This is a genomic window from Kitasatospora griseola (genome assembly GCF_044999035.1).
Classification (GTDB): domain Bacteria; phylum Actinomycetota; class Actinomycetes; order Streptomycetales; family Streptomycetaceae; genus Kitasatospora; species Kitasatospora griseola.
On record NZ_CP173360.1, the window covers coordinates 1,507,109 to 1,622,451 of the forward strand.

General features: G+C 72.5%; 72 protein-coding genes and 1 pseudogene (1 of these 73 cut by a window edge). 30 read left to right on the forward strand and 43 right to left on the reverse strand.

All coding sequences use genetic code 11. The features are described from left to right. Positions 1-98, reverse strand: partial view of a DUF5997 family protein gene (locus ACI1MP_RS07215; RefSeq protein ID WP_404868068.1) — the beginning only. It extends 292 nt beyond the left edge of the window; only the first 98 of its 390 coding nucleotides appear in the window; it begins with the start codon at positions 96-98; the stop codon falls past the left edge of the window. A 58-nt stretch (positions 99-156) separates the two neighbouring features. Between ACI1MP_RS07215 and ACI1MP_RS07220 the strand changes: the two genes are divergently transcribed. The 4 genes from ACI1MP_RS07220 to pgm all read left to right on the forward strand — a co-directional run bounded on the left by ACI1MP_RS07220 (position 157) and on the right by pgm (position 5,298). Next, a complete protein-coding gene (locus tag ACI1MP_RS07220; RefSeq protein ID WP_043910832.1) occupies positions 157-933 on the forward strand; it encodes a LysR family substrate-binding domain-containing protein in 777 nt (258 codons plus the stop codon). Between the two features lie 213 nt (positions 934-1,146). After that, positions 1,147-2,313: a serine hydrolase domain-containing protein gene (locus ACI1MP_RS07225; RefSeq protein WP_404868069.1), complete on the forward strand. Its 1,167-nt coding sequence runs from the start codon at positions 1,147-1,149 to the stop codon at positions 2,311-2,313. A gap of 69 nt (positions 2,314-2,382) precedes the next feature. Further along, on the forward strand, positions 2,383-3,537 hold the full coding sequence (locus tag ACI1MP_RS07230; RefSeq protein WP_404868070.1) for a serine hydrolase domain-containing protein: 1,155 nt from the start codon (positions 2,383-2,385) through the stop codon (positions 3,535-3,537). 117 nt (positions 3,538-3,654) lie between these two features. Beyond that, on the forward strand, positions 3,655-5,298 hold the full coding sequence (gene pgm / locus ACI1MP_RS07235) for a phosphoglucomutase (alpha-D-glucose-1,6-bisphosphate-dependent) (protein ID WP_380333095.1): 1,644 nt from the start codon (positions 3,655-3,657) through the stop codon (positions 5,296-5,298). A 57-nt stretch (positions 5,299-5,355) separates the two neighbouring features. Here pgm and ACI1MP_RS07240 read toward each other — a convergent pair whose 3' ends face one another. The 6 genes from ACI1MP_RS07240 to ACI1MP_RS07265 form a co-directional block, all read right to left on the reverse strand. After that, positions 5,356-8,307, reverse strand: coding sequence for a hypothetical protein (locus tag ACI1MP_RS07240; RefSeq protein ID WP_404868071.1), 2,952 nt, complete (start codon positions 8,305-8,307; stop codon positions 5,356-5,358). Further along, positions 8,307-10,163 (reverse strand): HSP90 family protein, encoded by a 1,857-nt coding sequence (locus ACI1MP_RS07245; protein ID WP_404868072.1) that lies wholly within the window; start codon positions 10,161-10,163, stop codon positions 8,307-8,309. Before ACI1MP_RS07245 ends, ACI1MP_RS07240 begins: the two co-directional genes overlap by 1 nt. A gap of 34 nt (positions 10,164-10,197) precedes the next feature. Next, positions 10,198-11,154, reverse strand: coding sequence for a hypothetical protein (locus ACI1MP_RS07250; protein WP_404868073.1), 957 nt, complete (start codon positions 11,152-11,154; stop codon positions 10,198-10,200). Between the two features lie 135 nt (positions 11,155-11,289). Further along, complete coding sequence (locus tag ACI1MP_RS07255; protein ID WP_380333099.1) at positions 11,290-12,669, reverse strand: NAD(P)/FAD-dependent oxidoreductase; 1,380 nt, start codon at positions 12,667-12,669, stop codon at positions 11,290-11,292. A 230-nt stretch (positions 12,670-12,899) separates the two neighbouring features. After that, entirely contained in the window at positions 12,900-14,540 is a 1,641-nt protein-coding gene (locus tag ACI1MP_RS07260; protein WP_404868074.1) for an amidohydrolase, read from the reverse strand. Between the two features lie 26 nt (positions 14,541-14,566). Next, positions 14,567-15,988: an APC family permease gene (locus ACI1MP_RS07265; protein WP_380333211.1), complete on the reverse strand. Its 1,422-nt coding sequence runs from the start codon at positions 15,986-15,988 to the stop codon at positions 14,567-14,569. A 271-nt stretch (positions 15,989-16,259) separates the two neighbouring features. Between ACI1MP_RS07265 and ACI1MP_RS07270 the strand changes: the two genes are divergently transcribed. The 4 genes from ACI1MP_RS07270 (at position 16,260) to ACI1MP_RS07285 (ending at position 19,280) form a co-directional block, all read left to right on the forward strand. Continuing rightward, positions 16,260-17,012, forward strand: coding sequence for a TetR/AcrR family transcriptional regulator (locus ACI1MP_RS07270; RefSeq protein ID WP_380333101.1), 753 nt, complete (start codon positions 16,260-16,262; stop codon positions 17,010-17,012). Positions 17,013-17,020: 8 nt separating this feature from the next. Continuing rightward, the gene (locus tag ACI1MP_RS07275; protein WP_380333102.1) at positions 17,021-17,458 is read left to right on the forward strand and encodes a hypothetical protein; all 438 of its coding nucleotides are present in this window, start codon (positions 17,021-17,023) and stop codon (positions 17,456-17,458) included. An 80-nt stretch (positions 17,459-17,538) separates the two neighbouring features. Continuing rightward, positions 17,539-17,931: a VOC family protein gene (locus ACI1MP_RS07280; RefSeq protein WP_043910817.1), complete on the forward strand. Its 393-nt coding sequence runs from the start codon at positions 17,539-17,541 to the stop codon at positions 17,929-17,931. Positions 17,932-18,068: 137 nt separating this feature from the next. Beyond that, positions 18,069-19,280: a helix-turn-helix domain-containing protein gene (locus ACI1MP_RS07285; protein ID WP_404868075.1), complete on the forward strand. Its 1,212-nt coding sequence runs from the start codon at positions 18,069-18,071 to the stop codon at positions 19,278-19,280. A gap of 74 nt (positions 19,281-19,354) precedes the next feature. Here ACI1MP_RS07285 and ACI1MP_RS07290 read toward each other — a convergent pair whose 3' ends face one another. Continuing rightward, positions 19,355-20,329 (reverse strand): hypothetical protein, encoded by a 975-nt coding sequence (locus ACI1MP_RS07290; protein ID WP_404868076.1) that lies wholly within the window; start codon positions 20,327-20,329, stop codon positions 19,355-19,357. 144 nt (positions 20,330-20,473) lie between these two features. Then, positions 20,474-20,893: a hypothetical protein gene (locus ACI1MP_RS07295; protein ID WP_363470794.1), complete on the reverse strand. Its 420-nt coding sequence runs from the start codon at positions 20,891-20,893 to the stop codon at positions 20,474-20,476. A 300-nt stretch (positions 20,894-21,193) separates the two neighbouring features. Here ACI1MP_RS07295 and ACI1MP_RS07300 point away from each other — a divergent pair, with 300 nt between their 5' ends. Beyond that, entirely contained in the window at positions 21,194-21,952 is a 759-nt protein-coding gene (locus tag ACI1MP_RS07300) for a BTAD domain-containing putative transcriptional regulator (protein WP_404868077.1), read from the forward strand. A gap of 98 nt (positions 21,953-22,050) precedes the next feature. On the opposite strand, the gene ACI1MP_RS07305 is transcribed toward ACI1MP_RS07300, so the two are convergent. Next, complete coding sequence (locus ACI1MP_RS07305) at positions 22,051-22,908, reverse strand: alpha/beta fold hydrolase (protein ID WP_404868078.1); 858 nt, start codon at positions 22,906-22,908, stop codon at positions 22,051-22,053. A 55-nt stretch (positions 22,909-22,963) separates the two neighbouring features. On the opposite strand from ACI1MP_RS07305, the gene ACI1MP_RS07310 reads away from it, so the two are divergent. Then, positions 22,964-23,572, forward strand: a complete 609-nt coding sequence (locus tag ACI1MP_RS07310) for a TetR/AcrR family transcriptional regulator (protein WP_404868079.1) — start codon at positions 22,964-22,966, stop codon at positions 23,570-23,572. A gap of 257 nt (positions 23,573-23,829) precedes the next feature. On the opposite strand, the gene ACI1MP_RS07315 is transcribed toward ACI1MP_RS07310, so the two are convergent. Beyond that, positions 23,830-24,243 carry a hypothetical protein gene (locus ACI1MP_RS07315; protein ID WP_404868080.1) on the reverse strand — a complete coding sequence of 138 codons (414 nt, stop codon included), beginning with the start codon at positions 24,241-24,243 and terminating at the stop codon, positions 23,830-23,832. A gap of 106 nt (positions 24,244-24,349) precedes the next feature. Here ACI1MP_RS07315 and ACI1MP_RS07320 point away from each other — a divergent pair, with 106 nt between their 5' ends. The 3 genes from ACI1MP_RS07320 (at position 24,350) to ACI1MP_RS07330 (ending at position 26,049) form a co-directional block, all read left to right on the forward strand. Next, positions 24,350-24,886 carry a GNAT family N-acetyltransferase gene (locus ACI1MP_RS07320; protein ID WP_404868081.1) on the forward strand — a complete coding sequence of 179 codons (537 nt, stop codon included), beginning with the start codon at positions 24,350-24,352 and terminating at the stop codon, positions 24,884-24,886. 75 nt (positions 24,887-24,961) lie between these two features. Continuing rightward, entirely contained in the window at positions 24,962-25,498 is a 537-nt protein-coding gene (locus tag ACI1MP_RS07325) for a GNAT family N-acetyltransferase (protein WP_380333112.1), read from the forward strand. A 41-nt stretch (positions 25,499-25,539) separates the two neighbouring features. Next, entirely contained in the window at positions 25,540-26,049 is a 510-nt protein-coding gene (locus tag ACI1MP_RS07330; RefSeq protein ID WP_380333113.1) for an NUDIX hydrolase, read from the forward strand. A 245-nt stretch (positions 26,050-26,294) separates the two neighbouring features. Here the strand turns inward: ACI1MP_RS07330 and ACI1MP_RS07335 are convergent, their stop codons facing one another. Next, positions 26,295-26,603, reverse strand: a complete 309-nt coding sequence (locus ACI1MP_RS07335) for a hypothetical protein (RefSeq protein WP_404868082.1) — start codon at positions 26,601-26,603, stop codon at positions 26,295-26,297. Positions 26,604-27,314: 711 nt separating this feature from the next. Between ACI1MP_RS07335 and ACI1MP_RS07340 the strand changes: the two genes are divergently transcribed. The 10 genes from ACI1MP_RS07340 (at position 27,315) to ACI1MP_RS07385 (ending at position 39,589) form a co-directional block, all read left to right on the forward strand. Further along, complete coding sequence (locus tag ACI1MP_RS07340; RefSeq protein ID WP_404868083.1) at positions 27,315-28,844, forward strand: AMP-binding protein; 1,530 nt, start codon at positions 27,315-27,317, stop codon at positions 28,842-28,844. Positions 28,845-29,046: 202 nt separating this feature from the next. Continuing rightward, on the forward strand, positions 29,047-29,358 hold the full coding sequence (locus ACI1MP_RS07345) for a phosphopantetheine-binding protein (RefSeq protein ID WP_380333117.1): 312 nt from the start codon (positions 29,047-29,049) through the stop codon (positions 29,356-29,358). Continuing rightward, the gene (locus ACI1MP_RS07350; protein WP_404868084.1) at positions 29,355-30,731 is read left to right on the forward strand and encodes a flavin monoamine oxidase family protein; all 1,377 of its coding nucleotides are present in this window, start codon (positions 29,355-29,357) and stop codon (positions 30,729-30,731) included. Before ACI1MP_RS07345 ends, ACI1MP_RS07350 begins: the two co-directional genes overlap by 4 nt. 126 nt (positions 30,732-30,857) lie before the next feature. Continuing rightward, the gene (locus tag ACI1MP_RS07355; RefSeq protein ID WP_404868085.1) at positions 30,858-32,567 is read left to right on the forward strand and encodes a class I adenylate-forming enzyme family protein; all 1,710 of its coding nucleotides are present in this window, start codon (positions 30,858-30,860) and stop codon (positions 32,565-32,567) included. Continuing rightward, positions 32,567-33,997 carry a KamA family radical SAM protein gene (locus ACI1MP_RS07360; RefSeq protein WP_404868086.1) on the forward strand — a complete coding sequence of 477 codons (1,431 nt, stop codon included), beginning with the start codon at positions 32,567-32,569 and terminating at the stop codon, positions 33,995-33,997. The genes ACI1MP_RS07355 and ACI1MP_RS07360 overlap by 1 nt, the downstream gene beginning before the upstream one ends. Next, on the forward strand, positions 33,994-34,992 hold the full coding sequence (locus tag ACI1MP_RS07365) for a RimK family alpha-L-glutamate ligase (RefSeq protein WP_404868087.1): 999 nt from the start codon (positions 33,994-33,996) through the stop codon (positions 34,990-34,992). Before ACI1MP_RS07360 ends, ACI1MP_RS07365 begins: the two co-directional genes overlap by 4 nt. After that, positions 34,989-36,200 (forward strand): phenylacetate--CoA ligase family protein, encoded by a 1,212-nt coding sequence (locus ACI1MP_RS07370; protein WP_404868088.1) that lies wholly within the window; start codon positions 34,989-34,991, stop codon positions 36,198-36,200. Before ACI1MP_RS07365 ends, ACI1MP_RS07370 begins: the two co-directional genes overlap by 4 nt. Continuing rightward, a complete protein-coding gene (locus ACI1MP_RS07375; protein WP_387990541.1) occupies positions 36,197-37,480 on the forward strand; it encodes an MFS transporter in 1,284 nt (427 codons plus the stop codon). Before ACI1MP_RS07370 ends, ACI1MP_RS07375 begins: the two co-directional genes overlap by 4 nt. After that, complete coding sequence (locus tag ACI1MP_RS07380) at positions 37,477-38,316, forward strand: SDR family NAD(P)-dependent oxidoreductase (RefSeq protein WP_387990544.1); 840 nt, start codon at positions 37,477-37,479, stop codon at positions 38,314-38,316. The genes ACI1MP_RS07375 and ACI1MP_RS07380 overlap by 4 nt, the downstream gene beginning before the upstream one ends. Positions 38,317-38,332: 16 nt before the next feature. Further along, on the forward strand, positions 38,333-39,589 hold the full coding sequence (locus tag ACI1MP_RS07385; RefSeq protein ID WP_404868089.1) for a phenylacetate--CoA ligase family protein: 1,257 nt from the start codon (positions 38,333-38,335) through the stop codon (positions 39,587-39,589). Between the two features lie 81 nt (positions 39,590-39,670). Here ACI1MP_RS07385 and ACI1MP_RS07390 read toward each other — a convergent pair whose 3' ends face one another. After that, on the reverse strand, positions 39,671-43,999 hold the full coding sequence (locus ACI1MP_RS07390; RefSeq protein ID WP_404868090.1) for a hypothetical protein: 4,329 nt from the start codon (positions 43,997-43,999) through the stop codon (positions 39,671-39,673). A 463-nt stretch (positions 44,000-44,462) separates the two neighbouring features. On the opposite strand from ACI1MP_RS07390, the gene ACI1MP_RS07395 reads away from it, so the two are divergent. Together ACI1MP_RS07395 and ACI1MP_RS07400 are read left to right on the forward strand one after the other, a co-directional pair. After that, positions 44,463-51,764: a polymorphic toxin-type HINT domain-containing protein gene (locus tag ACI1MP_RS07395; RefSeq protein ID WP_404868091.1), complete on the forward strand. Its 7,302-nt coding sequence runs from the start codon at positions 44,463-44,465 to the stop codon at positions 51,762-51,764. Continuing rightward, complete coding sequence (locus tag ACI1MP_RS07400; RefSeq protein ID WP_404868092.1) at positions 51,764-52,039, forward strand: hypothetical protein; 276 nt, start codon at positions 51,764-51,766, stop codon at positions 52,037-52,039. Before ACI1MP_RS07395 ends, ACI1MP_RS07400 begins: the two co-directional genes overlap by 1 nt. A 145-nt stretch (positions 52,040-52,184) precedes the next feature. On the opposite strand, the pseudogene ACI1MP_RS07405 reads toward ACI1MP_RS07400, so the two are convergent. Beyond that, a pseudogene (locus ACI1MP_RS07405) lies at positions 52,185-52,424 on the reverse strand (hypothetical protein); the annotation flags it as partial. 146 nt (positions 52,425-52,570) lie between these two features. On the opposite strand from ACI1MP_RS07405, the gene ACI1MP_RS07410 reads away from it, so the two are divergent. Continuing rightward, positions 52,571-53,722: an ISAs1 family transposase gene (locus tag ACI1MP_RS07410; protein WP_404868093.1), complete on the forward strand. Its 1,152-nt coding sequence runs from the start codon at positions 52,571-52,573 to the stop codon at positions 53,720-53,722. A 391-nt stretch (positions 53,723-54,113) separates the two neighbouring features. Here ACI1MP_RS07410 and ACI1MP_RS07415 read toward each other — a convergent pair whose 3' ends face one another. The 3 genes from ACI1MP_RS07415 to ACI1MP_RS07425 all read right to left on the reverse strand — a co-directional run bounded on the left by ACI1MP_RS07415 (position 54,114) and on the right by ACI1MP_RS07425 (position 56,848). Then, a complete protein-coding gene (locus tag ACI1MP_RS07415) occupies positions 54,114-54,857 on the reverse strand; it encodes a ferritin-like domain-containing protein (protein WP_404868094.1) in 744 nt (247 codons plus the stop codon). Positions 54,858-54,989: 132 nt separating this feature from the next. Then, on the reverse strand, positions 54,990-55,652 hold the full coding sequence (locus ACI1MP_RS07420; RefSeq protein ID WP_404868095.1) for a response regulator: 663 nt from the start codon (positions 55,650-55,652) through the stop codon (positions 54,990-54,992). Then, the gene (locus tag ACI1MP_RS07425; protein WP_380333128.1) at positions 55,649-56,848 is read right to left on the reverse strand and encodes a sensor histidine kinase; all 1,200 of its coding nucleotides are present in this window, start codon (positions 56,846-56,848) and stop codon (positions 55,649-55,651) included. Before ACI1MP_RS07425 ends, ACI1MP_RS07420 begins: the two co-directional genes overlap by 4 nt. Before the next feature lie 133 nt (positions 56,849-56,981). Between ACI1MP_RS07425 and ACI1MP_RS07430 the strand changes: the two genes are divergently transcribed. Both ACI1MP_RS07430 and ACI1MP_RS07435 read left to right on the forward strand, forming a co-directional pair. After that, on the forward strand, positions 56,982-57,893 hold the full coding sequence (locus ACI1MP_RS07430; protein ID WP_404868096.1) for an ATP-binding cassette domain-containing protein: 912 nt from the start codon (positions 56,982-56,984) through the stop codon (positions 57,891-57,893). Then, the gene (locus ACI1MP_RS07435; protein WP_380333130.1) at positions 57,890-58,750 is read left to right on the forward strand and encodes an ABC transporter permease; all 861 of its coding nucleotides are present in this window, start codon (positions 57,890-57,892) and stop codon (positions 58,748-58,750) included. Before ACI1MP_RS07430 ends, ACI1MP_RS07435 begins: the two co-directional genes overlap by 4 nt. 18 nt (positions 58,751-58,768) lie before the next feature. Here the strand turns inward: ACI1MP_RS07435 and ACI1MP_RS07440 are convergent, their stop codons facing one another. The 18 genes from ACI1MP_RS07440 to ACI1MP_RS07525 form a co-directional block, all read right to left on the reverse strand. After that, complete coding sequence (locus tag ACI1MP_RS07440; RefSeq protein WP_404868097.1) at positions 58,769-59,533, reverse strand: hypothetical protein; 765 nt, start codon at positions 59,531-59,533, stop codon at positions 58,769-58,771. A 67-nt stretch (positions 59,534-59,600) separates the two neighbouring features. Next, positions 59,601-60,011, reverse strand: coding sequence for a hydroxyphenylacetyl-CoA thioesterase PaaI (gene paaI / locus ACI1MP_RS07445; RefSeq protein ID WP_100587657.1), 411 nt, complete (start codon positions 60,009-60,011; stop codon positions 59,601-59,603). A gap of 135 nt (positions 60,012-60,146) precedes the next feature. After that, positions 60,147-74,552, reverse strand: a complete 14,406-nt coding sequence (locus ACI1MP_RS07450) for a hypothetical protein (RefSeq protein WP_404870885.1) — start codon at positions 74,550-74,552, stop codon at positions 60,147-60,149. 3 nt (positions 74,553-74,555) lie between these two features. Continuing rightward, positions 74,556-75,566 (reverse strand): hypothetical protein, encoded by a 1,011-nt coding sequence (locus tag ACI1MP_RS07455; RefSeq protein ID WP_404868098.1) that lies wholly within the window; start codon positions 75,564-75,566, stop codon positions 74,556-74,558. A gap of 38 nt (positions 75,567-75,604) precedes the next feature. Next, the gene (locus tag ACI1MP_RS07460) at positions 75,605-77,872 is read right to left on the reverse strand and encodes a hypothetical protein (RefSeq protein ID WP_404868099.1); all 2,268 of its coding nucleotides are present in this window, start codon (positions 77,870-77,872) and stop codon (positions 75,605-75,607) included. Positions 77,873-77,991: 119 nt separating this feature from the next. After that, positions 77,992-78,591, reverse strand: a complete 600-nt coding sequence (locus ACI1MP_RS07465; RefSeq protein ID WP_380333134.1) for a hypothetical protein — start codon at positions 78,589-78,591, stop codon at positions 77,992-77,994. A 438-nt stretch (positions 78,592-79,029) separates the two neighbouring features. After that, positions 79,030-79,320, reverse strand: coding sequence for a hypothetical protein (locus tag ACI1MP_RS07470; protein WP_380333135.1), 291 nt, complete (start codon positions 79,318-79,320; stop codon positions 79,030-79,032). Further along, on the reverse strand, positions 79,317-80,294 hold the full coding sequence (locus tag ACI1MP_RS07475) for an SUKH-3 domain-containing protein (RefSeq protein ID WP_404868100.1): 978 nt from the start codon (positions 80,292-80,294) through the stop codon (positions 79,317-79,319). Before ACI1MP_RS07475 ends, ACI1MP_RS07470 begins: the two co-directional genes overlap by 4 nt. Beyond that, a complete protein-coding gene (locus tag ACI1MP_RS07480; RefSeq protein WP_404868101.1) occupies positions 80,291-81,097 on the reverse strand; it encodes a YwqJ-related putative deaminase in 807 nt (268 codons plus the stop codon). Before ACI1MP_RS07480 ends, ACI1MP_RS07475 begins: the two co-directional genes overlap by 4 nt. A 138-nt stretch (positions 81,098-81,235) precedes the next feature. After that, on the reverse strand, positions 81,236-92,230 hold the full coding sequence (locus ACI1MP_RS07485; RefSeq protein ID WP_404868102.1) for a toxin glutamine deamidase domain-containing protein: 10,995 nt from the start codon (positions 92,228-92,230) through the stop codon (positions 81,236-81,238). 3 nt (positions 92,231-92,233) lie between these two features. After that, positions 92,234-93,820: a WXG100 family type VII secretion target gene (locus ACI1MP_RS07490; RefSeq protein WP_404868103.1), complete on the reverse strand. Its 1,587-nt coding sequence runs from the start codon at positions 93,818-93,820 to the stop codon at positions 92,234-92,236. A 47-nt stretch (positions 93,821-93,867) separates the two neighbouring features. Next, positions 93,868-95,808 (reverse strand): hypothetical protein, encoded by a 1,941-nt coding sequence (locus ACI1MP_RS07495; protein WP_404868104.1) that lies wholly within the window; start codon positions 95,806-95,808, stop codon positions 93,868-93,870. 78 nt (positions 95,809-95,886) lie between these two features. Continuing rightward, a complete protein-coding gene (locus ACI1MP_RS07500; RefSeq protein ID WP_404868105.1) occupies positions 95,887-96,441 on the reverse strand; it encodes a hypothetical protein in 555 nt (184 codons plus the stop codon). A 230-nt stretch (positions 96,442-96,671) separates the two neighbouring features. Next, positions 96,672-99,467: a BTAD domain-containing putative transcriptional regulator gene (locus tag ACI1MP_RS07505; protein WP_404868106.1), complete on the reverse strand. Its 2,796-nt coding sequence runs from the start codon at positions 99,465-99,467 to the stop codon at positions 96,672-96,674. Between the two features lie 111 nt (positions 99,468-99,578). After that, positions 99,579-101,732 carry a PQQ-binding-like beta-propeller repeat protein gene (locus tag ACI1MP_RS07510; protein WP_380333146.1) on the reverse strand — a complete coding sequence of 718 codons (2,154 nt, stop codon included), beginning with the start codon at positions 101,730-101,732 and terminating at the stop codon, positions 99,579-99,581. 45 nt (positions 101,733-101,777) lie between these two features. Further along, positions 101,778-102,401 carry a GNAT family N-acetyltransferase gene (locus ACI1MP_RS07515; RefSeq protein ID WP_404868107.1) on the reverse strand — a complete coding sequence of 208 codons (624 nt, stop codon included), beginning with the start codon at positions 102,399-102,401 and terminating at the stop codon, positions 101,778-101,780. A 242-nt stretch (positions 102,402-102,643) separates the two neighbouring features. After that, on the reverse strand, positions 102,644-103,534 hold the full coding sequence (locus ACI1MP_RS07520) for a LysR family transcriptional regulator (protein WP_404868108.1): 891 nt from the start codon (positions 103,532-103,534) through the stop codon (positions 102,644-102,646). A 21-nt stretch (positions 103,535-103,555) separates the two neighbouring features. After that, positions 103,556-104,257 carry a hypothetical protein gene (locus ACI1MP_RS07525; protein WP_404868109.1) on the reverse strand — a complete coding sequence of 234 codons (702 nt, stop codon included), beginning with the start codon at positions 104,255-104,257 and terminating at the stop codon, positions 103,556-103,558. 194 nt (positions 104,258-104,451) lie between these two features. Between ACI1MP_RS07525 and ACI1MP_RS07530 the strand changes: the two genes are divergently transcribed. Continuing rightward, a complete protein-coding gene (locus tag ACI1MP_RS07530; protein WP_404868110.1) occupies positions 104,452-105,459 on the forward strand; it encodes an NADP-dependent oxidoreductase in 1,008 nt (335 codons plus the stop codon). Positions 105,460-105,462: 3 nt separating this feature from the next. On the opposite strand, the gene ACI1MP_RS07535 is transcribed toward ACI1MP_RS07530, so the two are convergent. Both ACI1MP_RS07535 and ACI1MP_RS07540 read right to left on the reverse strand, forming a co-directional pair. Next, entirely contained in the window at positions 105,463-107,628 is a 2,166-nt protein-coding gene (locus tag ACI1MP_RS07535) for a DEAD/DEAH box helicase (protein ID WP_404868111.1), read from the reverse strand. A gap of 77 nt (positions 107,629-107,705) precedes the next feature. Then, positions 107,706-107,969 carry a hypothetical protein gene (locus ACI1MP_RS07540; RefSeq protein WP_404868112.1) on the reverse strand — a complete coding sequence of 88 codons (264 nt, stop codon included), beginning with the start codon at positions 107,967-107,969 and terminating at the stop codon, positions 107,706-107,708. Positions 107,970-108,245: 276 nt separating this feature from the next. On the opposite strand from ACI1MP_RS07540, the gene ACI1MP_RS07545 reads away from it, so the two are divergent. Beyond that, positions 108,246-108,857 carry a GNAT family N-acetyltransferase gene (locus ACI1MP_RS07545; RefSeq protein ID WP_404868113.1) on the forward strand — a complete coding sequence of 204 codons (612 nt, stop codon included), beginning with the start codon at positions 108,246-108,248 and terminating at the stop codon, positions 108,855-108,857. Here ACI1MP_RS07545 and alaS read toward each other — a convergent pair. The 6 genes from alaS to ACI1MP_RS07575 all read right to left on the reverse strand — a co-directional run bounded on the left by alaS (position 108,847) and on the right by ACI1MP_RS07575 (position 115,281). Beyond that, on the reverse strand, positions 108,847-111,501 hold the full coding sequence (gene alaS / locus ACI1MP_RS07550; RefSeq protein ID WP_404868114.1) for an alanine--tRNA ligase: 2,655 nt from the start codon (positions 111,499-111,501) through the stop codon (positions 108,847-108,849). The two genes, ACI1MP_RS07545 and alaS, sit on opposite strands and share 11 nt — an antisense overlap. Positions 111,502-111,726: 225 nt before the next feature. Continuing rightward, complete coding sequence (locus ACI1MP_RS07555; protein ID WP_404868115.1) at positions 111,727-112,395, reverse strand: HAD family hydrolase; 669 nt, start codon at positions 112,393-112,395, stop codon at positions 111,727-111,729. Next, positions 112,392-112,943: an orotate phosphoribosyltransferase gene (locus ACI1MP_RS07560; RefSeq protein ID WP_380333154.1), complete on the reverse strand. Its 552-nt coding sequence runs from the start codon at positions 112,941-112,943 to the stop codon at positions 112,392-112,394. The genes ACI1MP_RS07555 and ACI1MP_RS07560 overlap by 4 nt, the downstream gene beginning before the upstream one ends. Continuing rightward, entirely contained in the window at positions 112,940-113,539 is a 600-nt protein-coding gene (locus ACI1MP_RS07565; RefSeq protein ID WP_404868116.1) for an LOG family protein, read from the reverse strand. Before ACI1MP_RS07565 ends, ACI1MP_RS07560 begins: the two co-directional genes overlap by 4 nt. After that, a complete protein-coding gene (locus ACI1MP_RS07570) occupies positions 113,536-114,408 on the reverse strand; it encodes a hypothetical protein (protein ID WP_404868117.1) in 873 nt (290 codons plus the stop codon). The genes ACI1MP_RS07565 and ACI1MP_RS07570 overlap by 4 nt, the downstream gene beginning before the upstream one ends. A 39-nt stretch (positions 114,409-114,447) precedes the next feature. Continuing rightward, positions 114,448-115,281 (reverse strand): aspartyl/asparaginyl beta-hydroxylase domain-containing protein, encoded by an 834-nt coding sequence (locus ACI1MP_RS07575; RefSeq protein WP_404868118.1) that lies wholly within the window; start codon positions 115,279-115,281, stop codon positions 114,448-114,450. Positions 115,282-115,343: the final 62 nt, after the last annotated feature.

Sequence of the window (115,343 nt, forward strand, 5' to 3'; positions counted from 1 at the left end):
TGGAACTCGGCGGGGGTCGCCGCCAGGTAGATCCCCAGCTTCTTTGCCGCGGTCGCGGGCTTCATGGTCTGGGAGCTCTTGGGCTTGGGCGTAGTCATGCGACAAGGGTATAGGGAGTGCGCACCTGCCCAGGTCACGGTGGGTAGCCTGGGGGGTGTGACCGAGATCGAGCAGCCCTCCGCCCCCTTCCGCCTGGTGTACGTGCCCGGGGTGACCCCGACCAAGTGGCTGCGGGTGTGGGGTGAGCGGCTGCCCGACGTCCCGCTGGAACTGGTGCAGTCCACTCCCGTGGACGGGCACGCCCTGCTGCTGTCGGGCGGCGCGGACGCCGGCCTGGTGCGACTGCCGGTGGACCGGACGGTGCTGAGCGCGATCCCGCTGTACACCGAGACCACCGTGGTGGTGTTCCCGAAGGACCACTGGCTGGCCGCCGCCGAGGAGGTCGGTGTCGCGGACCTCGCCGAGGAGATCGTCTTCCACCCGCAGGACGACGTGCTGGAGTGGCCGGACGGCCTCCCGGGCCGCCCCGCGTTCGAGCGGCCCGCCACCACCGGCGACGCGATCGAGCTGGTCGCCGCCAACGTCGGCGTACTGGCCGTCCCGCAGTCGCTGGCCCGGCTGCACCACCGGCGCGACCTGACCTACCGCACCCTCTCCGACGTCCCGCAGTCGCAGATCGCGCTGGCCTGGCCGGAGGAGGCGACCACCGACCTGGTCGAGGAGTTCATCGGCATCGTCCGCGGCCGCACCGCGAACAGCTCCCGCGGCCGGGCCGCCACCGAGCCGGCGAAGAAGCAGCCCGCCGCGAAGAAGGCCTCCGCCAAGGCTGCCAGGTCCCAGTCCCAGCCGGGCGCCCGCCAGCAGAAGCCGCGCCCGGGCCAGCGCGCCGCCGCCACCCGCCAGGGCCAGGCCAAGAAGGGTCGCAAGCGCTAACCCGGCCGCAAGCGCCGGCCCGGCCGCAAGCGCGCGCAGCGGGCGCGGACGGGCGGCCGTCACGCCCCGGGAGCACGGTCCCGGGCCCGGCCGCGACCCGGAGCACGTTCCCGGGTGCGGTTCGTCCTGCGCGCGGACGGATTGACGGTCCGTCAAATGGTCCTCTTGGAGGGCGCCGAGAAGAGTTCCGGCGCCTACCCAGGGGGCTTTCCCGTGAACGAACACGCACCGCAGCACCACCGTCCGAACCGCCTCCGCGGTCGCCGCCGCGGGGTGGCGGCGACCGTGACCGCCGTGGCCGCCGCCGTGGTGGCCGGCGTCCTGGTACCGGTCGCGGCCACCGCCGCACCGCGCCCGGACGCCGTGCAGCAGCGCCTCGACGCCCTGGTCCAGAAGGACGGCGCGCCCGCCGCCCTCGCCACCGTCAAGGGCCGCGACGGCCGTGCCCGCACCTACACCGCCGGGGTCGGCGACGCGGCCACCCGGGCCAAGGTCCCGGTCGACGGGCAGGTCCGGATCGGCAGCGACACCAAGACGTTCACCGCCGTCGTGGTCCTGCAACTGGTCGCCGAGGGCAAGGTCGGCCTGGACGCGAGCGTGGACACCTACCTGCCCGGCCTGGTGCGCGGCGACGGCATCGACGGCCGGAACGTCACGGTCCGCCGGCTGCTCCAGCACACCAGCGGCCTGCCCGACTACATGAACCCCGCGGGCGTGCTCGCCGACCCCGCGCGGTACGCCGAGCCGCGTGAGCTCCTCGACGCCGCACTGACCAAGAAGGCCCACTTCGCGCCCGGCGCCCAGTGGGAGTACAGCAACACCAACTACCTGCTGGCGGGCATGATCGTCCAGAAGGTCACCGGACGCCCGATCGGCGAGGAGATCACCAAGCGCGTCGTCGACCGGATCGGCCTGCGCCACACCTACTTCCCCGTCCCCGGGGACATGACGATCCGCGAGGCCCACCCCAAGGGCTACCAGCGCGCCGCGGACGGCTCGCTGCGCGACTACACCGAACTGGACCCGTCCTGGGGCTGGGCGGCCGGCGCGATGATCTCCACCAACACCGATGTCACCCGGTTCTACGACGCGCTGCTCGGCGGCCGCCTGCTGCCCGCGGCCCAGCTCGCCCAGATGCGCACCACCGTCCCCGCCGAGGAGCTCGGCGCCGGGGTCCGCTACGGCCTCGGCCTGGCGAGCCGCCCGCTCTCCTGCGGCGGGCTCTCCTGGGGTCACGGCGGGGCGATCCCGGGCTACGAGAACGCCGGCGGCACCACCGACGACGGCCGTTCCGTGAACATCACCGTGACCGTGTTCCCGGGCAACGACGACACCGTCGCGCACCTGGACCAGGCAGTGGACGAGGCGCTCTGCCGCTGACGTCCCCGGGTGGCCCGTGCCGGTTCCCCGGCGCCGGCCACCCTTCTTCCTCCCAGCAATGGAGTCCCGATGAACGAGCACACCCCGCGGCGCTCGGCGCGCCGCAGCCGCACCGTGCGGTACGCCACGGCCGCCGCCGGGCTCGCGCTGACCGCCCTCGCCCCGACCGCCGCCTCCGCCGCACCTCGCCCGGACGTCGTGCAGCAGCGCCTCGACGCGCTGGTGGAGGAGGACGGGATGCCCGCCGCCCTCGCCGCCGTCAAGGGCCGGGACGGCCGCAGCCGCACCTACACCGCCGGTGTCGGCGACCTGGCCACCGGGGCCAAGGTCCCGGTCGACGGGCAGATCCGGGCCGGCAGCAACACCAAGCCGTTCACCGCCGTCGTCGTCCTGCAGCTGGTCGCCGAGGGCAAGGTCGGCCTGGACGCGAGCGTGGACACCTACCTGCCCGGTCTCCTGCGCGGCGACGGCATCGACGGCCGGAACATCACGGTCCGCCAGCTGCTCCAGCACACCAGCGGCCTGCCCGACTACCTGGACGCCCCCGCGCTGGCCGACTTCGTCCCCATCCAGTACCGCTACTTCGAGCCGCGCGAACTCCTCGACGGGGCACTGGCCCAGAAGGCGCTGTTCGCCCCCGGGACCGACTGGATGTACAGCAACACCAACTACCTGGTGGCCGGCCTGCTGATCCAGAAGGTCACCGGCCGCCCCTACGGCGAGGAGGTCACCAAGCGCGTCATCGACCGGATCGGCCTGCGCCACACCTACGTCCCCGCCACCGGGGAGACCGCCCTCCGCGAGCCCCATCCGCACGCCTACCTGGCCGCCGCCCCGGGCGCGCCGCGGATCGACTACACCGAGATGGACACCTCGATGGCCTGGTCCGCGGGGGCGGTCGTGTCCACCGACACCGACCTCAACGCCTTCTACGGCGCGCTCCTGACGGGCCGTCTGCTGCCCGCCGCCCAGCTCGCCCAGATGCGCACCACCGTCCCCACCGAGCTGCTGGGCCCCGGCGTCCGCTACGGCCTGGGGATCCAGAGCCGGCCGCTGTCCTGCGGCGGCCTGGTCTGGGGCCACGGCGGCACCGGCGCGGCCCATCGGAACCGGGGCGGCGTCACGGAGGACGGCCGGGCCGTCAGCATCACCGTCACCACCGTCCCGGACGCGGCCACCACCCGGCGCATGACCGACGCGGTCGACACGGCCCTCTGCCGCTGACCTCCGCCCGACGCACCGTCGGCCCGGTTTCCGTTCGTGTTCCCGCAGGTGGCGCGGTATGGCCCCCATGATGGTCGGCGGGCATCCTTGCCGTACCGACCGAGGAGAGAAGCCACCATGGTGCACGCACGGGCCGGGCAGCCGGCGCAGCCGCAGGACCTGATCGACGTCGCCCGCCTGGTGACGGCCTACTACACGCTGCATCCGGACCCGGCGGTGGTCGGTGAGCGGGTGGCGTTCGGGACGTCCGGCCACCGGGGCTCCTCGGTGCGGACGGCGTTCAACGAGGACCACATCGCGGCGACGGCGCAGGCGATCTGCGACTACCGGGCCGAGCAGGGCACCACGGGGCCGCTGTTCCTCGGCATCGACACCCACGCGCTGTCCGAGCCGGCCCGGGCGACCACGCTGGAGGTGCTGGCGGCGAACGGCGTCACGGTGCTGCTCGACACCGCGGACGGCTACACCCCGACGCCCGCCGTCTCGCACGCCGTCCTCGCCCACAACCGCACCCTTCCGACGGCGCTCGCGGACGGCATCGTGGTGACGCCCTCGCACAACCCGCCCGCCGACGGCGGGTTCAAGTACAACCCGCCGCACGGCGGCCCTGCGGACTCGGCGGCCACCGGCTGGATCGAGCGCCGCGCCAACGAGTTGCTGGCCGGCGGGTCGAAGGAGGTCCGCCGGATCCCGTACGCGCGGGCGCTGGCGGCCGACACCACCGGCCGGTACGACTTCCTGGGCGCGTACGTGGACGACCTGCCGGCCGTCGTCGATCTCGCCGCGGTGCGCCAGGCGGGGGTGCGGATCGGCGCGGACCCGCTGGGCGGGGCGTCCGTCGCGTACTGGGGTCGGATCGCCGAGACGCACCGGCTGGACCTGACGGTGGTCAACCCGCTGACCGATCCGACCTGGCGGTTCATGACGCTGGACTGGGACGGGAAGATCCGGATGGACTGCTCCTCCCCGTACGCGATGGCCTCGCTGATCGACCGGCGGAACGACTTCACGCTGGCCACCGGGAACGACGCGGACGCCGACCGGCACGGCATCGTGACGCCCGACGGCGGGCTGATGAACCCCAACCACTTCCTGTCGGTGGCCATCGACCACCTGTTCCGGCACCGCGAGGGCTGGCCGGCGGCGGCCGCGGTCGGCAAGACCCTGGTGTCCTCCTCGATGATCGACCGGGTGGCGGGCGCGCTCGGCCGGGAGCTGCTCGAAGTCCCGGTCGGCTTCAAGTGGTTCGTGGACGGGCTGCTGAACGGGACGGTGGCGTTCGGCGGCGAGGAGTCCGCCGGGGCGTCGTTCCTGCGCCGCGACGGCTCGCCGTGGAGCACCGACAAGGACGGCATCCTGCTGGCCCTGCTGGCCTCCGAGATCACCGCCGTCACCGGCCGCACCCCCTCCGAGCACTACCGCGACCTGACGGCCCGGCACGGCGACCCGGTCTACGCCCGGGTGGATGCCCCCGCCGACCGCGACCAGAAGGCCGCGCTGGCCGCGCTCGACGCCTCCCGGGTCACCGCCGACACGCTGGCCGGCGAGCCGATCACCGCTGTCCTGACCCACGCCCCGGGCAACGGCGCGGCGATCGGCGGTCTGAAGGTCTGCACCGAGAACGCCTGGTTCGCGGCCCGCCCGTCCGGCACCGAGGACGTGTACAAGATCTACGCGGAGAGCTTCCACGGCGCCGAGCACCTGGCGCAGGTCCAGGCCGAGGCCCGCGCCCTGGTGGGCGAGGTGCTGGCGAAGGCCTGACGCACGGACGGCCCGCCGGGAGCGTCCCCGGCGGGCCGTCGGTGGGCCGGTGCGGCATCAGTGCTGGCGGCGCAGGTGGGTGTGCAGGTCGTCGAGGACCTCGGCGGCCTGCGGTTCGCCGATCTCGCGGCACCAGGCGATGGCGGCCTCCAGCCGGGTCAGCGCGTCCTGGGTGCGGTCGAGGCGGTTGCCCTCGACCAGGGCGGCGTAGCGGATGGACTCGGCGCGGGCCAGGTTGCCCTCGGGGCCGAGGGCGCCGAACGCGGCGATCGCCAACTCCATCTCGGCGAGCGCCTCCTCGGGGCGCCCGAGGCCGACCAGGGTGCGGCCGCGGGTGTCGTGCAGGGTGCCGTCGGGGCTGCCGCTGCCGAGTTCCAGGCCCTCGCGCCGGGCGTGCTCCACCACCTCGGCGGCCTCGTCGAGCCGGGCGAGGGCCTCGTCCCGGGCGTCGGGGCCGCGCGTGTCGGCGGTGACCCGGGCGAGGCGCAGCAGCATGTCGAAGGCGGCGTCGGCGTGCGGCGCGGCGCGGTGGCTGTCCAGGGCGCGCTGCCGGGCCAGGTCGGCGGCGGGCCACTGGCCGGCGCGGGCCAGCGCCACGGCGGCCTCGCAGGCGACCGCGGTGTGCACCTGGCCGTCCTCCCAGCCCGCGGCGAGGTCGGCGACGTGCAGGAACTCCTCGGCGGCGGCCCGGTGTTCGTCGAGCTCGCGCAGGGTGCGGGCGAGGTCGAGCCGGATCTGCGCCTGCTCGCGGACGTCGAGCGCGGCGAAGCCCGGCTCCAGCCGGACGGCCTCCAGGACGGCGGCGGCGTCGGCGAACCGGCCGGTCTCGGCCAGCGTCTGGCCGAGGCGGCCGCGGGCGGAGGCGGCCTCGTCGGCCTCCCCGGCGTGGTCGAAGCGGGCGGCGGCCTCGGTGAACGCGCGGGCGGCGGACTCGTGTTCGCCGCGGGCGAGGTGGACCCGGGCCAGCAGCATCTGCACCCGGGCGGGGACGGCGCTGCGGTCGCCGTACTGGGCGGCGACCTTCAGCCCGCGCTGGGCGAGCTCCTCGGCGCGGCCGAACTCCTCCTGGTGCAGGGCGAATTCGCCCTGCCAGCCGTGGACGGCGACCAGCTTCCAGGGGATCTCGGCGGACTCGATCCGGCGTTCGGCCCGCTCGATCAGTTCGACGGCGGCCTCCTTGCGGCCGGTCAGGAAGTAGGCGCGGGCGAGGAGTTGGTGCGCGTTGACCTCGGTCGGCGCGTCGTCCTGCCGGACGGCCTCCTCGCACAGGCGGGCGATGGCGGCCTCGGTGCGGGTGAGGTCGCGCCCGTCGAGGTCGTCGCCGAGGTGCCGGTGGCTCTCCGGCACGTCCTGGCGGATGGCGAACACGGCCTTGGCGTGCAGCACGGCGAGCAGGGCGTCGCCGGCCCGGGGGGCCTCGGCCTCGACCAGCTCACGGACCTGCTGCTCGTACGCGTCGAGTTCCGCCGCCGGACCGGTGACGGCGTCGGTCTCGCCACCGGCGTCGGCGTCGGTGCCGGTGTCGGTGTCCGCGTCGGCGTCCTGTTCGGGCAGGACCAGGGCCAGCGCGCGGCAGCCGATCGCCTGGGCGGCCCGGCCGACCTGCTGGTAGAGCTCGGCGGCCTCGGTCAGGTGGGCGGCCAGTTCGCGGTCGGGCAGGCCGTCGCGGCGGGCGCGCTGTTCGGCGAGTTCGGCGCGCAGCAGGTCGAGCGGCCCGAGCTCGGGGTCGTCGGGGTGCCGGTAGCCGTCGGCGGTGGCGAGGGCCTCGATGCGCCGCCACAGGGCGACCGCCTCGGGATGCCGCAGGTCGTGCAACTCGCGGGCACGGACCACCAGTTCGGCGACGCTCTCGGATCCGGCCGGAGCGGCGGGCTGCGCTGCCGCCGCCGGGGCGGGCGCGGGGGTGGCGGCGCGCAGGCCGAGGGCGAGCGGTTCGGCGAACAGCGGGGTACGGGCCAGGCGCTCGCGGCGGGCGTCGCCGACGGCGGTGGTGCCGCCCCGCTCGTCGAAGCGGGCGGCGAGCGCGTCGCCCTCGGTGCGCAGTTCGGCGAGCAGGGCGTCGACGGTCCAGCTGGTACCGGGCGGGCCGGCCACCGGGAGGTCGCCGTGGCCGGTGGCGGCGAGGCGGGCGAGCAGCTGCTGGGTGCCGGTGAGGAAGTGCAGGCGGGCGAGCGGGTCGCCGTGCTGCCCGAACAGGTCGCGGTTGTCGGCGAGGATTTCCAGGCCGCGCGGTTCGTTGCCGGTGAGCGCGCAGAACTCGAGGTGCAGGCCGATCTCCTCGGCGGCCCGGGAGCGTCCGCGGGCCCACCGGTAGCCGGTGAGGTGGAACGAGCGGGCGTCGTCGACCCGGCCGGACCGCAGCAGCGGCAGCAGCGCGTGGGCACGGCTGACGTGCGGCTCCTCGGCGCACGAGTGCCTGCCGTCGAACACCGACTGCCAGACGCCGAGCGCCCGCCGGTCGTCGCCGAGGCGGACGAAGTGCCGGGCCTGGGCGCGCAGTTCGCACGCCTGGCAGTCGCTGAACGAGGAGCGGCGCCGGCCGGCCCACAGGTCGAAGGCCTGCTCGACGTCCTGGCCGGTGAGCGCGGCGAGGTGGTACTGCTCGCCGTAGTAGGGCTGGAGGTCGTGGCCGGCCGTGCGGTAGTGCTCGCGCAGTTCGCCGTGCCAGCGGCGGACCGCCTCCAGCGGGACGTCGGGGACGCTGCGCAGGGCGTGCGCGACCCACTTGTAGCGCCAGTCGGTGGCGCGCTGCGCCCAGCCGTCGAAGGCGTCGGGGTGCTTCTTGCGCAGGGTGACGATCCGGGCGAACACCACCGGGAGCTTGCGCCGTTCGGCGTCGTTCTCGTACGCCTCCATCAGGTCGAGGAGGGCGTAGGCGAGCAGCTCGGGCTCGTCGAACTGCTCGGCGGCGTCGACGAGTTCCTCGGCGGTGACGGTGCGCTGCCGGCCGTGCGGCTGTTCGTCGTTGGCGCGCAGGGCGGCGCGGACGGCGTCGATGGTGTCGAGCATCACGGCTCCCGGTGCGGCGTGGTGGGCTCGTGGCCGAGCATGGCGTGGTCGAGCAGGGCGAGGAACGAGCGGTTGAGCAGCGCGGATTCGCTGGCCTTGAGCGGGCGCCGGGTGAGCAGCAGGGCCTGGCCGTACAGCGCTTCCACGGTGGTGGTGGCGAGTTCGGGGTGCCGGATCGCGGCCGCTCGCCGGACGAGCGGGTTGAGGTGGTTCAGGACGAGCTGGGCGCGCGGCGCGGAGCTGCCCAGCGAGCCGAGGATGTCGGCCCACAACCCGTCGGCCTGGTCGGCGAGTTGGGTGCGGGTGCGCTCGTGCCGGGCTTCCCGGTCGTCGAGCAGCAGGGCGGGGGCGCTGCTGGGGTGGAAGGTGCGCAGCGCGACGTCGCAGTCGAACCGGCCGAGGACTTCGCGGGCGGCGGCGAGGAACGCGGCGGCGGCGAGTTCGGTGGCCGGGTCGACGTTGTCGAGGTGCGCGGTGACGGTGGCCGGGTCGAGGTCGGCGACGGTGGTGCCGGTGCGGATCTCGGGCAGCCGGTGCACCAGGTCGCGGTCGTAGGTGTAGCCGCCGTTGACCACGCCGAGGCCGGCCGCGCCGGCGATCGGGGCGACCTGCCGGAACTCCTCGACGGTGCGGGTGACCAGGATGACGGGGTGGGCGCGGGCGAACTCGTCGAGGGTGACGTTGCCGTCGGTGGTCTCGAACGGCAGCCAGGGCAGCAGCATCCTCAGCAACTGGTCGTCGTGCCGGGCCAGCGACTTGACGGCCAGGTGGTGGACGGCGAGGAAGCGGTGCAGCAGCCCCGGGTCGCTGGCGGACAGGCCGGTCAGCCAGTCGCGGATCCGCAGCCCGAGCGCCTCGCGGACGGCGGCGAGGGTCTCGTCGGCGTACAGCGCCTCGCGGGAGGCGGTGGGGCGCAGCCGTTCCGCGTCGACCACGCAGCGCACGAAGAACGCCCATTCGGGGAGCAGTTCGTCGGCCTGGTCGGAGAGCAGCATGCCCTTGAGGTGGACCCGGTGCCCGGCGCGGCGGGACGGCGGGACGGCTTCGGGCAGCACGTAGGCGACGCCGCTGAGGCCGACCAGCGGCAGGTCGAGGTCGATGGTGTCGAGCGGGGTGAAGTCGAAGGTGTCGCGGCAGTGCGTGGTGAGCGCCTCGCGGCGGGCGGCCGGGTTGTCGTACCGGCGGGCCCAGGGCGCGGGCGTCTGGTTGATCTGCGTGCTGCGGCCGGCCGCGTCGACCACCGTCACCCGGTGGCGCAGCAGGCTGCCGTAGTGCCGGGCGAGTTCGGTGACCCGCCCGGTGGAGGTCCACTCCTCGGCGTCGGCGCGCGGGGTGAGGGTGACGGTGGTGCCGGGCTCGCGGCGGGCGGAGGCGGGCAGCGTGGTGATGGTGTACCGGCCGTCGGAGCGGCCGCGCCACTCGATCACCGGGGCGTCGGGGGTGCGGGCGGAGCGGGTGCGGACGGTGATCTCGTCGGCGACCACGAAGCAGGCCAGCAGGCCGATGCCGAACTGGCCGATGAACTCGGCGCGGGCGTCGGCCAGTTGGCCGGCGTCCAGGGCGCCGTCCGGGGTGCGCTTGGAGCTGCGGCCGATGGTGGCGAGGAAGGTGTGCACGTCGGCCTCGGTGAGGCCGACGCCGGTGTCGGAGACCGAGAACTCGTCGCCGGCGGTGACGGTGATCGCGGCCGGTGCGGCCGGATCCAGCTGCTGCCGGGCGGTGATCGCGTCGACCGCGTTCTGCAGCAGTTCGCGCAGGTAGACCCGCGGGCTGGAGTACAGGTGGTGGGAGAGCAGGTCGACCAGTCCGCGCAGGTCCACCTGGAAGGTGTGCGCGCTGGAGTCGTTCGGGGTCACCGGGCGGGTCCTTCGCTTCGGGGTTCGGTGCGGGTCACTTGGCGGCGGCGGCGCTGCGGGTGAAGGCGGCGACCGGGTCGCCGAGGTACGCCCACGGGGACTTGGTGACGCGGCCGTCGAGCTCGGTGAACACCCGGCTCGCGGCCCGGTTCTCGCCGCACAGCGCGAACGCCATGGCGAAGGCGTTGTGCGCGCCGATCCAGGTCCGGTCGCGGACGAAGTCCGGGTGCCAGATGGAGCGTTCGGCGGCCTCGTGCAACGAGTGGGCGACGCCGGCGCTGCGCATGTAGCGGCCGTCCTCGCCGTTGTCGAGGTCCAGCCAGTGTTCGAGGTGGGCATACGCGACGAGTTCGCCGAGCCGACTGCCCTCGGGGGCGGCGAGCATCGAGGTGCGGGCGAAGGAGTGCATCTGCTCGTGCGAGCCGCCCCATTTGGCGCACTTCTGCTGCAGCCGCTGCCGGTAGGACGACGGGTGGTGCGGGAGGCGGCGGACGGCGGCCTCGAAGCGGCGGGTCGCGGTCTCCTCGGGGACGGACACGCCGCGCCCGGTGATCTGCAGGAAGTACCAGGGGCCGAGCCAGTCCGGTTCCCGCTCGGCAACCTCGAACAGCTGCTCCTCGGCGCGTTCCAGCCGTGCTCCGAACACCTGCCACTGGTCGGCGCCGACGTACTTGGCGCGGGCTCCGCTGCGCGCCTCCCAGCCCCAGACCAGCTGCCGGGCGCCGGAGACCAGCAGCGCGAGGGTGTCCTCGGGGTCCTGCTCGACGGCGCGGCCGGTCCACCCCTCGCTGCCGGACAGGTCGGTGATCACGTCGATCATGGTGACCAGGTCGGCCTGGTCGCGGGCCTGCGCCAGGACGGCCCGGACACCCGGCCAGTCGCCGGCCGCGCCGCGCTCCCGCAGCCGCGTCAGCTCCGGGTCGCCGTAGGCCGGGTCGAGCACCGGCCCGACCTTGGCCCGCCGCCGTGTCAGCCTGTCGAACAGCCCCATCCCCATGGTCCCCTTGTGCCGAGCCGATCTGCGGGGGCCGCCGCACGGCCGCCCCGGACGGAGATTCCTATCACGTCCGTGCGACAGGTGTGCGAATCATTTCGCGGGCCGGTCACCGGGGCGGCCGGGGGCGGTTCAGCCCCGGCCGCTGATCCGGTCGGCGAGGCCGGCCAGCGGGGAGGTGGCGGCGTGCTCGTGCCGGTCGGCATGCCGGTAGGCGGCGTACAGCCCGTGCACGCCGAGCCAGCGCAGCGGTTCGGGCTCCCAGCGGCGGACCCGGTGGCCGACCCAGGGCAGCTCGGTGAGTTCGGTCCGCTCCCCCTTGCCGAGGTGGCGCAGCGTCAGGTCGCGCAGGGTGCGGCCGGCCAGGTTGGAGGTGGCGACGCCGCTGCCGACGTAGCCGCCCGCGAAGCCGAGCCCGGTAGCGGGGTCGAGGTCGACGGCGGCGCACCAGTCGCGGGGCACGCCGAGCACGCCGGACCAGGCGTGGTCGATCCGGGCGTCGGCCGCGGCGGGGAACATCTTCCGCAGGATCTCCCGGAGTTGGGCCACCGTGCCGTCGGGGGTGGCGCCGTCCTGGTCGATCCGTGAGCCGTACCGGTACGGGTAGCCGCGACCGCCGAGCGCGATCCGGTCGTCGGCGGTGCGCTGCGCGTACATGTAGGCGTGCGCCTCGTCGCCGAGCACCTCGCGGCCCTCCCAGCCGATCGCGTCCCACACCTCGGCGGGCAGCGGCTCGGTGGCGATCATCGAGGAGTTCATCGGCAGCCAACTGCGCTTCTGACCGGCCAGGTTGGCGGTGAAGCCCTCGGTGCAGCGGAGCACCGCCCGGGCCTTGACGCTGCCGTGTGCGGTACCGACCCGTCCGGGCGCGATCGTGGTGACGGGCGTCGACTCGTGGATCCGCACCCCCGACCGCTCGGCTGCCGCGGCGAGTCCGACCACCAGCTTGGCGGGGTGCACCCGCGCCCCGTTCGGCGTCCAGGTCGCCCCCAACACGCCCGGCACGTACAGCCGTTCGGCAGCCTGCTCGGCGCTCAGCAGGTGCACCTCGTCCGCGCCGAACGCCTGCTCGTGCGCGAACCTGTCCTTCAGCCGCGACAGTTGGGCGGGCGTCCGGGCGAGCTCCAGCACTCCGCCGCGGTGCGCGTCGCAGTCGATGCCCTCGGCCTCGGCCGCCCGCAGGGCCTCCGACACCGTGTCGTTCATGGCGAGTTGGAGCCGCCGCGCGGCGTCCTCCCCGTGCAGCCGGGCGTAGCGTCCCCGCCCGGCGATGCCGTTGTACAGCCACCCGCCGTTGCGCCCCGAGGCCCCGTACCCGCAGAACTCGCTCTCCAGCACCACGACTTCGAGCTCGGGTGCGGCCTGCTTCAGGTAGTAGGCGGTCCACAGTCCGGTGTATCCGCCGCCCACCACGCAGACGTCGGCCTCGATGTCGCCCGCTAGCGCCGGCCGCCGCTCGGGCAGCCCGGTTGCCGCGTACCAGAAGGAGATGCCGCCGTTGACGGTGGTCATGTGCTGTCCTGCTTCCGCCGGTGTGGAGAGCTCGATGCGTGCTGGGACGGTAGTCGGGCCACCGCGGGCCCGGCAACGGACACCGTGTCAGGCCGCCTGCCCGCGGGCTGACACGGTGTCCGGGTCACCGAGGGCCTGTCCTCAAACCCCGCCTGCCCCAAGCCCCCTGGCACGCACACTCGCCGCGGGGCTGCGGCACGGGCTTGAAGACAGGCCCCACCTGGGCCGCCTCACTCGGCGGCGAAGACCTCCTGCCCGCCGACGTAGGTGCGCAGCACCCGGGTGTCGGCGATCTCCTCGGCCGGGGCGGCGAACGGGTCGCGGTCGAGCACGACCAGGTCGGCGAGGTGGCCGGGGCGCAGGATGCCGGTGTCGTCGAGGCGGTTGAGGTGGGCGGTGCCGGCGGTGTAGGCGGCGAGCGCGGTGGCCAGGTCGAGGCGCTGCTCGGGGAGGAAGACCGGGGTGGCCGGGTCGGCGCCGGGTTCGCGGCGGTTGACGGCGACGTGCAGGCCCTCGATCGGGACGGGGCTGGAGACCGGCCAGTCGCTGCCCGCGGCGAGGGTGGCGCCGGCCCGCAGCAGGTCGCCGAACGGGTACTGCCAGGCGGCGCGTTCGGGGCCGAGGAACGGGATGGTGAGCTCGTCCATCTGCGGTTCGTGGGCGGCCCACAGCGGCTGGATGTTGGCGATCGCGCCGAGCGCGGCGAACCGCGGCACGTCCTCGGGGTGGACGAGTTGCAGGTGGGCGAGGTGGTGGCGGTTGCCGCGGCGGCCGTTGGCGGCGAGCGCGGCCTCGACGGCGTCCAGCGCCTCGCGGACGGCGCGGTCGCCGAGGGCGTGGAAGTGCACCTGGAAGTCGAGCGCGTCCAGGGCGGTGACGTGCTCGCGCAGTGCGAGCGGGTCGACGAAGCTGAGGCCGCTGTTGCCGGTGGCGCAGCCGCAGCCGTCCAGGTAGGGACTGGTGAGGGCGGCGGTGAAGTTCTCCGCGATGCCGTCCTGCATGATCTTGACCGCGCCCGCCCGGAACCGTCCGTGGCTCAATTTCTCGCGGCGGGCGACGAGTTCGGGGATCTGCTCGGCGCCGCGCTCACGGTCCCACCAGAGCGCGCCGACCACCCGGGCGGTCAGCGTGCCGTCCTGCGCGGCGGTCAGGTAGGCGTCGGACGGGTCGGGGTTGCCGCCGAACTCGCCGAGCAGGGCGTCCTGCCAGGCGGTGATGCCCAGCGAGTGCAGCATCCGCTGGGCGTCGAGCAGGCCGGCCAGCCGGTCGGCGAGGGTGGCGGCGGGGGCGTGCTTGCCGACCAGGCCGACGGCGCCCTCCTGGAGCATGCCGCTGGGGGTGCCGTCGGGCTCGCGCTCGATCCGGCCGTCGGCGGGGTCGGGGGTGTCGCGGGTGAGCCCGGCGGCCTCCAGGGCGCGGGTGTTGGCCCAGGCGCCGTGGTGGTCGCGGTTGGCGAGCAGCACCGGCCGGTCGGGCACTACCCGGTCGAGCAGCTGCCGGGTGGGCAGGCCGCCGTCGAAGCTCTCCAGCGACCAGCCGCCGCCGGTGATCCACTCCTTCTCGGGGTGGGCAGCGGCGTACTCGCCGACCAGCCGCAGGTAGTCGTCCACGCCGACGGTGCCGGTGAGGTCGCAGGAGGCCATCTCCATGCCGCCGTAGACGGCGTGCACGTGCGCGTCCTGGAAGCCGGCGATCAGCAACCTGCCGTGCAGGTCGACGACTTCGGTGCCGGGACCGACCAGCTCCCGGACCTCGTCGTGGCCGACGGCGGTGATCCGCCCGCCGGTGACGGCCAGCGCGGTGGCCCGGGTTCGGGCGGCGTCCCCGGTGTGGATCGGGCCTCCGGTGAAGACCAGGTCGGCACGGGTCATGGTGGAACCTCGAACTTTCTTTGCGATCAGACGGATTGGGCGCCGTCGAAGTACGGCGAGCGGCGGCCCCAGCGCGACCAGGCGCCGGCCAGCAGTCCGGAGCCGATCATCAGGACCGGCACCGAGAGTTCGAACCAGCCGTTGTCGGCGGCGAGTTCGAAGTGGTCGGTGGAGGAGTAGAAGGTCCAGGCGAGGTAGCCGCCGACCAGCAGCAGCACCACGCCGCCGAGCAGCGGCGCGACCACCGCCGTCAGCCCCTCCCTGAGGTTCTCGCGCAGCAGGTGCCGGAAGCGCACGGCGGAGGCGATCGCCACCAGCGCGTAGTACAGCGCCACCACGATTCCGATGGCGTTGACGGTCGCCGAGATCAGCTCGGTGACGGTCGGGATGACCAGCGAGACCGCGGCCAGCGCCAGCGCGATGCCGGTGATCAGCCAGGTGCCGGTGGCCGGGGTGCGGTGGCGCGGGTGCAGCCGGGTCCACACCGGACCGAGGGTGCCGTCGCGGCCCATCGCGTAGGTGCCGCGCGCGGTCGGGATCACCGCGGCCTGCAGCGAGGCCGCCGCGGAGAACATCAGCGCCACCAACGGCAGTGCGGCCAGCGGCTGGTGGGCGAGCCGCTCGGCGAAGTACGCCAGCCCGGTCGCCCCGTTGTCGGCCAACTCGTCGATCGGCAGCACCCGTTGGAACGCGGTGCCGGCGAACAGGAACAGGCCGAGCATCAGCAGCAGCGACAGGAACCCGCCGCGGGAGGCGTCCTTCGGGTCGTGCACCTCCTCACCGACGCTGAACACCGACTCGAAGCCCCAGTAGCAGAACACCGCCAGCACCATGCCCTGGGCGAGCGCGCTGAGCGACGGGATCTCGAACGGGTTGTACCAGGACAGGCTGAACGGCTGGTCGCCGGCGAACAGGCCGTACCCGCAGAACGCGATCAGCACCGCGTACTCGAAGATCAGCAGCCACTTCTGCAGCGCCGCCGCCAGGTCCAGTCCGCGCACCGCGACCACGGTGGCGGTCAGCAGCACCAGCATGCCGATCAGTGTGCACTGGACGCTGGAGTCGGGGTCCAGCGCCACGCCCGGCAGCTCGTGCAGCCCGGCCTTCCCGACCAGCTGGATGATCGCCGAGCCGGTGACGGTGGTGGTGTAGGCCATGAAGACGATCGTGGTGACGATGTTGACCCAGCCGGTCAGGAAGCCCAGCCACGGGCTGAGCGTCCGGCCCACCCAGCGGTACGAGCTGCCGGCGTCCGGCTCGACCCGGTTGAGCCGGCCGTAGCCGCAGGCGATGCCCAGCACCGGCAGGAACGCCAGCAGCATGATCGCCGGCAGGTGCAGTCCGACCACGCCCGCCATCAGGCCCAGGCCGATGCCGATCGAGGTGGTGGCCGCGGTGCTGGACGCGGCGATCACCACCACCGCGCCGACGCCGAGCGACTTGCGCATCGTACCGGGAGCAGCACCGTCGGGGACGGGGCCGCTGTCCTTGATCGTCGTCGCCAAGGGATCACCGCCGATTCTCTCGTGGGGGAACGCCCTTACGGTGGGCGCGAGTTGGGGGGTGCGCCGGCAGCGACAGCAGCGGGCGCGGGCAGTGCGAGGACGGGCCGCGGACGGGCGGCGCGCCGGGGTGGGGGCACCGACGGAAGGGCCGGTGGCACGCCATGAAACCCGTGAGCCGGTTCACACGTCAATGCTGTTGTCATAAGCTCGGGCCATGACCGAACGAGCCACGGACCGAGCCACGGACCGAGCCGCCGACCTCGCCTCCGACCGGGTCGTCCCCGAGGTCGCGCGCCGCCGTCGGCGCCCCACCAAGCAGGGCACCGTGCTCTCCCAGCAGGTCATCGTCGACACGGCGCTGCGCCTGGTCGGCCAGCACGGCGCGCAGGCGTTCAGCGTCCGCCGTCTCGGCGCGGCGCTCGGCGCGGACCCGAGCGCGATCTACCGCTACTTCCACAGCACGGACGACCTGCTGCTCGCCGTCGCCGACGAACTCATCGGCCTCGGCCTGCGCGGCTGGCAGCCCACCGGCGACTGGCGCGCCGACCTGCGCGAGGTCGGCCTGCGCATCCACACCCACTCGCTGGCCCACCCGCAGGCCGCCGTCCTCGCCGTGTACCGCACCACCGGCCGCGCCAACGAGATCCGCGCCATCGAGACCATGCTCGGCATCCTGCGGGACGCGGGCTTCCCCGACCCGGACGCCGTCAGCCTGTACCACGCCTTCATCGACCAGGCCCTCGGCTTCGCCGTCCTCGACTCCGCCGCCCTCGCCCTCCCCGCCCCCGCCCAGCACGCCGACCTCGCCGTCTGGGACACCGCCTACCGCACCCTCTCCCCCGACACCCACCCGCACATCGCCGCCACCACCCACCTGCTCGCCGCCGACATGCGCCGCAGCGCCTACCCCCTCGCCCTCGACCTCCTCCTCACCGCCGTCGCCGCCCGTCTCCCCGCCCCGGAGTGATCACCGCCGTGTCCAGAATCCCCTCCCCCGACCCCGACTTCGCGGTCACCGCGATATACGTCCTCCCCGACGACGCCTGGCACCTGGAGCTCGACCACCTCCCCAGCGGCGGCATCACCGTGCTGGCCGGAATCGTTCCCGACGAGGACCCGGAGCGGGAACCGTCGGTGTGGGTCGGAGGCATCGACCCGTGCATCCACATCCCGGTGCCGGTGCTGCGCTGGTTCCTGGAGCTCGTCGACGAGCAGATCGCCGACTCCCGGGCCTGGATGCAGCTGCGCCCCGAACTCGTCGCCATGATCAAGGAGTTGATCGACGAGTACCGCGGCGCCATCGACGAGGACGAGTACGCGGTCCTGCTGGCGCGCCTGCAGTCCGAGCTGCCCCCGGCCGATGTCGCCGAGGTGGTCCGGGGCGCGTTCCGCCGGGAGTACGACCTCGGCTGACCGCCCGGCGCGCCGCCGCCGGCCCGGGCGGTGACGGGCCGTAAGGTCGGGGCGGTTTCCGGGACTCGAAGGGCGGCGCGATGCGGATCTGGATCACCTCGGTGTTCGTCGAGGACCAGGAGAAGGCGCTGCGCTTCTACACCGAGGTGCTCGGCTTCGTGAAGAAGCACGACGTCCCGCTCGGCGGCGGGGCCCGGTGGCTGACGGTGGTGTCGGCGGAGCAGCCGACGGGCACCGAGCTGCTGCTCGAACCGTCCGGGCACCCGGCCGTCCCGCCGTACCAGGCGGCGCTGGTCGCGGACGGCATCCCGGCGGTGTCGTTCTCGGTGGACGACGTGCAGGCCGAGTACGAGCGGCTGCACGCGCTCGGGGTGGAGTTCACCCAGGAACCGACCCGGATGGGGCCGGTGACGATGGCGGTGTTCGACGACACTTGCGGCAATCTGGTGCAGATCGTCCGTCCCGCGCTCTGATCGGCGTCGGACGCACTGCGCCCCACTCCTTCGATGACGAACATTTGGTTGTCGACCGCTCTCCGGTCATGGAGAATGGCGGACTGCAGTTGGTCTATACCTCTCGCCCGTTTGCCCCCTTTCACAGGAGAGCCAAGTTGGCCCGTAGACCGCGCCCGCTCGACCCCGCCGACGGGCCGCTGCAGGCCTTCGCCCACGGCCTGCGCGAACTCCGGGAGTCCGCCGGCAACCCCACCTACCGGTCCCTGGCCCGCATCGCCGGCTTCAGCGCCACCACCCTGAGCGATGCCGCCGCCGGCCTGCGCCGCCCCAGCCTGGAAGTCACGCTCGCTTTCGTCGGCGCCTGCCGGGGCGACGAGGACGACTGGAGTCGCCGCTGGCACCGGCTGGAGGCCGAGCTCACGGACGCCCGACACAGCACCGACGACGGCGAACTCGCCACCGCCGCACGGGAGTCCACCGAGCCACCGGCCGAGCCACCGGCCGCCCCGGTCGACTCCTTACCGTCCGAGACGCTCACCGCGGTCGTTCTCGACCTCGCGCAGCCGGCCCCGCCACGGCCGTGGCGGGGCCGGTTCGCACTGGCCGCCGGAGTGGTGACGGCGCTGGTGGGAAGCCTGCTCGCGCTCCACCTCTCCACCGAGGACCTGAACCAGCTGGCCCAGATCCCGCCGGGATGTCCGAAGCTCCCCGACACCAAGGGCGGCTTCACCGGCCGGACGTACACCGACACCACCCGGGTCCGGGACGCGCCCTCGCTGGGCGGGCAGGTGCTCCAGGAGCTGCCGGCCGGCTGCCGGTTGCGGTTCTCCGGCTACTGCCTGGGCGACGTCGTGATCGACGCCACCGGCAACTCGCCGGACGTGCGCTGGTTCGAGCTGGGCAACGGCTACATCTCCTCCGCGGTCGTCCACGGCAACCCGCCGCCCGGACTGCCGCCCGCCGACTGCCCCGGCGGACACCCCGGCCCGTCCGACCTGGCGCTCACCGCCCGCCCCTCCGCGACCGACCCCTCCGGTGTCGAACTCTCCACCACCGGACGTCAGTTGGGTGTCGTCGGTTTCGCCGCCTACTACCAGGAGCGCGGCGCCGACCGGCCGCGCTGGCACCAGCTCGCGATGACCACCGCCAAGCAGGAGTTCCGCACCACCTGGCAACCCGGAGCCGCCGACGGCGGACCGGCGGAGATCCCGGTACTGGCCGCTGCCTGCCTCGGCGGACAGGCCCCGACCGACACCTCGGACGCCCTGCTGCTCGCCCCCGGGAAGACCGGCCGACCGGACGCCCTCACCGGCGACGCCCTTCGGATCGCCCGCGCCGAGGCCTGCCGCTACCCGGTCAACGGCTGACCCTGACGCCGGGGACCGCCGCCCGCGGGCCCCGGCGTCCACGGTGTTCACGGCGTCCACGGCCCGAACATCCGTCAGCCGCGCAGCACTTCGGCGGCGCTGCGGACCTGGGTCTCCAGGCCGGCCTTGACCTGAGCCATCCCGGCCGGATCGGCGTCCAGCACTTCCTGCTGGTAGGCGAAGTCGACGCTGTACCAGATCCCGACCACGTTGGTCCGGTGCCGGCAGTCGGCGTCCGCACCCGCGACCTTCAGCTCGCGCTCGCCGGGCTCCGGGGTGCGGTTCCACTCGGGGTCGGACATCGCGGCGATCGGGTCGGCGTACCCGGTGACGCCGCGTTCCTTCATGCACGCCGCCCACTGCGCGAACGCGGCCTGGGTGCGCGGGTGCTCCCGCGCGGCGTCCAGGGTGCGGAACTTCGCGTCGCCCATGCTCTGCGGGTCGCCGATCAGCCCGTCCGGGGTGCCGGTCAGCCGGCGGTTGGCCTGGCCGACGCAGCCGTGCTCGGGCACCTTGTGCCCGTTGATGATCTGTCCGCCCGGCCCGAAATGGACCTTCAGCTGGTCGGACCCGGTCGCGGCCACCCTGACCTCGGCGGACTGCTCCGGCATCTTCGCGTTGGCGCGGTCGGCGGGCACGCCGCCCTCCGGGTGGTAGCCCCAGCGGGCCGACAGCTGCGCGTCCTGCCGCCCGTACCGGCCGTCGATCCGGGTGGTCGGGGCGTCCGGGTCGCGCAGGTCCCTGGGCGCCGGGGGGTAGCGGAAGTCCAGGCCGAGCCCGGCCATGCAGCTGTCGATCAGCTTCGCCTGCGCCTGCTGCACCGAGGCGAGCTGCGCCGGATTGAGCAGGTAGCCGTCCAGCGGCAGCGGCAGCGCGTTGGCCGAGTCGGTCACGGGGGCGACGCCCACCGTGGGCATCGGCAGCGGTGACTGGCTCGCCTTCTCGACAGGCTCGGGGGCGGCGGTCGCGCCCGCGCAACCGGCGGCCAACAGCAGCGGCAGGACGAGCAGGCCGGAGGTACGGCGGGGACGGCTCGGGCGGCGGGGCACGGGCGGGTACTCCTCGAAGTCGGGGCGGCACGGCGGCCGCGGGCCGGGCCGACCGGCCGACGCGGAGCCGCGGCTCCCGGACCGCGCGAACGGTCGGAAGCCGCAGCTCTACTGATGGGAACTCAGCCGACGGTGAGCGTCGACCTAGTTGAAGGAACCCGAGGCGTTGTTGTTCTTCAGCGAGCCGTTCAGGTCCGTCACGGGGGCGTAGCCCGAGATGGTCTGGCAGGCGTAGGAGCAGTTGTAGCCGCTGTTGTAGTACACGACGAAGTTGCCGCCGTACCAGCTGTCGATGGCCGCGGCGCCGTTCTTCACCGCGGAACCCGCGCCGGCGCTGCCGTTCAGGCCGGACGAGAAGGTGTAGCCCGAGTAGTCGGAGATGTTGCCGGTCTGCTTGAAGTAGGCGCCGTAGCCGTACGAAGAGGAGTTGTAGTACAGGCAGATGGCGTGCGAGTTGCCCTGGCAGTCGGCGCTGAAGGCCGAGGCGTCGCCGGCGGACGCCAGGCCGAAGCCGGCGACCGTGGTGGCGATGCCCGCGGCGGCGATGAGCTTGCGAAGACGCATCTCGTGGTCCTTCCTCAACAGCGGTGCCGGAACGTCCGGCACCGAGTGGTGGTGGGCCCCCCGAGTGCTCGGCGGTCCCACGAACCACATCCTTCGTCAGGCCCGTGGCACGTCCGTTGCTCCCGCGTGGCGTCCGGAAACCGGCTCCCACCTGCGGGTCCTGCTGTCCGGTTGACCGGAATTGATTGACCGGCAGCATCGGTGTGCCTCGCTCCGCCGGACCATGGGTAGGCAGGGGCGATCGACAACTCCCCGTCCCGGGCCGCCGCTCCCGGGTCCACCCACGCACGAGGAGAACAGATGCACTTCGGGATACTCGGCCCGCTGGTGATATCCGATCACTCGGGGTCGCGTCCGCTCCCGGCCGCCCGCCAACGGGTCCTGCTGGCCGCCCTGTTGCTGCGGCCGGGCTTCGTCCCGAGCGACTCACTGACCGAACTCGTCTGGGACGGCCGACCGCCGGCCGGCGCCACCACCACCCTGCGCAGCTACGTGATGCGCCTGCGCCGCGCCCTCGGGCCGCTCGGCCCGCGCCTGGAGACCGGCCCCGGCGGCTACCGGCTGCTGATCACCGACGCCGAGCTCGACGCCCACCGCTTCGTCCGCCTCTACGAGCACGGCGCGGGCGAGGTCCGCGAAGGCAGTCCGACGACCGGCCTGGCTGCCCTCGACCAGGCGCTGGCCCTGTGGCGGGGCCCGGCCCTCGCCGACATCGCCTGCGCCGTCCTGCACCACGAGGAGGCCATTCGGCTCTGCGAACTCCGGCTCGACGTCCGCGAATTGCGCGTCGAGGCGCTGCTCCGCCTGGGGCGCACCGGCACTGCGGTCGCCGAGCTCCGCAAGCTGACGGCCCGCCACCCCGAGCGGGAGCGCTTCTGGGCGCTGCTGATGACCGCCCTCTCCCGTTCCGGCCGCCCCTCCGAGGCCCTCGCCGTCTACCACCGCGTCTGGCGCCACCTGGCCGAGGCCATCGGCGTCGAGCCCGGCCCCGAACTGCGCGAGCTGCACCGCCGGATCCTGCACGGCGACACGGCGGCGCTCAGCTGGATCGCATGCTGACGCCCGCCCGGCCGGGCCGCCACCCGGAGGTGCTCCTTCGTCGTCCGCCGGAACCGAAAGGCTCAACTTGGCGACGGCATCGGATAAATGATGATCCGTCAGCTGGGGAGCCGGGCCAGGATCCGCTCGGTTACCAGATCGGGGGCGTCCATCGGCAGTGAGTGCCCGGCACCGGGGACGACCTCCACCCGGGCGGTGGGCAGGAGGCCGGAGATCCGGGCGGCGACCGCGGCGGAGTCGTGCAGGGCGCTGCGGGCGCCCAGCAGGAACCGGGCGGGCAGGTCGATCCGGCGCAGCTCCTCGTCGGTGAGCACCGGCGGGACGGGCAGGGCCCGCCGGAAGCCCATCGCGGCGCGGGTGAGTCTCATCAACTCGTCCTCCAGCACGGCGCTGTTGCCGACCGCCCGGGCCAGCCGGGGGCGCAGCGCGCGGGGTGCGGACGCGGCGAGGCCGCCGGCGATCAGCCAGGCGTAGAAGCGGAAGCCGAAGCCGTTGAACCCGGCCGGGTCGAGCAGCGTCATGACGCCGACCCGGCCGGGGTGGTGCAGCCGGTGCTGGAGTGCGACCCAGCCGCCGTAGGAGCAGCCGACCAGGTGCACGTCGGCGAGGTCGAGCGCGGCGAGCACGTCCTCCAGCCAGGCGGCGGCGTCCGCGCCGTCGCCGATCGGCGCGGTCTGCACGCTGGCACCGGGCTCACCGATCGGGTCGAGGGCGAACACCTCGTGGTGCTGGGCGAGTTGGTCCAGCTGGTGGTGCCACATCAGGGCGTTGCCGCCGGACGCGGGGAGCAGCACGATCGGCCGACCCTGCGGGGTGCCGGTGCGCTGGACGCGGGTGGTGCCGAAGGCGGTGGGGACGTCCTGCGCGGTGCGCGGGCCGGGCCACAGGGTGGCCAGGGCGTGGTCGTAGGCGGCACGGAAACGGTCGGCGGCCTGGGCGTTCCTGAACTCGCTCATTCGCATGATACATGTGTATCACGGCATGATACGGGTGTACCAGGGAGGCCGGATCATGAACACGAAGGTCGAGCACGAGGAGCGCCGACGGCAGATCGCCGAGGCGCTGCTGCGGATCGCCGACACCCAGGGGCTGCAGTCCGCGAGCATGCGGGCGGTCGCCGCCGAAGCCGGCGTCTCACTGCGCCTGGTCCAGTACTACTTCGAGACCAAGGAGGGCCTGCTGCTGGACGCACTGGCCCGCCTCGGCGCCCAGCTCCAGGACCGGATGGCCCGCTGGATCACCGCCGCCGGCAGCCCGCCCACCCCACGCGCCCTGGTCACCGCCGTGCTGGCCTGCATCCTGCCCACCGACGCGGAGAGCCGGCGCATCGCCCGCACCTACACCGCGTACTACGCCCTGGTGCTGAACGACCCCGCGGCCCTGGAGAAGCACGGCACCGGCCAGGCCGACGTCCTGGAGTCCTTCCTCGCCAAGCAGCTGCGCGCCGCCCAGCAGGACGGCGCCCTCTCCCCCGCCCGCGACCCGGAGATCACCGCCGCCGGCCTCGCCGCCATGGTCAACGGCCTCGGCCAGAGCGTCCTCGGGGGCCAACGCGACGGCGAGACGGCCCTGGCGATCCTCACCCACCACCTCGACGAGCTTTTCACGTCCGGCGGTTGACGCTCCGCCACTCGATCGTCGGCCGACCAGCCACGTGACCGCTCCGTCGGCCGCACCCTGCGAGGACCAGCTGCGGCGCGCCAACTGCCGCCCCTCCTGCACAAGCGCGGGCGGCGGCGGTCCCGGACGCGAGCGTAGGCGGCGACGGACCGGGCCACGAGTGCAGCCAGCGCCCCGACCCGGCGGGTCCTACGCACCGCGAGGGCTGAATCACCACCTCAACGAGCAGCTCACACATCGATTGACGACCTATCGCCTCATCCTCCGTCGTCCAACCACATCACCGCTCCGTCGTCCGCGACCCGCCAGGACCGGTTGTGCCTCCCCGATCGCCACCCCTCCGGCGCCGTGCGGGCGGCGGCGATCCAGGCCGCCAGTGCGGGCAGTGCCTCGGTGCGCAGGGCCTGTCGGGCGGCGGCCCGCCGGGCCGACGGGAGGGGCGCGACCCGGATCCGGTAGGTCTCCCACCAGGTCGGATGGATGCCGCCTCCGTAGTTGCCGCGGATCTGCGGCACCCACTCGACCGTCAGCAGCACCCCGTCCTCGCGGGCGATTCGCCCGAATTCGAGGGGGACGGTCGTCCTGTCCTCCTCCACCAGCGCGGAGCGGATGTCGGTCGGGGTGAGCGGCCAGGAGAGGCCGCGCGGCAGCAGGCGATCGCGGGCGGGCATCCGGCGATCCTGACACGACGGCGGTCGGCCCCGCCCGGGGTTTTCGCCACCCCTGGTCCGGGCCGTTCCGGTCCGCGTGTCGAAGGGCTCGGGTAGGTTGCCCGGCATGAGTGATCATGGATCCATCGCCTGGCCGCCCGCTCCGATCACGACCGCGCGGCTGGTGCTGCGCCCGTCCGAGGCCCGCGACCGGGACGCGTTCGTCGACCTGTTCGCCTCGCCGGAGGTCGGCGCCCACATCGGGGGCGCCCGGCCGCGGGACGACCTGGAGCGCGCGGTGCCGGAGGTCCCCGGGCAGCGGCCCGGCGTGTTCGTGGCCGAGCTCGACGGGGCGATGATCGGCCTGGTCACTCTCGATCCGCGTGCCGCCGACCGCCCCGGCCACGTCCGCCCGGAGGGCGGCGAACGCGAACTCGGCTACCTGTTCCTCCCCCACGCCTGGGGCCGGGGGTACGCCGCCGAGGCCTGCACGGCCGCCCTCGACTGGTTCGACACCGCACTCCCCGGCGAGCCCGTGGTCCTGTGCACCCAACTCGCCAACGGCGCCGCCCTGCGCCTCGCCGCCAAGCTGGGCTTCACCGAGGTCGAGCGCTTCGAGGAGTTCGGGGCCGCGCAGTGGTTCGGCGCCCGCCTCCCGGTCTGAACCCGCCCGGTCGGCCGGGCCTGCGCTCCCCTGACGGGCCGTGAGGCCCGCCCGCCGTGCGGTAGGTTCCAGGGCATGACCGATCTCGGAACCGTCGCCTGGCCGCCCGCCCCGATCCGCACCGAGCGGCTCGTCCTCCGCGAGCCCGAGGCGCGCGATCGGGCGGCGGTCATCGAGCTGTTCACCTCGCCGGAGGTCTGCGCCTACCTCGGTGGGCCGCGCTCGCGCGAGGAGTTCGAGCAGGTGGTGCCCGAGACGCCGAGTCGGCGGCCGGGCTTCTTCGTGGTCGACCTGGACGGCGCGATGATCGGCAGCGTCACCCTCGACCGCCGCGACCCGAACCGTCCCGGCCACGTCCGCCCGAAGGGCCTGGAGCCCGAGCTCAGCTACCTGCTGCTGCCGCACGCCTGGGGCCGGGGGTACGCCACCGAGGCCTGCACGGCCGCCCTCGACTGGTCCGCCGCCGCGCTGCCGGGCGAGCCGGTGGTGCTCTGCACCCAGTCCGCCAACACCGCTTCGCACCGCCTCGCGACGCGACTGGGCTTCACCGAGGTCGAGCGCTTCGAGGAGTTCGGGGCCGAGCAGTGGTTCGGCGTCCGCCTCGCGGTCTGAACCCGCCACTCCCGCACGGCCGTTCCGTACCCTTGCCCGCCATGACCCTGCACCGACGACACACCTCCCGCGTACTCCTGCTCGACGACCTCGACCGCCTGCTGCTGCTCTGCGGCCGCGACCCGCGCCGCGACGGCGCGCGCTGGTGGTTCACCGTCGGCGGCGGCATCGAGGACGGCGAGGACGCACTGGCCGCCGCCGTACGGGAGTTGCGCGAGGAGACCACGCTGACGTTGACCGCCGACCGGCTCGGTCCGCTCGCCTGGACCCGGCGGACCCGGTTCGGCGTCGACGGCCGGCGCTTCGACCAGTCCGAGGAGTACCGCCTCTGCCGGCTCACGGCCGCCGAGGCCGCCGCCGTCCGGATCGACACCGAAGAGGCCCGCTACGGCCACCACTGGTGGAGCATCGAGGAGTTGGCCACCACCGGGCAGACCGTCCGACCTCGCCGGCTGGCCCAGCACCTGGCCGCACTGCTCCGCTCCGGCCCGGGCCGAGTCCCGCTCCACCTGGGCGACTTCGACGAGGACGCCGACCTGGCCGCCGGCTGACCGGGCGGGGCCCACAGCGCCGGGCGGACCTTGGTGAGCATCAGGTCGAGGAACCGGTCGGGGTGCCGGAAGCTCGCGAAGTGGCTTGCGCCGGGGATGAGTTCGAAGGACTTCACCGGTGCGGTCGCGTCGTCGAAGAAGCGCCCGGCGGCGCCCGGCGAGGTGAGCACGTCGCTGTCGCCCTGGAACACGAAGAGCTGGATCCGGAACCCGGCGACCGCTCCGCCGCGCCGCCCGAGGGCCCGTCAGGCCGCCGACGTCCGGCGCGAGGTCGCCGTCCACCGGTCGACGAAGGCGCACACCAGCGCCGCGACCGCCAGGAAGGCGACCATCGCGCGGAGCAGGCCGCTCTCCGGGTAGGTGTCGGCGACCGCGTACAGGGCGAGGTACGCGGCGCCCAGACCGGCCGTCGCACCGAGCGCCAGCGGCAGCAGCGCCCGCCGGACCTGCTCCTGCCACAGGGCGGCGCCGACGATGAACAGCCCGCCCGCAACGGCGACCTGCAGATGAAGAAACGGCCGCTTCCCGATTCCGGAAGCAGACCCGGCTTTCATGCCCTCCCACCACGAAACGCACGAGGTGTTCCTACTTCGTCCGGCCCGGCAAACGGACGACCGGGCACTCTCCACCGCCAATCCGGACAACGTCGCATGCGACGCCCTGCCGCCCATGGCGCGGCGTCGCCCGCATCGCCGAACCGGGCGGCTCGATCCGCCCCGCCGCCGTCCTGCACCCGCGCCGCCCTCTCCCACGGAGAGCCGAGCCGTCGAACCTCCGTGCGGTCACGCTCCGTTGTCGTTCGGCGGTCAACCCCGGCACGGCAACCGTCGCACGCACGGGACGAAATGGCCGCGGCCGAAGCGGCGACAGGTAATCGCTTTTCATTCCCGGACAGATCCGGCCGCCCCTCCGAGAGCCGGTGTTCGTTCGGAGGCAAAGCGGGCTTGTTCGGTAACGAGAACCACTGATGTGGACGCATTCCTGGACAGCTCGCTGCACCGCCGGCGGACCCTCGACACTCCCCCGAACCGTGGACTGGACCAGCACTCGGGGGTGCCCGACAGGGGACCGCAGGGCGGTCGACCCCAGTTGGGGAGCGTGATCACGGAACGTGATCAAGGTTCGGGCGCGGGGAGTTCACAGTTCACTCACATGCCGCTTGGGAAATCGCCTCAACAACCATTGTGGGGTCGGATGCCGAGAGGTAGAGTCCCGGTTCGCCGAAGCACGGACGGGCACCTCTGGGCATTTATCTTGGAGCGGGCATGTCAAAGAACGGTGGCATCGACAGATCGGGTTCCGATCTGTTGGATGCGTTCGCGGATACCGTTCTCCGGTGGCCCGAGCGCGCCGCAATCGAGTCTCCCGAGCACACTCTCAGCTACCAGCAACTCGCGTTCTCTGCACAGCGGTTGGCCGCCCGACTGGGCGACCGGCCGGGTCCGGTCGCAGTGGCGGCCGGGCACCACCCGGACACCGTGGTGGCGCTGTTGGGCATCCTCGCGGCGGGCGGCGTGTACGTCCCGATCGACCCGGCCTTCCCGGTGGAGCGGCAGCGCCAGATGGCCGAGACGGCCGGCTGCCGGCTGCTGGTCGGTCCCGGGGCAACCGAACATGCCGGCCAACTCGGCTTATCCCCCTTGGAGTTGCACGACTCGACCGAGCAGGCACCCGCCTGGAGGACGACCGCCGTCGCACCCGGCGACCCCGCCTATCTGCTGTTCACCTCGGGGTCCACGGGCCGACCGAAGCCGGTGTCGACGCCACGCGCGGCGATCACGGCCACGGTCGGGTCGCTGCGGGAACTGTTCGAAGTCGGGCCGGACGACCGGGTGTTGCAGTTCGCCTCGCTGAACTGGGACACCTGCTTCGAGGAGATCCTGCCCACGCTGACGGCCGGCGGCCGGCTGGTGTTCGATCCGGAGGCGCATTCGGCGTCGTTCCCCCGGCTGTTGCGGATGGTCGAGCGGCGCGGCATCACCGTGCTCGACCTGCCCACGGCGTTCTGGCACGAGCTGGTCCTGCACCTCACCGAGGACGGCGGACCGGCCGAACTTCCGGAGTGCGTCAGGCTGGTGGTGATCGGCGGCGAGGCCGCCAATCCGGCCCGGCTGGCCGACTGGAGCCGGCTGACGGGCAGTTCGCGGATCCGGCTGCTGAACACCTACGGCTGCACCGAGACCACCCTGATCACGCACGCCGTGGACCTGCTCGGCCCGCGCACCCCGGAGCCGGGCCGCCACTGGGAGCCCACCGAACGCGCACCGATCGGACGCGCTCTCCCCCACGTCGCCGAACTCCTGGCCTCCGACGGCGAGTTGCTGATCGGCGGACCTGCCGTCGCGACCGGCTACCCGGGGCTTCCGGAGGCCACCGCCGAACGCTTCGTGCTCCGCGACGGGCACCGCTGGTTCCGGACGGGCGACCGGGCGGCCCGGGACGGGGACGGGGTGCTGACCCCGCTGGGCCGGCTGGACCACGAGGTGAAGATCCGCGGCATCCGGGTCGATCCGGCGGAGGTGGAGGCCGGAATCGGCGCCCACCCGGGCGTGGGCGCGACGGCTGTCACCGCCACCACGCTGGCCGGTCGGGCCGCCCTGGTCGCCTACGTCGTCCCGCGCACCGGCGGGCCCGACCCCGCGCTCGCCGCCGAACTCCTGCTCTACCTGCGGGAACGCCTGCCCGGCCACCTCGTCCCGAGCCGGATCACCGTGGTGCCGGACCTGGTCCGCACCGCCAGCGGCAAGGTCGACCGCGCCGCCTCGCACCGCCTGCACAGCACCGCCCCGCGCTGAGTCCCGCCCGCCACCGCCGCGGCACCCGTCCGGGCATCGAACCGTCCCCATATTTGACACACCGTCAGTTCACGTACCGCCGAGGGCGCAGAACCCCGCGCGCCCGGACGCCGCACCGCACCACAAAGCACCGCGCACCGAGCACTGCCGACCTGGCATCCGCCAGACCACGCGCACCCCGCACCGGCCGAAGGAGACCCCGATGAGCCTCGACATGCCCGTCACCGCACCCGCCGCAGCCGGCCCCGGTCGCACGCCCGACCCGGTGGAGGCGCTCGCGGCGGTGTTCCGCCGGATCCTGGAGCTGGACCACGTCCCGGCCGACGGCAACTTCTTCCTGCTGGGCGGCGATTCGCTGATCGCCACCCGGGTGCTCAGCGCCGTCGCCCGCGACCACGGCGTGGAGCTGACCTTCGAGGACTTCCTCGCCGACCCCACCCCGGCCGGCCTGGCCACCCGCATCGCCACCGAGGGCGTCACGGCGGACGCGCACAGAATCGCGGCCGGCCGATGACCGCCGCGACTCCCCCCGGCACCGCCTCGGCGCCGCGGTCGGTGATCGTGGTCGGCGCGGGCCTGGCCGGGTTGACCGCGGCCGTCGAACTCGCCGACCGCGGCGTGTGCGTGACGGTACTTGAGGCCAGGAACCGGGTCGGCGGGCGCACGCTCGGCATCGAGGTGGCGCCGGGACGGTGGATCGATGCGGGCGCGGCCTACCTCGGCGACCTGCACACCGAACTCCACGCCCTGCTCGCCGCCTGCGACTTGAAGACCGCGCCCACCACCATGGCGGGCGCCAGCCGGTTCGCCCTCACCGAGGACCGCTCGGACGGCGCGGCGACCCGCGACGGCCGGTTCCCGCCGCTGAGCGCCGTCGCGCTGGGCGACCTGTTCGAGCAGCTGGAGGAGTTGACGGCCGCGGTCCGCCCGGACGCGCCGTGGCTCTCACCGGATGCGGCGCGGCTGGACGCCCTGCCGGTGGCCGACTGGGCGGAGCAGCAACTCACCCACCCGGACGCCAAGTTGTTCTTCCCGCTGTTCCTGGGCGAGATGATGGCGGCCGATCCGGCCAGGATCTCGGTCCTGCACATGGCGTTCTACCTGCGGTCCGGCGGCGGCCTGCGCTATCTCAACGCCTTCGAGGGCGGCGCCCAGCAGGACCGGGTGGCGGGCGGCTCGCACCGGCTGTGCGAGCGGCTGACCCGACGGCTGTTGGATCGGGGCGGAGTGCTGCACACGGACGAGCCGGTGCTGTCGGTGGAGCAGACCGAACGGGAGGCCGTCGTCCGTACGCCCGAGGGGAGTTACCGGGCGGACGCGGTGGTCGTGGCGGTGCCGCCGCTGCTCGCGGACGCGATCGAGTTCCGTCCGCCGCTGCCCACCCCGCGGGCGGCGTCGCGGACCGAGCGCGGCTGCGCAGTGAAGCTGAACCTGGTGTTCCCGGAGCCGGCGTGGCGGGCGCACGGCCTGTCGGGATGGTCGGTGAACGCGACCGGCCCGTTGCTGTCCACGGTGGACGACACTCCGCCGGAGGGCTCCCCGGGTGTGCTGACCGGGTTCGTCACCGGCGCGGAGGCCCATCGCTTCGCCGCGCTGCCGCCCGAGGAACAGCGCGCGGCGGCGGTCGCGCAGGCAGCCCGGCTGTTCCCGATGCTGCCCGATCCGATCGCCTTCCATGTCACCGACTGGGTCAACGAGCCCTGGAGCAAGGGCTGTTACGCGGCACTCTTCGGGCCCGGCGACTGGTCGGCGCTCGGCCCGACGCTGACCGAGCCGCACGGCCGGGTGCACTTCGCGGGCACCGAGACCAGCACCGAGTTCTTCGGCCTGCTGGAGGGCGCGATCCGTTCGGGTCGCCGCGTCACCGCCGACCTCCTAGGCGAGTAACAGCACCCGGCATCACGTCAGTTGCCAGTTCGAACCCTTTCCCCCCGACCCGGTAGCACGCTTCGCACGCGGGCGCGCCCGGGCATCGAGTCCTGCTTCGGAAGACCGGAGAGACCGGAGACCGCCATGAGCGATCAGACATCCATCGCGCCGCTTGCCGTCAGAGAGCGGTTCATGTCCGACCCGACCCTGGGTGCGGGCAACTTCCTCGACCGGGCGGTCGAGGCGAATCCGCACCGTGCGGTGCCGTTCGCGTTCAGCCACCGGCTGGACCACCGCGGGCAGGTGGTGCTGCGCGGGCACAGCCTGCTGGACCTGGTGGCGCTGCGCGACCGGTACGCGGCCTGGTACCACGCGAACGGTGTGCGGCCGGGCGAGCCGGTGGGCGTGGTGATCGCCGAGGGCCTGGAGCCGCTGCTGCACTTCTTCGCGCTGACCGCGCTGGGTGCGGTTCCGGCGCTGGTGAACGACGCGATGCGGCACGACGTGATGGTGCGCTACCTGAGCCACGTCGGCGTGGTGGGGGTGGTCGCGGACGACACCACCCGGCTGGCGTCGGCCTACCGGAAGGACCCGCAACTTCGGCCCCGCTTCCTGTCGTTGACGGCCGAGGTGCAGGCCTTCGACGCGGCGTCGGCGGCGCTGCCGGAGGGGTACCCGTACCAGCACGCGGCCGAGGACGTGGTGGCGCTGATCCACTCCTCGGGGACGACCGGCACGCCGAAGTCGACGATGTTGGCGCACCGGCAGTTCTGGGAGGGCAAGCAGCCGCGGATGGTGCGCTTCCCGGCGGAGTCGTACGACCGGCTGATGTCGCTGATGCCGCACACCCACGCGGGCGGCCTGAGCTACTTCATGACGGCGACGCTGCTGGGCCTGCCGACGGTGGTGATGTCGGACTGGCGGCGGACCGTGGTGGAGCCGGCGATGGAGGCGTTCCGGCCGACCATGGTGGCGTCGTTCCCGCGCACCTTCGTGGAGTTGGCGACCGGTGACCTCCCGACCGCGGGCGCGGCCAAGGTGCACTCGTGGTTCAACACGGGCGACAGCGCGCACTACGGGCACATCCGCCGGCTGGTCCAACTGGGCGAGCGCCCGGCGGGGTTGATCCGTCCGTGGCTGCTGCCGCAGGAGCGGGCCGAGCAGGCCGCGCTGCCGGGTTCGCAGTTCGTCGACGGGCTGGGGTCGTCCGAGATGGGCATGGCGCTGTTCGGGCAGGTGACCTCGCCGGAGACGGAGCGGGACGACCGCTGCGTGGGCACGCCCTCGGAGGTGGTGGAGCGGGCGGCGGTGCTGGACGAGGACGGTGTCGAGGTCCCGGACGGCACGGTCGGTCTGCTGGCGGTGGCCGCGCCGTCGATCACGCCCGGGTACTGGAACAACGAGCGGCTGACGCAGTCGTTCCGGCAGGACGGGTACTGGCTGACCGGCGATGTGGCGTACCGGGACGGCGAGGGGCGGTTCTACCACCTGGACCGCACGGTCGACGTGATCGACACCTTGGACGGACCGGTCTACAGCCTGCCGCTGGAGGAGGTGCTGCTCGCCGACTGCGCCGCGCAGGTGCAGGACTGCTCGGTGGTGGGCGTGCCGCACCCGGACGGCGGGCAGCGGCCGATCGCGGTGGTCCGGCTGCAGGACGGGGCCAGCGCGGACGGGCTGCTGGAGGCGGCCAACGCCGAGCTGGCGAAGGCCGGTCTCGCGGAGCTGGCGGCGCTCCGAGTCGCGGACCGCGCCGAGGAGTTCCCGCTGGGCCCGACCGGCAAGGTGCTGAAGCGGGAGCTGCGCACCCGGCACGCCGGCCTGCTCTCCGCCGCCGGCCCGGCGCGTCCCTGATGACTCGTCGGGTGCCTCAGCCGTACTCCTACGCGCGGCGGGAGTTGACGGAGCCGGACTGGCGGCGGCTGCCGGGCTGGCGGGAGGTGTCGGCCGCGCAGTGGCGGGACGCGCAGTGGCAGCGGGCGCACTGCGTGCAGAACGAGCGGCAGTTGCGAGAGCTGTTCGGCCCGCTGCTGACGGACCACTTCTATCGTGAACTGGCAGCCGATCAGGCCGAGTTCGCGACGATGTCGATCCTGATTCCGCCGCACATGCTGAACACCATGGCGGCGGACGCCCCGCTGGAGCCGACGGCGTTCACCGCGGCGTTCCTGGCGGATCCGGTGCGGCGGTACATGCTGCCGGTGCGTTCCGACCGGCATCCGCAGTGGCCCAGCCATCCGCTGGCGACGCGGGACTCGCTGCACGAGAGCGAGATGTGGGCGGTGGAGGGGCTGACGCACCGCTACCCGACCAAGGTGCTGGCCGAGTTGCTGTCCACCTGCCCCCAGTACTGCGGGCACTGCACCCGGATGGACCTGGTCGGCCGCTCCACGCCGCAGGTGACCAAGGCCCGGCTGGTGCTGCGCCCGGCCGACCGCGAGGAGCAGATGCTCGACTACCTGAAGCGCACCCCGTCGGTGCGGGACGTGGTGGTGTCGGGCGGCGACCTGGCGAACGTGCCGTGGCCGCGTCTGGAGTCCTTCCTGATGCGGCTGTTGGAGCTCGGCTCGGTGCGCGACATCCGGCTGGCCAGCAAGTCGGTGGTCGGCCTGCCGCAGCACTGGCTGCAGCCGAAGGTGCTGGCCGGCGTCGAGCGGGTGGCCCGGCTGGCCGCCCGCCGCTCGGTCAACCTGGCGGTGCACACCCACGCCAACCACGCCGCCTCGGTGACGCCCCTGGTCGCCGAGGCGGCCCGGGGCCTGCTGGACGCGGGCGTGCGGGACGTGCGCAACCAGGGCGTGCTGATGCGCGGGGTGAACGCCACCCCGGCGGCGCTGCTCGACCTGTGCTTCGCCCTCCAGGGCGAGGCGAACATCCTGCCGTACTACTTCTACCTGTGCGACGTGATCCCGAACGCCGAGCACTGGCGGCTGCCGCTCTCCGAGGCGCAGCGCCTGCAGGAGGCGATCCTCGGCTACCTGCCGGGCTACGCGACGCCGCGGCTGGTCGCGGACGTGCCGCACGTCGGCAAGCGCTGGGTGCACCAGGCGGTCGCCTACGACCGGGAACGCGGCATCTCGTACTGGACCAAGAACTACCGCACCACCGTTGAGCTCCCGTCGGCCGAAGAGCCGTGCGAGGACGCGCCGTTGAACCGCCGGTACTCGTACGTGGATCCGGTGGACACGCTGCCGGAAGCGGGCCGCGCCTGGTGGGCGGAGCAGCTGGAACGCGGTGGTGTCGCAGAACTTCCCGAACTATTGGGCCTGTTGGAGGGCAAGTGAGCGAGGCTTCGGCGCCGCTGCGCCGAATGTGCTGGATCTTCCCGGACCGGGAGTCGACCCGGTCGGGGGCGATGTGGAAGCACTACTTCTGGGACATGTTCGCCGAGGTGGCCGCCGGGATGGGGATGGAGTGGTCCCGGCACGCCCCGGAGGCGGTGACGGTGGACGGCACCGATCCGGCCCGGCCGCGGGTGTACGTGGACGACGAACCGGTCACGCCCGAGGACACCCTGTTCATCACGGCGCTGTACTCGCTGCCGTACCAGTCGATGGACGTGTTCAACCAGCTGGCGCTGTGCACGGTGCTGGAGCAGGCCGGGTTCTACCTGCCGTTCCCGGCGCAGGTGTCGCTGCTGGGCAACGACAAGCTGGCGACCATGCTGTTCCTGGCGGACTCGCCGGTGCCGCCGATCCCGTCGGTGCGGATCGGCTCGGGCCGGGACGTCTCCAAGCACCAGTACGAGGTGGCGCTGGGCGAGTTGACGTTCCCGGCGATCGTGAAGCCGGCCGGCTGGTGCGGCGGCGGCGGGATCTGCCTGGCCCGCTCCCCCGAGGACGTGCGCGGGCTGGCCAGCCTCGCCCAGGGCGGTGACACCACGCTGGTGGCGCAGCCGTACCTGGGCGACGGCACGGCCGACTACCGGGTGTACGTGATCGACGGGAAGCCGTACGCGGTGCTGCGGCGCACCCCGGAGGCGGGGTCGCCGGTGGCGAACGCGAGCCGCGGCGGGTCGATGGAGTTCTGCGAGATCCCGGCCGAACTCGCCGACGCCACTGCCTATTTCGCGAAGAAGCTGCCGATCCCGTTCTTCTGCGTGGACTTCCTGCACGACGGGGAGCGGTTCTGGTTCTCCGAGTTGGAGCCGGACGGGGTGATCGCTCCGGACTTCGACGACCCGGACCGCTCGGTCCAACGGGACGTCACCCGGGCCCGGTTCGCGGCCTACCGCGACGCGCACGCGGCCTTCCTCACGAACGGGGGCGCTGCCCGATGAGCTTCTCACTGACCGAGGCGCAGGCTGCCGACGGCCTGGCGGTGGCCCGGCACACCCTGGAACTGTTGCGCACCGTACCGGAGTTCGGCGACCGGTACGCGGGCGTCGCCGCGCCCGGCACGCTCGCGGAGCTGGCGGCGCTGCCGCCGCTGGCCAAGGACGACCTGAACACGGCCCTCGCCCACCTGGAGCCGTCCGCCGCGCAGGGCGCCACCTGGCTGTTCCAGAGCGGCGGTTCGACGGGCGCGCCGAAGGTCGGGTACGCGCCGACCGGGTTCTACATGGCGAAGGTGTTCGAGCACTGGCAGCCGCTGGACCGCGACGACGTCTTCGTCAACGCCTGGGGTGCGGGCCGGATGTGGGGCGCGCACTTCCTCGCGGCGGGCCTGGCCGACCTGTGCGGCTGCCGGGTGATCGCGCTGGGTTCGGTGACCCGCGAGGAGTACCCGGAGTGGCTGGCGTTCCTCGCCGACCGGAAGGTCACCGCGATCGGCGGCACCCCGAGCGTGCTGCGGCTGTGGTTCGCGCACGCCCGCGCAGCCGGGATCGAACTCCCGTCGCTGCGCAAGGTGTTGTGGCTCGGCGAGGCCTGGCAGCCGCAGCTGGAGGAGGACCTGGCAATCGTCGCGCCGAAGGCCCGCCGGCACGGCATGTTCGGCTCCACCGAGACCTGGGTGGTCGGCTCCAACACCCCCGACTGCCCGGCCGACACCTTCCACCCGTTCCCGCACCAGCTGGTGCACGTCGGCGACGACGGCCTGCTCGACTTCACCTCCCTCGACCCGGCGATGCTCAACCCGGTGCTGCGCTACCGCACCGGCGACGCGGGCGAGTTGACATCCTGCCCGTGCGGAAGGACCGGACCGGCGATGCGGGTGCTGGGCCGCCGCGACAACGTGGTGCAGGTCCGCGGCCTCGGCCTGCACGTGGACGAGCTGCTCGCCCGGGTGGAACGCGAACCCGGTGTCACCCGCGCCCAGGTGGTGATCACCGAACAGGGCGGCCGGGCCCAGCAGGTGGACGTCCTGGTGCTCGGCACCCTCCCCGACCCGGCGGCGCTGCGCCGTGAACTGCTATCCGCCACCTTCACGTTGAGCACCGCCTTCGTGCACGACCCGGAGCACGTCCGGGTCCGGGTGGTGGACGCCCTGATCGGCAACGACCGCACCGGGAAGACCGCCGGCTTCGTCGTCCGGGAGGCGTCGTGAGACTCCGCGCACCCGAACGGCTCGGCCGGGCCTTCAACCTGTTCTGGTTCGGCAAGTCGATCTCGAACGTCGGCGACCGGGTGACGGTGTTCGTCGTCCCCACCCTGATGATCTTCGTGCTGCACGCCTCCGCGTTCCAGGTCGGCATCGTCGCCATGGCCCAGTACCTGGGCATTCCGCTGCTCGGGCCGATCGCAGGCGTGCTGGTGGACCGCTGGGACAAGCGGCTCACCCTGCTGGTCTGCGACCTGGTCCGGCTGCTGGCCGTCGGCATCATCCCGCTCGCGTACTGGCTGGACTTCCTGTCCACGCCGCTGCTGTTCTGCTGCGTCGCGGCGGTCTCCGGCGCGACGATCTTCTTCAACGTCGGCTACCTGGTGGCGGTGCCCGCCGTCGTCGAGCAGCAGCACCTGGTGCGCGCCTACTCGCGACTGGAGGGCAGCGGCTCGGTCGCCGAAGTGGCGGGACCGTCCATCGCCGCAGGCCTGTACAGCGCGCTCGGCGCCGCCTCGCTGCTGGTCGACGCCGCCAGCTACCTGGTCTCCGCGGCCTGCTTCCGCTGGATGCGCCCCTGGGGCGAACGCACCGTCGCCCAGGGCTCGGTGTGGCAGCGCCTCACCCTCGGCTTCCGCCTGAACTGGCAGGACCCGGTGCTGCGCCGGGTGGTGCTGGCCGCCGTCACCCTCAACTCGGGCGGCCCGGTGTTCGTCACCGTGCTGCCGGTGTTCGCCTACCGCGGCCTCCACGTCACCGTCGGCGTGTTCGGCGCCGCGATGTCCGCGGGCGCGGTCGGCGCGCTGCTCGGCGCACTGGTCGCCCCGAAGATCAGCGGCCGCCTGGGCATCGGCCGGACCATGGCCTGGTCGCTGCTGCTGCACTGCCTGGTCGGCCTGGGCGTGCTGGCCGCGCCCGCGCTGCCCGCCGGGCCGGTCATCGCCGTCACCATGGGCTGCTACGGCTTCTTCATGTCCTGCATCAACGTGTGCTCCGCGCCCGCCCGGCAGTCCCGGATGTCCGCCCAGCACCAGGGCGTCATGCACGCCGCGTTCCGCACCGCCACCTGGGGCGTCATCCCGCTCGCCGCCCTGGCCGGCGGCCTCTCCGTCTCCCTGCTCACCGGCCCGCTCGGCGTCCTGGACGCGGCCCGCTGGACGATGGTCGGCGGCACCCTGCTGGCCGCCTGCTCCTTCCTGCCCGCCCTCGCCGTCCAGTCCCGGATGGACGCCGGCCTGCCGAAGGCCGCCGACAGCGTCACCGAACTCGCGGAGACCGCCTCATGACGGATCGCCAGGTCGTCCTCGTCACCGGCTGCTCGTCCGGCATCGGCCTGGCCACCGCCGCCGCCGCGAGCCGGGCCGGCTGGACGGTGATCGCCACCGTCAGATCGCCCGACCGCGCCGACGCACTGCGGGCCGCCGCGCCCGACGCCGTCGTCCGTCGACTGGACGTCACCGACGAGGAGTCCATCACCGCCTGCTTCGCCGACCTCCCCCGGCTCGACGCGGTGGTCAACAACGCCGGGATCTCCAACTTCGACCCGACGCTGGAGATGTCCACCTCGACGGCACTGCGCGCCAACCTGGAGGTCAACTTCTTCGGCACGGTGGCCGTTTCGCGCGCCGCGATGCCGCTGCTGCGCGCCTCCGGGGGCCGGCTGCTGACCATCGGCAGCGTGCACGGCGTGATCGGCCAGCCCTTCAACGAGGCCTACTGCGCGGCCAAGTTCGCCGTCGAGGGCTTCATGGAGGCACTCGCCCCGGTGGCCGCCGCGCACGGCGTCCAGGTCTCGATGGTGGTGCCCGGCTACGTTCCCGACACTCGCTTCGGCCACTTCCCGGACGTCAACCGCCGTACTGTGCAGGCCGCTTCGGGCCCGTACGCGGACACCTTCGCCGCGTACGTCGACCGGCTCGGACAGAGCTGGGCGAACGCCGGGCAACCGGCCGCGGAGGTCGCCGACGCGGTGGTGCGGGCACTGGCCGAGGACCGGCCGCCGTTCCGCATCCCCACCAACGCGTGGGCCGCGGCCTACCTCGACGCCAAACTCGCCGACCGCGACGGCCGCACCGTCCAGCGCCTCGCCCACGACTGGATCGGCCTCACCCCCACTCCGTGACCTTGGAGCAACCGCCATGCCCGCCAAGCCACTTCAGTCCCTCGTCGACCACGCTCGGCGCAACTCCCCGTTCTACGCCGATCTCTACCGCGACGTGCCCGCCACCGTCACCTCGCTCACCGACCTGCCCGTCATCGACCAGATCGCGTTCTGGGCCGCCAACTCCTGGCCCGACAACCGGCTTCTGACCGGCCCGCTCACCGACGCCTGCGTCTACAAGTCCGGCGGCACCACCGGCAAGCCCAAGTTCTCCCCCTGGACCCGCGAGGAACACGTCGACTCCGTCACCGCGTTCGGCGCCGGCCTGGTCGACGCCGGCCTCAGGCCCGGCCAGAAGGTCGCCAACCTGTTCCGCGCCGGCGAGTTCTACAGCGGCTTCCTCTTCATCGAGTACGCCCTGCAGCACGCCCCGATCGACAACGTCCGCCTGCCGATCGCCACCGCACCCGACGAGTACGTCGCCGACGTCATCCACGGCTTCGGCGCGGACGTCCTGGCCGGCGAGCCCATGAAGCTCTCCGCCGTCGCCGAGACCCTGCTCAAGCAGGACCGGCCCGCCCCGCAGGTCGAACTGATCCTCTTCGGCGGCGACATCCTCTTCAACGACCTTCGCCCGCTGCTCCGTTCGGCCTTCCCGAACGCCGCCCTCTCCTCCATCGGCTACGCCTCCGTCGACGCCGGCCTCGTTGCCGGCCCCGTCCCCGCCGGCGACGACCTCCGGGTCCACCAGGCCTTCCCGAACCGCACCGTCGTCGAGATCGTCGACGACGCCACCGGCGAACCCATCACCGAGCCCGGCGTCCCCGGCCGCGTCGTCGTCACCAACCTCTTCCGCACCCTGGTCCCGATCCTCCGCTACCCCGCCGGCGACCGCGCCGAGTGGGTCGACCCCGAATGCCGCCGCTTCCGCCTCCTCGGCCGGTCCACCGAAGGCGCCCGGGTCGGGATCGTCTCCATGCCCACCGAACAGGTCCGCGACGTCCTCCTCGCCCACGACCCCGACCACCACATCACCGGCATGCAACTCGTCCAACGCCGCTGGGCGGGCCGCGACGGCCTCGTCATCCGCCTCGGCCACACCGCCCCACCCCCGCCCGCCCTCACCGAAACCCTCCTCCGCGCCGTCCTCGACGCCCGCCCCACCTACGAGGACGAAGCCGCCATCGGCGCCATCCACCCCCTGCAGATCGAGTGGGTCCCCCGCTCCGAACTCACCACCAACCCCCGCACCGGCAAACTCCAACAGGTCATCGACGAACGCCCCGCACACTGACCCGCGGCGGATGCCGACGAGGCCGGGCCCCACCCCCGTCGTTCGAGGGTGGGGCCCGGCCTTGTCGGTGCCTGCGTACCGTCAGGCGAAGGTGTTGGACGCCCAGAGGGCTCCGCCGACCCCTTCGCCACCGTCAGCCTTGTAGACGACGAGGTTTCCGTCGTCCTGGAGCTTGAGGTAGGCGTAGGAGTTGCCATTGGTGTTCGACGCCCAGGCGGCGCTGCCGTCGGTGCGGTACACCACCACGTTGCCGTCGTCCTGGACCTTGAGCGTGGCACCCGAGTTGCCGTCGGTGCCGCTGGCCCAGATGGCCACGTTGTCGCTGTTGCGGTGCAGTACGAGGTTGCCGTCGTACTGCATGATCAGGTACGTCGTCTTGGCCCGGATCATACGGCCCGAGGGGAGCCCCGCTCCGTTGCGCAGCGTGGCGGTGGTCCACACCGTGCTCGCCGTGTCCTCACTGCCGCTGTTCTTGTAGACCAGCAGTCGGCCGTCGTCTTCCCTGAGCTTCATGTACGCACCGGCGAACTGCCAGGTGCCGGTGTGCCAGATCGGGTTGCCGCCGGCGTTCTTCAGCACGGTGTTGCCGTCGGGCTGCACGGTCAGGGACGCACCCCGGTTGTTCCAGGTCGCGGTGTTCCATGTCGGAACGCCGTCACTGCGGCGGTAGAGGACGAAGTTCCCGTCCTCCTGCATCTCCAGGACGTGGGTCTGGACCTGGGTCCAGCGACCGGAGGTGAGCTGGGTCCCGGAGCCCAGCTTCGGGTCGACCTTCATGGTGCCGGTGGACCACAGTGCCCCGCCGACGTCCTCTCCGCCGTCGGCCTTGTAGAGGACGATGTTCCCGTCGTCCTGGACCTTCAGGTAGGCGTTGGCGTTGCCGGTGCCCCAGGTTCCGGTCGACCAGATGGCTCCGGTCGCGGCGCTCGGGTTGCCGTCACTGCGGTAGACCACGAAGTTGCCGTCGGGCTGGACGTAGGCCCAGGCGCCCGCGTTGCCACCGGTGCCGGTGGACCACAGGATCCCACTGTCGACCTGACGGTGCGTCACCACCAGGTTGCCGTCACTGCGCATGGTCAGTCGGAGGTCGGTTCCGGTGATGCTCTGCCCGGCGGTGAGCTTCGTGCCGGAGGCAGCGATGGTGCCGGACGTCGGGCTGACACTCGTGTTGGGGCCGGTGACGGTGAAGCCCGGGTCACCGGTGGTGCCGGTGCGAGTGCCGGTCCAGGTCTGCAGCACCCCCTGCGGGGTGATGCCCCAGAGCGAGGGCACGCCGTTGCCGGCGAGGTCGCCGTCGGAGCCGATCCGCGGCCAGGCGGCGGCGGTGACTCCGGTGGCTGCCGTCTTGCCGGCGGAGATGCCGGTGGCGACGGGGTAGGTGATGGTGATGCCGTCGCTGTCGGTGCTGCTGATGGTGGTGACGGTGAACGTGTGGGCGGTGACCACACCGGTGGTGCGGTTGCGCGCCCACAGGCCCGGACGGCTCTGGCCGGCCCAGTCGCCGGGGCTGATCAGGTCGCGGTCCTTCCACCCGGTCGAGGCGAGCCGCACCGGGTTGCCGAAGCTGTTGTCGATCACCGAGGGGTAGTACCAGAGCGCGGCGTTGCCGGACGGGTCCGTCTCCGTGGTGACCAGGCCCGTGCGGTTCTTGTTCGCGTTCGCCGGGCTCCGGTCGGTGGACTTCGGGTCGCCGACGGCGGCGATCTGCAGAGCGCCGGACCAAGTGGTGGCGTACCCCGTGCAGTCGGGGTTGCTGGTGGTCACCACGCAGGCGGGCTTGGCCAGTTCGACCTTCGTGTCGAACACGCCGGCGACACCGGTGTTCCCGGGGTTCTTGTAGACCCAGAGCTTCGGATCGCCGTCCTTGTGGACGATCAGGTCGTCGACGTCCGGACCGTTGCGGAGGCTGCCGCGGTGCGTGGTGCGGTAGTTGGCCCAGGAATCGCCGCCCGGAGACTGCGCCGCGGTGGCGGCGACGCCGTACTGCGGTCCGGCAGCCGGAGCGGTGTAGACCCGCAGGTCGCCCGAGGGACCGGCCGTGACCACGTCGGGCGTGCGGTTGACGTCGGCATTGACGTCGCCGAACACCGGGGCCGGGCCGGCGGAGTTCCACGGCACGTAGAAGGTGTACTGGCCGACCGGCGAGACGTTCCCGGCGTTGTCCTGAGCCTGGACGTAGAGCACGTTGGTGCCCCAGCGCCCGGGCGTGACGGCGATCTTGCCCGCGGGCATCGCGCTGCCGCACTTCCACTCGTCACCGGCGCCGAACTGCGGGTCGAAGCTCCAGCGCAGGCAGGTGACACCGGAGGTGTTCAGGCCACTGGGGTTGGGGTCGGTCGCGGTGAACGGAACGTACCCGCTCTGGCCGGCCCGCAGCGTGGTGACCTGGCCGTTGCCGGACGGCGGGAACTGGGTGGTCGGGTCCGCGACCGTGGTCGGGAAGGAGAGGGTGGGCGGGGTCAGGTCGACCTTGAAGTTGCAGGTGGGCGTGGGACCGCCCCACGAGACGCCGTCGAGACCGTCGTTGGAGAAGGCGCTCCAGCCGTAGGCGTGGCCGTCCTTCAGCAGACCTCCGGGAAGCCACCACGAAGCGAGTCCGCCGTTGCCGACGAAGTCGGAAGAACCGTTGGCGACATCGGGAGAGCCGGACTGGCTGTAGTCCCAGATGTGGTTCCAGGTCTTGACCTGCGCCTGAGTGGGACTCGAGACGTTGGCGGTCAGCGCGACGGCCTGGGCCTGGGCGCTACCGGCACCCAGCCAGGCCCAGGTGGCCGAGTCGGAGCTGCCACAGGCCTGGTTGGTCTGCGCCGGGCTCACCGTCCGGGGCGCCGGGTAGGTGCCGGGGTTCGCCGGCGGGTTGGGTACCCGGTCGTACGTGATGCTCAGCACCGGCTGGGCGGTGACGCGCTTGAACCCGTACGCGTCGCTCTCGTTGCCGTAGAGGCCGAACGTGAGGTTGTCGAGGGTGGGCCCGTACTGCTTGACCACGCCGCTGACGTTGTAGCTGAAGCCGACGTTGTTGTAGCAGCCGGTGTGGCCGGAGCCGCCGACCCAGCGGCTGCCGTCGAGGCTGCCGCCGACCTTGCTGGGCTGGTTGTTCCAGTTGGTCCCGCTGGAGAAGCCGCCGGTCAGGTACAGGTCCAGCGGGTACGTCTTGGCGCAGTCGAAGTTGGCGGAGACGTATTCCTGCAGGTCGATCTGCGCGCTGTTGATGACCGCCCCGCGCAGCGGGATGGTGTCGAACTGGAAGAAGGACCGGTAGGTGTCCGCGGGAATGCAGCTGTTGCCCTGCGGGTACGTGCCGCACAGGCCCACACCGGGATAGGCAGTGTCACCGCTGCCGGAACGCATGTAGTTGCCGGACTCGGTGGGATGGGCGGACTGCACCCACGTCCACGCCGAGGCACTGGTGTTCCACGGAATCCAGGCCGGGTCGATGTAGTACGGCGCGGTGCCGTGCGCAAGCAGGTCCTGACTCGGCGTCAGGGTCAGTCCGCTCGCATCGGCGACGACCGGCATGGTGGCGACGGCCGCACTCGCGCCCGGGCCGTCCGCACTGCTCGCCGCCGTTCCCTTGCCGGCGCCCGCGGCAGCACCCTTCGCCTGGACCTTCGACGCGGCGGCACCCCCCGCGGCGCTGTCCCACATCCGCGGCGCGGGCGCCGTCCACCGGGGCTTCCCGTCGGCCGCCTTGGCACTCAGCGTGCCGTCCTTGCCGGCCGTCACCGTGACGCCGTCGGCCTCGGTGGAGAACTTCAGGCTCTTCAAGGCCTGCCCGGCGGCGGCCTGTTGGGTCTTGACGACCAGCACGGTCGACATCCCGCCGTACTTGCTGGCGGTGACCTTCAGGTCGACATCGGGAATGACATTCGGGTACAACAACCCGGTCCCGCTGTCGTCCGGTTGAGGCGTCGGCAGGTCGAACGGCGCACTCAGCGCGAGCTTCTTCCCGTCCGCGCTGGTCATCGTCGTCAGCGGTCCCTTGCCACCGGGCGACAGCACAACGCCCCCGGCAGCGGACTTCGGCGCCCAACTGCCGTCGGCGGCCCGCACCAGCGTCCCGTCGAGCGCCGCCCAGCCGTCGGTCCGCTTCACCCGCTGCTGGTCCGGATGCGCGGTGAACGCGAAATGCCCGTCGGGCGTCGCCGACGTCTCACTGAACTCGGTGGTCAGCGAATCGATCACCACCCGCTGCCCGGTGGCCTTCGCCTTCGCCAACGCCCGATCGGCATCCGTCTGCGGGCGCTGCTGCTCCCGCTCCTTCGCAATGGCCGCGATCTCCTCGGACGACGGCAGCCCGACCCCCTCCGCCGCGAACGCGGCAGGAACGACCGGCCCGACCGTCAGGGCTACCGCCCCGACGAGGGCCACAAGGCGCGGCGGGGCGGCGCCCCGGCGGCGTCTGGACACAGTGCTCTCCTCAAGCTGAAAGAGCCTCACAACGCTTGCGCGTAGAGGTCGGCAGCACGGTCTTGCATCCGAAGGCCCGCGCGCAAGCAACTTGAGTTGCTGCGGTCCGTTTTGATCCGGAGACAGACAGTATGCGAAGTGTGTGATATGCGTCACGCCGAAGTAACCAGAGCGAACGTATTGACTGCACACAGTGAGGAGTTGGTAAATTTTCGCACCATTTTGGTGATCATTTGGCAGGCCCTTGGGTCCGCCCACACACTGGGGGGTGCACGTGTCATCGACACGTCGTCTCACACGCCGACGAACAGACAATCCGTCACTGCTACGGAGACTGGCCGCCATCACCGCGGTCAGCGTCGTCGGATCTCTTCTCGCACCGGTCTCACTGGCGGTCGCCGCCGGACCGGACTACTCGCGCAAGTGGTCTCCACCGGACACCCCGCTGCCCGCCACCAAGTCCGTGGACGGCCACGACGTCCCCGCAGTCGCGGTGACGAAGCCCGCCCACCCCGTCCCGCCGACCTGGCAGCCCCCGAAGACCAAGCACCCGCTGCCGAAGGGCCGCGCGGAGGTCCGCCTCGGCACCTCGCCCGCCGCCAAGCAGCAGGCCCACCCCGCGAACCAGCGACCGGCGGCCGGCTCCGACACTGCGGCCGCCGGCCTCCCGGTCAGCCTCGCGCCCATCGAGGGCTCGGCACTCGGCGGCCAGAAGATCCAGGTCGAGGTGATCGACCCGGCGACCAGCAGCGCAGCCGGCATTCCCGGCCCTGTTCTGACGCTCCGTCACGGAGCCTCCGAGGCATCCGGCGCGCTACGGGTGAACCTCGACGCCGCTGCTCTGACCGAGAGCTACGGCGCTGACTGGGTCTCCCGCATGCGGCTCGTGACGATGCCCGCCTGCTCCTTGACGACGCCGCAGGTCGCCGGCTGTCTGGCCCAGACCCCGGTCGAGTCGCAGGTCGACCTCACCACGAAGAAGGTCAGCGGTGACGTCGTCCTGCCGGGCGGCGACACTACCGCTGCCAAGAGCCAGTCGCAGAGCGTTACTGCGGCGGCCGCCCCGCAGGGGGTGGTGCTCGCGGCGGTCACCGGATCGGACAGCGGCGCAGGCAAGTACTCCGCGACCCCGCTGAACATCTCCCAGGCATGGGAGGCCGGTTCTTCCTCCGGCTCGTTCACCTACTCCTATCCCATCCAGGCACCGGCCGCCCTGGGAGGCGCCGCCCCACAGGTCGCGCTCTCGTACGACTCCGCGTCGGTGGACGGTAAGACATCGTCCACCAACTCGCAGGCGTCGTGGATCGGTGACGGCTGGGACTACAGCCCTGGCTTCGTCGAGCGGACGTACCAGCAGTGCTCGAAGGACGGGATCACCGGATCCGGTGACCAGTGCTGGACAGGCACCAACCTCGCCATATCCATGGCAGGACACTCCGGCGAGCTGGTACCCAACGACACCTCCTGTCAGGCCGGCGCACCCGCCACGATGGAGCAGTCCGCCTGCACCTGGCACCTCAAGGGTGACGACGGCAGCAAGGTCGAGTTCCTGACCGGCGCGAGCAACGGCACCTGGAACGGCTCGTACATCAAGGTCACCGACACCAGTGGCACTGCCTACTACTTCGGACTGGCCCACCTGCCCGACGCCTCGGGCAACCCGTCCACCAAGGGCCCGGACTCCGGCTCGGCCTGGACCGTCCCGGTGTACTCCCCGAATGCCGGCGACCCCTGCTACGACTCTGCCAAGGGCAAGGCGTCCTGGTGCCAGATGGCCTGGCGGTGGAACCTCGACTACATCGTCGACCCGCACGGCAACCTGATCAACTACACGTACGCCCCCGAGACCAACTACTACAGCCGGGGCGGCGGTCAGAACAACGGGACCGGCACCAGCACCGCGTACACCCGGAACGGTGTCCTGCAGTCCATCGCCTACGGTCAGCTGCTGAGCGACCAGATCACTGCCAACGGCGCGTACAAGTCGGCCGCGAAGATCCTCTTCGCCTCCGGTGAGCGCTGTGTCACCTCGACCTCTGCCTGTGACACGGCCAACCGTACGTCGGCGAACGCCGCCAACTGGCCGGACGCCCCGCTGGACCAGCAGTGCGCGCAGACCGGCACCTGCACCAACTACGCGCCGACGTTCTGGTCTTCCAAGTGGCTCAACTCCATCACCACCCAGGTCCGTTACAACGGCGCCTACCAGGACGTCGACCTGTACACCCTCGACCACCGCTTCGTGGACGTGGTGAACAGCACCGAGAACACCAAGGTCCCGTGGCTGGGATCCATCAAGCGCACCGGCAAGGACACTCAGGCCTCCACCACCGAGGTTCCTCTGAACCCGGTGTCCTTCACCGAGATGCTCCTGCAGAACCGGGTCGACGGAACCAACCTGGTCCCGTCCCGCCCGGCCTACAACCGGCCCCGCATCCAGCTGATCACCACCGAGACCGGCAGCACCATCGGCGTCGACTACTACCCCGCCGACTGCTCCCGCATCAACAACCTCATGCCGGGCTCGGCCGACACCGACACCCGTTCCTGCTACAACGTCAAGTGGCACACGCCGAACGAGAAGGCGGACGCCGACCCGGTCGACGACTGGTTTCAGCGCTACCCGGTCAAGACCGTGACGGTCAACCCGGGCACGCCGGGTTCCGCCACCATGACCACCGCCTACAGCTACGGCGCGGCGGCCTGGCACCGCAACGACTCGCCCTTCACCGACAACAAGGACCGCACCTGGGACCAGTTCCGCGGCTACGCCACGGTCACCACCCTGGCAGGTAGCGGTACCGACGGCCCGAAATCGCAGCAGAGCATCACCTATCACCAGGGCATGGACGGTGACATCACCGCCGCCGGAACGCCTCGCAGTGTCACCGTGACCGGGCCGAAGGGCACTTCGGCCACGGACTCGGACTGGTTGTCGGGACAGGCCCTCGAACGGGACACCTACAGCCAGGCTGGCGGGACGATCACCTCCTACTCGGCCGACACCAGCAGCGGTCCAGTGGCGACCGCCACCCACAACCAGACCGGAGTTCCGGCGCTAACGGCTCGATACAGTGCCACGACGATGGTGTCGACAGTCAAGAGTCTGAAGAGCGACGGTACTTGGGTCACGTCCACTCGTACTACGACAACCGACTCCGCGCACGGCAACCGACCCAAAACCGTCCTCGACAGCGCGGACGGCACACCGGACGCCTGCACTCGAACGTCATATGCCACCGGCCCCGACGCTCAGGTGACTTCGCTGGTCTCCGAGGTCGTCATCGCCTCGGGCGCCGACGCCTGCTCGGCCACACCGACTTCCCAGAACACCATGACGTGGTCCAGGACTCGGTACGACGGCAAACCGCTGGGCCAGGCCGATGCAAAGGCTGAGGTCACGGCCACGGAGAGGCTGGACCGCTACGACGGGTCCACACCCGCTTTCGTCACCGAGGCGAACCTTACGTATGACACCTACGGACGGGCCGTCAGCGCCACCGACCCCCGGGTCACGGACAGCGCTCACCCTGCCGGAGCCACGGTGACCACCGCGTACTCCTCTCAGCAGGCCGGCGAGCTGCCTACCGGCACCACGGTGACCAGCCCGGCACCGGCCGGTGCCGCCGACCAAAGCACCGGCCGGACGACCGTCACCACCCTGGACTCCGCCCGGGGCCTGCCCCGAACCTCCACCGATGCCAACGGCCTGGTCACGACCCTCGGCTACGACGCGCTCGGCCGCACCACAGGTGTGTGGCGCCCCGGACGCGGCACACCCCTGGCCCCTAACACGGCCTACTCGTACACCGTTCCCGGCGTTGTCGCCGGCAAGGTCGTGCCGCCGACCACCACCACGACCACTCTGGTGGGAACCAGCGCCGACGGGATCTACAGCACCGCAACGTCCGTGCGGATCATGGACGGCCTCGGTCGAATGATCCAGACCCAGTCGACTCCCGCCCTGTCCGCTTACACCGGCCGCATTCTCGCCGAGACCGTGTACGACTCACAGGGTCGTACGATCCGAACAAACGGCCCCTGGTACAACAGCACCGCCGGACCGGGCACCGCACTCTACGAGGCGCAGACCACCAAGGAGATACCCTCCCAGATCCACACCGTCTACGACGGCCTGTCCCGCCCGGTCAGCAGAGAATTCATCGCCTACGGAACCCTGCAGACCACCTCAGCGACGGCCTACCCCGGTGCAGACCGAGTCGATGTCACTCCTCCGACCGGAACCACCCCTGTCTCGACCGTGACGGACGCCCGGGGCCGGACGGTGCAGCTTTGGCAGTACCGCACCGCCACCGCCACCGGCAACGCGGCAGACGCCGACCTGGCGACGTACACCTACACGCCGGCCGGGGCACCCGCCACCAGCAAGGACGCGGCGGGGAACACCTGGTCCTACACCTACGACGTCCGCGGCCGTCAGATCTCCTCGACGGACCCCGACACCGGCACCAGCACGATCACCTACGACGACGCCGACCGGATCGCATCCACCACGGATGCACGCGGACGCACCGTCACCACCACGTACGACTTGCTCGGCCGACCGACAGGCACCTTCGACGGCACATCGGCGAACCCGGCAAAGCAACTGACGGCCCGCACCTACGACACCGTGTTCAAGGGTCAGCCCAGCACCTCAACCCGCTACACGAGCGGTGCCTCCGGTCCGGCCTACACCCAGGCGATAGCCGAATATGACACCGCCTACCGGCCGACCAGCACCACCACCACGATCCCGGGCTCCGAGATCGGCACCACAACCCCGTTCACCTACACCTACAAGCCCACCTACGACCAGGTCACCGGCCTGCTGCAGAAGGACATCCGGCCGGCCGTCGGCGACCTCGCCGCCGAACGGCTCGACTACAGCTACGAGAAGTACGGCATCCTCATCGGCTACGGCGCCTACGGTGGGGCCAGTTACGACCTGTCGAACGACTACGACGCCTACGGTCGGCCGATCCGAACCACGGTCAACCCGTACGGCACCCAGATCGTCCTCACCAACACCTACGACGAGCCGACCGGCCGTCAGCTGACCCAGCTGGTCGACAAGCAGACCGCCGCCACCGGCGCGGTCCAGCAGACCACCTACGCCTACGACCCCGCCGGACGGATCTCCGCGATCCGCACCATCCCCGACAACACGCCGTCGGCGACCGACCTGCAGTGCTTCAGCTACGACTACCTCAACCGGCTGACCACCGCCTGGACCGACACCGGCGCGCTCAACCTCCTGCCCAACCCGACGGTCGGCGGACGCGGCGCCTGCGCCAACTCCACGCCCACCAGCGGAGCCGTCGCCCCGGCGAAGAACACCGTCGGCGGCAGCGTCCCGTACTGGCAGGACTACACCTACGACCTGACCGGCAACCGCAAGAGTCTCACCCAGCACGACCCGAGCGGAGACAGTGCCAAGGACACCGTCACCACCCAGACCTTCACGCCTGACGGCACCGTCAACTCCGGCAACGGCAAGGGCGGTCCGCACGCACTGATCTCCTCCACCGCCGTCACCGGCAGCACCAGCGTGCTGAACACCAGCACCTACGACGCGGCGGGCAACACCGCGACCCAGTACGTCTACAGCGCGGGCATCACCAACTACACCTGGAACACCGAGGGCAAGCTCGACACCGACAAGCCCGCGGTCCAGATCCAGGGCATCGGCGGCAAGTGCCTCTTCATGCGCGGCAGCAGCAGCGCCACCAACACCCCGGCGGAGCTCAGCACCTGCAACTCCAGCGGCGCGCAGAGGTTCGCCACCACCGGCAACCTGCTCAAGATCATGGGCAAGTGCCTGACCGCCATGGGCACCACCTCGGGCTCCGAGGTCCAGCTCCAGTCCTGCACCGGCAACGCCACGCAGACCTGGACTCCGCAGCCGAACGGCACCGTCCTCAACGCCGGCACCAACCTGTGCCTCGCCGTCCCAGGTGATGTCAGCACCACCGGCACTGCCACCGTCATGGCAACCTGCGGCACCACCACCGTGCCGGCCGGTCAGAAGTGGACAGTCCCCGACAACTCCACCACCTACGTTTACGACGCCGACGGTAATCAGCTCGTCCGGCACAACCCCGGCAAGACCACCGTCTTCCTCGGGGACGACGAACTCACCTACGACACTTCTGCCAAGACCACCACGACCACCCGCACCTACCAGATGCCCGGCGGCCTGACCCTGGTCCGCCAAGGCACCACCGCCATCTGGCAGATCAGCGACCACCACGGCACCGGCAACCTCGCCCTCGACGGCACCACCCTGATCGAAACCCGCCGCGCCACCGACCCGTTCGGCAACCCCCGCGGTGCCCAGCCCACCACCTGGGCCGGCAACCACGGCTTCGTCAACGGCACCAAGGACGACACCACCGGCCTCACCAACCTCGGAGCCCGCCAGTACCAACCCACCACCGGCCGCTTCATCAACCCCGACCCCCTGCTCGACAACGCCGCACCGCAACAGTGGAACGGCTACGCCTACAGCACCAACAACCCCGTCAACCTCAGCGACCCCACCGGCCTCTGCCCGCGCGACTTGTGCCAGGGGTATGGCCAAAACCCGGGCAATCTCACGGGGACCCACGGGACGGCATCTGATGTGGACCGCCCATCCCGGGGAGAAAGAGCAGCAGAATGCTCCAAGAAGATTTGGGGCTGCCCTGGGTACCGAGAGGGCCACTGGGAATCCAAGAAGTGCGGCCCCCACGCCTGCAGCAAGGAAAAGAAGTGGGTGAGCGGAGAGGAGCTCGATGCTCGGGAAAACTTTGCCGCAGGATACTTCAATGCATTCCTGTTTGACCTGATAGATGCACCCGACAAGAACAGCAAAGATTACCACAACGGGCAGAACCTCGCATTCGTTGGCCAAATAGTCACACAGGTCCTCCTGATTCGAGCCGGCGGTGGCGTCGGATCCAAAGACGAAGGAAGCCCCTTCGGAAAATGTAGCTTCACCCCGGAAACCCTCGTTCTCATGGGTGACGGTACGACAAAGCCGATCGGCTCAATCGTCTCCGGTGACAGCGTAGAAGCCGCATCTCCCGAAACGGCCACGGAGGGCGGTTCACACCTTGTCACTGCTACCTGGGTCAACCACGACGACGATCTGATCGATCTAACAGTTCGGACTGGCGATAGCCGCAGCGATGTAATTCACACCACTTCAAATCACCCGTTCTGGGACAGCACGGCCAAGGCTTGGGTGCCTGCCAGGAGTCTGACTGCCGGTACCGAACTCGCCACCACCGCTGCGGAACACGCCTTCGTGGTAGACGTGACCGTCAAGCCTGGCGCGGCAGACATGTACAACCTAACGGTCGCAGAGCTTCACACGTACTATGTCCTCGCGGGTACCACGCCTGTATTGGTTCACAATACGGGTCCCGTTGGGCCGAACTGTGATATCAACCTTTACAAGGCGCCAAGTAAGGGCATGACTGACAAGCTGCTCAAGGATGGTTTCACGGAAAGAGATTTTCCGGGATCTGGAAATGGATATCCGGATGGTCGGGCATACTTTGGCCTTGAGGATGACGGGAAGATGATCGCGCTCGATTACGCTAGTCGCGGAGGCTATGAAGGGGGCGTCGTGCAAGTAAGGATTCCGAAGGCCGACTTTGACCAGCACTTCGCTCAGTACATAGGCTCGCACAACGGGGTCCCTGGGGTAGAGGTTGCGATCCCAAATACGGCGTTCGAAATTCTTAACCGGTATCCACGAACCTTGGTTGGACAGTGATGAATCAGCAGCTCAGCGAGCACGAGCAGAGCCTCATAGGAGAGATCGTCGATGGTGCGATTGAAGCCGTGTTTCGCTGGGGGGTCATCGTAGATCTGAAGCTCTCTCGGGTTGGGCTAATTGATGCTCTCTATATTGACGATGGAGATTGCTACCAGGTCGGGGATCGAGTCAGCTGCTATCTGGACTGCTTCGATGAACGGAAGGACAAGTTCATCCTCCGGCCGCCAGGGCAGACGTCTCTCGCCGAACGGCTCGGGCGAGTAGGGGAGTGAAAGGTAGGTCGGCCGAATTTAGGCCGACTGTTCGGAATCTCGCCGCGAATCCAACCGCCGCGCTGTAGAGAAAGTCAGAAGCTCCGCCAGAAACGAATTCTGGCGGGGCTTCTGGGCGTTCTGACGGCAGTAGTTGACGGCCACGTCAGCGGACGAGTGCTGCAGGTGAATCGTCGCTGTCGTCGGGCTTGGCGGCGGCTTCGGAGGGCTTGCCGGGGGTATGGCCGAGGAGGTCGATGGCGTCGTGCTGGAGGCGCAGTCGGACGTGTGCGTTGACGGTGGCGTTGACGCCGGTGTGAGCATGGCCGAGGAGTTCCTTGATCACGACAAGTTCGACGCCCTGTTCCAGGAGGAGGGTCGCGGTCGAGTGCCTGAGGTCGCGGAAGCCAGGGGCGTTTCAAAGTCCCGGTGATCAAGTGACTGTGCAGGCCAGGATGGTCTGGAGGGTCCGGGTTGGCCCGTCACGTACGCATCGAAGCTCCAGCTGAACGAGGTGACCTTGCCAAGTCGCCTTGAGCCGCTGGAGCTTCGATGTGCCGCCAGTCTGCCACCGTCTGCCTCGTCAAGTCGCCCGCTCTGGAGGATGTAGCAGGGCTCCCGCTGGCGGAGCGGCTGCGGGTGCTGCCCGATCCGCGCCAGCGACGCGGCGTGCGTCACCCGTTCGTGGCGGTGCTGCCGGTTGCTGCTGCGGCGGTGGTCGCCGGCGCGCGCTCGTACGCGGCGATCGGCCAGTGGTCCGCGAATGCTCCGCAGCACGCCCTGGCCCGCCTCGGCGCCCGTGTGGCGGGCGCGCTGGGGGTGCGCGTCGCGCCGAGTGCCGCCACGGTCCGACGGATCGTCAACCTGGCCGGCCCCGGCGGCCTGGCCGATCTGACCGGGGCTGATCCCGGCGGTGCGGACTCGGTGGCCGTGGACGGCAAGACCGCCCGCGGCTCCCGGCGGGGTCGGACACCCGCCGCCCACCTGCCGGCCGCGATGACCGGCGACGGCCGCACCGTCACCCAACTGCGGGTCCCCGACAAGACCAACGAGATCACCTGCTTCGCCGCACCGCTGAAGCCCTACGACCTGACCGACATCACCGTCACCGCCGACGCCCCGCACACCCAGCGCGACCACGCGCGCTTCCTGATCGAGGAGAAGAACGCCCACTACCTGCTGGTGGTCAAGGCCAACCAGCCCGAACTGCACCGCCGGCTGCGGTCACTGCCGTGGAAGGACGTCACCGCCCGCCGCTACGACCGCGAGATCGGCCTCGGACGCAGGGAGACCCGCGCGACCAGGGCCCTCACCATCACCGGCCTCGACCTGGGCTTCCCCCACGCCGTCCAGGCTGTCCGCATCCTGCGACACCGCACCGCCCTCAAGACAGGCACCGTCAGCCGCCGGACCGTCTACGCGATCACCGACCTGACCTCGCAACAGGCATCACCCCAGCGCCTGGGCCAACTCGCCAGATCGCAGTGGACCATCGAGAACCGGCTCCACTTCGTCCGCGACACCACCTTCGCCGAGGACACCTCCAAGATCCGCACCGGCCACGGACCCGAGAACATGGCGACCCTGCGCAACCTGGCGATCAACACGCTCCGCGCCGCCGGACACCGCAACATCGCCGCCGGCCTTCGCCACGTCTCCTACGACCCCTTCACCAGGCCGCTGGACCTCCTGGGCATTGCCTGACCAGCCGGTCTACATGACCACCAGGACTTTGAAACACCCCTGCCACACCACCAGCCACAGACGGCGAGTTGGCGAGAGGTGATGGTTACCAGGCCAGCCTCGCCACCGCCGTCACCGACGCCGCCAGCGCGCTGAACAGCAGCACCTACGACGCGGCGGGCAACACCGCGACCCAGTACGTCTACAGCGATGCCGCAGCGCGTCGCGAGAGTCTGGCTGCCGCGCTGCGGGCGTCCGCCTGGGACCGGGCGGCTTCCGCGCTCTCCTGTTCGCAACGTGAGCGAAGACTTCGCGATCTGAACAGCCCGGCGGGCCTCGGGAGGCGGTCACCAGGCCGGCCCCGTAGGCGAGGATGACCAGGTGAACGCAGTCGCGAGCGGCCACGCTGCCGCTACTCGGTGAGCGGGCTCCGTCGCGCCGCTCGGGTTTCGGCGGCGGCTGCCAGCTGCGCACCGACGGTCCAGGCGTGGCGGGCCACCGTGAGGAGGAAGCGGGTGCGGGTGGTGCGGACGGCGTGCAGGGCGGGGCCGTGGTCGATGGCGACGAACAGGGCGCCGGCGGTGGTGAGGAGCAGCCAGATCAGGGTCATGAACGGGCGGGTGGTGGAGGGGAGTTCGGCGAAGGATCGCTGAAGGCGCAGGACGTGGAACGGGATGTGGCGTCGTTCGTCGCGCAGGATCCGGGCGGTGACCTCGCGGGTCAGCGGGTCGGCGAGGCCGTCGCGGACGCTGCGGTAGTACTCGACGGCGACCAGCTCGGCGACCATGAGGACCATCAACTCGGTGCGGAGGCCCAGCAGTCGGCGCACCCGGACGAAGATCTTGTCGCTCCAGTGGCCGTTCAGGAGCGGGTGACCGGCGGCGTCCAGCAGCTCGGCCAGCAGCCGCGCGTGGTTGCGTTCCTCGTCGATGAACAGTCGGACCGCCGCCGAGTAGGCGGCGTCCCCGGCCCGGTCGGCCTTGGCCCGCAGGTTCGCGCCGTCGCCGTTCTCGCCAACCTGGAACTTCTGCAGGCTTCGCGCGATCTCCGCGGACAGCCCGGCGCCCCGGCTCCAGTCGGGGTCCGCCGTCCGCGCCCGCCGCGTCTTCTCGGCTTCGAACTCCGCGACCCAGCTGGTGAATTCGCTTTCGGACATGGCTCCGCCCCACGCTGGTACTGGTGCTGCGCCCGTCTGCGGGCACGCCGGAATGAACGCCGCAGTTCGGCAGCGCACGATCAGTACGCTACCGCAGTCCTGAACGTGTTCAAATATGCTGGCGTCGGGCGGTCAGCGGGAGGTGGTCACCAGGCCCGCCTCGTAGGCGAGGATCACCAGGTGGACGCGGTCGCGGGCGTCGAGTTTGGAGAGGAGGCGGGTGACGTAGGTCTTGACGGTGGTGATGCTGAGGTGGAGGTGGTCGGCGATCTCGGTGTTGGAGAGGCCGCTGGCGATCAGGGTGAGGACTTCCTGTTCGCGTTCGGTGATGGCGGCCAGGGTGCGGGGCGGGGCTGAACTGCCGGGCGTGGGGCGGGAGGTGAGGTCGGCGATCAGGCGGCGGGTGACGCGGGGGGCGAGCAGGGCGTCGCCGGCGGCGACCACGCGGATGGCGGCGAGGATCTCTTCGAGGCCCATGTCCTTGACCAGGAAGCCGGACGCGCCGGCGCGCAGCGCGCCGTAGACGTACTCGTCGTCGTCGAAGGTGGTGAGGACGAGGACGTGGGCCGAACAAGGGCCCGAGGTGATGCGGCGGGTGGCCTCGATGCCGTCCATGCCGGGCATGCGGATGTCCATGACGACGACGGAAGGCGTCAACTCCGCAGCCAGGGCGACGGCTTCGTCGCCGGTGCCGGCCTCGCCGACGATCTCCAGGTCGGGGGCGTCCTTGACCACCATGGAGAGGGCGGCTCGGACGAGGGGCTGGTCGTCGACGAGGAGGATGCGGACGGTCATCGGGCACCTGCCGGGACGGGGAGGGTCGCGGCGACGCGGAAGCCGCCGGTCGGACGGGGGCCGGCGGTGAAGGATCCGTGCAGGAGGGCGACGCGTTCTTTCATGCCGAGGAGGCCGAAGCCCGCGCCGCCGGGTTGGGTGGCGCGCAGGCCGCCGCCGTCCAGGACTTCGACGGACACGGAGTCCTCCTCGCAGGAGATGGTCACTTGGCAGGAGCGGGCGCCGGCGTGGCGGACCACGTTGGCCACGGCTTCCTGGACGACACGGTAGGCGGCGAGGTCCACCTCGGGTGGCAGGGGGCGGCGCGAACCGCGGTGGCGCAGGTCGACGGCGACGCCCGCGGCGGTGGTGGAGGCGGCGAGGCGGTCGAGGTCGGCGAGGCCGGGGGTGGGGGTGAGCGGCGGCTGCCCGGAGGGGTCGTCCTCGGCGGCGCGCAGGGCGACCAGCATGCGGCGCAGGCCGGAGAGGGTCTCCCGGCTGGCGGTCTCGACCTGGCCGAGGGCGTCGCGGGCGGCCTCCGGCTGGGTGGTGAGGACCAGCCGGGCCGCGCCGGCCTGGAGGGCGACGATGCCGATGCTGTGGGCGACCATGTCGTGCAACTCGCGGGCGATCCGCAGGCGTTCACCGGCGACTGCGCGGGCCGCGGCATTGGAACTCAGCTCGGCCGCGTGCCGGCGGGACTCCCCCGCGGAGTTGCCGAGCAGCACGGCGACGGCGGCGGTCAGCAGGACGGCGAGCGCGGTGGAGGTGCCGATGATGAAGCCCACCAGCACCCGTCCGATCGGGTAGCCGAGCAGGACCAGGGCGGCCAGGCCGGAGGCGAGCACCACCTTGCGGCGGGGCAGGGTCGCCGCGATGTACCAGAGCGCCACGTCCGGCCCAAGGACCAGCGGGACGTCGATCGCGGTGGAGTGCATGGCCCACGCGCCGAACACGGTGCCCGCCAGCAGCAGTCCGAGCGCGGTCAGCGGCGTGCGGCGCAGCAGCACGCAGCCGACGAGGGTGGCCGCCGCGCCGAGGGCGAGCCAGATCTGGTTGCCGTCGGCCAGCAGCAGGCCGCGGTAGAAGTTGTCCGGGGACTCGCCCGGCAGCCGGACCAGCACCACGAAGGAGTACACGAGGCCCGCCGCCCAGGCGATCGCCGCCCAGCCGCCGGGCGTCACACGTCTGAGCAGGGAGGGCGAGTTCACGGGCATGGGGTGATCGTAGTCAGCAGCGCCCGAACGAGGCGTCGGACCAGGGACGTACAACCCGGGAAGACACCGGCCGCGGGCAGTGTCGGCGGCAGGCCGACGCGGGACGACAGGCCGTCACGGAACGCTGGTGGTCGTGATCGAAGTCAACGAACTCAGCAAGCGCTACGGCCGCACCGTCGCCGTCGACGGCCTGACCTTCACCGTCCAACCCGGCTGCGTCACCGGGTTCCTCGGCCCGAACGGGGCCGGCAAGAGCACCACGCTCCGCATGATCATCGGGCTGAACGAGCCGACCAGTGGCAGCGTCACCGTCCAGGGCCACCGCTTCCGTGACCATCCGCGCGGTCTGCGGCACGTCGGCGCGCTGCTGGACGCCTCCGACGTGCACGGCGGCCGCAGTGCCGTCGCCCATCTCGGAGTGCTGGCCAGGACCAATGCGATTCCGCTGCGGCGGGTGGACGAGGTGCTGGAGGAGGTCGGGCTGGCGGGGGCGGCCCGGCGGCGGATCGGCGGTTACTCGCTGGGCATGAAGCAGCGGCTGGGGATCGCCGCCGCGCTGCTCGGCGACCCGCCGGTGCTGCTGTTCGACGAGCCGTTGAACGGGCTCGACCCGGAGGGGGTGCGCTGGGTGCGCGGCCTGTTCCGGCGGTTGGCGGCCGAGGGGCGGACGGTGTTCGTCTCCAGCCACCTGATGAGCGAAATGGAGCACACCGCCGACCACTTGGTGGTGGTCGGCCGCGGCCGGCTGATCGCCGACGAGCCGCTGGCCTCGTTCGCCGCCCGCGGCCGGGGCAGCAGCGTCACCGTCCGCACGCCGGACGCGGACGCGCTGGCCGCCGTGCTGACCGCCGCCGGGGCGCAGGTGCGGCCGGACGGCGAGGAGCGGCTGGTGGTGACCGGTCTGGACGCCGACACGATCGGCGAGCTGGCGCACCGGCACGGTCATCGGCTGCGCGAACTGGCCACCAGCGCCGCCTCGTTGGAGACGGCGTTCATGGAACTCACCGCCGACAGCGTCGAATACCTCGCAGGAGAATCCCGATGACCGCGCTCACCTCCCTCGCCCCGCCCGCGCCGCTCACGGTCGACGAGCCGCGCGCCCGGTTCCGCGACCTGCTGCTGGGCGAGTGGTTCAAGCTCGTCTCGCTGCGGTCGATCCGCTGGGGGCTGATCCTGGGCATGCTCGGGCTGGTCTTCCTCAACGCCAACGCGGCGATCGCCGACGTGAACGACTGGGACCACTTCCTGCCCGCACAGCGGGAGTTCTTCGTGCCCGCCGGATCGCTGGCGGCCTCGTTCACCAACAACGCCTGTATCGCCACCCTGTTGATCACGGGCAGCCTGGGGGCGGTGTCGCTGGTCAGCGAGTACTCGACGGGTCAGATCCGGACCACCTTCGCAGCGGTGCCGGCCCGGCGGGCGCTGCTCTCCGCGAAGATCATCGTGCTCACGGCGGTGATGACCGTCTTCGGTCTGGTGGCGACCGGGACGTCCTTCTTCGTCTCGCAGGCGATCCTCTCCGGCAAGCACGCCGGCATCTCGATCACCGAACCGGGCATCTGGCGCGCCCTGCTGGCCTCGGCCCTGCTGCCGCCGGTCTGCGCGCTGACCGGCCTCGGCCTCGCGGCGCTGATCCGGCACAGTGCGGCGACCATCGTCGGCACCACCACCGTGCTGCTGCTGATCCCCAACTTCCTGAGCGAGAACCACCATTGGTCGGCCTGCCTGTTCCACGCGACGCCGTTCCGCGCCTGGCAGGTCCTGCACGACCTGGTCGGCGCCCCGGTCAACCCGCACATCCCGTTCCCGGCCGAACCGGCCGGCGAGTGGGTGGTCTACCTCGCCTGGGCGCTGGGCGGCATCGTGGTCACCCTGTTCTTCGGCACCCGCCGCGACGTCTGAGCCGCGCGGCCCGAGCCCTCAGTCGAGCGCCGCGGCGTGTTCCCGAACGAGGGCGTCCAGGGTGCGCAGGTGCGGCACGTCGCGGGTGGCGACGGGCCGCGCCGGGCCGTCGGTGAGCTCCAGCAGGACCCGACGGGCGGTGATGCGCAGCGCGCGGACCTGTGGCCACGGGTGAGGGGCGCCGTCGAGCGCCAGGCCCTCGGGGGTGACGGCGAACGGGCCGAACTCCAGCCGCTCCCCCGCCGCGAGGAGGGCGCGGGCCGCCGGTGCCCGGCGGGCGGCGAGCAGCGCGGCGAAGCGTGCCGCCTGTGCTCGGCCGCTCAGCGTCAGTGCGGGCGCACCGCCCGGTCCGCGCAGTTCCAGGACGGGGATCTGCGTCATGGTCGAACTGCTGCCGCGCGAGCGGCCGTTGCGGACGGTGACGGTGTGTTCGTACGGGGTGATGCCGTCCAGGCCGTGAGCGGTGGGCGGCTCGTCGGTGCGGGCGATCACCAGGCCGTCCGCGTACCAGAACACCACCGGCATGCGGTGGGCCGTGCGCCGGTCCCGGCGCACGGCGAGCGCGGCGAGGACGACGCAGCCGAGCGCCACGGCGGCGCCGGCCGACCGGGCTGCCGGCCCGAAACGCTCCGTGCAGGCCAGGACGGTGCTCAGGATCGCGACCGGCAGGAGGAACAGGCCGATCGGCGAGAGCACCGACCGCAGCGGCATCCGGTGCACCGCGAGCAGCTCGCCGTAGCCCCCGCGCTCGGCCAACTCCGTTACCGCTTCTGTGGGTTCCATTCCCGGAGAGGTACCCGTCGACGGCCCACCGGTACACGTCCTGCCGGGCGCCACCGGGCCGGGCCGGTCAGGCGCTGTGCGGCACTCCGGCCACCAGGACGCTCTGGCCGCGGAACTCGGCGACCACCGTGCCGGCCGTGGTGCGGACGGTGACGTCGTAGACGCCCTGCCGCCCGGACCGGATGCGCTCGGTCGCCTCGGCGACCAGTTCGTCGCCGATCTGCGCGGGGGCGAGGAAGGTGACCTGTGCGCCCTGGGCGAGGGCGACGGGGCCGTAGCTGTTGCAGGCGTAGGAGAACGCGGCGTCGGCGAGCAGGAACACGTACCCGCCGTGGCCGATGCCGTGGGCGTTGGCCATCTCCTCGGTGACCTTCATCCGGGCCACCGCCCGTCCGCCGGTCACCTCGTCGAGGGTGATGCCCGCGCCCTGACAGGCCCGGTCCCGTTCGAACAGTGCGTCGATCCTTGCAGTCCCCATCACGGCTCCCCCCAGTGAGCTGCCCGTTCTCGGGCGTCAGCATTAGACCGACCGAACTGATCGGCTGTCAATGCCCCTTGCCGCGACCGCCGGGGCCCGGGTACGGGCCCCGGCGGTCGCGCTGTGCCCGGTGGATCAGGCCTCCCAGCCCTCCTGCGCCCCGGCCGTCAGGTCGTCTCGGGTGACCGGCCCCTCGGCCGACTTCCGCTCGACGTAGCCGATCACCTTGCGCACCTCGGCCGCGGCCGGCGGCGCACCGTCCGGTGTGCCGAGCAGCTCGCCCAGCAGGGCAAAGGTGCCCTCCGAGGTGCCGCCGCCCAGTTCGACCAGGCGGTGGGTGGCCCGGACGTGGGCGGCGCCCGCGTCGGTGCTCGCGGTGAACTCCCGGTCGTAGACGGCCCGTCCGAGCCGCACGGTGCCGAGCAGCTGCTCGTGCTCGGCGGGGGTGCGGACGGCGGACGGGTCGGCGTCCGGCGTCAGCAGCCGCTGGACCTCGTCCAGCCGCCACGCGCCGTCGGTGACCCGGAGCTCACCGGCCCGCTGCTGCTCGGTGAAGGCGAGGTACTGGTCGCCCGACACCTCCCGGCCGGTGGTCTCGGACAGCGGGATGTCGACGGCGAACGGCACGACTCCCCGTTCCCTGACCGGGTTTCGGCTCCCGTCGAAGAGCGTCACCTCCACCTCGGCATGGCCGGCGTAACGCGCCATCGGGGCCGCGAACTTGCCGTTGGAGATCACCTGGCCAGAGTCGCTGTGGCCGCCGCCGTCGCGCCACAGGTGCTGCGCGCCGCCGACGATCGCCGGGCTGTTGGTGACGTCACCGGTGATCTTGGCGCCGAGCTGGGCCTGGACGCCCGCGTTCTTCGCCGACAGGTCGTTGCGGGTGGTGCCGGAGGTGACGCCGTTGGCCGGGCTGAGCTCGACCTTGTCGTCGACCGCCCGGTGTTCGAGCGAGACGACCTTCACGCCGACCTCCACGCCCTTGCCGCCGCCGAGCGTCACCCGGTTGGACGGGAGGGTCGCCGCGACGCCCATGCCCTGGGTGGCGGTGCCGAACAGCGCCGACAGGTGGCTGTGCGAGGTGACGGTCCCGACCACGGGTTCCATCTCCTTCCAGGCCGACTTGCCGAAGTACTCCGGGCCGCGCACCCGCACCAGGTCCTGGACACCTCCGACGTCGCCGAGCCAGCGCAGCACGTCGGTGTCGCGCAGGCCGGTCTCCCAGACCCGCTCCGGCGGGACCTGGACGGTGACGGGCTCGGGCGGCCGGACCGTGCCGGTCGCCCCGGCGGCCCCGGTCGCGGGAACCGGCACGGTCTCACCGGTCTCGACCAGGGCCTCGAACCCGATCGCCGCGGTGCGCCGCTGGAACACCTGCCGGCCGAGGTGGGGCCGCCGGTCGATGGTGAACACCAGCTCCGCCTCACCGGCGTAGGCGCTGCCGGGCAGCTTGGCCTTGGTGGCGGACCCGGCCGAGGTGGCCCGGGTCTGCACGTCCGCCCGGTCGTGGCCCCGGCCGGCGGTGCCGGTCAGACCGGCCGTCACCGAGACGGCGGGCGCACCGGGCACGGGGACGGCGGTCGTCACGCCGAGCGTGCCCTGGTGGCCGGTGCCGGTGGCGTCGGTGCGCGCGAAGCTGCGCTGCACGTCGGTGCCGGCGTTGAACTCGGTGGTGCCCGCATCGCCGAGGTGCACCATCCGGTCGCGGAGCTGGGCGCCGACCCGGACGGTGGTCCGGCCGTGCCGCACCACGATCTCGTCGCCGGCCGTCATGGCCTTCAGCCGGGACTGCAGCCGGTCGGGGGTGAGTTCCGCGTCCAGCTTGCCGCGGATGCCCGCCCAGTCACGGCTGAACGGATTGCGCGTCAACTCCGGCTGCCCGGCCTGCTTCCGCTGCAGGGCGCGCAGCCCGCCGGGCTTCCAGCCCGACTCCACCTGGGCCAGCACCGACTCGCCGAGCGTCCGCCGGGGAGCCCCGCCGGTCGCCCCGGGCAGCGCGTGGATGTCGGTGACGATCGCCGAGGAGTCCAGGCGCCGTCCCTCCGCGAAGCCCTTCGGCAGCTTCTCCGTGGTCCGCTCGACCGGCCCGGACACCGGGACGGCGTCACGCGTCGGGACGGCCACCCGGGCCACCGTCTCCACATCCGCGCTGTGCACGCCGTCGGGCACGCCCAGCCGCTTGAACGCGACCTCCACGTGGTAGGGCGCCGCGACGTCGAAGAACACGGCCGGCTCGACGTGCTTGCCCCGGTTGGAGGCCGAGCCGACGGTCTCCGTCGCCCGGCCGTAGCCGCGGTCCACCCGGTACGCGTAGCCGCCGCTGACGTCCACGACCTCGGTCTTCACCTTGACCTGGCCGCCGCCGTTCAACCGGTCCCGGCTGTCCCGCAGGTTGCCGTTACCGCTGGACGTGCGGGTGCCGGACTCGAACTCGTACTTGTCCGCGGCGGAGTGGTACGTGGACTCCCCCAGCCTCGCCGTGACGGTCACCTCGGCCGACCAGGTCTTGCCGGAGACGGTCTCGGTGATCTTCCCGCCGCGGGTGAGCTGCGAGAGCTGGGCCTTGAGCGCGACCCGGTCGAAGCCGGCGCCGATCCGCTGCTTCACCTCCTCCGACGGCTCGCCGTGCTTGGTCCGCACCGCGTTCTCCACCTCCGCGCGCACCTTGTCGGCGCCGCTCAGCGTGTGCACCACGTAGGAGGCGTTCAGCTCGTGACGGTCCGCCATCCGGCTCGGCGCCCGGTGCGGGGCCGGCTCGGTGCGGGCACTGGTCGGAGCGGCGGGCGCGGCGCCCTCGGGCCGCTTGAACCCGATCACGCCGTCCTCGGTGCGCGGCGCCTGCACCTTGACAGTCTCCCGGGCGTCCAGGCCCACCTCGACGCGGACCGGCACCGAGACGTCCGGACGTCCGCCGCCCGCCTCACCGGGCCGGCCGACGTGCACGTCCACCATCAGCTCGGCCCCGTAAATCACCTGCGGGGCACTGTACTTGCCGCTGGCGTACACCCGGTCGGCCTGCCGGCCCTGCCCGCCGGCCCGCTGACGCTGCTGGCCGGAGCCGGTGACGCCGATCTCGGCGCCGGGCGTGCCCTTGGTGGCCTTGGCGACGGTGCCGCCGAGCTGGCCCTGCTCGATGACGGTCCGCGCGTCCAGGCGGCGGTTCACCCTGAACGCGCCGGTATCGTTGACGGCGTTGAGTTCGGCCTTGCCGTCCTCCCGGCGGTAGGTCATCGCCTCGACCCGGGCGACGGCCGTGACGACCTGGCCCTCCTTGCCGGGGATCCTCACCTCCAGCGGCTCGCCGCGGGTCATCCCGGTCAGCCGGGCGGCCAGGTTCGGCTGGCTGAAGCCCCGCATCACCTGGTCGCGGACGGCGTTCCAGTCGTCGCCGAACCGCTCCCGGCCCTTGACGTCCAGCGCCGCCCGCAGGTCCGAGGTGCTCTCCAGGTCGCGGACGACCACGGTCTCGCCCAGTCCGCCGCGGTCGTCGCCACCGCGCCAGACGCTGTCCGGCGGGCTGACCACCTCGTGCAGCTGCGGCTCACCGTCCGGGTGGGACACCGGAGTTGATGCCTCTGCGGCGTTCCGATCCGGGGCGGTGTCCGCGCGGTCGACCAGCAGCCGGACGTCCGCCGTGGTCGCGTCGTGCGCCGGGCCGGTGCCGTCCGTCGTGGCCGAGTCGTGGGCGACGGGCTTGCCGTTGAACGACAGCTCGAAGTGGACGGTGCCGTCGTACAGCACGCCGGGCACCTTGGACTTGCTGGTCAGCTGGGAGGTCCGGGCGTCGCCGCTGATCTCCACGTGGTCCCGACCGAGTCGCCCGGCACCGCCGCCGCCGATCAGGCCGGTGCCCGGCTTCACCCCGGCCGAGAACCCGAGCTGGCCCGCGTGGCCGCCGCTCGACGACGTGCTGCGCACCTGCTGCACGGTGGTGCCGATGTTGAACTCGGTCTCCTTGGTGGTGCCGACCTGCCTCAACTCCCCTACCCGCGCGGTGATGTCGACCGTGCCGACGGGCTTGCCGCGCCGGTCGGTGAGCGTGACGGAGACCGGCTCGCCGGCCGTCATGCTCTTCAGGTCCCGCTGGAGCCGGGCGAAGTCGACCTCGGCGAGCACCTTCTCGCGCAGCGCGGGCCAGTGACCGCCGAACTCCCGCCTGGCCGCCGCCTCCGCGTGGTCGAGCAGCCCCTCCACCGGCGGACGGTTCCGGTCCGTGCCGCGCGGCGCGAGGTCGAGCACGATCTCCTGGCCGCCGACCCGCCCGTCCCGCAGCCGCTGCGGAGGCACCCGCAGCTCGCCGCCCGATGTGACGTCGGGCCGCTCCGGAACGGCGACGGTCAGGTCGAGATCCACCCGGTCGGTGCGGTCGGCCGAACCGGTGTGCACCGGTTCGCCGTTGTGGCGCAGGTCGCCGAAGTCGAGCGTCAGCTCCATTGTCGACTTGTACACTTCGGCAGGCCCACTGGTCTTCGACCGGGCCACCATGCCACCCAGATCCAGGTTGACCTCGGCCTGGCCGCGATCGTGGTAGTACGCGACGAGCTCCGCCGGATCCCCGATGCCACGCGCCTGCCGGGCCTGGACACCTACGTTGAACTGCCACTGCGCATCACGGTTGGTCCCGGTCGCCACCGTCCGGTCGGCGCCGTTCTCGAACTCGATCTTCTCGGTGCGCAGGTGCGTCGACCCGGTGACCTGGCCGCGCAGCTTGACGCTCCCGCTCCAGCCGCTGCCCTCGAACGGCGCCGTCCACACCTCGCCCCGCGACAGCGCACCGAGCATCGGGCGCAGCGTCGCCGGACCGAAGTGCGCGTCCGCGAACGCCTGCGCCGCCGCCCGGTCCCCGGGCACGGCCCGCTCGATGACGTCGATGACCTTCTCCCGCACCGCCTTCTCGTTCCCGGTCAGCCCGACCACCAGGTCGGTGCCGGCGATCGGCTTCGGCGCGACGGTCTCCTGCGGCGTCGGCGCAGGCTCGGACGTCGGCGCAGGAGTCGGCGTGGGCGTCTCGTCCACGGGCGGCGTGACCGGGGTGCGGTCGGCAGCCGGGACGTGCTCGGCCACTGACGTGCTGTCGGCCTCGTGCGGCATCGGCGCGGACTCGGACATCGGCGCAGACTCGGACGTCGGTGCCGGGGCCGGCGTGGACGTCTCGTCCACGGGCGGCGTGACCGGCGTGCGGTCGGCAGCCGGGACCTGCTCGGCCACTGACGTGCTGTCAGTCTCCGCCACGTGCTCGCTCACGGGCACGCGGTCGGTCTCCGGCGCATGCTCGCTCACGGGCACGCGGTCGGTCTCCGGCGCATGCTCGGTCGGCGGAACGTGCTCCGTCGCCGGGACATGCTCGGTCGGCGGAACGTGCTCTGTCGCTGGGACGTGCTCCGTCACCGGGGTCCGCGACAGTGGCGGTGCGCTGCCGTCGTAGTGGTCGCCGGCGCGGTACACCGTCACCGGGCGTCCGTCCGCGGGGCCGAAGACGGCGTGGGTGTTGCCGTCGTGGTCGACCACCCGGAGCCGGAGGCCGAGCGCGTGGGCGGTGGCCGGCGGGAGCATCTCGCCGCCGGTCGACCGCCACTGGGTGTCCCAGCTCTGGACGGTGCGGAGCAGGGCAGCCTGCTCCTGCTGCGACGGCGGCGGTGCGTTGTCGGTGAGGTGCTGGCCGACGATCTCCTTCAACTCGTCGACGGGCATGCCCCGGAACGCCTCGTGGATGTCGGCGGGGAGGTAGGCCAGCAGGTCGCCCGCAGGCAGATCCGGACGACCGAGCAGGTTGCCGCGGTAGTTGGACACCACCTCGGTCGGCCAGTCCTCCGGGCGCAGCGCCCGGAAGTGGTCCGCGACCGCGGCCTGCAGTTGGTGCGGTCCCGCGAGGTCCGGCGAACCCACCGCGACCGAGCGGAGCAGGCAGTAGCCGTCCCCGGCCACCGGCACCCGCTCCCCCGGCGGCGGGAACTCCGCCTCGGGCACACGCACGGGCTCGGGCGTGCGCGCGCCCTCCTCGGGGGAGGTCGAACGCACTGGGCTCTCCTGGCCAGTCCCGGTACGGGGTTCGGTGACGGTCTCCGACCTGATCGGGGCCGGGGCCGGGGTGCGCGGGCCCAACTCGGCCGGGGCCGAGGCCGATCGGGGCCGGCTCGGCCCGCCGACCACCTGGCCGTTGCCGCCGCCGGGGATGGTCGGCGGCGGGGTGGTGGTCGTGGTCGGCCCCGGCGTGCCCGATCCGTCACCGCCGGACGAGGTCCGGTCGGTCGGCTGCGGAGCGGTCGGCTGCGGTGCGGCAGCCTTCGGGGTCTGCTCGGGGTCGGCGTGGTCGAGGGTGGCGTGCTCGGCGCCGAAGCCGTCGTCGATGTCCATCGGCTCGGACGTGTCGTGCGACGGCTCGCCGCGGGTGAACGTGCTGTAGCGCTCCATGAATTGCGGGTCGTGCGGCCCGGAGATGTTGGTCTCGTGCCGGTCGGCGACGGAGGCCCACACCGTCCACGATGGGTCGAAGCTGTACGGCATCTCGCCGGGCCGCGCGGGCACCACCCGACGGTCCGTCAGGTCGGCCCACCGCAGCACGCCGTCCCGGTCGTGGACCAGCGCGACGGCGTGTCCGGCACCGGTCGGTCCGGCGCCCAGCACGGTGGCGAAGCTGCCCTTGCCGCCGGCCTGCACCTTTGCCATCAACTCGCCCACCGCGCCCGGTCCTTCACCGAACAGCGCGGGCCCGTCGTGCCGCTTCCACAGCACGTTGCCGGGGATCGGCTCGACCGTCCCGTGCAAGGTCTGCCCCGAGACCCGGGGCCGCCCGAAGTGGGTGTCCCGGTACGCCTCGACGTTCTCCAGGCAGGCCTTCATGTCGTCGCCGGGCCGGAAGCCCTCGGCGGGCCGCACGGGCGACTGGTGCGGATTGACGTGCCCCAGCAGGGTGTTGCTCATCTGCGGGTGCAACTTGGTTCCCTCGCCGAGGTAGTTGACCAGCCGCTGGGTCAACTCATGCTGCGGGCCCACCGCCTGGTAGCCGCGGTCCTGCATCACGGCGTCGGAGTTCTCGTACGCGGGGGTGCGCTGCCGCTTGGTCGGCGGCCCGTCCGGCTCGGACTCCCGGCGCAGCGTCACCTCCTCGTCGTCCCGGCCGCGCTTGCGGTCGTTGCGGTGCTCGACCGGCGGCGTCTCGACGTCCATCGGCTCAACGTCCCGATCGACACGGTGCTCGACCGGCGGCCTCTCGACGGTGACCGGCTCGATGTCCATCGGCTCGACGTCCCGGTCGGCGACGCGCTCAACGTCCCCTCCGCGTCGGTTGGTTGACGACGACGTGTCGGCCGGCGGCTCGGCGCCCCGTTCGGCGGCGTGCTTCGCCTGCAGGGCGTCGATCTCCGCCCGCAGCGCCTCGCGGTCCACCGGCTTCGTGGGCCGCTCGTCACGGAAGCGGTGACCGGACTCGTCGATCAGGTCGATCGCCTTGTCCGGCAGGACGCGGTCCGAGATGTACCGGCCTGCCAACTGCTCGGCGGCCGACGGGCGCGGGGTGGCGCCGTGCTGCCCGGTGACCGGCGCGCCGAGGCCTTCGCCGGTCGGCGGGGGCGGCGGCGGGGCGGCCGGGCTGCCGAAACCGCGGGTGCCGGTGGCCGCGCCGTGCCCGCCGGCCGCGGGCGGCGGCGGGGGCGGCGGAGGCGGGGTGGGGCCGGTCAGGTCGAGGTCGTTCAGGCGGCGGCGCACGGCGTCCGGCCCGGGTTCGCTCTCGCTGTCGGACTCGCTGTCGTCCCGGCGGCGCTTGCGCTCGGGCCGCGCGGTGTCGGCCGTCCCGTCGTGCATCTGCACGTCCCCGTCCGGGGTGCGACCGGTGGACTGGCTCGCGTCGGCCATCACCACGTCGTGGTCGGGCGCCGGCTGCGGGACGTGGTCGGGTCGGTACAGGCCCTCCACGCCGAGCCGGTTCAGCTGGTCGTCCGTCAGCTTGGCGGTGTCGGCGCGGTTGGCGAAGTCGCCGGACGAGGAGACCGGCAGCTTGCCGGCGTGCGGGGACGGGATGCCGAGATCGTCGACGATCATCTGCGCGCTGTCACTGAGCTTCCCGGCCGTCCGCAGCTGCTCCAGGTCGTTCTGGGTCTTGGGAGCCATGATGTCGCGCAGCTCGGGCGGCACCAGGCCGTTCGCCTCCAGACCGCGGACGGCCTGCAACAGGTCGGCGGTGTGCGGCGCGTACAGCACCTCCGGCGGCAGCTGCTCGTGGGCGACCGCGGTCAGCAGGTCGGGCTCGCGGATGACGTGCGGGTCCAGGAAGTTCTGGACCCACTTGTTCACCGTCTCGTCGCCGAAGCGCAGGTTGGAGCCGCTGTTGGACAGGCTGGCGGACATCTCCTCGATCAGCGCCGGCACGTCCTCGACGTGCGCCGTCAGCGCCCGGTCGAACATGCCGGCGGGGTGGTTCTCCCCCGCGCCGGCGCGCGCGTGCACGCCGCCGTACTGCCGGGCGACCAGTTCCCGGTCGGCCGCGGCCCAGGCCACCCGGGCCGCCGCACCCTCGCCGCGCTGCGCGTTGTCCCGCATCTCCTTCGCGTGCACCTGGTCCACCCGGTCGCGCACCGTCTCGGTGGTGGCGATGTTCCGCTCCGTGGCGGCCAGGTCGGCCTCCGCCTTCTTCAGCTCCTTTCGTGCGCTCTCGACCTTCGCCGCGGCCTTCCCCGCCGCCGTCTCGTGCTTCTTCGCCTCCTGCTGCTTCTGCGTGTCGCTGGGATCGGCCGCGGCGGCCCGCGCGGACTTGTCGGCCGTTTCCCTGGCCTTGGTGTGGGCCTTCTCGGCGGCCTCGAAGGCCTTCTCGGCCTTGGCCGCCTTGGCCTGCCGGGCCGGAAGCTCCTTCCCCGCCGCCGTCACGTCCTTCTGCGCCTGGTCCGTCCCGGGCGTCGAATCCTTGCCCGGGACGGCCAGGTCGGACAGTCGCTCGGCGACCTCGTGCTTCCGTACCTCGGCCCGGTCGGCCGCGAGCTGCTCGGCGACCTCGCGGTAGCGGTTCGGAGCGATCGGGTCCGGGGTGGCCCGCAGGTCACCCGCCAGGGCGCGCAGCGCGTCCGGGCTCTTCCCCGCCCGCTCGACGTGACCGGCGAGATCCGCCAGGTCTCCGGCCAGCCGCTCCCGTTGGGCGGGCGTCGACAGCCCGCCCGGGCGGTCGGCGGCGGCGTGCAGCACGGCCGCCGCGTCGTCCAGCTTCTGCGGCCCCGTGATGCCGTTGACCAGCGCCAGGTCGTCGACCGCCTGCTGCTTGACCTTCTCGTGGACCGCGCCCATCGCGTCGCGCACCGCCCCGAGTTGCTCGGGCGTCGGGCTGTCCGGGTGCACGCCCGCCACCGCGTCGTTCAGCCTGCCGAGCTCCCGGCCGGCCGGCCCGTTCAGGCCGGACCTGCCGAGTTCACGCTCCAGGTTCTTCGCCGCCGTGTCGGCACTGCGGTGGTCGGTGATGCCCGCTGTCGCGAACGCACCCGGCAGCCGCTCGTTGCCGTACGTCGCCCGCAGATCGACGGTGCCCGGCGTGGCGGTCAGGTCGCGGCGCGTCAACTCCGCTTCGCCCGGGCCGCCTTGACGGATCCGGGCCTCGGCCTTGCGCCCGTACGAGTCGAGGACGCGGTGCCGGTCCGGCGCCATCGCGGAGACGAAGTCGCCGAACGCGTCCGACGCCGCACGGTGGCTGCTCTCGTCCAGCGCGCGCGCCTTGAACACCGCCGCCGTCACGTACTTGTGCACCATGTAGTCGGCGATCACGTGGTTGCGGTTGACCTTCGCCGCCGACAGGTCGGTGTCGCCTTCCTTCGGCTGGGTCTTCTTCGTCGAGGCCGGGTCGGGCTTGCCGTCGGCCACCCGCGCCGAGACCTTCTCGGCGTGCGGCTGATCCCGCATCACCCCGTGGTCGGAGTAGCCGAACGCCTTGCGGTAGGTCTCGTCGAACTTCTTCCACCCGGCCTTGTCGCCCGGTGCCGGCACCCCGCCTTCGTGGGTGCTGCTCACCGCCGGCGGGGCCTTCTTCTGCACCTCCGCCAGCGCGTGCGCCAGGTCCTTCTCCCGCTGCTCGCGGTCGGCCTTCAACTCCCCCTGGCGGGTCTTCAGGTCCGTGATCCGGTCCAGGTGCACCTTCTCGCCGTCACTGCCCGCGGGCGGCTTGCGCGGCACGGCCTGCGCGAGCAGCGCGTCGTTGCGCTGCTCCTCGGCCTTGATCCGCTCGATGCTGCCCGGCAGGACCCGGGTCTCGGCCTCGTGCCGCGCCCTGGCCAGCACGGCCAGCTCATTGCCGCCGACCGTGTCCTTGAGCCGCTCGTGCTCGAAGATCGCCATCCGGTCGCGCTGCTCCTGCAGGTGCGCCTTCGCGCCCTCCAGGCTCTTCTTCCGGTCGTGGAGCTCGGGCGCGTGGTTGCCGTTGTCCAACTCGCGCTGAACGTTCCGGAGTTGCTCGTCGATCCGGGTGGCCGACCGCTCCAATTGGTCGTTGTTGCGCGACAGCACGTCCACGTGCTGGCGCTTCTCGTTCCGGTACTGGCCGAACATCACGGCGGTGTCGGGGTCCAGCAACGGCTCCCGCGCGTACATCTCCAAGTCCCTGCGGACCTGCTGGAACTCGGGCGAGTCGCTGAGGAACCTGTCGAGGGTCTCGAAGGTCTTCTTGCTGTCGATCTTGTGGTCGTAGCCGGCGTCCGGCGCGGCCTGCTGCGCCTGCTGCCTACGCCCACCCTGACCACCGGGGCGCGGCGGCGGGGGCGGCAACTGCTCACCGGCCGGGGCCTTCCGCTCTGCCGCCGACGGTTGGTGCTCCGTCTCCGCGGGCTGATGCCCGGTCGCCGCAGGCTGGTGCTCGCCGGTCGGGGTGGCGGTTCCGTCCACGTGCTCCATGAACTCGCGGAAGCCCTCGTAGGTGGCGTTCTGCGCGGTGGTCTCGTTCACCGGGTTCGCGGTGCCGTCGTGGAGCGCAGACGGGTTCTCGCCGTAGAGCTTCTTCAGCAGCGGGTACAGGTCGGGCTCGTGCTGCTTCACCCACTCCGGGCCGTTGTTGCGCCGGTCACCGGTGTACGGGTCGTGGCCCTCGTTCGTTCCCAGGTAGGCGTTGGTGGCCTGGGCGAAGTACTCGTGCTCGTCCCGCGACGAGTAGTTGCCGGACGTCTTGCCGTCGGGCCACTGCACGGGGTCCTTGCCGTTCTTGGGGTCCGCAGCCTCCTCGGCGGCCTTCGTCTTCCGGTCGAAGGCGTCCGTGATCGCCTGCTTGTCGTTGGGGCTCAGCCCGTACTCGTGCACGGTGTGGCTGAACTCGTGCGTGGTGGTGGAGTATCCGTGCTCGTAGTGACCGCCCTCGCCGATCGAGGTGTGCTCACCGAGCAGGTTCTCCTCGGTGACGGCGGAGTGCTTGCCGCCCGAGCCGCGCATGTCGTCGTAGCCGCGACCGCCGCCCGCCTCGGTGTCGTTGCTGGCCCCGCGCAGCTCGTGCAGCCCCGGGACGTCGGGCATCCGGACGTCCTTCGGGACGATCACCACGTCCGCGCCGTTCTTCATCAACTGCGCAGCGGTGTCCGGGTCCTGGAGCATCCGGGCGACCTGCTCCTGCGCCTCCTGCCGGGCGGACGCGGCCTGTTCGGCCCTCGGGTCCACGTGCACGATCAGCTCGGAGGCCACCTTGGCGAAGTCCTTCGCCGGCAGCGCCGACTTCAGCGAGTCGACGAACTCCGGGTCGCGGGCCAGCCAACGCCGGTGCTCCGGCTTCAGGTTGGCGAGCTCCTGGGCGCGCTGCTCCCGCGTCATGCCCGGCATGTCCTGCCGCAGCCGATCGGCATCGGCCGGCCGGACCCGGGACACGTTCCGCTGCGTGCCGCCGAGTTGGTCGACGGCGTCCCGCACGTTCGTCGCCCGGCCCAGCCGGTCGAGCTCCGCCTGCCGTTCCTGCCGTTGACGGTCCAACAGCTGGTCGTGCGCCTGCTCCGCGGCCGGACGACCTGTCTCGGGAGTACGGCCCGCCCCGGGGCGGATCGTGCCACCGGCCGCGGCGGCCGGGTTCGGGGTGGCGGCGGCCGGCTTGGCCCCGCCCTGCTGCGGAACGGTCGCGGACGGCGCGGCGTGGGCCGCGGCCCCGGACCCGCCGTGCCCGCCGGCACCGCCGACCGGGCCGGGCGTGAACCCGCCCGCCATCGGCGCACCTGCCACCGGACTCTGCGTGGTGCTCGCGGCCGGCGAGGTCTCGCCCAGGCCGTCCGGAACGATCTGCCCGGGCACCTGCTCCGGCCCCGCCGGACGGGCCGTGGCCGGCCCGGCGGACAGTCGGGTCCCGCCGTCCAGGTGGGTGCCGCCGCCGGCCCCGGCACCGCTTAGCACGCCCGACAGGTTGGGCATCGCGGACGCGCCGCTCGGCCGCGGCTCCCGCGGATCGTTCTGCGGCGTCGGCTCGTAGGCCGCCGAAGTATCGTGCGCAGCCGCCGCGTTGACGCTCTCCTGGCGCGGGATCGACTGCTGCACCGGAGTCGGTTCCGTGGTGTGCGAGGACGCAACGCCCTCCTGCCGGGGCACCGACTCGTGCGCCGGCGGCGCGGTGTGCGCGGGCACCGACTCGTGGGCGGGCGCGACACTCTCCTGACGGGGCATCGTCTCGTGCACCTGCGCGACCGGCACCGATTCCTGCACCGGGGCGACGCTCTCCTGACGCGGCGTCGACTCGTGCACGGGCGCAGCGGCGTACGTCCGCGGGGTCTCCTGCGACTGCGGCGTCGGCACCGAGTCGTGCGCCTGCGGCGCGGTGTGCGTCGGGACGGACTCGTGCGACGGAACGGACTCGTGCGTCGGCGCGACGCTCTCCTGCCGCGGCACCCCGTCGTTGGTCTGCGGCGCAGTGTGCGTCGGCACCGACTCGTGAACCTGCGCGACGGGCTGCGGCTCGGAACGCGGCGTCACCGACTCGTGGGCGGGCGCGACACTCTCCTGACGCGGCGTCGGCTCGTGCACGGGCGAAACCGGCTGCGACTCGACCCGCGGCGCGGCGTTCTCGTGCACGGGAGCCACGGACTCCTGACGCGGCGCAGTGTGCGTCGGCACCGACTCGTGGACCTGCGCAGCAGGCTGCTGCGACTCGGTACGCGGCGCGACGTTCTCATGTGCAGGAGCGACCGACTCCTGACGCGGCCCGGACCGCGGCGTCGACTCATGCACCGGCGCAACAGGCTGCTGCGACTCGGCCCGGGGTGCCATCGACTCCTGGACGTGCGTACGCGCCTGCTCACGCGGAGCCGCAGCCGGAGCCGGAGCCGAGGCGGACTCGTGGCCCGGCGTCGGCGCGACGTTGCGCTCGGCCGACGAGGAACCGGCGGACGGGGCGTCGCCGCCGCGTCCCGCACCGAACGGGGTCAGCCCGTTCACCTTCGACGCACCCGTACCCGCGCCCGCGCCCGCGCCCGCACCAGAACTCGTCTCGTGCGACGCAGCCGCAGCCGCGCCCGCACCCGAACTCCCGCTGGACGAACCCGAGTCCGCCGCGTGCGAGGCACCGGACGCGCCGGACGCGCCGGAGCCACCGGACGGCCCGTGGTAGGCCGAGGCACCCGTGGAGGTGTCGGACTTGTTGAAGCTGGGCGTGCCACCGTGCTCGCCCGCACCGGAACCGGCGCCCGCCCCGGGCAACTTCGGCGCTTCCGCAGCCTTTGGCGTGGCGAGGTGCCCCTTGACCTTGGACGCGCCGGCGTGCAGGCCCGCGCCCGCGCCGCCGGAGAGGCCGGAGCCGAGCAGGGAGTTGCCGTCGACCTTGCCGGTGGTGATCAGCTGGGTGGAGACGTCCGCACCGACGCCGACCGCCGCGCCGGTGGCCATCTTGCCGCCGGTGGTCTTGAGTGCGGCCTCGACGCCGAGCTTCTCGCCGGCCTTGCCGATGCCCTTGCCGATCAGGTGGCCGGATGCGCCGCCGACGGCACCGCCGGCCGCGCTCATCCCCACTTCCTTCATGTCGATGCTCTTGCGGTGGCCCTCGGCGAGCTCGATGCCCTGCGCCATCAGGTTGATCGCGGCCATCTGGACGGCCTGCTTGACCGCCATCTCGATCATTTCCTTCAGCAGCAGCTTCAGGGTGGCCGCGACCGTGGCCTTGCTCGCCGCGATGAACACGGGCACTTCCAGCATCGAGGCGCCCGCAGTGAACGGCGCCTCAGCCTCGGCGGTCGCGATCTCGAAGGCCAGGATGCCGAGTTGGGCGATGATCTGGATCTTCGCCGTCTCCGCGGAGTTGGCGACCTGCTCCAGCATGTCGCCCATGCCGTTCAGCGCGTTGATCGCGCCGGGCAGGTAGCCGGGGTCCTGCTCGGTGCCCTTGCCGACCGAGTACTTCTCCCAGTACTTGCCCAACGCCTCGGCAGCGACGCCCTGTTGGCCCTCCAGGGCGCGCTTCACCGTGGCGTCGGCGCTCTGCGCGGCGTCCTTCAGGCTGTCCGCAGCCTTGCGGCAGTGGTCGGCCATGTCGCGGAGCTGGTCCTCATCGGCTTCCGGCCAACGGCAGCCCGCGAGCAGCAGGAGCACCCACTGGAGGGGCTCCGGGAGTTCGACAGCCATGGGTCAGTGCCTTCCGCTCTGGGAGATCCGCGGGGTGATCCGCATCGGGACCGGGTTGGACAGCTGCGGCGAGGCCGGCATCGGCGCGGTGCCGGGGTCCACGCCGTTCAGCTCGGTGATGACGCCCTCGTCGGCGCCCTGGTAGCCGTCGGCCATCGACTTCAGGCCGTCGGCGATGGCCTTGAGGGCGGCGGGCAGGCCCTTGATGACGTCCAGGGTGTCCTTGCTGTACTTCAGGTAGCCCTTGTCGCCCTCGGCGAACTGCTTGCCCGACTCGTCGTTGCCCCACGGGTTCTGGGACTCCAGCGCGGGCAGGTACGAGCTCAGCGCGCTGTACAGCGAGCCGACCTGTTCGGAGACGGCGAGCATCGGCGACACCGCCGCCTGGTACTGCGCGGGGTCGACCTGGAAGCCCTGGCCCGCGTTCCCGGACGCGTCCCGGTTGGTGGCAGCGGGCCGGGCACTGATCCGGTTGCCCGCCATGGCCTCCGTCCGGTGCGCGGCCGTCGGCGCGGTCGCCTGCTCGGCGGGCGCGGCGGCCGACTGCCGGTGCAACGGCTCGGCAGCGGACGCCGGTTCGCCCCGACGGAGCCCCCGGTCCACGATCCGCGGGGCCTGCCCTCCGTCGAAGGGCTCCACGGGCATGGCCGGTTCGGCCCGTTGGAACGCCTCCGGCGCGATCCGCGCCGACTCCGCCCGGTCGAACGGCTGCAAAGGCGTGACCGCCGCATCCCGCTGGAACGCCTCCGGGGCGATGCGTGCCGACCGCGCCTGCTCGAAGGGCTCCACGGGCGTGACCGCAGCATCCCGCTGGAACGCCTCCGGCGCGATCCGCGCCGACTCCGCCCGGTCGAACGGCTGCACCGGCGTTGCCGGTTCGGCCCGCTCGAACGGCCGGAGCGGGGTGGCCGCCTCGGCCTCCTGGAACGGCTCGGGGACGACCGTGCCCACCCGGAACCGGACGGGCGCCTCGGCTTCTGCTGCGGTGTACCAGGCCTGCTCGTCGTTGCTCATGGTGCTCCTTCGTCAGTTCGGTTCGACGGCGGGCGCGGTCAGTCCGCGGCGGGAGCGCCGGGCGCGGTGGCCAGGCGGGACAGCGCGGCGCGCAGGAACGGGCTGGGCACCTGGAAGCCGCCCTCCTCGCGCAGCGGGGCACGCTGCGGCTTCTCCTCCGCCGCACCGGACACCGAACCGGACACCGAACCGGACGCAGCGCCGGAGGCGGACGCGGCAGCCGGCGCCTCCGCAGTGCCGACAGAGGCCGACGCGTCCCCGTGCCCACGCCGGGCGGCCGCGCTGCGCGAGCGCTCCAGGTAGGCGTCGTCCCCGCCGGCCGCCGGCGCCCCCGCCGAAGCAGCGGACGTTTCCTGACGTGTCGTCAGATCAGTCGCCGGGCTGCCGCCCGTAGCGGTCGCATCCGCCGTCGCAGCACCGGAAGCACCGGCATCACCGCCACCCGTCCCGAGCAGGATCCCGGCCAGTTGGCTGAGTGCCTCCTGCTCGCTGGCCGGGCCGGCGGGCGCGACCTGGGCGACGGCGGGCTCGGGCGTGGCGAAGGTGCCGTCGGAGCGGGCGTCGTCCAGCCAGCGGCGGCGGGCGCGCTGCCAGTGGCGGTCACGCGGGTCGACGTCGCCGGCCCGGCCGAGGATGCCGCTGTCGTGCATCAGCTCCTCGTCCTCCTCGCCCTCGACGCCGAACCGGGTCGGGCTGAGGAAGCGGTTGCCCGCCTTGCCGTCCTTGCCCTGGCCGCCGCGGCCCGCGCCGCCCATGCCGGGCATGTGGCCGCCCGCGCCCATCGCGCTGCCACCGGCCGGCGCGCCGCGACCGGCCGCGCCGCCCGAGGCGAGCCCGCTGGAGCCGACCCGGCCGGCCCCGGACGCGCCGGACATTCCCCTGGCGGACGCCCCACCGGCCGCGCCGAGCCCGGCTCCGCCACCGGCCCGGGACGCCAGCGAGCTGCTGCCGCCCGCACCGCCGCGCATCGCCGAGCCGCCGCCACCGCCCGCGCCGCCGCGCGCCGCGGAACCACCGATGCCGCTCCCCCCGCCGCGCGCGGTCGAGCTGCCGGAGTTGCCGAACGTGCTGCCGGTGGTGCCCTTGAACGGGGTCAGGCTGCGACCGCCGGTGCTGCCTGAACTGCCGGGGTACTTACCGGGGTTGGGCACCCCAGGGAAGCCTCCGGTGAACGGGCTGCCGCCACCGCCGCCGGTCGTTCCGGGACTCGGGGTGTAGCCGGTGCCGATGGGTGTGTAGTGCCCGGCGGACGAGGGGCCGGAGCCCACGGAGCCGAGGTCCCCCATGCCGGCCAGGTTCAGCGACCCCGTGCCGGTGCCGATGCTGGGCGGCGTGAACACCGGCGCCCCGCCGCCCGAACCGACCGAGCCGCCCGAACCGAAGTTCGGCATGTTCGGGATGGGCAGCTTGAACGGCGTCAGGGCCGGACCACCGGAGCCACCGGCACCGCCGGAACTTCCCGCTCCACCGAACTGCCCTGCGCCGCCCGCCGATCCGACGCCGCCGAACCCGGCCGCGCCGCCCGCCGCGCCGGCCCCGCCGAGGTGCGAGCCGGGCGCACCGGGGGCGTCCGGCAGGCTGAACGGGGTGGGAGCCCCCGCGACGCCCGCACCGCCGACGCCGCCGTTGCCCGCCGCCCCGTCCGCACCGAGCAGCCCGTCCGGGCGCGTGCGCGCGGACATCTCGCTGCCCACGCCGGCGCCCGCCCCGCCGGCCCCGCCCGAACCGGCGGCCCCGCCCTGGCCGTTGAGGGCGCAGGTCTTCGCCATGCCGCTCATGTCGGCGATGTGGCTGGCGTTCTTCCGCAGCAGGCCGTCGACGTGGGTGCCGACCTGGCCCACGTACTGGTGGTAGACGGCAGCGGCCTGCTTGATGCCCTCGGAGTTGGCGATGTCGTCGTGCTTGCCCGCCGGGTTCTGCTCCATGTACGTCTTGGCGTACTGGAGTTCACGGACCATCTCGTTCTTGGTGTCGATCACCGCGCCCTGCGCCCCGTGCAGCGAGGTGGCGACCGCCTGCCCGGACTGCAGGGTGGTCGCGACGTGCGACTCGCCGCCGCCGGCGAACTTCTGCAGGTACTGCTGGAAGCTGTCGGCGGCGGGGCCGGACATGCTGGACATGGCCCGCTGGGCGGCCTCGGTGATCGCCCGCACATGGGTGTCGGCGACCTGGTTCCACTTGTCCCAGGCGGCGGCGAGCTCGCCGAGGAGTTCCTCGTTGGCGTCCGGGAAGGCGATGTCCTTCCCGTTCTCGTTCTTCTGGACGGTCTTCAGGACTTCGGCGAGATCGGCAGGCAGCGTGATCATGGCAGGGAGGCTCTCCGGGAGGACGATCGTGGTCGGAGCGGGGACGGCGAGCGTCCCCGATGGCGATGGACGACTGCTGAACAAGCACCCCCGGGCGGCGATTCGCCCGGGGGTGTTCGTCAGATGACCTGTCGCGTGCCGGGGCCGCCGCCGCCGCGGATCGGGTCCGGGATGTCCTTGTGGTGGTTGTAGTCGAGCGTGGGCGCGTCGGGGCCGTGGTAGCCGTCGCCCGCGCCGGTGTCGCCGATCGGGGCGACCGGAGCCGGCGGGGGCGGGGTCGGCACCGGGTCGGCGGCCGGTACCCGGGGCGCGCTCGGCAGCGAGGCGGGCACCGCGTCGACGACGCCGGACAGGCGCGGAGCGGCCGGCAGGTCGCCGTTGGTGGCGATCCGGCCGATCTCGGTGCTGTGGAGTTCGTCGTTGGCCCGGTGCCGGGAGGCCATGGCTTGGAGGTTCTGCCCCACCGCGGTGGCGTTCTTCATCAACTCGCGGATTCCCTGCAGGGCTTGTTGCTGGTGCTTGCTCAGGCCGCCGACCGACGACCCGCCGCCCTTGAGGGCCTTTCCGACCAGGTCGGTGCCGTACACCGAGTCCTCGACCTGCTTGACCACGGCCTCCAAGTGGTTGGCCGGGCCTTCCAGTTCATGCAGCAGATCCATGATCTTCTTGGCTGCCGCCTCGACCTCGTCCAGGTCGACCCACACCGTCTCGTCCGCCATTTTCCACCCCTCCAGCTCACCGCCCCCGGGTAGCGGGACAGCACCGGACCTGCCCCACCGGGGCCGGGCACGCCGCAGCGCCCGCACCGGATCCAGGGCAGGCCGAAGGCACCTTGGGCTGCCGCACCCGCTCAATTGTCAGGCAACTTTACTTGCTGTCCGAGGGTGTACGGCCAAGCGCCTCCGCCGAGGTGACGGGACGTCACCTCGTATTGAGCTTCGCAGAGCGACAGACCGGGACATCAGTCCCGAAGGTATGCAGTTGGTAAATTCGCGGTGTGAATCACCTGACCTGTGACTACAGGGGCGCTCCGTTCGAGGGGAGTCGTGAATGTCCGGTGAGGGTTGGGAAATTTTGGATGAAAAGCGGAAGCGGCCGGACCTCTTGGTGCCGAGGCCCGGCCGCCGTGGACGGTGACATCCACCCCCCACCGGTGGTCACCGTCCGGCTTGGCGCTCCTGGTACTCGGCGATCACCGCGTCGATCGGGATCGACGGCCAGGTGCTGAGCTCGCCCGTTCCCCGGTCCACCACACCGGTGGAGTCCCCGAGGTCCGCCGGCGGCCGGACCTGGCCGGTCACCGGGTCGACCTCCAGCGGCGCGGGCGCGGCCCACACCACCCAGCCGAGGTCGAACTCCCGGAACCTGACCTCACGTCCGGCCCCCTCCGGGGCGCCTTCGTTCAGCCACGCCTGTGCCTTCGCGAGGGCCTGCTCTTGGGTGATCACGCTGTTCCTCCTGTGGTGCGATGTGCGGTGCCGAGCGCGGCAAGTGCTGCGACGGTCGCGGTGAGTTCGGTCGAATCGGGCATCGGCTCCCCGGCCGGGCCGCGGTGCCGAAGCGTCAACTGCCGGCTACGGTCGGCGCGGGCGACGACCAGGACATCCCAGTCGTGGTCGTCCGCACTGGGCGGAGCGGCCAGCCGGACCGTCACCCGGACCGGTCGCGTCCCGGGCCGCAGGAACGTCCGGTCCACGATCTCGGCGATCTGCCCCTCCGGGTCCGCCGGGTCGAGGTCGAACTCCCGGTAGAGGATGGGCAGTTCCGCGCCTTCGCCCTCGACGGTCAGGGTCAGGCGCCCGAGCGCCGGCACCCCGTGCCGGCGCAGCGGGCGGGTCGCCTCGGCGGCCAACGCCATTCCGGCGGCCAGCAGTTCACTGGCCGGACCGTTGTCGACCCACCCGTCCTGGTGGACGGTGCGCGGCAGCGGAGCGGGCTCCGACCAGCGGCCGTCGGCCCCGACCCGGGCCGGGGCGTACCCTTCGACCAGCCGGGCGAGCCCTTCCTCGGGCGTGCCGCCGAGGTACCACCAGTCGCTCCGGCCCTGCCGGAACAGTCGGCCCTGCGCGTCGACGGCGAGCACACCGTCGCCGGTCCGCCCGACCGGGAACACCGAGGTGCCCAGCCGCCGGGCGAGCCCGGCGGCCACCGTTCGGCTGCCGCGTGCCGCCGCCGGGTCGATCACCGCGCCGTGCGCCGCGACCTCCACCCCCGGGCCGGCCGGTGGCAGCGTCAGGTCGCCGTACTGCTCCAGGAATCGCTGCGCCGCCTCGGACAGTTCCACGAGTCCGTCCTCGTCGACGACCGAGAGGATCGCCGTCAGCAGCCGCTGTTCCGCATCGGCATCGGGTCGGCGGCCCGCGATCCAGCCGGCCTCGACCAGGGCCTCGTGCAGGGCTGTGGTGAAACGGACGTTTGTCATCGCTGCCCCACCTCGACCACCTCGACGCCAAGCTCTGCCAGCAGCGCCGCGCAGGACCGGCAGGGCGCGACCGGCCGGCCGTGCTCCGCGCTGTCGTCCGGCCGGACCGCGATGCTGCTGATCCAGCTCTCCGCGAAGTGCGGACGGGCCTCGTCCAGCGTGATCTCCGCACCGTCGCCGCGCTGCTCGTCCAGGCGGTGCAGCACGTCGGAGATCAGACCGGTCTCCGCACACCGGGCGGCGAACGGCTCGCGCTGGTAGGGCGGCAGCCCGTCCAGGAACTCCCGCACCGCCGGGTGCAGTTCCGGGTCCCCCTCGCCGAGCGCGTTGGACTGGGTGAAGACCGTCCGGTCGACGAGCAGCGTGGACACCGTGTGCGGCACCTCGGCCTCGGCCTCGCCGACCGGCCGGAAGCGGTCCAGCACCTCGTACGGGTTGACGCCGAGGAACTCGACCCCGTCCGTGTCCAGGTGGAAGAAGCTGCCGCCGGCCGAGACCACCAGCCGCCCCGGCCCGTCCACCTCGGCCCCGACCGGAACGACCTCCTCGCCCAACCCCGCAGCCAGCTCCGCCAGTTGCGCGGCCTGCTCCGGTCCGGCCGGCCCGGCCGGCACCGTCCGCAGCGCACCACCGGACGCCGTCGGCAGCGTCAGATCACCGAACCGCCCGAGGAAGGACAGCGCCGCCCGCACGGCCGCCGAGTCCTCCCCGGCCGCACCGCTCATCCAGTCGGCGAGCAACTCACGGGCGTGCTCGCCGATGTCACGCGAGGGCGACCAGCCGCAGCCGGCCAGCCACGACATCGTCCCGTCAGGGTCGCGGGGTTGAGGCATGAGCGTTCTGCACTCTCTTTTCGGACGGCCACCGGGCCGCAGTCTCGACAATCGGCACTACCCGGCATTTGACGCATCATCAGGAAAGCCGGAGGTTGATTCACGTGGTCAATCCAGGAGCTGTACCGATTTCATCCCGAAGTATCCCACCACCGGGGCGCAGTTGTCGCAGGGCGCCTTGTATTCGCCGTAGCCCGGAACCCGACCGCCCGTGCTGTCCTTCAGAGCCCCGGTCTCCAGCGGGCGGACGAATGCCTTTCCGAGGATTCCCCTGGCGTACTCCATGGCCCTGCCCACGGCAACGGGATCGTTCATGTTGATTCCCGGGAAGCGACCGCCGACCTGTTCGAGAATGTCCGTCATCACGGACGGCTCGGCGCACTTGCACCGCGTGTTCGGATTGCCTGCCGGATAGCTGTCCCAACCCAGCTCCCTCTTCACGCGATCGTACGCCGGGTCCCCTTCCTTGCCGTAGGCGAATTTGACGAGCGGGTGGACGTGCTGCGGAGCAGTCTCACCGGCCAGGCCCTTCGTGCTGCTCGCGGTGACGATCAGCAAGCGCCTGGCGCCCGACTGCCCGTCGATGTACAGCCCGGAAGCCACGCAGCCGGGCCGGAACTTGTCCCCCGCGATGCCGTTCGCCATGGCGGACCCGGAATCGTTCATCACGTCGAAGGCTCCCTCGATGCTGACATTCATCAGCTTCTTCGGGGTCTCCTTGTAGTAGTAGCCCTTCTCCCCGGATTTGACGCGTGTGTACCTTTGCGGTGCCTCGAAGGGCGCAGGATCGGTCTCACCTGCGTAGCCGCTCGCGAGGGCCTGTCGCGCCGCATCGTTGAGACCCTGCTCGTGGGCGAGCCGCTCACCCTCCCACTTGAGGTGCTCGGGGTCGCCGTCCTTGTGCTTCTGACGATCCTCCAGGAGCTCCCTGTTCTCGCTCAGCCGGTTCCGCTCGTCGAGCAGACGTTCCTGCTGCCTCAGCTGCTCCTGCTGCTTCTCAGGCTTCGACGCCGAGTCCTTCAGCTCCTCAAGGACGTTCAGCTGCTCCTTCAACCGGGCCTTCTGGTCGGCGGAGTGCCACTTCCCTTCGCCGTCGCGCTGCCCTTCCAGCCACTTCTGCTTGTCCGCCAGCCACTTGCCCTCGTCGGGCGCGCCGGTCTTCGCCTTGAGCTCCGACTTGGCCTGTTCGGCGCTCCACTTGTCCAGACGTTCCCGACGGTCGGCCAGCGCCTTCAGCCGGTCCTCCGGCCAGTTGTCCCGCTTGGCCTGCAGCTCCTGCTCCGTCAGCCGGCCGTGCTGGTCGACGAGCCACTCGCTCTTGTCGAGCCACTTCTGCCGCTGGTTCAGGGACTCTCGGGTCTCGCCGAGGGCATGCTGGTCGGCGTCGACCTTCTTTCGCTCGGTGTCGAGCCTCGCCTGCCGCCCGTCGAGCTTCTTCTGGTCATCGGCAACGGCCTTTCGGGAATCCGCCCCGCCTTCCCTCCGCCGCTTGGCCAGCGCGGCGCGGTCTTCGGCCAGCTTGTCGCCGTCCGCCACGAGCTTGTCACGGCGTGCGTCCAGCTCCGCCTGCTTGGCGTCGAGAGCACCGTGCTCCTGGTCCAGCAGCTTCTGGTCCTTGATCAACGTCTCGCGGCGGACGTCCAGTTCACCCTTGACCGGCGGCTTGTCGCCCTCGCCCGGAGCCTGGTCCTGCTTCTGCTTCTCGGCTGCCCGTTCGGCCTGCCCGTCCAGGGCCTCGTGCCTGGCCATCCGATCGTGCTGCTGGGTCAGGCGCTCCTGCTGTCCGGCCAGGCGCTCCTGTTGTTGCTCCAGCCGCTCCTGGTGCTCCTCCACCCGGCGCTGCTCGGCCTCCAGCTGCCTGTTGTTCGAGGTGAACCGCTTCTCGGCGAGCGCCCACTGCTCGTCGGCCAGGCCCTGCTGCTGCTTCCGCAGCTCGCTCTGCCTACCGGCCAGATCGTCCTGCTGCGCGGTCACCTTCTGCTGTTCGGCGAGCCGCTGCTTCGTCCGGTCCGGCAGATTCGCCAGCCCCTCCTCGGAGGTGTGCTGCTTCTCCCTTGCCGTCTGCTCCCGCTTCCGCTGCGCCACCGCGGTCCGGTCCGCCTCGGCCTTCTTGGCCATTGCGACGGCGTCCGAGACCGAGTTGCCCTGACGGGAGTTCCCGCCGACGCCGGCGGGCTGCGCCGGCACGGAGTGGTCGCCGGGCGACTGGCTCGCGGGGTGCAGGGGTGCGCGGTCCGGGGTCAGCGGGATGGCGAAGAGGCCGCCCTCGCCGGCGTACAGCGGCTTGTCGCTCACGCGGCCCAACTGCGGGTCGCTGTAGACGATCTGGCCCTCGTGGTTCATCGCGTGCCAGGCGTGCGTACGCCCGTCGCTGTCGCGGCTGGTGATCACGGCCTGCGAGCCGTGGCCGCTCTCGCGCAGCATCTCCGCCAGCTTGGCGTGCCCGTCCGGGCCGGCGCCCAGGTGCTCGAACTTGGCGCCGAGCGACTGCTCGGCGCGGTCCCGGCCGCCCTTCTCGCCCAGGCCGTTGCCCTCCAGGCGCGGCGCGGCCACCGTCGGGTGGCCGTTGACCGTGTCGACCATCGCGAGCGCGGCGTCCAGGCAGTTGTTCTTCTGGTTGGCCGTGTGCGGCTCGCCGCCGTTCAGCTTCTTCAGCCAGTCGCCGACCCGCGGGTCCGGGTGCCGCTGCGGCGTGCCGTCCGTGTTCTTCGGAACCGCGTCGTGAAGCTCCTGCTGCTCGTGCGCGGACGGCCGCTTCAGCCCGCCCTCGACCTCGAACGGCCGCCCGTCCGAGGCCGGGTGACGCGGACCGCCCTCGTGCTGCGGCTTCCCGGTGTTGTCGTGCTCGTTCCCGGGCCGGTGGTCGGCGGTGCCGCCCTCGTGCTGCGGCTTCCCCGTGCTGTCGTGATCGTTGCCGGACCGGTGGTCGGCGGTGCCGCCCTCGTGCTGGTCGTGCTGCGGCCCCTGGCCCGCCACGTGCTCGGAACTCCCGTGCGGCGTCTGCGCGTCGGGGTGCACCGGGCCGAGTCCGCCCGGGTTCGCCGGGGCGGACTGGTGGGTGGCGTCGGCGTGCTGCGGCGGTGCGCCGGCCGGGGAGTGGTTCGAGGGGGTGGGCAGGTAGCTGAGTCGGACGTCGTTCGGGTCCGTGCTGCCGCTCGCCCGGTTCGGCGCATTGTGCGGCGTCCCGGAGCCGTCGGTCAGGTGCACGGCCGGGAGTTCCAGCAGGTCGGCCGTGCCGGGGATCCGTCCGGTACCGCCCGGGCCGGTCGTGGAGTGCGCGTGGCTGGCGCCGACCACGACCAGGTACTTCCCGTTGCGGGTGGCGTCCGAGGTGATCGCGTCGTGGGCGTACGAGTTCATCAGGCGGGCCCGCTCGTGGGTTCCGCCGTCCTCGTTGATGGTCCGGGCCGGGTATCCGTCCACCGCACGGACCTTGACGTTGTTGGCCTTCGCGGCCTCCAGCATCTCGGTCAGCTTGGCGGTGTACTGCTGGTCGTACTTCGCGGCCGCCGCCTTCAGGGTCGGCGGCATGGGCCCGTCGTGGCGCGGGTCGAAGTACGTGTCCAGGTCGTGCTGGACGGCGTCGTCCCGCAGGGCCTCCAGGTAGACGGTGTCGACCCCACTGGCCTTCAGCTGCTGCATGTTGTCACGGAGGAACGGCCAGGTCGCGGCGTTGGTGTGGCCTTCGCCGATCACCATGCCGGGGAATCCGGCGTCGTCGCCGTGGCCGTTCAGCAGGCGGTCCACGCCGTCCATCGCGGAACTCTGGTCGTGGAGCTGCCTGCCCACCCGCTCGCCGTCGATCCAGGTGCCCTTCTCCTGGTTCTGGTCCGCGAGGTCCTTCAGCAGCTGCCGGCGCTCCTCCTGCTGCGCCATGGTCTCCCTGGAGCGGTAGTCCAGCTTCGCGGCCTCTTCGAGCACCTTGTTGCCCGTGTAGGCGAGGGCGTCCGGGCCGATGGCGTTGCGCAGCGGCTCCCGGATGTGCTCGCCGACCTTGGGTTCGACCAGCGTCATCGTCGCCGGGTCGACGTAGGCCTTGAAGGTGTGGTCCTTGATCTTGGCGTTCGGCTTCCCGCTCGCCGTCGAGCCCGCCGTCTGGTGGGTGTTGCCGTCCTTCACCGGCAGGTGGTTGCTGACGTTCTTCAGTTCGGGCGACAGGTCCGACTTGAACTTGTTCGCCAGGGCCTTCCCGGCGTGCGCCGCCTTGTTGTTGCTCGGCGGGTAGACGAGAGACGGCCCCTCCGGGCTCTGGTGCAGCAGCTTCTTGCCCTCGGGGGTGAGCCCCTGGTCGGACAGCAGCGACTTCTTCGGCCCGGACAGCCCGGCCGGCTCGGGATCCGGCCGCAACCCCGCCGGCGCGCTGTCGGGACGTGGCGAGGCGGCGTCGTTCGACGGCGTACTCGGCCGCGAGCCCGGCGGAGTGTCGAACGGCGTCTCGAACGGGTTGTGTGCCGACGACGTCTCGGTGTGCGCCGGACCACCGTGGTTCGACTGCGACGGCACGTGCGGGGGCGCGGGCGGAGCCGACGGCGGCCCGCTGTGACTCGGAGCGACGTGCGGCGGCGCGGGCGGAGCCGACGGCGGAGCACCGTGGCTGGACGCGACGTGCGGGGGCGCGGGCGGAGCCGACGGCGGCCCGCTGTGACTCGGGGCGATGTGCGGCGGCGCGGGCGGGGGCGGCGGCGGGCCGGCGTGGGTCGACGGGGCGGGCGGCGGCGTGGGCACGGCGCCGCTGTTCGAGGACGAGGACTCCGGCCCCGGGGTGCCGGTCGGCGGCACGTGCTCGTTGCCCGCAGTGGCGTCGGCCTTGGCCGCGTGTGCCTCCAGGAACGCCTTCGCGAAGTTGTTCCGGGCCTTGTTGTCGCCGGCGTAGCGCCCGGAGTCGAGCTCCTCCTTGATCCGGCCGAACAGCTCCCTCTCGTTGGGCGTGCCGTGCTGCGAGAGCTGCTCGGCCGCCTTCCAGTAGTCCTCCGGCGGCACGCGGAACTTCTTGAAGCCCGGGTCGGCCTCCTTGAGCGCGCCCTTGGCGACGTCGGCGGCCTTGCTGGACAGCCCGCCCTGCCCGTCGGCCGGGACGTACTCCTTGCGGAGGTTGCCGCCCTCGCCGACGAACTTCGACTCGTTGGTGAAGATGTTGTGGTACTCGATCAGCGCGGGGTTGGTCGTCGACTTGTCGATGCCGAAGCCGTCCAGGACCTGCTTGTGGTGGCCCAGTTCGTGCTGGATCACGTGTTCCTGGTTGAACCCGCCCACTGCGGTCGACTGGTTGACGACGAGGATCCCGGGGCGGCCGTCCTTCGGGCCGATGTAGGCGCCTTCGCCCATGCGGCGGACGAAGTCGGTGGCGGAGCTGTGGTCGCCGGTCCGGCCGCCGTCGATGTGCCCCAGGGTGAGGTCGAGCGTCTCCGACGGGAGCTTGTCCTTGCCGACGACTCCGCTCGCGTAGTCCTTGAGCGGTGTGGAGACGGTGGCGCCCTCCGGCACGAACACCATGACCGGGAGGCGGTCCTCCGGGATGCCCAGCGTCCGGCCGTAGTCCGCCATCCGCTCGGGGGTGGGGACGTGCGCTTCGGTGAGGTCCGGCACGTCGTCGGTGGCGCCGGGCGAGTCGTCCGGCCGGTGCTCCTCCGGGTTCGGAGAGGTGTCGGAGTTGTCGGAGTCCTGCCTGGTCTCGACCGGGTGGTCGTCGGCGCCCTGGTGGAGGTCCGGGTGCTCGGTGGGGTGGAGCGGCGCGCGGTCGGGGGTGAGCGGGACGGCGAACAGGCTCTTCTCGCCGCCGTACAGCGGCTTGTCGCTGGTGCGGCCCAACTGCGGGTCCGCGTACACGATCCTGCCGTTGTGGTTCATCGCGTTCCAGGCGTGCGAACGTCCCTCGGCGTCGGTGCTGATGATCACCGCCTGCGCACCGTGACCGCCCTCCAGCAGCGTCTTCTGCAGCTTGGCGTGACCCTCGTCGCCCGCGCCCAGGTGCTCGAACTTGCCGCCGAGCGCGTGCTCGATCCGGTCCCGGCCGCCCTTCTCGCCGTGCCCGTTGTCCTCGGTGCGCGGAGCCGCCGGCGTCGGGTGCCCGTCGTAGGTGTCGACCAGCGAGAGCGCCGCGTCCGCACAGTTGTTGGCCCGGCCCGGCGTGCCCGGACCGTCCCCGTTCAGCTTCTTCACCCAGTCGCCGGCCAGCGGGTCCGGGTGCCGCTCCGGCGACCCGTCCTCCTTGTGCGGCACCGCGTCCTGAAGCTGCTTCAGGTCCTGCTCCGACGGCCGCTTCAGCCCGCCCTCGACGTCGAACGGCCGCTCGTCGGTGGCCGGATGACGCGGCCCGCCACCCTCGCGCTCCGTCAACGACCGCTCGTGCGGGGGCTGTTGGGTCGAGTCGCCCAGACCCGCGGGGGTCTCCGAGGGACGGAGCTCGGACGGGCCGGCGTGCTCGTCCCCGAACGGGTTCGAATGCTCGGACGTGGGGCTGTTCCCGGTCGACGGGGCGTGCTCGTCCCCGAACGGGTTCGAATGCTCCGACGTCGGGCTGTTCCCGGTCGACGGGGCGTGCTCGTCCCCGAACGGGTTCGAGTGCTCCGACGTCGGGCTGTTGCCCGTCGACGGGGCGTGCTGGTCGCCGAACGGGTTCGAATGCTCCCACACCGGACGGTGGGTCGGCGGAACCTCCGGCGGGGCGCCGACCGGCCGCTGCGCGAACGGCGGCGGAACCTCCGGCGGACCACCCGCAGGCCGCTGCGCGAACGGCGGAGGAACCTCCGGCGCAGCACCCGTGGGCCGCCGGACGAACGGCGGCGGAACCTCCGGCGGGGCGCCGACCGGCCGCTGCGCGGACGGGGGCGGAACCTCCGGGGCGGGCCCTGCGGGCTGCTCCACGTGCGACGGCGCAGCCTCCGACGCGGCGGCGGCAGCAGCCGCTTCGGCAGCCGCGGCGGCGGCCCGGTCCTGCGCCTTCAGGTGCTCGACCAGGTACGCCTTCGCGAAGTTCTGCTTGACCTGGGGGTGGTCGGAGTAGGGCTTCCTCCCGGCAGCGTCCGCGATCTCGTCGAACAGCCTCTGCTCGTTCGGATTCTTGGGCATCCCCTCGACCGCGGCCCAGTACCGGCTGGGGGGGAAGTGGGCGTCCTTGTCCAGGCCCAGGTGTTCCTTGACCTTCGCCGCGTCTCCGCTCGACAGGCCGCCCTGCCCGTCCACCTTCTGATAGGTCAGACGCGGCTTCTTGCCGTCCTCGTGGAACACCACCTCGTTGGTGAGGATGTTGTGGTATTCGATCAGCGCGGGGTTGTTCTGCGACTTGTCGATGCTCCACTGGTCGAGCGCCTGCTTGTGGTGCCCGAGCTCGTGCTGGATCACCTGGTCCTGCGGGAACCCGTCCTTGATGTTCATCCGCTGGTTGACCACCAGCACGTCGGGGGAGCCGTTCGCGCCCTTGACGTAGGCCCCGCCGCCCTTGCCGGAGATCGCCACGGCGGCCGGGGTCGTGTCGTTGGCCTTCAGCCCGTCGATCTTTCCGATGGTGAGCTCGCCGCCCGCCTTCGACGGCGGGCCGACCCACCCCTCCTTGAACTCGGAGAACTTCGTGGAGACGGTGGCACCGTCCGGCACGAACACCATGACCGGGAGCTCGTCCCGCGGAATCCCCAGCGTGTCGGCGACCTGGTGGATCTCCTCCAGGCCGGGAATGCGCCGCCTGTCCTCCAGGCCCTCGTACGGCGACGGAGTGTCGTCCTCCCAGCCGCTCGGCTCGGCGTCCGGGCGCGGATCCTCGGAATTCGGGGACTCCTCCGACTCCGGCCGGGACTCGTGGTCGGTCTCCGACTCCGGCCGGTGCTCGGTCTCCGGCTTCGGGGTCGCTTCGGTCTCCGGCCGGTGCTCGGTCTCGGGCTTCGAACTGGCCTCGGGCTTCGGCCGGGTCTCGGCGTTCGGGGCCGTCCCCGGCTTCGGGGCGGTCTCCGGCTTCGGAGCCGTCTCCGGCTTCGGGGCGGTCTCGGTGCGCGGGCCGCCCTGGTGGTTGCCGCTGTTCGCCGCGGGGTTGGGACGGTCGGTGGGGTGAAGGGCGGTGCCGTCCGGCTTCAGCGGGACGGCGAACAGGCCGCCCTCGCCCGCGTACAGCGGCTTGTCGCTGGTGCGGCCCATCTGCGGGTCGACGTAGACGATCCTGCCGTCCTGGTTGACGGCGTTCCAGGCGTGCGAGCGGCCTTCGCCGTCGGCGCTGATGATCAGCGCCTGCGACCCGGGTCCGCTGGTGAGCAGCGTGTCCTGCAGCTTGGCGTGCCCGTCCGGGCCCGCGCCCAGGTGCTCGAACCGGCCGCCGAGCGACTGCTCGATCCGGTCCCGGCCACCCTTCTCGCCGGCGCCGTTGTTCTCCACGCGCGGCGCGGCCGGCGTGGGGTGACCGTCGTAGGTGTCCTTGAACGACAGGGCCGCGTCGGCGCAGTTGTTGTTGCGGCCCGGCGCCCGGTGGCCGTCGCCGTTGAGCTGCTTGACCCAGTCGCCCTCCGAGGGGTCGGGGTGGGTCTTCGGCTTGCCGTTCGCGTCGTGCGGGACGGCGTCCTCGATCCGCTGCCGGTCGTGCGCGGTGGGCTCCTTCAGCCCGCCGGGCTTGTCGATCGGACGCTTGTCCGTCGCGCGCGGACGCTGCTCTCCCTCGTGCTCGGTGGCGGGACGCTCGTGCGGCTGCTGCTCGTGCGGGGTCGTCGGCCCGTTGTGCTCGGTGGGCTTCGGGGAAGAGGCGTGCTGCTGCGCCGGCGCGGGATGCGTCTCCGGCGAGGTGCCGCGACCGCCGCCCGGGCGCAGCGTGCCGCCACCGCTGCCCTGCTGGTGGTTGCCGACGGTCCCGCCGGTGTTGGCGGGCCGGGGCGCGGCGGAGGTGGCCGGCGCGTCGGGACGTGCGCCGCCACCACCGGCGTGGCTGCCGCCGCCACCGACCGGACCGGGGGTGAAGCCGGCCCCGCCCATCGGCGGAACGGCGGTCTGGTTCGGGCTCTGCGCACCGGAGTTCGGCCCGGTGTCGCCGAGTCCGTCGGGCATGCCCTGGCCCGGGACGGTCGCCGCGTCGGGACGCGGCAGGGTCGCGCTGCGGGCACCGTCGAGGTGCGTGCCACCACCGCTGCCACTGCCGCCGCCGTGCCCGGACGACGACGCCGCACCCGCGAGGTGCGCCGCACCGCCCAGCACGCCTGACAGGTTGGGCACCGGCCCTGCGGCGGCCGGACGCGAGGTGCTGTCGTCCCCGGACGGATGGACGGAGTCCCGGTCGTTGGCCGAACTCTCGCGTCCCGCGGAGGAGTTGTCGTGCGCGGGACGGCTCGGCTCCTGGCTCGACAGCGGTTCGTGCGTCGCCGGCCGAACGGCCTGCGGCTCCTCACGGACCGGCGCACCGGACTCCCGCGAATCCGGACGGACCGTCTGCCCCTCCGCCTCGTGCCGAACCGGCTGCTCATGCACCGGCCGACTCGGCTCCTGCCCCGACAGCGGTTCGTGCGTCGCCGGCCGAACGGCCTGCGGCTCCTCACGGACCGGCGCACCGGACTCCCGCGAATCCGGACGGACCGTCTGCCCCTCCGCCTCGTGCCGAACCGGCTGCTCATGCACCGGCCGACTCGGCTCCTGCCCCGACAACGGCTCGTGCGTCGACGGCCGCACCGCCTGCGGCTCCTCGTGCGCGGGGCGCGACGGAGTCTGCTCGGCGACCGGCTCCCGGGTCGGCCGGGTAGCCTCGGGCTGCTCGTGGGTCCGGCCACCGCCGGCCGACTGCTCGTGCGCCGGCGGAGCCTGCTCGTGGCTCCGTCCGCCACCGCCGGTCCCCTCGGAGTGGGACGGCGGGGCGTCGCCGCCGCTGCGGCCGGAGCCGAACGGGGACAGGCCACCGACCCTGGACTCCCCCGAACCCGAGTTTCCGCCGCCCGAGTGGGAGCTGCTGGGCTCGAAGCCATCCGAACGCGACTTGCCGCCGCCGGAGTTGGAGCTGCTCGGCTCGAAACCGTCCGAACGCGACTTGCCCCCGCCGGAGTTGGAGCTGCTCGGCTCGAAACCGTCCGAACGCGACGTGCCGCCACCCGAGTTGGAGCTGCTGCTGCTCTCGCCGGACGGGCCGTGGTAGGAGCTGCCGCTGTCGCCGGAGGACGTGTCGGGCTTGGTGAACTTCGGCGGGCCGTCCTGGCGGCCGCCCTCGCCGGGGCCGACCGGGCCCGGGATGTGCGGGGCGTCGCCGGGCTTGGGCGCGGGCGGGTGCGCGCCGGGCCTGGTGGCCATGTGGCTGAGGCCCGCGCCCGCGCCGCCGGAGAGGCCGGAGCCGAGCAGCGAGGAGGTGTCCACCTTGCCGGTGGTGATGTACTGGGTGGCGGCGTCCGCGCCGACACCGGTGGCCGCGCCGATGGCCATCTTGCCGCCGGCGGAGTTCGCGAGGTTGCCCAGGCCCATCTTGCCGGCCGCGCCGCCCAGGCCCGCGCCGATCAGGTGACCGGCGGCGCCGCCGATCGCACCGCCCTTGGCGTTGTCGCCGACCTCCTTCCAGTCGATGCTCTTGCGGTGGCCCTCGGCGAGCTCGATGCCCTGCGCCATCAGGTTGATCGCGGCCATCTGGGCGGCCTGCTTGGCCGCCATCTTGACCATGTCCTTGAGCAGGGTCTTCAGCGTCGTCTGGACGAACGCGCGCGCCGCCGCGATGAAGCCGGGGACCTGGAGCATCGACGCACCCGCGGTGATCGGCGCCTCGGCCTCGGCGGTCGCCAACTCGAAGGCCAGGATGCCGAGCTGAGCGACGATCTGGATCTTCGCCGTCTCCGCCGAGTTGGCCACCTGCTCCAGCATGTCGCCCATGCCGTCGAGCGCCTTGATGGTCGCGGTCAGGCGGCCCGGGTCGTCATCGGTGCCCTTGCCCACGGTGTACGTGGCCCAGTACTTGGTCAGCGCCTCGGCGGCGTTGCCCTGCTGGCCCTCCACCGCGCGCTTGATCGCCGCGTCCACGCCCTGGCCGGCGTCCTTCAGCGTCTCCGCCGCCTTGCGGCAGTGGTCGGCCATGTCGCGGAGCTGGTCCTCGTCGGCTTCCGGCCAACGGCAGCCCGCGAGCAGCAGGAGCACCCACTGGAGGGGCTCCGGGAGTTCGACAGCCATGGGTCAGTGCCTTCCGTTGGGGCGGGTCATGCCGGGGGTCATCGGGACGTGCACGGGCCCGGTGGGCGCGGTCGGCGGGGCGCCGGGCGCGGTCGGCTGCCCCTGACCGTCGTCCATGCCGGAGAACGCGGCGACCGTGCCGTCCTCGGCGTCCTCGTAGTTCGAGGCCATCTGCTTCAGGCCGCCCGCGATGTCCGCGATCTCCTTGGACAGCGACTGCAGCGTCTTCAGGGTGTTCTGGCTGTACAGCAAGTAGCCCTTCTCACCCTCGGCGAACTGCTTGCCCGACTCGTCCTTGCCCCACGGGATCTGAGCCTCCATCGGCGGGAGGTAGGACGTCATCGAGGCGGCCAGCGAGGCGATCTGCTCCGACGCGGCGAGCACCGGCGAGACCGCCGCCTTGTACTGCTCGGGGCTCACCACGAACCCCTGCCCGGCCTTGCTCGTGTCCGAGCCCGACCCGGAACCCGAACCGCCGCCCGCCTTGGTCCCGTTGGCCGCCCCGGCCCGCTGCCCGGCCTCCGTCGACTGCCGCGGCACTCCCTCCTCGAGCGGAGTCCCCCGCGACTTCAGCGCCGCCGTCTCACCCCCACCAGCCGGACTCAGCGGCTCACCGGCCGTCGCCGGCACCCCTTCTCCGAGCGGAGTCCCCCGCGACTTCAGCGCCGCCGTCTCACCCCCACCAGCCGGACTGAGCGGCTCACCGGCCGTCGCCGGCACCCCTTCTCCGAGCGGAGTCCCCCGCGACTTCAACTGCCCGGCCTCGGCGGGCATCGCCGGGATCGTGTCACCCAACGGCATGCCCTCCGACGCCTTCAACCGCGCCGTCTCCGCAGGCATCGCCGGGATCGTGTCACCCAACGGCATGCCCTCCGACGCCTTCAACCGCGCCGTCTCGGCAGGCATCGCCGGAATCGTGTCACCCAACGGCACACCCTCCGACGCCTTCAACCGCGCCGTCTCGGCAGGCATCGCCGGAATCGTGTCACCCAACGGCACACCCTCCGACGCCTTCAACCGCGCCGTCTCCATCGGTTCCCCGACGGTCGTCCCGACCCGGTACGCGGGCATCTCGTCCGGTGCGAGCCATCCGACCTTCGCCGCCTCCGAGATCGGCGAACCACCATCGAACCGCTGCGCAGGCATCACATCCGGCTCGAACCGCCCAACCTGCACCGCCTCCGTAAACGGCGAATGCCCCTCAATCCGCTGAGCCGGCATCACATCCGGATCCGCCCACCCCACCCGCGCCGCCTCCGACACCGGCAAACCACCATCGAACCGCTGCGCAGGCATCACATCCGGCTCGAACCGCCCAACCTGCACCGCCTCCGTAAACGGCGAATGCCCCTCAATCCGCTGAGCCGGCATCACATCCGGATCCGCCCACCCCACCCGCGCCGCCTCCGACACCGGCAAACCACCATCGAACCGCTGCGCAGGCATCACATCCGGCTCCAGCCAGCCCACCCGCGCGGCGTCGCCGAACATCGGCGCCGCCACGCCGATCCGCTCACCTTCGGGGATGCGCACGGTGTGCGCGGGTTCGACGTCGGGGTCGAGTGCGAACCAGGGCACGTCGTTGCTCATGGAGGTTCCTTAGTGGGTGCGGATCGGCGCGGAGGGGGCGGTTGCGGTCAGTCCGCTGCGGGGGCGGCGAGGCGGGTGAGTGCGGCGCGCAGGAAGGGGCTGGGGACCTGGTAGCCGCCCTCCTCCCGGATCGGAGTCGGCTTCGCGGCGGCGGCAGCAGCAGCGGCGGGAGCCGCCCCGCTCGCCGGCGTGGCCGCCGTCGCCGCGACCTCGCCGTGCCCACGCCGGGCGGCGGCACTGCGCGCACGCTCCAGGTAGTCGGCGTCCGCTCCCGCCTTGGACTCACCGGGCGACCCGGACGCCCCGGACGCCCCGGACGAGCTCGACGCCGCCGCCACGCTCTCCTGGCGAGGCGTCACCGCCTCGCCCGAGGTCGCGACCGCTGTCGTCCCGGTGCCGGCCCCGGCCTCCGCGCCCTCGCCGGGCGCGGGGGTGCCGAGCAGGACGCCGGCGAGCTGGTTGAGGACGGCCTGTTCGCTCGCGGGGGCCCCGGCCGCCGCTTCGGCGGCCGCCACGGGCTCCGGCTCGGGTGCGGTGAGGACGCCCTCGGCGCGGGCGTCGTCCATCCAGCGGCGGCGCGCGCGCTGCCAGTTGCGGTCGCGCGGGTCGACCTCGCCGGCCTGGCCGAGGATGCCGCTGTCGTGCAGCAGCGCCTCCTCCTCCGTGCCGTCCGCGCCGAAGCGGGTGGGGCCGAGGAAGCGGTTGGCGCCCTTCTTCTCGCCCTTGCCACCGCGTCCGGCGCCGCCCATGCCGCCGCCGTGGGCTCCGCCCGCGGCACCGGCCGCCGCCCCGCGGGCACCGGCACCCGCCCCGCCGCGGGCGCCACCGGCCGCACCGCCGCCGCGCATGCCGCCGGCGGCGCCCGATCCGGCCAGCGCGCCGCCGGCCCGGCCCATCGCGCCCATCGCGTTGCCGAAGGAGCTCGCGCTCATCCCGCCCGCGCCGCCGAACGCCCCACCGCCGCCGAGGCCGCCACCGCCGAGACCGCCGCCCGCACCGCCGCCGAACGCGGAGAGGCCGCCGCTGCCGCCGAGGCCGGAGCCACCGAGGCCGAGGCCGGTGCCGGAGGAGCCCAGGTCGCCGAGGCCGGCCAGGTTGAGCGAGCCCTTCGGGCTGACCGGGAGGGGGGTGAAGGTCGGCGGGTGGTTGTTGCCCGAGGTCAGGTCGGGGATGTGGCTGACGGGCGGCGGCGTGAAGGGCTTCATGATGCTGGGCGTCTTCGGCCCGCCGTGGCCGCCCGCGCCACCGCCCGCGCCGCCACCGGCGCCTCCCCCGGCACCGCCGCCCGCGCCGCCACCGGCCCCGGCGCCCGCACCGTCGCCACCGCCGCCGGCCCCGTCCGCGCCACCGGGCCCACCACCCGCGCCGTCGATTCCGAGGCCCGATCCGCCGCCGGCGCCCGCACCGCCACCGCCGCCACCGCCGCCGTTGAGGGTGCAGGTCTTGCCGATGCCGTTCATGTCGGCGATCTGGTTGGCGTTGTTGCGCAGGATGCCGTCGACCTGGGAGCTGACTCCGCCCACGTACTGGTGGTACAGGCTGGCGGCCTGCTTGATGCCCTCGGAGTTGGCGATGTCGTCTTTCTTGCCCGCCGGGTTCTGCGCCATGTAGGTCTTGGCGTAGTCGAGTTCCCGGATGATCTCGTTCTTGGTGTCGATCATCGCCTGGTGCGCGCCGTGCAGGCCGTTCGCGATGTCGGTGCCGGCCTTGACGGTGGTGGCGACGTGCGAGGCGTCTCCGCCGGCGAACTTCTGCAGGTACTGCTGGAAGCTGTCGGCGGCCGAACCGGACATGCAGGACATGGCGCGCTGGGCGGCCTGGGCGATGCCGCGGATGTGGGTGTCCGCGATCTGGTTCCACTTGTCCCAGGCGACGGCGAGGTCGGCGATCAGGTCCTCGTTGCCGTCGGGGAACGAGATGTCCGAACCGTTCTCGTTCTTCCGCACGGTCTTGAGTACATCGGCGAGGTCGGCCGGCAGCTCGATCATGGCGGGGAAGCTCTCTCGAATGGTGGGAGCGGCGGCTGACACCGGATCAGCCGCCGTGGTGCGGTCGGGCGGCGTGCGTCAGATCAGGTTGCGGCCGGGGCCGCCGCCGACCGGGCCGTGCGGCTCCGGCGGCTTGGGCTTGTTGTAGTCCAGGGACGGCCCGTCCTGGGTGTGGTAGCCCGCGGGGTTCGGCTGCGGCGCCGGGGCGGGAGCAGGAGCAGGCACGGGGGCCGGCGTGGGCGTGGGCGACGGGGACACGGCCGGCGTGGTCGGAGCCAGCGGGGTGCCGTCGCCGGTGGTGATCCGGCTGAGCTCGCTGGCGTGGCTCTCGTCGTTGGCCTGGTGGCGGGCGGCCATCGTCTGCAGGTTGGCGCCCATCGTGGTGGCGTTGGAGAGCAGCAGCTTGATGCCCGCCAGCACGTCCTTCTGGTGCTTGTTGAACCCGCCGACCGAGGAACTGCCGCCGGTCAGCGCCTTGCCCAGCAGGTCGGTCCCGTACACGGAGTCCGCGACCATGTTGATGTGGGCTTCCAACTGGGCATAGGGGCCCTGCATTTCCTCCAGCAGCGCTGCGATCGTCTTGGCTGCCGCCTGGACCTCGTCCAGGTCGATGTTCACGCCGTCGCCGGCCATCCCGTCCCGCCCTCTCCCGATTCCTGCTCCCCGACGGTGCGAACCGTTGCAGGGGGGACCCGGGCGACCGGGTGAGCGAGGGGCCGAACGCGGTGCCACGGGCAATCCCGCGCACCTGCGGCTGCCGCACGTGTTCATCCTGGCGGCAGCGGTTTGCCTTCCGCTTGCGCCTCACTAACGCGTCGGTGTCGCCCGCCGGCGGGCGACACCGGAGGGGGGCCGAACTCGGCTCAGGGCGAGCCGAGTTCCGCCGCCCGTCGCCGGTGGGCGGAGGCCGCCTGGGCCTGTCCGGCGGCGTCCTCGGCGGCGGCGAGGGCGCTGAGCACCTCTGCGGTGGCCTCGTCGTGGCCGATCCGCTCGGCCTCGGCGAGCCCCTCCTGGAGGCGGCTGTGGGCCTCGGCGTGGCGGCCGAGGGCGGAGAGCGCCTCGCCGCAGCTGGTGTGCAGCAGGACCCGGCGCGAGGACGGGATCTGGTCCTCCATCAGCTCCAGCCCGTACAGCGCCCGTTCGATGGCCTGCGCGGGGCGGCCGGTGACCAGCAGGTGGCGGGCCAGGTGCTGGAGGGCGAGGGTGACGGTGTGGGTGTGGCCGATGGCGAGGGCGATCTCCAGGGCCTGGGTGAGGTTGGCGCCGGCCGCGGCGTTGTCGCCGAGCTCGGCCTGGACGGCGGCCAGGTTGACCAGGGCGACGGACCGGCCGACCTGGTTGCCGGCCCGGGCGGCGAGTTCGGCGGCCGGAGCCAGGCAGGTGACGGCCTCGGGCAGGCGGCGGTTGGAGACCAGCACCCAGCCGAGCATGGCCCGCACCTGGCTCTCGCCGTCCAGGTCGCCGCACTCCAGGGTGGCGTCCAGGGCGTGTTCCAGCTGGGACACCCAGCCGTCGCGCAGCCGCCGCAGGATCAGCGGCCACTGGGTGAGGACGAGTCGCCAGACCCGTTCCGGCGAGGCCCCGGCGATCACGTGGGCGAGGGTCTCGCGGTGCGCGCCGAGCCAGTGGATCGCCTCGTCGGCGTTCTCGAACTCGGCGACGGCGCGCGGCCGGTGGCTGCCCGCCGGGGGCGCGCAGCAGGGCTTGCTGCCGGGTTCGGCGATCTGCACGGCGGCCAGGCCGGTGTACAGGTACTGGTCGGCGAGGCGCTCCCGGGCGAGGCGCTGCTCGGCGGGGTGGGTGCGGCTGCTCAGGTCACGGGCGTACAGCCACACCAGGTCGTGCAGGGTGTAGCGGCCGCCGTCGGTCTCGGTGACCAGATGGGTGGCGGCCAGCTGCTCCAGTGCCTCGGCGGCGGCCGTCGGTTCCAGGTCGCCGAGCGCGGCGGCGGTGTACGCGTCGATCACCGGGCCGGGGTGGAAGCCCAGCGCGCGGAACAACCGGGCGGTGGCGGGCGGGAGTTGCTCGTAGGAGATGCGCAGCGCGCTGGCCACGCTGATCTCCTCGGCGGCCAGGTGGCCGAGCCGGCGCTGTTCGTGGCGGAGCTGTGCGGTGATCGCGCCGAGGCCGCGGCGCGGGTCGGCGGCGACCTTGGCGGCGGCGATCCGCAGGGCCAGCGGCAGACCGTCGCAGAGCCGGGCGAGTTCCCGGGCGGCGTCGGGTTCGGCGGCGATCCGGGCGGGGCCGAGGACCCGGGCGAGCAGCGCGGTGGACTCCTCGGGGCCGAGCACGGCGAGCGGCAGCGGGCGGGCGAGTTCGGCGGCGACCAGGCCCAGCATCCGGTTGCGGCTGGTCACCACGGCGACGGAGTCGGCGCCGGCCGGCAGCAGCGGCCGGACCTGGGCGGTGTCCCGGGCGTTGTCGACCACCACCAGCAGGCGGCGGCCGGTGGTGATCCGCCGGTACAGCGCGCTGCGGGCGGTGGTGCCGGCCGGCAGGTCCTCGCGGGCGACGCCGAGCGCGGCGAGGAACTCGGCGACCACCTCGTCCAGGTCGCGGTCGGGCCGGTCGCTGAAGCCGCCGAGATCGGCGAAGAGCAGGCCGTCGGGGAAGCGTCCGGCGTTGCGGTGCGCCCAGTGCAGGGCGAGGGCGGTCTTGCCGACCCCGGCGGGTCCGGTGATCAGCGCGATCGCGCCGTCGGGGCCGCCGCGCACCGCGTCGGCCAAGGTGGCGAGTTCGGCGTCGCGGCCGTGGAAGCCGCGCGGGGCGCGCGGCAGCAGGTCGATGGCCGGGAGGTTCTCGATCGCGGGCGGGCCGGCGGGCTTCGGGATCACGTACGCGACGGGCGGAGCGGCCGCGGGTGCGGCAACGGGTGCAGGTGCGGGTGCGGCCACCGGTGCGGGGGTCTCGGGCACCGGTTCGCCGCGCAGGATCCGCTCGTACGCGGCGTTCAGCGCCCGGCCGGGGTCGACGCCGAGCCGGTCGGCGAGCGATTCGCGGGTGCGGTGGTACCAGTCGAGGGCGTCGCACTGTCGTCCGGCCCGGAACAGCGCGAGCATCAGCGCGGAGACCAGCGATTCGCGCAGCGGGTGGGCGACCGTCTCGGCGCGCAGCAGTTCGGCGGCCCGGGCGGGGTCGCCGAGCCGCTGGTAGTGCTCGGCGAGGGCTTCGACGGCGGCGAGCCGGTTCTCCTCCAGGGTGTGCCGCCAGGCCTCCAGCGGGGGGCTGGCGACGGTTCCGGTGAGCGCGGGGCCGCGCCACAGCGCGAGCGCGTGCTCCAGCGCGTCGGCGACGTCCACCGAGTGCGGCTCGACCCGGGCGGCGGCCACCAGGGTGTCGAACTGCTCGACGTCCAGCCGCCCTTGGGGCAGTTGCAGGGTGTAGGCGTCGCCGGCGGTGGCGAGTTGCACGCCGTGCCCGGTGGCGCCCTGCTCGGTGAGCAGGGCGCGCAGCCGGGAGATGTGGCTCTGCACCACGGTGCGGGCGTTGGCGGGCGGTTCGGCGACCCACAGCGCCTCGGTGAGCTGGGCGACCGAGACCGCCCGGTTGCGGCGCAGCAGCAGCAGGGCGAGCACGCTGCGCCGCTTCTCCGGTCCGAGTCGCAGTTCGCCGCCGTCGGCGTCCTCCGCCGAAACGGCCCCGAGCAGCCGGAACTTCACCGCAGTAACCCCCTCAACTCCCCCCAGAGTCGTGTCCGGTGACGGAGGCTACCGGGTCGTTATCCGGTACATAAAATCAGGGCCCGTTCCGACGGCGCTCCGGACGGGTCGTCAGAGGGTGACGGCGCCGCCCGGGGTGACGATCCGCAGTCCGGCCTCGTCGAGCTCGATGGCCAGCGGAGTGCCGTCCAGCGCCGCCTCGTTGAGCAGGGTGGAGCTGGTCAGGTGCCACAGCCGCAGGGTGCCGGCGGCGTCGCCGGCGGCGAGCAGCGCCTCTCCGTCGAGCTCGCGGCCGACCACGGCGCGGACGGCCGCGCCGCCGCCGGTCAGCAGGGCGGTGCGCTGGCCGCTCTGGACGTCCCAGACCAGCACGTTGCCGTCGGAGGTGCCGGCGATCAGCGTGGGGCGGTCGCCGATCTCGGTGAAGGACAGCACCTCGGCGGGCCGGGTGAGGCCTTCGCAGACCGGTCCGGCGGCGCCGCTGCCGGCGTGCCACATCCGGACCTTGAGGTCCTCGCCGGCGGTGGCGAGGATCGGCTGGCCGCCGGCCAGGACGGCGGCCAGCGCGGTGATCGGGCCGTGGCCGGTGACGAAGCGCCGGCTGTCGTCGCCGGTGGCGGCGGCGCGGACGGCGATCACGCCGTCGCGGCCGGCCGAGGCCAGCAGCGGCTGGTCGCCGGTGGTGAAGGCGAGTCCGGTGACGGGGCCGGCGTGCGGGACGGGCAGCGGGTGCGCGACGCCGTCGGCGAGGCGGTGGCTGCGGACGGCGCCGGCGGTGGTGCCGCAGACCAGCAGCGGGCCGTCGGGGCCGTCGGCGGTCAGGTCGAGGCTGTGCACGGGGCCGCCGTCGGCCGCCACTTCGAGCAGTTGACGGCCCGTCGGGGCGTCCCAGGCAGCGAGCGTGCCGTCGCCGAAGCCGGCGGCGAGCACGGGGCGGCCGTGCAGGGCGCCGGCGGCGAGGGCGGCGAGCGGGCTGCCCGGCCGGCCGGCCGGGGCGGCGTCGGTGCGGGCCTGCCCGGTGGCGGCGTCCCAGGCGGTGATCCGGCCGGTCTCGTCGCCGGTGTACAGGACGCCGTCGGCGGCGGCCAGCGCGGTGAGCCAGCCGCCGGCGGGCCAGCCGTGCAGCGGGCGGGCGTCGTAGACGTCCCAGGTGCGGACGGTGCCGTCGAGCGCGCACGAGGCCAGCACGGGGCGCTCGTCGAGGGTGGTGAAGGCGAGGCCGGTGACGGTGCCGGTGTGGCCGGCGAGTTCGGCGACCGGCTGACCGGTGGCGAGGTCCCAGACCCGTACGGTGCGGTCGTGGCCGCCGGTGGCCAGCACGGCCTGGTCGTCGACGGTGAGGACGGCCATCGAGCGGACCTCGCCGCGGTGGCCGACCAGCAGGTGCAGCTGGTCGCCGGTGCCGGCGTCCCAGACCCGCACGGTGCCGTCGGCGGCGGCCGCGGCCAGCAGGTCGATGCCGGCGCAGTGCGCGGCGCGCAGCACGGTGGCGCCGTGGCCGCCGGTGGGCAGGTTGCCGAGCACCCGGCCGTCGTCGGCGCGGACGGCCCGCAGGTCGCCGCCCTGGCCGGCCGAGAACGCCACCGGGATGTCCCGGCAGACCAGCGCGGCGACCGCCTGGGCGCCTTCGCCGCCGGTGGAGCCGTGCACCACCTGGCCGGTGGTGGCGTCCCAGACCTGCACCGAGCCGTCGGTGCCGCCGACGGCGAACAGCGAGCGGCCGCCGGCCTCGCCGAGGGCGACGGCGGACGGGGCGAGGCCGGCGTCGGCGTCGGAGCCGCCGAGCGGGGCGGCGTCGTCGAGCGCGGTCAGGCCGAACGAGCCGTCCTCCTCGACCAGCGCGTACGCGGCGCGGCCGCCGACGGTGCCGACGGCGGCGGCGCTGCGGGCGGTCTGCGCGGCCGGGTGGCCGAGGGCGACCGCGCCGGGCAGCGCGGCGGGCTCGCCGGGCTCGCCGAACATCTGGGCCAGCAGGGTCGCGAACGGGGCGACGGCGGCGGGCACGGGCGCGGCGGTGCCGTCCGTCCACTGCCGGTCCGCCCGGCCGTTCAGGCCGCTGACGGTGAACCGACGGCCGGCCGCGGGGGCGGGGGCGCCGGGCGCCGGCGCGGGGGCCTCGCCGAGGGCGGTCAGGACGCGGACGATCAGCGCGGCGTCGACCCGGCCGGTGCGCTCCTGCCCGTCACGGACGGCGCGGAACCCCTCGGGGGTGATCAGCAGTTCGCCGAGCGCGCCGTCCTCCAGCCGGAGGCTGCTTTCTGACATGTCGTCACTCCTGGTTCAGGTGCGGGGTGTCGGGGACCCCGTGGATCAGCAGAGGTCTTCCGGTACGAGCGTCGCGTACACGGCGTCGTGCAGCCGCTGGGTGCGGGAGCTGCGGAACAGCGCGGGGAGGTATCCGGCCCGACGGAAGCCGATCGCGGCGCCCGTCAGCTGGCTGGGCATGTTGTCGGCGGCGGCGAAGGCGTCGATCCGGCGCAGGCCGATCCGTTCGAACCCGAACCGGCACACCAGCCGCATCGCGCTCTTCGCGGTGCGCAGCCGGCGGTGTTCGGGCAGCAGCCAAACCGCGATCTCCGCGCTGTCCTGCTCCGGGTCGAGGTTCACCAACTCGCCCCAGCCGATGGCCCGTCCGACTTCCTCGCCGGGTTCTGAGCCGGGTTCTTCGCCGACCGCTTCCGCGGTCTCTTCCCCGGTCGCTTCGAGGGCGAAGTAGGCGGCCCGGCCGGTCTGCCAGAGCATCGGCGGGATCTCGGTCAGCCACCGCTCGGCGGCCGCTTCGTCCCGGTGCGGGATCACCGCCTGCAGGAACTCGCGCACCAGTGGGTCGTGGGTGCCGCGGTGCACCAGGGCGGCGTCCGAGGGCCGCGGCCTGCGCAGCAGCAGCCCGTCGTCCGTCAGCGGATCGTCCCGCACCTCGGCGAGCGCTCTCATCGACTTCCCCCGTCGCCTCCGGGGCCCGCGTGCCACCCCGGCACACCCTCCCCGGCCCTTCGACCACTCGTCAAGTCAACCACATCCCACGGCTGTTCCCGCACGTCAGCGGGACGTTAGTGGAACGTGAGCCCGGGCTCGCAGACTCAGTGGTGGGGTTCGTCACTCCAGTCCCGCCGCCCACCCGGCCCACTCTCTCTCCCGGGCCGGGCGCCCCCGCTACGGGCGGCGGGACACCCCTTTCACCGCTCCGCGCTCGCACCCGCCGGAAGGGCGACGGCGCGCAGCTCCCGCACCACGGCCCGCACGGCCGCGGTCCGGGCCAGTTCCGGGGTGGTGACGTAGCCGACCTGCCGGGACGGACGCTCCGGGCCCAGGTCGGTGACGGCGAGCCCGTCCGGCAGCCGGTCCAGGGTGAGCATCGGCATGATGGCCATGCCGAGGCCCTGCGCGGCGAGCGAGAGCACCACGGTGTCGTCGGAGACGTTGATGGTCGCGGGCGGGATCCAGTCCTGTCGGCGCCACCAAGCGGCCGTGTAGGAGCCGCAGTTCTCGTCCCAGTCGACCAGCGGCAGGCTGCGCGGGTCCGGGTGGCCCTGCTGGTGGGCGAGCGCGTAGCCCTCCCGGTACAGCGGCGCCGAGACCAGCCCCGACGGGATCGCCGCACCCAGCGTGGCCAGCGCCAGGTCGGCCCGGCCGTCGGCGACCTCCCCCGCGGTGCCCCGCCCCAGGTCCCGCACCACCCGCACCTCGGGCTCCAACTCCGGGCAGCTGACCGCCAGTCGGGCCAGCACCGTCGGCAGCACCCGCCCGGCCGCGCTGCGGAACGCCACGATCCGCACCTTCCCGCGCGGCCCGCCCGGCTCGCCCTGCCGGGCCTCCCCGGGCAGCGCCGCCAGCAGCCGCAGGATCCGGCGGGCGTGCCCCACCACCCGCTCCCCCGCCGCCGTCGGCGCCGCCCCGCGCCGCCCCCGCTCGAACAGCACCGCGCCCAGCTTGCGCTCGCACCCGCGCACCGCGTGCGACACCGCCGACTGCGTCAGCCCGAGCGCCTCCGCCGCGCCGGTGAAACTGCCGCGGTCGGCCACCGCCACCAACACCCGCAGCTCCTGCGGGACCAGATCCTCTGCCACCTTCGCAGCGTACGGCCTCGGCTACGCCGCCGGCCGGGAGCGTCGACGACCCCGGGCGCCGGCGGCGTACGCGGCCCCCGCCGCGACCAGCAGCACCGCGGCCGGTATCGCCAGGTTCAGCAGCTGCCGGATTCCCGCCGGGTCGCTCAGCACGTCGACCGGAGCGCCGAGGTCGTGCAGCACCCCGAACGAGTCGCGGGTGGCGAACACGTAGACCAGCCCGCAGAACCCGACCGCGAAGGCCGACAGCCCCGCGCTGCGCTCGGCGACCGCCAGCGCGAGCAGCACGGCGCCGATGACCAGCAGCGGCGTGGCCCCGTTGAAGCGGAGCAGCTCGGTCGACTCCACCCAGGCCGACGCTGTCCGGAAGCCGCGCCAGTCCGCCCAGGTCAGGACCGTCGTGGCAGCCGTCAGCAGCACCGCGACCAGCACCCCCGCCGCGGCCCGCCGCCCGTTCCCCGACCGCCGGTACCACCAGCCGAGCGCACAGCTGCCGCCCACCAGGGCGGCCGACCAGTACAGCTTGAGCGCCCCGGGGTGCGCCAGCTCGTAGCTGCCCAGGATCCCCACCGGCGACCAGACCGGCGCGGCGCACAGGGACAGCCCCTCCACGGACGGCTCCGGACTACAGGCCTGACTGCCCGTCAGATAGAACGGCAGGGACAGTGCGAGCAGCACCCCGCACACCATCAGCGCGAACCAGTACCGCTGTGCCGCTGCCATTCCCGAATCCTCTCCCCGCCTCCGAACCGACGGGCCTTGGACGCACGCACGCGGGTTCGGGTTCCGGGGCGCCGCCGGCCATGAGCGCCGTTCATGGATCCGCCCCAGCCATCGACGCCGCCCCCTGCCACGGCCGCGCCGCCCCGCCTAGCGTTTCCTCTCGTCAACCCCCTTCTTCCACAGGAGTGTTCGCCATGTCCCGCACCGCCACCCGCACCGCCCGCGCCATCCACCAGGTCGCCCGCCCGGACGGCATGCCCACCGCCGAGCAGTTCGCCTTCGTCGACGACGAGCTGCCGCCGCTCACCGAGGGCAGCGCGCTGGTGGAGAACGCCTACCTGTCCGTGGACCCGTACATGCTCGGCTCGATGGAGGGCGGCGAGGGCGGCTGGGAGCTGAACGCCCCGTTGGAGGGCCGGACGGTGGGACGGGTGGTGGAGTCCCGCAGCGCCGCGCTGCCGGTCGGCGCCACGGTGATCCACCGCCAGGGCTGGCGCACCCACGCCGTGGTGACCCGCGCGGACGTCCGGGTGCTGCCGGACCTGCCCGGCGTCCCGCTCAGCGCGTTCCTGGGCGTCCTCGGCGGCACCGGCCTGTCCGCGTACGTCGGGCTGACCCGGATCGCCAGGCTCGCTCCCGGCGAGGACCTGTTCGTCTCGGCGGCCGCCGGCGGCGTCGGCACCGCGGCCGGCCAGCTGGCCCGCCTGCTCGGCGCCCGCCGGGTGATCGGGTCGGCCGGCTCGCCCGCGAAGACCGCCTTCCTCACCGACCGGCTCGGCTTCGACGCCGCGTTCGACTACCACGACGGCCCGGTCGCCGACCTGCTGACCGCCGCCGCCCCCGACGGCATCGACGTCTACCTCGACAACGTCGGCGGCGACCACCTGGCCGCCGCGATCGGCGCGATGCGCGACTTCGGCCGGATCGCCTGGTGCGGCGCGATCGCCCAGTACACCACCGAACCGCCCGCCGCCCCGCACAACCTGTTCGAACTGGTCGGCCGCAGCATCCGGCTGGAGGGCTTCCTGGTCCGGAACCACATGGACGCCCAGGAGGAGCTGTACGACCTGCTCGCCCCGCACCTGCGCTCCGGCCGGGTGATCTCCCCCGAGACCGTCCTGGACGGCTTCGATCGCACCGTGGACGCCTTCCTCGGCGTGCTCACCGGCGCGAACACCGGCAAGATGCTGGTCCGCCTCTGATGTCTAGGCCGACTCCTTCGCTGCCAGCCTCAGTTGCTCGTCCTCCACGATCCGTACGGCGAGCGCGCGGTCCGAGACGTCCACCGCCTCGGGGGCCGACTCGGCCAGTTCGCTGCGGCGCGCGTAGCTGTCGAACAGCTCGGCCTTGCCGCGGAGCATCTCCACCAGCCCGCGGTCCAGGCTGTCCGTGGCGAGCAGCCGGTGCACCCGGACCCGGCGGATCTGCCCCATCCGCTGGGCCCGGGCCACCGCCTGGTCCTCCAGGGTCGGCTTGAGCTGCGGCTCGCACAGCACCACCACGTTCGCGGCCTGCAGGTTGAGGCCGAGCCCGCCCGCCTGGATCTGGCACAGCAGCACCGCATGGCCGTCCGCCGCGGTGAACGCGTCCACCAGCTCCTGCCGCGCCTCGGCCGCCACCGACCCGGCGACCGTGCCGGCGACCACCTCGCCCAGCGCGTCCCGGACGGTGGCCAGCACCTCCCGGAAGTACGAGAACACCACCACCTTGTGCCCGCTCTCGGCCGCCTCCGCGACCAGCTCGCGCAGCCGCCGCAGCTTCGCCGACTGCGCGGGTCGCGCGTACGCGGCGCGCCGCATCGCCATGAAGTTGCCCTCCGCGACCGCCGCGGCGTACGCCTCCCGGTCCGGACCGGACAGCTCGTCCCACTCGTCCACCCGCACCACGTCCGGCAGTTCGGTCAGCACGTCCTGCTGGTTGCGCCGCAGGTACGCGGGCGCGACGGCCCGCCGGAAGGCGACCGACCCGGCCACGCCGAGGCTCGCGGGCAGCTCGGTCAGCAGCTCGGGCTGGAGGTGGCCGATCAGCGTGCGGAACTCCTCGACCCGGTTCTCCATCGGCGTGCCCGTCAGGAACAGCACCCGCTCGGTCCGCCCCGCCCACTCGGCCACCAGCCGGGTGCGCAGCGCGGCCGGGTTCTTCACGAAGTGCGCCTCGTCCACCACCAGCGCGGCGACCGGGTCCGCGGGCAGCGTCCGCAGCGACTCGTACGTGGCGACCAGCACGCCGCCCCGCTCCAGCCACTGCGCACGAGCCGTCTCCCGCTCCTGCCCGTGGTACCGGTGCGCGGCCAGCGTGGTCCGATCCGCCGTCTCCCGCTGCCAGTTGACCAGCACGGACGCCGGGCACACCACCAGGAAGTGCCGCTCCCCCGCCGCCGCCAGGTGCGCCAGCACCGCCAGCGCCTGCACGGTCTTCCCCAGCCCCATCTCGTCGCCGATCATCACCCGCCTGCGGGCCAGCGCGAACCGCGCCCCGAACGCCTGGTAGCCGCGCAGCGAAACGGTGCAGCCCCGGTCGTCCAACGGCTCGGCCCGCACCTGCTCGGCCAGCCCGTCCGGCAGATGCCCCTCGGCGGCGCCCCGGCCGCCCCGCTCGACGCCGCTGAGCCGCCCCTCCTCCTCCAGCAGCGCCAACTCGGCGTAGAACTCGGCGGCCCGGTGCTCGAACTCGACCCAGACCTCCACCTCCCCCGCCCCCGGCCGCAACAGGTCGGCCCCGGCCTGGGCGAGCCGCAGCGGAACTCCGTCGGCCTCCGCGAACGCGACCTGCTTCTCCAGCAACTCGACCGCCCGCCGCGCCTCCTCCCGCCGCCCGGCCCCGGCCAGCACCCCCCGCACCCACCCGCAGGCCGGCCGGGCCGCCTCCATCGGCGCAGCGAGCAACTCGTCCAGCTCCGCGGCCTCCGCCGCCGCCCGGCGCGCGCCCGGCCCGGCCACCACCAGCCGGTGCAGCGCGACCAGCAGCTCCGCGCTCCCCTCGTCCGGCCGGGCGGGATCGATCCGCACCGCCGTACTCCGCTCCACCGCCTCCTCGATCTGCCGCGCGGCCCCCACCAGCTGACTCGCCGTCGGCCCCCCGATCCCCGGGATCCGCACCAGCTCCTGCGCGTTCACCCCGCACACCTGCGCGACCGTCCGGTACCCCGCCCCCGCCAGCACCCCGGTCTGCAGCCGCCCCTCCGTGACCTCCTTCAGCCGCTCGACCGGTATCCCCTCCAGCTCGGCCCGCACCAGCCCCCGGAAGATCCGCGCATGGGCGTCCACCACCGCTCCCACCGCCGCCGCCCGCTCCGCCACCACCCCTCGCGCAGCCTCCCGCAACCGCCCCGCCCGCCCCACGACCTCCCTGGCCCGCCGCCTGCTTCCCACGAATCCCACGCCTCCTCGCCCGAACCCACCGATCGCGGGCCATTCTGGCAGTCGGCCCCGTCACCTGGCCGAACGCGTCACCGGCCCTCGACGAGGCCCGTCAAGTGGCGCTCCAAGCCGGCCGGTTCGAAGCACGTGCCGGTCGGCAGCGTGTGGTGCGGTCGGCGGCCGGCCCGAAGAGCGTCGGGCAGGCCGCCGAAGGCCAGGACCCTTTCGTGAGCGACCCGGTGGAGCGCGCACTCGGAGCCGTCGATCTCCTCGATGGGCAGGTCGCCCTCCCCGGCGTCCTCGTACCACCTACCGGAGATCCGGGAGACGAACAGGAGCGCGCGCCGACCCACGACGAGCGACCGCTGGCCCCAGTGGGGCGGTTTGGAAGTCTTCCATCGCGGGGGCCAGAATCGGACGCAGTTCGGCGATCAGTTCAGGCGATGGTGGCGGTGCAGCAGCCACCCGGCGATGGATGGCCGCGACCGTCTCCGCGCCAAGGATCTTGAGGCGCTCCTCCCGCGTCATTCGAGCTCGCTGATCGTGAGTGGTTCCTGACGATGGACCGGCTTTCCGGTTCACGTGCGTCAGGAGGCCTCATGAAGGCAGAGTGACTGAGACTTGTTCATGTGACACCGCATTCCGCCGAATCCTGTTCGCAAATTCTTCTGCGTCGCTTCACCAGAGGCGACTCGGCCGAGGATCTGACCCAGCTGCTCCATCGGGCCTATGCAGGTCACGTCGCTGCTGGCCGGATGTTCTTCGCCTCGTACCAGTCCGTGGAGGACACCATTGCGCGCGCGGGTGAGGGGGAGTGCTGGCTTGCTGTCAAGGGGAACAGGGCTCTGGGAACTGTGACGGTGGCGGCACCGTACACGGTACCCGAGGGGTACCCGGCTCCGATCGGAGCCGGCTCGTTCTGGCAGCTGGCAGTGGACCCCGGATGCCAGGGGATCGGTCTGGGGCAACGGCTACTGAGCCTGGCAGAGGAACGCATCGTTGCGCTCGGGTCGTTGGATGCGGTGATCGACACATCGGCCCGGGCTGTCGAACTGGTCTGCTGGTACCGCCGGCGCGGGTATGTACCGATCGGTACCTGGAGATGGGCCGTGACCAATTACGAAAGCGTGGTCCTGTTGAAGACCCTGCGGCTTGATCGGCTGGAGGAAGCGAGCTGCCGAACCTCCCCCGGAGCAGGAGATCCGGCAGCCCGTGCCAGGCATCCCGGTTCTACTGCCTGAGAATTCGCATCGCATCCTGAGCGGCGGCGCTCAGTGCGTTGTCGAGTGCCGCAGAACAGCGTCCACCGGCGCTCGCGATGGGGCCCTTTCCGCCGGCTCCGCCACCAACCACGCGGGCGGCCAGCACCAGGATCTGGCTGGCCTGAGTGCCTGCCTCGTGAAGGCTGCGGGTGACGGCAGCCACGAGGAGGGCCCTGTCACTTTGTGCGGTACCGATGACGACCACGGCGCGGTCGTCGTTGAGGAGGTCGGCGGTGCTGGCGGCCAAGGTGCGTAGGTCCTCGGGGCTGAGGCCGGCCACCCTCTCGATGACGATCCGGCCACCGGCGACTGGGCGGGCCGATGCGGCGAGCTTCGAAGCCTGTTCGCGCAACTCGGTGTCCTTGAGGCGGCGAAGTTCCTGCTGAGCGGCGGCGAGGGCGTCGAGGCGCTTGCGCAGGGCTTCGGGAGCGTCCTTGGGGCGGGTACCGAGGAGGGTGGCGAGTTCGTCGAGGAGGCGGCGTTCGGTGTCGTAGTAGGTGAGGGCGTCACGGCCGGTGAGTGCTTCGATGCGGCGGAGGTTGGAGCCGATGGAGGCTTCGCCGAGGATGCGGACGGGGCCGGCGTTGGAGCCGTGGCCGACGTGGGTGCCTCCGCACAGTTCGCGGGAGAAGTCGCCGATGTCGACGATGCGGACGTGGTCGCCGTACTTCTCGCCGAACAGGGCGGTCGCTCCCGCGGCTTCGGCTTCCGAACGGGTGGCGTGCCAGATGCGGACTTCGGGGTCGTCGAGGAGGTGGTCGTTGACGAGGGCTTCGAGGGCCGCGAGCTGGGTGGGGTCGAGGGCGGAGAAGTGCGAGAAGTCGAAGCGGAGCCGTCCGGCGTCGACGAGGGAGCCGTGTTGGCGGGCGTGGTCACCCAGGGTGCGGCGCAGCATGGCGTGCAGGACGTGGGTGGCGGAGTGGGAGCGGGCCACGGCGTCCCGGCGCGGGCCGTCGACGAGGGCCTCGACGGCCTGGCCGCTGCAGAGTTCGCCGTTGAGTACGCGCACGGTGTGGACGTGGAAGCCCTCCAGGCCGAGCTTGGTGTCCAGGACCTGCAGCACGGCGCCGTCGGCGGTGCGGACGGTGCCGGTGTCGCCGACCTGCCCGCCGGACTCCGCGTAGAAGGGGCTGCGGTCGAGCACCGCCTCGACCGTCCGGCCCTGCTCTGCGCCGGACGCGAGGGTGCCGTCGGCGATCACGCCGAGGACGGTGGCCTCGGCGGTCAGGCGGTCGTAGCCGACGAAGTCGGTACGGCCGTGGCGGGCGGACAGTTCGCGGTAGGTGTCCTGGCGGCGCAGGGCCTCGGCGGTCTTCGCCTTGCCGCCGCTCTTGGCGCGCTGCTGCTGCTCGGTGAGCAGGCTGGCGAAGCGGTCCTCGTCGACGGTCAGGCCGGCGTCCTGGGCCGCCTCGATGGCCAGCTCGACGGGGAAGCCGTAGGTGTCGTGCAGTACGAAGGCAGTCTCCCCGGTGAGGGAGGTGGAGCCGGCGACGCGGGTGCGGGTGATGGCGGCGTCCAGCAGCCGGGTGCCCTGGGCGAGGGTACGGGTGAAGGACTCCTCCTCGGCTGCGACGACCTGCTCGATCAGCGCGGACTGGGCGTGCAGTTCGGGCCAGACGTCGCCGAGGTTGCCGATGACGCTCGCGGTGGCGGCGGACAGCACCGGGCCGTCGATGCCGAGCAGGCGGGCGTGGCGGATCGCCCGGCGCATCAGGCGGCGCAGGACGTAGCCGCGGCCGTCCTTGGCGGGCAGGACGCCGTCGGCGATCAGGAAGGCGATCGAGCGGGCGTGCTCGGTGACGACCTGGAAGGAGGTCTTCTGCTCGCCGGTGCCGGGGTAGTCGCGGCCGGCGAGTTCCTGGACGGTCTTGAGGGTGGGCAGAAGCAGGTCGGTGGTGCAGACGTTCTCGACGCCCTGGAGGATCGCGGCGAGGCGGTCGAGGCCGAGGCCGGTGTCGATGCTCTGCTGGGCGAGTTCGCCGAGGATCGGGAAGTCGCCCTTCTTGTCGCCCTCGCCGCGCTGGTACTGCATGAAGACGAGGTTCCAGATCTCCATGTAGCGCTCGCCGTCGACGGCGGGGCCGCCTTCGCGGCCGAAGGCCGGCCCGCGGTCGTAGTTGACCTCGGAGCAGGGCCCGCACGGTCCGGGGACGCCCATCGACCAGTAGTTGTCCTCCATGCCCAGCCGCTGGATCCGGTCGGCCGGGACGCCGATCCTGCGCCAGAGCTGCTCGGCCTCGTCGTCGTCCTCGTAGACGGTGATCCAGAGCCGGTCCTTCTCCAAGTGGTATCCCTGGGTGAGGAGTTCCCAGGCGAAGGCGATGGCGTCGGCCTTGAAGTAGTCGCCGAAGGAGAAGTTGCCCATCATCTCGAAGAACGTGGCGTGCCGGTTGGTGCGGCCGACGTTGTCGATGTCGGAGGTGCGCGCGCACTTCTGGATGGTGGTGGCGCGCGGGTACTCCGGGGTGACCTCGCCCAGGAAGTAGGGCTTGAACTGGTTCATCCCGGCGTTGGCCAGCAGCAGGGTCGGGTCGGAGGGGATCAGCGGGCTTGACGGGACCTGGCGGTGGCCGCGGGAGGTGAAGAAGTCCAGGAAGGTGGAGCGGATCTGCGTCGAACGCATGGCGATATGGCCCTCACGGGAAGTCGTGGGAGAGGTGGAGGTGTTCACACGCCGAGCCGGGCCGAGAACGAGGACTGAGTGGTTCTCAGTTCTCCAGCTCGGCGCAGATAGCTCGCGCCCCCACGGTGTAGACCATGACTCCAGACCATCGCTCTGAGGTGGCGCAGCCGCGATCGGACGCAACGGTCCGCTGTGACTGCGCCACCAACAGTAGCGGGTCCCGCGTCAAGATCGCTTCGCGTAGTCGCTCGGCTGCTGGTTGCCCGTCAGAAGGAGCAGCGCGAAGGCGAGTCCGCCGGGCTGGTGGATCACCGCATCGGCGCCCGCCCTGGCCAGGGCTTCGGGCTCGGTGTAGCCCCAGCCGGCGCCGACGGCCCGGACGTCCGCGGCCCGGGCGGCGCGGACGTCGACCACCGTGTCGCCCACGAACACGGCGTCCTGCGGGGCGGCACCGAGCCGGTCGAGCGCGAGCAGCAGCCCGTCGGGCGCGGGCTTGGGCGGGGCGTCCTCGAAGCAGACGACCGTGTCGAGCAGGGCGAGCAGGACGGGCGGGAGCAGCCAGTCGACCCAACGGCGGCTGCGCAGGGTGACGAGCCCGGTGGCCACACCGGAGGCGCGCAGCTCGGCGAGTGTCTCGACAGTGAACGGAAAGGGCTCGGCGCGCAGGCCGGCGGTGGCGGTGGCCGCGTCCCAGGACTCCTCGTGGATCGGCCCGTCGAGGCCGAGAGCCGCCAGCACCTGGTCGCGCGGGGCGAGATGCGCACCGGTGGGGAGGTCGGCGATGGTGACCCGCCGTCCGAGCATCGCCATCGCGTACCCGGCCAGTGTGGCGAGGTGGGCGCCGTGGCTGTCCAGCAGCACGCCATCGAGGTCGAAGAGGGCGGCGCGACTCACGCGGCACCGCTGGAGTCCCGCACTGGCAGCTCCGCCTCCATGAGCAGCGAGTGGAGGGTGACCCGGTGCTCGGCCAGCACCGCCCGGCCGCCGAGCGGACGCTCCAGCACGCACATCGCGTCGGTGACCGGGCTTCCGGCCATACGCAGTGTCCTTGCCATGGTGAGCAGCTGGCTGCCGGAGCGGACGACGTCGTCGACCAGCACGGTACGCAGGCCGGTGATGTCGGCTCCCTCGATCTGCCGGTGCGACCCGTACAGCTTGGGCAGGCGGCGCAGGAAGACGGCGGGCAGGCCGGTGGCGGCCGACAGCGCGACGACCAGCGGGATGCCGCCCAGCTCGATGCCGGCCAGCGCTTGGGCGCCGGTGGGTACGAGGTCCGCCAGCGCCCTGGCGGTGTCGCACAGCAGCGCCGGGTCGGAGGCGAGGCGGAACTCGTCGAAATAGGTGCTCAGGTGGGTGCCGTCGGAGAGCTTGAAGGGGGCGCTCACGCAGGCGGTGTCGGCGAGCCGGGCCGCGAGGCCGGCCTCGGTGTGACGGGTGGTCATGCTCCTCCGATCAGGCTGGTGTCGAACGCGCCGAGCAGGGCCCGGAAGTCCTCGGCCGTCTCGGCGGTGCACAGGAATCCGAGCGGCCGGGTGGGCGTCTCGAAGAGCCACTTCTCTTCCCGCAGGAAGGTGAGGAGGCGAAGGGCTGTCGGCCCGGCGAGGCAGACCGGCACCGGGCGGACGGTGGTGGCGTAGTACAGCGCGGCGGTCAGCTCGTGCAGGGTGCCGACACCGCCGCCCATCGCGACGACCAGGTCGGCGTGGTCCAGGTAGTGGTTGAGCCGGGCGCCGAGATCGGGCAGGTGGACGGACATGGTGGCGTGCGGGTTGAACGCGCCCCACTCGTCGTGCTTGCCGATCAAGGTGACCGCGGTGACGGCGGTGCCCTGCGAAGCGGCCCCACGGGCGGCGGCCTCCATCAGGCCGTTGTAGCCGCCGTGCAGCAGCTGGTACCCGCCGCCGCCGAGCGAGCGGCCGATCTCCTCGGCCAGAAGCTCTTCCTCGGCCGAGGCGGGAACGACGCCGCCGAAGAACACGGCGGTCAGATCCTCGCGGGCCCGGACGGCGGCCGGGCCCGCGAGGTGCAGTGCGTTCACACCAGCTCCTGGTACGTGCGGTACGCGACGACGGCGTCGTACAGACCGTCGAGGGCCTGCGGGCAGGCGCGTTCCACCAGCCGCAGCACGCGCTCGACCGCCGCGTCGACATCGGTTGCCAGCGGGATCGCCGGGCCGCTGATCGCCGCGTCCAGGTCGGCGAGGCAGGCCCGGCCGATCGGGGTGGCGGCGATCTCCTCGCGCAGCTGGTACCAGCCCCAGAACCTGGACGCCGGTGCGAGGGCGGCCTTGATCAGGTCCTTCGTCGCGGTGTGCAGCCGGTGCCACTCGGCGTACGCGACGAACCGCTGGCCGCGCTTGATCCGCTTGTGCAGGAGCACGGCCAGGACCAAGTGCTCGATCAGCAGCTCGCTGCACGTACGCGGTCGGGTGAGGAACGAGTGCACACAGCTCTCGGCCGCGGCGATGTCCGGCGCGGGGGCCGGCGCGGGCGCGCGGTCGAGGATGACGGCGGTGCTGACCGTCTCCCGCAGACGCGGGATGCGAGAGGCGGGCACGAGGTACAGGTCGATCTGGTGGAGCCGGCCCTCGTCCGGAACGAGGAAGACCGTCCCCACCCCGCCGAGGTCGGCGACGATCGTGTCGCGCCAACCAGGCAGCAGGGCACCCGCCTCGACGGACATCAGGACGTCCAGCGCCCCTACGAAGGAGGGGAGTTGGCCGTCCCGGACGCCGACCACGAAGTCGACGTCCGAAAGCCGGTCCGCGGTGCCCTGCGCCAGGGAGCCGCGCACCATCAGGTGGGTGACGGCCGGGGAGGCGGCCAGGGTGTCGGAGAGCTTCGACAGCAGCGGCAGCTGTGCGGGCCGGTTGGCCCGGGTGATCTCTGCCAGTTGCAGGGTGGGCATGTGCTTCTCCTTCCGGAGCTTCGGTGTAGCCGGCAGCGGTCAGGCGGACAGGGCGAGGAGGCGGGTCTTGGCCGTCGTCCAGCGGACGGCGGCCTCCAAGTCGCCGAGGGAGGTGTGCAGTTCGGCGATCAGGTCGTAGGCCGTGCCCTCGGGCAGGGCGTAGGTGTAGAAGAGCCGCAGCAGCATCCGCTCGGCCGCCTCGGTGTAGCCCAGCGTGGCCATGGTGCGGGCGGCCTCCAGGCGCTCGGCCAAGGCCGTCCGGCTGGCGGTGGGCAGCGTTTCGGCGACCGCGGGGTGGAGCGAGGGCCGCCGGGCCAGCCGCTGGTAGGCGCCATCCGCGTACACGTCGGCGATCAGGTGGATCCGGTCCGGGCCGAGCAGGTTGCACACCCCGTGCGGGTAGGTCGGGGTGAGTCGCCAGATCCGGCCGCCGGCCATGTGCACCTTGGTGCCGCCGGCCACCAGGAAGGCGGAGCTGTTGGTGTGCAGCGGGATGTGCAGCCGGTGCCGCTCGACCTGGTCGAGTTCGTCGTAGTCGCGGTGCTCCCACAGGAAGGCGTTGCCCTCCAGCCGGGCGAGCCGCACCCACATGTAGTTCAGCCCGAGGTCGGCGAGGTATGCGGCGGTGGCGGGCATCCGCTGCAACAGCTCGGTCGGACGGGCGGCGCAGTCGCTGATCATGACGTCGGCGGCGTCGCCGGAGGCGTTCATGAGCGAGGTGGTCCACCAGCCCCCGGACTGGTAGGCGCTGTACTCCGCCTTCCAGGGGGCCTGGGCGGTCAGGGCTTCGTGGCGCATCCGCTCCAACCGGGCGGTGTCCACGGACGCCAGCTGGGCGATCTGCCCTGCCAGCGCTGTCAGCGTGCTCTCCATCGGTTCCCTCCCGTGCCGGCCGCTGAACGGCAAGCCGGCGCGCACGTGGTGTTCGTTCCGCG

What these genes read in the sequence shown, in the direction of transcription:
- ACI1MP_RS07230 (WP_404868070.1), top strand. Translation starts at nt 2,383, where the DNA reads ATGAACGAGCACACCCCGCGGCGCTCGGCGCGCCGCAGCCGCACCGTG.
- pgm (WP_380333095.1), top strand. Translation starts at nt 3,655, where the DNA reads ATGGTGCACGCACGGGCCGGGCAGCCGGCGCAGCCGCAGGACCTGATC.
- ACI1MP_RS07240 (WP_404868071.1), bottom strand. Translation starts at nt 8,307, where the DNA reads ATGCTCGACACCATCGACGCCGTCCGCGCCGCCCTGCGCGCCAACGAC.
- ACI1MP_RS07250 (WP_404868073.1), bottom strand. Translation starts at nt 11,154, where the DNA reads ATGGGGCTGTTCGACAGGCTGACACGGCGGCGGGCCAAGGTCGGGCCG.
- ACI1MP_RS07255 (WP_380333099.1), bottom strand. Translation starts at nt 12,669, where the DNA reads ATGACCACCGTCAACGGCGGCATCTCCTTCTGGTACGCGGCAACCGGG.
- ACI1MP_RS07260 (WP_404868074.1), bottom strand. Translation starts at nt 14,540, where the DNA reads ATGACCCGTGCCGACCTGGTCTTCACCGGAGGCCCGATCCACACCGGG.
- ACI1MP_RS07265 (WP_380333211.1), bottom strand. Translation starts at nt 15,988, where the DNA reads ATGCGCAAGTCGCTCGGCGTCGGCGCGGTGGTGGTGATCGCCGCGTCC.
- ACI1MP_RS07270 (WP_380333101.1), top strand. Translation starts at nt 16,260, where the DNA reads ATGACCGAACGAGCCACGGACCGAGCCACGGACCGAGCCGCCGACCTC.
- ACI1MP_RS07280 (WP_043910817.1), top strand. Translation starts at nt 17,539, where the DNA reads ATGCGGATCTGGATCACCTCGGTGTTCGTCGAGGACCAGGAGAAGGCG.
- ACI1MP_RS07295 (WP_363470794.1), bottom strand. Translation starts at nt 20,893, where the DNA reads ATGCGTCTTCGCAAGCTCATCGCCGCCGCGGGCATCGCCACCACGGTC.
- ACI1MP_RS07300 (WP_404868077.1), top strand. Translation starts at nt 21,194, where the DNA reads ATGCACTTCGGGATACTCGGCCCGCTGGTGATATCCGATCACTCGGGG.
- ACI1MP_RS07305 (WP_404868078.1), bottom strand. Translation starts at nt 22,908, where the DNA reads ATGAGCGAGTTCAGGAACGCCCAGGCCGCCGACCGTTTCCGTGCCGCC.
- ACI1MP_RS07310 (WP_404868079.1), top strand. Translation starts at nt 22,964, where the DNA reads ATGAACACGAAGGTCGAGCACGAGGAGCGCCGACGGCAGATCGCCGAG.
- ACI1MP_RS07315 (WP_404868080.1), bottom strand. Translation starts at nt 24,243, where the DNA reads ATGCCCGCCCGCGATCGCCTGCTGCCGCGCGGCCTCTCCTGGCCGCTC.
- ACI1MP_RS07320 (WP_404868081.1), top strand. Translation starts at nt 24,350, where the DNA reads ATGAGTGATCATGGATCCATCGCCTGGCCGCCCGCTCCGATCACGACC.
- ACI1MP_RS07325 (WP_380333112.1), top strand. Translation starts at nt 24,962, where the DNA reads ATGACCGATCTCGGAACCGTCGCCTGGCCGCCCGCCCCGATCCGCACC.
- ACI1MP_RS07330 (WP_380333113.1), top strand. Translation starts at nt 25,540, where the DNA reads ATGACCCTGCACCGACGACACACCTCCCGCGTACTCCTGCTCGACGAC.
- ACI1MP_RS07335 (WP_404868082.1), bottom strand. Translation starts at nt 26,603, where the DNA reads ATGAAAGCCGGGTCTGCTTCCGGAATCGGGAAGCGGCCGTTTCTTCAT.
- ACI1MP_RS07340 (WP_404868083.1), top strand. Translation starts at nt 27,315, where the DNA reads ATGTCAAAGAACGGTGGCATCGACAGATCGGGTTCCGATCTGTTGGAT.
- ACI1MP_RS07345 (WP_380333117.1), top strand. Translation starts at nt 29,047, where the DNA reads ATGAGCCTCGACATGCCCGTCACCGCACCCGCCGCAGCCGGCCCCGGT.
- ACI1MP_RS07350 (WP_404868084.1), top strand. Translation starts at nt 29,355, where the DNA reads ATGACCGCCGCGACTCCCCCCGGCACCGCCTCGGCGCCGCGGTCGGTG.
- ACI1MP_RS07355 (WP_404868085.1), top strand. Translation starts at nt 30,858, where the DNA reads ATGAGCGATCAGACATCCATCGCGCCGCTTGCCGTCAGAGAGCGGTTC.
- ACI1MP_RS07360 (WP_404868086.1), top strand. Translation starts at nt 32,567, where the DNA reads ATGACTCGTCGGGTGCCTCAGCCGTACTCCTACGCGCGGCGGGAGTTG.
- ACI1MP_RS07370 (WP_404868088.1), top strand. Translation starts at nt 34,989, where the DNA reads ATGAGCTTCTCACTGACCGAGGCGCAGGCTGCCGACGGCCTGGCGGTG.
- ACI1MP_RS07380 (WP_387990544.1), top strand. Translation starts at nt 37,477, where the DNA reads ATGACGGATCGCCAGGTCGTCCTCGTCACCGGCTGCTCGTCCGGCATC.
- ACI1MP_RS07385 (WP_404868089.1), top strand. Translation starts at nt 38,333, where the DNA reads ATGCCCGCCAAGCCACTTCAGTCCCTCGTCGACCACGCTCGGCGCAAC.
- ACI1MP_RS07400 (WP_404868092.1), top strand. Translation starts at nt 51,764, where the DNA reads ATGAATCAGCAGCTCAGCGAGCACGAGCAGAGCCTCATAGGAGAGATC.
- ACI1MP_RS07410 (WP_404868093.1), top strand. Translation starts at nt 52,571, where the DNA reads ATGTGCCGCCAGTCTGCCACCGTCTGCCTCGTCAAGTCGCCCGCTCTG.
- ACI1MP_RS07415 (WP_404868094.1), bottom strand. Translation starts at nt 54,857, where the DNA reads ATGTCCGAAAGCGAATTCACCAGCTGGGTCGCGGAGTTCGAAGCCGAG.
- ACI1MP_RS07420 (WP_404868095.1), bottom strand. Translation starts at nt 55,652, where the DNA reads ATGACCGTCCGCATCCTCCTCGTCGACGACCAGCCCCTCGTCCGAGCC.
- ACI1MP_RS07425 (WP_380333128.1), bottom strand. Translation starts at nt 56,848, where the DNA reads ATGCCCGTGAACTCGCCCTCCCTGCTCAGACGTGTGACGCCCGGCGGC.
- ACI1MP_RS07435 (WP_380333130.1), top strand. Translation starts at nt 57,890, where the DNA reads ATGACCGCGCTCACCTCCCTCGCCCCGCCCGCGCCGCTCACGGTCGAC.
- ACI1MP_RS07440 (WP_404868097.1), bottom strand. Translation starts at nt 59,533, where the DNA reads ATGGAACCCACAGAAGCGGTAACGGAGTTGGCCGAGCGCGGGGGCTAC.
- paaI (WP_100587657.1), bottom strand. Translation starts at nt 60,011, where the DNA reads ATGGGGACTGCAAGGATCGACGCACTGTTCGAACGGGACCGGGCCTGT.
- ACI1MP_RS07450 (WP_404870885.1), bottom strand. Translation starts at nt 74,552, where the DNA reads ATGGCTGTCGAACTCCCGGAGCCCCTCCAGTGGGTGCTCCTGCTGCTC.
- ACI1MP_RS07455 (WP_404868098.1), bottom strand. Translation starts at nt 75,566, where the DNA reads ATGAGCAACGACGAGCAGGCCTGGTACACCGCAGCAGAAGCCGAGGCG.
- ACI1MP_RS07460 (WP_404868099.1), bottom strand. Translation starts at nt 77,872, where the DNA reads ATGATCACGCTGCCTGCCGATCTCGCCGAAGTCCTGAAGACCGTCCAG.
- ACI1MP_RS07465 (WP_380333134.1), bottom strand. Translation starts at nt 78,591, where the DNA reads ATGGCGGACGAGACGGTGTGGGTCGACCTGGACGAGGTCGAGGCGGCA.
- ACI1MP_RS07475 (WP_404868100.1), bottom strand. Translation starts at nt 80,294, where the DNA reads ATGACAAACGTCCGTTTCACCACAGCCCTGCACGAGGCCCTGGTCGAG.
- ACI1MP_RS07480 (WP_404868101.1), bottom strand. Translation starts at nt 81,097, where the DNA reads ATGTCGTGGCTGGCCGGCTGCGGCTGGTCGCCCTCGCGTGACATCGGC.
- ACI1MP_RS07485 (WP_404868102.1), bottom strand. Translation starts at nt 92,230, where the DNA reads ATGGCTGTCGAACTCCCGGAGCCCCTCCAGTGGGTGCTCCTGCTGCTC.
- ACI1MP_RS07490 (WP_404868103.1), bottom strand. Translation starts at nt 93,820, where the DNA reads ATGAGCAACGACGTGCCCTGGTTCGCACTCGACCCCGACGTCGAACCC.
- ACI1MP_RS07495 (WP_404868104.1), bottom strand. Translation starts at nt 95,808, where the DNA reads ATGATCGAGCTGCCGGCCGACCTCGCCGATGTACTCAAGACCGTGCGG.
- ACI1MP_RS07500 (WP_404868105.1), bottom strand. Translation starts at nt 96,441, where the DNA reads ATGGCCGGCGACGGCGTGAACATCGACCTGGACGAGGTCCAGGCGGCA.
- ACI1MP_RS07510 (WP_380333146.1), bottom strand. Translation starts at nt 101,732, where the DNA reads ATGTCAGAAAGCAGCCTCCGGCTGGAGGACGGCGCGCTCGGCGAACTG.
- ACI1MP_RS07515 (WP_404868107.1), bottom strand. Translation starts at nt 102,401, where the DNA reads ATGAGAGCGCTCGCCGAGGTGCGGGACGATCCGCTGACGGACGACGGG.
- ACI1MP_RS07525 (WP_404868109.1), bottom strand. Translation starts at nt 104,257, where the DNA reads ATGGCAGCGGCACAGCGGTACTGGTTCGCGCTGATGGTGTGCGGGGTG.
- ACI1MP_RS07530 (WP_404868110.1), top strand. Translation starts at nt 104,452, where the DNA reads ATGTCCCGCACCGCCACCCGCACCGCCCGCGCCATCCACCAGGTCGCC.
- alaS (WP_404868114.1), bottom strand. Translation starts at nt 111,501, where the DNA reads ATGCGTTCGACGCAGATCCGCTCCACCTTCCTGGACTTCTTCACCTCC.
- ACI1MP_RS07560 (WP_380333154.1), bottom strand. Translation starts at nt 112,943, where the DNA reads ATGACCACCCGTCACACCGAGGCCGGCCTCGCGGCCCGGCTCGCCGAC.
- ACI1MP_RS07570 (WP_404868117.1), bottom strand. Translation starts at nt 114,408, where the DNA reads ATGCCCACCCTGCAACTGGCAGAGATCACCCGGGCCAACCGGCCCGCA.
- ACI1MP_RS07575 (WP_404868118.1), bottom strand. Translation starts at nt 115,281, where the DNA reads ATGGAGAGCACGCTGACAGCGCTGGCAGGGCAGATCGCCCAGCTGGCG.